This is a genomic window from Rhodoferax sp. LB1P47 (assembly GCF_056521445.1).
Window position 1 is genome coordinate 456,477 of record NZ_JBWMAU010000001.1, and the last position, 114,218, is coordinate 570,694.

108 protein-coding genes, 1 pseudogene and 1 riboswitch (2 of these 110 cut by a window edge) are annotated in these 114,218 nt (G+C 63.3%); of the genes and pseudogenes, 70 read left to right on the top strand and 39 right to left on the bottom strand.

What is annotated here, in order from left to right; genetic code table 11:
• The 8 genes and pseudogenes from gspN to AC0969_RS02205 all read left to right on the top strand — a co-directional run.
• On the top strand, positions 1-439 hold the 3' portion of the coding sequence (gene gspN, locus AC0969_RS02170; protein ID WP_479622481.1) for a type II secretion system protein N. It extends 353 nt beyond the left edge of the window; the window shows 439 of its 792 coding nt (coding positions 354-792); its start codon lies off the left edge, out of view; it ends in the stop codon at positions 437-439.
• Positions 440-443: 4 nt separating this feature from the next.
• A pseudogene (gspD, locus tag AC0969_RS02175) lies at positions 444-2,621 on the top strand (type II secretion system secretin GspD); the annotation flags it as partial.
• Positions 2,622-2,637: 16 nt separating this feature from the next.
• Entirely contained in the window at positions 2,638-4,026 is a 1,389-nt protein-coding gene (gene gspE, locus AC0969_RS02180) for a type II secretion system ATPase GspE (RefSeq protein WP_479622482.1), read from the top strand.
• 450 nt (positions 4,027-4,476) lie between these two features.
• Positions 4,477-4,758, top strand: a complete 282-nt coding sequence (locus AC0969_RS02185; protein ID WP_479622483.1) for a type II toxin-antitoxin system Phd/YefM family antitoxin — start codon at positions 4,477-4,479, stop codon at positions 4,756-4,758.
• Entirely contained in the window at positions 4,755-5,087 is a 333-nt protein-coding gene (locus AC0969_RS02190) for a type II toxin-antitoxin system RelE/ParE family toxin (RefSeq protein ID WP_479622484.1), read from the top strand. Before AC0969_RS02185 ends, AC0969_RS02190 begins: the two co-directional genes overlap by 4 nt.
• Positions 5,088-5,092: 5 nt before the next feature.
• A complete protein-coding gene (gene gspF / locus AC0969_RS02195; protein WP_479622485.1) occupies positions 5,093-6,319 on the top strand; it encodes a type II secretion system inner membrane protein GspF in 1,227 nt (408 codons plus the stop codon).
• 168 nt (positions 6,320-6,487) lie between these two features.
• A complete protein-coding gene (locus tag AC0969_RS02200; protein ID WP_479622486.1) occupies positions 6,488-7,387 on the top strand; it encodes a 5'-nucleotidase in 900 nt (299 codons plus the stop codon).
• A gap of 6 nt (positions 7,388-7,393) precedes the next feature.
• A complete protein-coding gene (locus AC0969_RS02205; RefSeq protein WP_479622487.1) occupies positions 7,394-9,157 on the top strand; it encodes an ABC transporter ATP-binding protein/permease in 1,764 nt (587 codons plus the stop codon).
• Positions 9,158-9,190: 33 nt separating this feature from the next.
• Here AC0969_RS02205 and AC0969_RS02210 read toward each other — a convergent pair whose 3' ends face one another.
• The 3 genes from AC0969_RS02210 to AC0969_RS02220 all read right to left on the bottom strand — a co-directional run bounded on the left by AC0969_RS02210 (position 9,191) and on the right by AC0969_RS02220 (position 12,768).
• Positions 9,191-9,901: a hypothetical protein gene (locus AC0969_RS02210; protein ID WP_479622488.1), complete on the bottom strand. Its 711-nt coding sequence runs from the start codon at positions 9,899-9,901 to the stop codon at positions 9,191-9,193.
• Between the two features lie 120 nt (positions 9,902-10,021).
• Positions 10,022-10,495, bottom strand: coding sequence for a cyanophycin metabolism-associated DUF1854 family protein (locus AC0969_RS02215; RefSeq protein WP_479622824.1), 474 nt, complete (start codon positions 10,493-10,495; stop codon positions 10,022-10,024).
• 2 nt (positions 10,496-10,497) lie between these two features.
• Positions 10,498-12,768, bottom strand: a complete 2,271-nt coding sequence (locus AC0969_RS02220; protein WP_479622489.1) for a cyanophycin metabolism-associated ABC transporter — start codon at positions 12,766-12,768, stop codon at positions 10,498-10,500.
• Between the two features lie 152 nt (positions 12,769-12,920).
• Between AC0969_RS02220 and AC0969_RS02225 the strand changes: the two genes are divergently transcribed.
• The 7 genes from AC0969_RS02225 (at position 12,921) to AC0969_RS02255 (ending at position 21,281) form a co-directional block, all read left to right on the top strand.
• Positions 12,921-15,167: a cyanophycin synthetase gene (locus AC0969_RS02225; RefSeq protein WP_479622490.1), complete on the top strand. Its 2,247-nt coding sequence runs from the start codon at positions 12,921-12,923 to the stop codon at positions 15,165-15,167.
• Positions 15,167-17,734, top strand: a complete 2,568-nt coding sequence (cphA, locus tag AC0969_RS02230) for a cyanophycin synthetase (RefSeq protein WP_479622491.1) — start codon at positions 15,167-15,169, stop codon at positions 17,732-17,734. The genes AC0969_RS02225 and cphA overlap by 1 nt, the downstream gene beginning before the upstream one ends.
• A gap of 227 nt (positions 17,735-17,961) precedes the next feature.
• Positions 17,962-18,780 carry an outer envelope protein gene (locus AC0969_RS02235; RefSeq protein WP_479622492.1) on the top strand — a complete coding sequence of 273 codons (819 nt, stop codon included), beginning with the start codon at positions 17,962-17,964 and terminating at the stop codon, positions 18,778-18,780.
• A gap of 125 nt (positions 18,781-18,905) precedes the next feature.
• Positions 18,906-19,625, top strand: coding sequence for a septum site-determining protein MinC (minC, locus tag AC0969_RS02240; RefSeq protein WP_479622493.1), 720 nt, complete (start codon positions 18,906-18,908; stop codon positions 19,623-19,625).
• A 92-nt stretch (positions 19,626-19,717) separates the two neighbouring features.
• Positions 19,718-20,533, top strand: coding sequence for a septum site-determining protein MinD (gene minD, locus AC0969_RS02245; RefSeq protein ID WP_479622494.1), 816 nt, complete (start codon positions 19,718-19,720; stop codon positions 20,531-20,533).
• 3 nt (positions 20,534-20,536) lie between these two features.
• A complete protein-coding gene (minE, locus tag AC0969_RS02250) occupies positions 20,537-20,800 on the top strand; it encodes a cell division topological specificity factor MinE (RefSeq protein WP_479622495.1) in 264 nt (87 codons plus the stop codon).
• Between the two features lie 13 nt (positions 20,801-20,813).
• Positions 20,814-21,281, top strand: a complete 468-nt coding sequence (locus AC0969_RS02255; protein WP_479622496.1) for a CreA family protein — start codon at positions 20,814-20,816, stop codon at positions 21,279-21,281.
• A 1-nt stretch (position 21,282) separates the two neighbouring features.
• Here AC0969_RS02255 and AC0969_RS02260 read toward each other — a convergent pair whose 3' ends face one another.
• Positions 21,283-21,927, bottom strand: a complete 645-nt coding sequence (locus AC0969_RS02260) for a DUF2076 family protein (protein ID WP_479622497.1) — start codon at positions 21,925-21,927, stop codon at positions 21,283-21,285.
• 395 nt (positions 21,928-22,322) lie between these two features.
• On the opposite strand from AC0969_RS02260, the gene cobG reads away from it, so the two are divergent.
• From cobG to cobJ, 4 genes are read left to right on the top strand one after another with little or no spacing between them, the layout of a single operon-like run.
• The gene (cobG, locus tag AC0969_RS02265; protein WP_479622498.1) at positions 22,323-23,498 is read left to right on the top strand and encodes a precorrin-3B synthase; all 1,176 of its coding nucleotides are present in this window, start codon (positions 22,323-22,325) and stop codon (positions 23,496-23,498) included.
• Positions 23,482-24,114, top strand: coding sequence for a precorrin-8X methylmutase (locus AC0969_RS02270; protein ID WP_479622499.1), 633 nt, complete (start codon positions 23,482-23,484; stop codon positions 24,112-24,114). The genes cobG and AC0969_RS02270 overlap by 17 nt, the downstream gene beginning before the upstream one ends.
• The gene (locus AC0969_RS02275) at positions 24,114-24,845 is read left to right on the top strand and encodes a precorrin-2 C(20)-methyltransferase (RefSeq protein WP_479622500.1); all 732 of its coding nucleotides are present in this window, start codon (positions 24,114-24,116) and stop codon (positions 24,843-24,845) included. The genes AC0969_RS02270 and AC0969_RS02275 overlap by 1 nt, the downstream gene beginning before the upstream one ends.
• Positions 24,842-25,579 carry a precorrin-3B C(17)-methyltransferase gene (gene cobJ, locus AC0969_RS02280; RefSeq protein ID WP_479622501.1) on the top strand — a complete coding sequence of 246 codons (738 nt, stop codon included), beginning with the start codon at positions 24,842-24,844 and terminating at the stop codon, positions 25,577-25,579. Before AC0969_RS02275 ends, cobJ begins: the two co-directional genes overlap by 4 nt.
• A gap of 5 nt (positions 25,580-25,584) precedes the next feature.
• Here cobJ and AC0969_RS02285 read toward each other — a convergent pair whose 3' ends face one another.
• On the bottom strand, positions 25,585-26,346 hold the full coding sequence (locus AC0969_RS02285; RefSeq protein ID WP_479622502.1) for a cobalt-precorrin-6A reductase: 762 nt from the start codon (positions 26,344-26,346) through the stop codon (positions 25,585-25,587).
• Between AC0969_RS02285 and cbiE the strand changes: the two genes are divergently transcribed.
• Both cbiE and AC0969_RS02295 read left to right on the top strand, forming a co-directional pair.
• Positions 26,321-27,502, top strand: a complete 1,182-nt coding sequence (cbiE, locus tag AC0969_RS02290; protein ID WP_479622503.1) for a precorrin-6y C5,15-methyltransferase (decarboxylating) subunit CbiE — start codon at positions 26,321-26,323, stop codon at positions 27,500-27,502. The two genes, AC0969_RS02285 and cbiE, sit on opposite strands and share 26 nt — an antisense overlap.
• Before the next feature lie 35 nt (positions 27,503-27,537).
• Complete coding sequence (locus tag AC0969_RS02295; RefSeq protein WP_479622504.1) at positions 27,538-27,981, top strand: cobalamin biosynthesis protein; 444 nt, start codon at positions 27,538-27,540, stop codon at positions 27,979-27,981.
• 293 nt (positions 27,982-28,274) lie between these two features.
• Here the strand turns inward: AC0969_RS02295 and AC0969_RS02300 are convergent, their stop codons facing one another.
• The 11 genes from AC0969_RS02300 to AC0969_RS02350 are packed head-to-tail and all read right to left on the bottom strand — an operon-like array spanning position 28,275 to position 36,250.
• Positions 28,275-28,547, bottom strand: coding sequence for an ASCH domain-containing protein (locus AC0969_RS02300; protein WP_479622505.1), 273 nt, complete (start codon positions 28,545-28,547; stop codon positions 28,275-28,277).
• Positions 28,544-29,083, bottom strand: a complete 540-nt coding sequence (locus AC0969_RS02305) for a phage virion morphogenesis protein (protein WP_479622506.1) — start codon at positions 29,081-29,083, stop codon at positions 28,544-28,546. Before AC0969_RS02305 ends, AC0969_RS02300 begins: the two co-directional genes overlap by 4 nt.
• Before the next feature lie 40 nt (positions 29,084-29,123).
• Complete coding sequence (locus tag AC0969_RS02310; protein WP_479622507.1) at positions 29,124-29,468, bottom strand: hypothetical protein; 345 nt, start codon at positions 29,466-29,468, stop codon at positions 29,124-29,126.
• On the bottom strand, positions 29,465-31,015 hold the full coding sequence (locus AC0969_RS02315) for a phage head morphogenesis protein (RefSeq protein ID WP_479622508.1): 1,551 nt from the start codon (positions 31,013-31,015) through the stop codon (positions 29,465-29,467). Before AC0969_RS02315 ends, AC0969_RS02310 begins: the two co-directional genes overlap by 4 nt.
• Positions 31,012-32,430 carry a DUF935 domain-containing protein gene (locus tag AC0969_RS02320; RefSeq protein WP_479622509.1) on the bottom strand — a complete coding sequence of 473 codons (1,419 nt, stop codon included), beginning with the start codon at positions 32,428-32,430 and terminating at the stop codon, positions 31,012-31,014. The genes AC0969_RS02315 and AC0969_RS02320 overlap by 4 nt, the downstream gene beginning before the upstream one ends.
• A 14-nt stretch (positions 32,431-32,444) precedes the next feature.
• Entirely contained in the window at positions 32,445-33,860 is a 1,416-nt protein-coding gene (locus tag AC0969_RS02325; protein ID WP_479622510.1) for a phage terminase large subunit family protein, read from the bottom strand.
• Positions 33,857-34,402, bottom strand: coding sequence for a phage protein Gp27 family protein (locus AC0969_RS02330; protein ID WP_479622511.1), 546 nt, complete (start codon positions 34,400-34,402; stop codon positions 33,857-33,859). The genes AC0969_RS02325 and AC0969_RS02330 overlap by 4 nt, the downstream gene beginning before the upstream one ends.
• 3 nt (positions 34,403-34,405) lie before the next feature.
• On the bottom strand, positions 34,406-34,714 hold the full coding sequence (locus tag AC0969_RS02335; protein ID WP_479622512.1) for a VpaChn25_0724 family phage protein: 309 nt from the start codon (positions 34,712-34,714) through the stop codon (positions 34,406-34,408).
• A gap of 26 nt (positions 34,715-34,740) precedes the next feature.
• Positions 34,741-35,073: a hypothetical protein gene (locus AC0969_RS02340; protein WP_479622513.1), complete on the bottom strand. Its 333-nt coding sequence runs from the start codon at positions 35,071-35,073 to the stop codon at positions 34,741-34,743.
• Positions 35,070-35,738: a PspA/IM30 family protein gene (locus AC0969_RS02345; protein ID WP_479622514.1), complete on the bottom strand. Its 669-nt coding sequence runs from the start codon at positions 35,736-35,738 to the stop codon at positions 35,070-35,072. The genes AC0969_RS02340 and AC0969_RS02345 overlap by 4 nt, the downstream gene beginning before the upstream one ends.
• Positions 35,738-36,250, bottom strand: coding sequence for a lysozyme (locus AC0969_RS02350; protein ID WP_479622515.1), 513 nt, complete (start codon positions 36,248-36,250; stop codon positions 35,738-35,740). The genes AC0969_RS02345 and AC0969_RS02350 overlap by 1 nt, the downstream gene beginning before the upstream one ends.
• 135 nt (positions 36,251-36,385) lie before the next feature.
• Here AC0969_RS02350 and AC0969_RS02355 point away from each other — a divergent pair, with 135 nt between their 5' ends.
• The 3 genes from AC0969_RS02355 to AC0969_RS02365 all read left to right on the top strand — a co-directional run bounded on the left by AC0969_RS02355 (position 36,386) and on the right by AC0969_RS02365 (position 37,922).
• A complete protein-coding gene (locus tag AC0969_RS02355) occupies positions 36,386-36,694 on the top strand; it encodes a Gp49 family protein (protein WP_479622516.1) in 309 nt (102 codons plus the stop codon).
• Between the two features lies 1 nt (position 36,695).
• The gene (locus AC0969_RS02360) at positions 36,696-37,601 is read left to right on the top strand and encodes a recombination-associated protein RdgC (protein ID WP_479622517.1); all 906 of its coding nucleotides are present in this window, start codon (positions 36,696-36,698) and stop codon (positions 37,599-37,601) included.
• A 75-nt stretch (positions 37,602-37,676) separates the two neighbouring features.
• Positions 37,677-37,922 carry a hypothetical protein gene (locus AC0969_RS02365; RefSeq protein ID WP_479622518.1) on the top strand — a complete coding sequence of 82 codons (246 nt, stop codon included), beginning with the start codon at positions 37,677-37,679 and terminating at the stop codon, positions 37,920-37,922.
• 277 nt (positions 37,923-38,199) lie between these two features.
• On the opposite strand, the gene AC0969_RS02370 is transcribed toward AC0969_RS02365, so the two are convergent.
• The 3 genes from AC0969_RS02370 to AC0969_RS02380 form a co-directional block, all read right to left on the bottom strand.
• Entirely contained in the window at positions 38,200-38,487 is a 288-nt protein-coding gene (locus AC0969_RS02370) for a hypothetical protein (RefSeq protein ID WP_479622519.1), read from the bottom strand.
• Positions 38,488-38,555: 68 nt separating this feature from the next.
• The gene (locus AC0969_RS02375) at positions 38,556-38,807 is read right to left on the bottom strand and encodes a hypothetical protein (protein WP_479622520.1); all 252 of its coding nucleotides are present in this window, start codon (positions 38,805-38,807) and stop codon (positions 38,556-38,558) included.
• Between the two features lie 43 nt (positions 38,808-38,850).
• Positions 38,851-39,285: a helix-turn-helix domain-containing protein gene (locus AC0969_RS02380; RefSeq protein ID WP_479622521.1), complete on the bottom strand. Its 435-nt coding sequence runs from the start codon at positions 39,283-39,285 to the stop codon at positions 38,851-38,853.
• Positions 39,286-39,377: 92 nt separating this feature from the next.
• Here AC0969_RS02380 and AC0969_RS02385 point away from each other — a divergent pair, with 92 nt between their 5' ends.
• The 3 genes from AC0969_RS02385 to AC0969_RS02395 are packed head-to-tail and all read left to right on the top strand — an operon-like array spanning position 39,378 to position 40,354.
• Positions 39,378-39,572: a DNA-binding protein gene (locus AC0969_RS02385; RefSeq protein ID WP_479622522.1), complete on the top strand. Its 195-nt coding sequence runs from the start codon at positions 39,378-39,380 to the stop codon at positions 39,570-39,572.
• A gap of 8 nt (positions 39,573-39,580) precedes the next feature.
• The gene (locus AC0969_RS02390; protein WP_479622523.1) at positions 39,581-39,814 is read left to right on the top strand and encodes a hypothetical protein; all 234 of its coding nucleotides are present in this window, start codon (positions 39,581-39,583) and stop codon (positions 39,812-39,814) included.
• A 15-nt stretch (positions 39,815-39,829) separates the two neighbouring features.
• Entirely contained in the window at positions 39,830-40,354 is a 525-nt protein-coding gene (locus AC0969_RS02395; protein ID WP_479622524.1) for a Rha family transcriptional regulator, read from the top strand.
• Positions 40,355-40,474: 120 nt separating this feature from the next.
• Here the strand turns inward: AC0969_RS02395 and AC0969_RS02400 are convergent, their stop codons facing one another.
• Positions 40,475-40,765, bottom strand: a complete 291-nt coding sequence (locus AC0969_RS02400) for a hypothetical protein (protein ID WP_479622525.1) — start codon at positions 40,763-40,765, stop codon at positions 40,475-40,477.
• Between the two features lie 111 nt (positions 40,766-40,876).
• Here AC0969_RS02400 and AC0969_RS02405 point away from each other — a divergent pair, with 111 nt between their 5' ends.
• The 26 genes from AC0969_RS02405 (at position 40,877) to AC0969_RS02530 (ending at position 55,068) form a co-directional block, all read left to right on the top strand.
• Positions 40,877-41,365, top strand: a complete 489-nt coding sequence (locus AC0969_RS02405; RefSeq protein WP_479622526.1) for a hypothetical protein — start codon at positions 40,877-40,879, stop codon at positions 41,363-41,365.
• On the top strand, positions 41,362-41,547 hold the full coding sequence (locus AC0969_RS02410) for a hypothetical protein (protein WP_479622527.1): 186 nt from the start codon (positions 41,362-41,364) through the stop codon (positions 41,545-41,547). Before AC0969_RS02405 ends, AC0969_RS02410 begins: the two co-directional genes overlap by 4 nt.
• Positions 41,547-41,861, top strand: coding sequence for a transcriptional regulator (locus tag AC0969_RS02415; RefSeq protein ID WP_479622528.1), 315 nt, complete (start codon positions 41,547-41,549; stop codon positions 41,859-41,861). The genes AC0969_RS02410 and AC0969_RS02415 overlap by 1 nt, the downstream gene beginning before the upstream one ends.
• A gap of 30 nt (positions 41,862-41,891) precedes the next feature.
• On the top strand, positions 41,892-42,791 hold the full coding sequence (locus tag AC0969_RS02420) for a hypothetical protein (RefSeq protein ID WP_479622529.1): 900 nt from the start codon (positions 41,892-41,894) through the stop codon (positions 42,789-42,791).
• 45 nt (positions 42,792-42,836) lie between these two features.
• The gene (locus tag AC0969_RS02425; protein WP_479622530.1) at positions 42,837-44,612 is read left to right on the top strand and encodes an integrase; all 1,776 of its coding nucleotides are present in this window, start codon (positions 42,837-42,839) and stop codon (positions 44,610-44,612) included.
• A 1-nt stretch (position 44,613) separates the two neighbouring features.
• Complete coding sequence (locus AC0969_RS02430; protein WP_479622531.1) at positions 44,614-45,849, top strand: AAA family ATPase; 1,236 nt, start codon at positions 44,614-44,616, stop codon at positions 45,847-45,849.
• A gap of 3 nt (positions 45,850-45,852) precedes the next feature.
• On the top strand, positions 45,853-45,999 hold the full coding sequence (locus AC0969_RS02435) for a hypothetical protein (RefSeq protein ID WP_479622532.1): 147 nt from the start codon (positions 45,853-45,855) through the stop codon (positions 45,997-45,999).
• Between the two features lie 88 nt (positions 46,000-46,087).
• Positions 46,088-46,624, top strand: coding sequence for a hypothetical protein (locus tag AC0969_RS02440; RefSeq protein WP_479622533.1), 537 nt, complete (start codon positions 46,088-46,090; stop codon positions 46,622-46,624).
• Between the two features lie 8 nt (positions 46,625-46,632).
• Positions 46,633-46,869 carry a hypothetical protein gene (locus AC0969_RS02445; protein WP_479622534.1) on the top strand — a complete coding sequence of 79 codons (237 nt, stop codon included), beginning with the start codon at positions 46,633-46,635 and terminating at the stop codon, positions 46,867-46,869.
• Complete coding sequence (locus tag AC0969_RS02450; RefSeq protein WP_479622535.1) at positions 46,866-47,123, top strand: hypothetical protein; 258 nt, start codon at positions 46,866-46,868, stop codon at positions 47,121-47,123. Before AC0969_RS02445 ends, AC0969_RS02450 begins: the two co-directional genes overlap by 4 nt.
• 24 nt (positions 47,124-47,147) lie before the next feature.
• A complete protein-coding gene (locus AC0969_RS02455) occupies positions 47,148-47,675 on the top strand; it encodes a host-nuclease inhibitor Gam family protein (RefSeq protein ID WP_479622536.1) in 528 nt (175 codons plus the stop codon).
• Entirely contained in the window at positions 47,672-47,923 is a 252-nt protein-coding gene (locus tag AC0969_RS02460; protein ID WP_479622537.1) for a hypothetical protein, read from the top strand. Before AC0969_RS02455 ends, AC0969_RS02460 begins: the two co-directional genes overlap by 4 nt.
• A complete protein-coding gene (locus AC0969_RS02465; protein WP_479622538.1) occupies positions 47,920-48,090 on the top strand; it encodes a hypothetical protein in 171 nt (56 codons plus the stop codon). Before AC0969_RS02460 ends, AC0969_RS02465 begins: the two co-directional genes overlap by 4 nt.
• Before the next feature lie 8 nt (positions 48,091-48,098).
• Positions 48,099-48,260: a hypothetical protein gene (locus AC0969_RS02470; protein ID WP_479622539.1), complete on the top strand. Its 162-nt coding sequence runs from the start codon at positions 48,099-48,101 to the stop codon at positions 48,258-48,260.
• Between the two features lie 5 nt (positions 48,261-48,265).
• Positions 48,266-48,757, top strand: coding sequence for a phage protein GemA/Gp16 family protein (locus tag AC0969_RS02475; RefSeq protein WP_479622540.1), 492 nt, complete (start codon positions 48,266-48,268; stop codon positions 48,755-48,757).
• Complete coding sequence (locus AC0969_RS02480) at positions 48,754-49,164, top strand: Mor transcription activator family protein (RefSeq protein ID WP_479622541.1); 411 nt, start codon at positions 48,754-48,756, stop codon at positions 49,162-49,164. The genes AC0969_RS02475 and AC0969_RS02480 overlap by 4 nt, the downstream gene beginning before the upstream one ends.
• A gap of 268 nt (positions 49,165-49,432) precedes the next feature.
• Positions 49,433-50,605, top strand: coding sequence for a peptidase (locus AC0969_RS02485; RefSeq protein WP_479622542.1), 1,173 nt, complete (start codon positions 49,433-49,435; stop codon positions 50,603-50,605).
• Positions 50,606-50,653: 48 nt separating this feature from the next.
• Positions 50,654-51,028 carry a DUF2190 family protein gene (locus AC0969_RS02490; protein WP_479622543.1) on the top strand — a complete coding sequence of 125 codons (375 nt, stop codon included), beginning with the start codon at positions 50,654-50,656 and terminating at the stop codon, positions 51,026-51,028.
• Positions 51,029-51,084: 56 nt separating this feature from the next.
• Positions 51,085-52,035 carry a phage capsid protein gene (locus AC0969_RS02495; protein ID WP_479622544.1) on the top strand — a complete coding sequence of 317 codons (951 nt, stop codon included), beginning with the start codon at positions 51,085-51,087 and terminating at the stop codon, positions 52,033-52,035.
• 10 nt (positions 52,036-52,045) lie between these two features.
• A complete protein-coding gene (locus AC0969_RS02500) occupies positions 52,046-52,219 on the top strand; it encodes a hypothetical protein (protein ID WP_479622545.1) in 174 nt (57 codons plus the stop codon).
• Positions 52,220-52,253: 34 nt separating this feature from the next.
• The gene (locus AC0969_RS02505; RefSeq protein WP_479622546.1) at positions 52,254-52,679 is read left to right on the top strand and encodes a gp436 family protein; all 426 of its coding nucleotides are present in this window, start codon (positions 52,254-52,256) and stop codon (positions 52,677-52,679) included.
• Positions 52,680-52,681: 2 nt separating this feature from the next.
• Positions 52,682-53,104: a phage tail terminator protein gene (locus AC0969_RS02510; protein ID WP_479622547.1), complete on the top strand. Its 423-nt coding sequence runs from the start codon at positions 52,682-52,684 to the stop codon at positions 53,102-53,104.
• 1 nt (position 53,105) lies between these two features.
• Positions 53,106-53,312 carry a hypothetical protein gene (locus tag AC0969_RS02515; protein ID WP_479622548.1) on the top strand — a complete coding sequence of 69 codons (207 nt, stop codon included), beginning with the start codon at positions 53,106-53,108 and terminating at the stop codon, positions 53,310-53,312.
• Between the two features lie 7 nt (positions 53,313-53,319).
• On the top strand, positions 53,320-54,285 hold the full coding sequence (locus AC0969_RS02520) for a phage tail tube protein (protein WP_479622549.1): 966 nt from the start codon (positions 53,320-53,322) through the stop codon (positions 54,283-54,285).
• Between the two features lie 73 nt (positions 54,286-54,358).
• Entirely contained in the window at positions 54,359-54,694 is a 336-nt protein-coding gene (locus AC0969_RS02525; RefSeq protein ID WP_479622550.1) for a hypothetical protein, read from the top strand.
• 74 nt (positions 54,695-54,768) lie between these two features.
• Positions 54,769-55,068, top strand: coding sequence for a DUF1799 domain-containing protein (locus tag AC0969_RS02530; RefSeq protein ID WP_479622551.1), 300 nt, complete (start codon positions 54,769-54,771; stop codon positions 55,066-55,068).
• A gap of 3 nt (positions 55,069-55,071) precedes the next feature.
• Here the strand turns inward: AC0969_RS02530 and AC0969_RS02535 are convergent, their stop codons facing one another.
• The gene (locus AC0969_RS02535; protein ID WP_479622552.1) at positions 55,072-55,218 is read right to left on the bottom strand and encodes a hypothetical protein; all 147 of its coding nucleotides are present in this window, start codon (positions 55,216-55,218) and stop codon (positions 55,072-55,074) included.
• Positions 55,219-55,237: 19 nt separating this feature from the next.
• Here AC0969_RS02535 and AC0969_RS02540 point away from each other — a divergent pair, with 19 nt between their 5' ends.
• The 11 genes from AC0969_RS02540 to AC0969_RS02590 all read left to right on the top strand — a co-directional run bounded on the left by AC0969_RS02540 (position 55,238) and on the right by AC0969_RS02590 (position 70,557).
• Positions 55,238-61,180 carry a tape measure protein gene (locus tag AC0969_RS02540; protein WP_479622553.1) on the top strand — a complete coding sequence of 1,981 codons (5,943 nt, stop codon included), beginning with the start codon at positions 55,238-55,240 and terminating at the stop codon, positions 61,178-61,180.
• Positions 61,177-62,061 carry a hypothetical protein gene (locus AC0969_RS02545; protein WP_479622554.1) on the top strand — a complete coding sequence of 295 codons (885 nt, stop codon included), beginning with the start codon at positions 61,177-61,179 and terminating at the stop codon, positions 62,059-62,061. Before AC0969_RS02540 ends, AC0969_RS02545 begins: the two co-directional genes overlap by 4 nt.
• On the top strand, positions 62,062-63,363 hold the full coding sequence (locus AC0969_RS02550; protein ID WP_479622555.1) for a hypothetical protein: 1,302 nt from the start codon (positions 62,062-62,064) through the stop codon (positions 63,361-63,363). It abuts the gene before it with no gap.
• A 152-nt stretch (positions 63,364-63,515) separates the two neighbouring features.
• A complete protein-coding gene (locus tag AC0969_RS02555; RefSeq protein ID WP_479622556.1) occupies positions 63,516-63,755 on the top strand; it encodes a hypothetical protein in 240 nt (79 codons plus the stop codon).
• Positions 63,752-64,246, top strand: a complete 495-nt coding sequence (locus AC0969_RS02560; RefSeq protein ID WP_479622557.1) for a DUF7338 family protein — start codon at positions 63,752-63,754, stop codon at positions 64,244-64,246. Before AC0969_RS02555 ends, AC0969_RS02560 begins: the two co-directional genes overlap by 4 nt.
• 181 nt (positions 64,247-64,427) lie before the next feature.
• Positions 64,428-65,225 (top strand): precorrin-4 C(11)-methyltransferase, encoded by a 798-nt coding sequence (cobM, locus tag AC0969_RS02565; protein ID WP_479622558.1) that lies wholly within the window; start codon positions 64,428-64,430, stop codon positions 65,223-65,225.
• The gene (gene cobF / locus AC0969_RS02570; RefSeq protein ID WP_479622559.1) at positions 65,222-65,974 is read left to right on the top strand and encodes a precorrin-6A synthase (deacetylating); all 753 of its coding nucleotides are present in this window, start codon (positions 65,222-65,224) and stop codon (positions 65,972-65,974) included. The genes cobM and cobF overlap by 4 nt, the downstream gene beginning before the upstream one ends.
• A 237-nt stretch (positions 65,975-66,211) precedes the next feature.
• The gene (locus tag AC0969_RS02575) at positions 66,212-67,177 is read left to right on the top strand and encodes a serine/threonine protein kinase (RefSeq protein WP_479622560.1); all 966 of its coding nucleotides are present in this window, start codon (positions 66,212-66,214) and stop codon (positions 67,175-67,177) included.
• A gap of 13 nt (positions 67,178-67,190) precedes the next feature.
• Complete coding sequence (locus AC0969_RS02580) at positions 67,191-68,339, top strand: hypothetical protein (RefSeq protein ID WP_479622561.1); 1,149 nt, start codon at positions 67,191-67,193, stop codon at positions 68,337-68,339.
• A 1,188-nt stretch (positions 68,340-69,527) separates the two neighbouring features.
• Positions 69,528-70,166 (top strand): transcriptional regulator, encoded by a 639-nt coding sequence (locus tag AC0969_RS02585; RefSeq protein ID WP_479622562.1) that lies wholly within the window; start codon positions 69,528-69,530, stop codon positions 70,164-70,166.
• Positions 70,150-70,557 (top strand): hypothetical protein, encoded by a 408-nt coding sequence (locus AC0969_RS02590; RefSeq protein WP_479622563.1) that lies wholly within the window; start codon positions 70,150-70,152, stop codon positions 70,555-70,557. The genes AC0969_RS02585 and AC0969_RS02590 overlap by 17 nt, the downstream gene beginning before the upstream one ends.
• An 18-nt stretch (positions 70,558-70,575) precedes the next feature.
• Here AC0969_RS02590 and AC0969_RS02595 read toward each other — a convergent pair whose 3' ends face one another.
• From AC0969_RS02595 to glmS, 13 genes are all read right to left on the bottom strand, one after another.
• The gene (locus AC0969_RS02595) at positions 70,576-70,740 is read right to left on the bottom strand and encodes a hypothetical protein (RefSeq protein ID WP_479622564.1); all 165 of its coding nucleotides are present in this window, start codon (positions 70,738-70,740) and stop codon (positions 70,576-70,578) included.
• 122 nt (positions 70,741-70,862) lie between these two features.
• Positions 70,863-71,687, bottom strand: coding sequence for a CbtA family protein (locus tag AC0969_RS02600; RefSeq protein ID WP_479622565.1), 825 nt, complete (start codon positions 71,685-71,687; stop codon positions 70,863-70,865).
• Positions 71,688-71,853: 166 nt separating this feature from the next.
• On the bottom strand, positions 71,854-72,039 hold the full coding sequence (locus tag AC0969_RS02605; RefSeq protein WP_479591342.1) for a CbtB domain-containing protein: 186 nt from the start codon (positions 72,037-72,039) through the stop codon (positions 71,854-71,856).
• A gap of 71 nt (positions 72,040-72,110) precedes the next feature.
• Complete coding sequence (locus AC0969_RS02610; protein WP_479622566.1) at positions 72,111-72,506, bottom strand: DUF1636 family protein; 396 nt, start codon at positions 72,504-72,506, stop codon at positions 72,111-72,113.
• Positions 72,507-72,678: 172 nt separating this feature from the next.
• Complete coding sequence (locus tag AC0969_RS02615) at positions 72,679-73,296, bottom strand: vWA domain-containing protein (RefSeq protein WP_479622567.1); 618 nt, start codon at positions 73,294-73,296, stop codon at positions 72,679-72,681.
• Positions 73,297-73,355: 59 nt separating this feature from the next.
• Entirely contained in the window at positions 73,356-74,381 is a 1,026-nt protein-coding gene (locus AC0969_RS02620) for a magnesium chelatase ATPase subunit I (RefSeq protein ID WP_479622568.1), read from the bottom strand.
• A 97-nt stretch (positions 74,382-74,478) separates the two neighbouring features.
• Positions 74,479-78,324, bottom strand: a complete 3,846-nt coding sequence (gene cobN / locus AC0969_RS02625; RefSeq protein ID WP_479622569.1) for a cobaltochelatase subunit CobN — start codon at positions 78,322-78,324, stop codon at positions 74,479-74,481.
• A 165-nt stretch (positions 78,325-78,489) separates the two neighbouring features.
• Entirely contained in the window at positions 78,490-79,536 is a 1,047-nt protein-coding gene (gene cobW, locus AC0969_RS02630) for a cobalamin biosynthesis protein CobW (RefSeq protein WP_479622570.1), read from the bottom strand.
• A gap of 10 nt (positions 79,537-79,546) precedes the next feature.
• Positions 79,547-80,116, bottom strand: coding sequence for a cob(I)yrinic acid a,c-diamide adenosyltransferase (gene cobO / locus AC0969_RS02635; RefSeq protein ID WP_479622571.1), 570 nt, complete (start codon positions 80,114-80,116; stop codon positions 79,547-79,549).
• 18 nt (positions 80,117-80,134) lie between these two features.
• Positions 80,135-81,424: a cobyrinate a,c-diamide synthase gene (locus AC0969_RS02640; RefSeq protein ID WP_479622572.1), complete on the bottom strand. Its 1,290-nt coding sequence runs from the start codon at positions 81,422-81,424 to the stop codon at positions 80,135-80,137.
• Between the two features lie 299 nt (positions 81,425-81,723).
• Positions 81,724-81,961: riboswitch (cobalamin riboswitch) on the bottom strand.
• A 119-nt stretch (positions 81,962-82,080) separates the two neighbouring features.
• Positions 82,081-83,757, bottom strand: a complete 1,677-nt coding sequence (locus tag AC0969_RS02645; RefSeq protein WP_479622573.1) for a ShlB/FhaC/HecB family hemolysin secretion/activation protein — start codon at positions 83,755-83,757, stop codon at positions 82,081-82,083.
• Positions 83,757-102,044 carry a leukotoxin LktA family filamentous adhesin gene (locus AC0969_RS02650; protein ID WP_479622574.1) on the bottom strand — a complete coding sequence of 6,096 codons (18,288 nt, stop codon included), beginning with the start codon at positions 102,042-102,044 and terminating at the stop codon, positions 83,757-83,759. Before AC0969_RS02650 ends, AC0969_RS02645 begins: the two co-directional genes overlap by 1 nt.
• A gap of 571 nt (positions 102,045-102,615) precedes the next feature.
• Positions 102,616-104,496, bottom strand: a complete 1,881-nt coding sequence (gene glmS / locus AC0969_RS02655) for a glutamine--fructose-6-phosphate transaminase (isomerizing) (RefSeq protein WP_479622575.1) — start codon at positions 104,494-104,496, stop codon at positions 102,616-102,618.
• Positions 104,497-104,631: 135 nt separating this feature from the next.
• Here glmS and AC0969_RS02660 point away from each other — a divergent pair, with 135 nt between their 5' ends.
• The 6 genes from AC0969_RS02660 to rpoH all read left to right on the top strand — a co-directional run bounded on the left by AC0969_RS02660 (position 104,632) and on the right by rpoH (position 110,550).
• A complete protein-coding gene (locus AC0969_RS02660) occupies positions 104,632-105,120 on the top strand; it encodes an Lrp/AsnC family transcriptional regulator (protein ID WP_479622576.1) in 489 nt (162 codons plus the stop codon).
• Between the two features lie 61 nt (positions 105,121-105,181).
• On the top strand, positions 105,182-105,409 hold the full coding sequence (locus AC0969_RS02665) for a hypothetical protein (protein ID WP_479622577.1): 228 nt from the start codon (positions 105,182-105,184) through the stop codon (positions 105,407-105,409).
• Between the two features lie 229 nt (positions 105,410-105,638).
• The gene (locus tag AC0969_RS02670; RefSeq protein ID WP_479622578.1) at positions 105,639-107,132 is read left to right on the top strand and encodes an FAD-linked oxidase C-terminal domain-containing protein; all 1,494 of its coding nucleotides are present in this window, start codon (positions 105,639-105,641) and stop codon (positions 107,130-107,132) included.
• Positions 107,132-108,211 (top strand): glycolate oxidase subunit GlcE, encoded by a 1,080-nt coding sequence (gene glcE, locus AC0969_RS02675; protein WP_479622579.1) that lies wholly within the window; start codon positions 107,132-107,134, stop codon positions 108,209-108,211. Before AC0969_RS02670 ends, glcE begins: the two co-directional genes overlap by 1 nt.
• A gap of 2 nt (positions 108,212-108,213) precedes the next feature.
• Positions 108,214-109,446, top strand: coding sequence for a glycolate oxidase subunit GlcF (gene glcF, locus AC0969_RS02680; protein ID WP_479622580.1), 1,233 nt, complete (start codon positions 108,214-108,216; stop codon positions 109,444-109,446).
• A gap of 162 nt (positions 109,447-109,608) precedes the next feature.
• Positions 109,609-110,550: an RNA polymerase sigma factor RpoH gene (gene rpoH / locus AC0969_RS02685; RefSeq protein ID WP_479622581.1), complete on the top strand. Its 942-nt coding sequence runs from the start codon at positions 109,609-109,611 to the stop codon at positions 110,548-110,550.
• A gap of 45 nt (positions 110,551-110,595) precedes the next feature.
• Here rpoH and AC0969_RS02690 read toward each other — a convergent pair whose 3' ends face one another.
• The 5 genes in view from AC0969_RS02690 to AC0969_RS02710 are tightly spaced (at most 2 nt apart) and all read right to left on the bottom strand, a layout consistent with a single transcriptional unit that may run on beyond the window.
• Entirely contained in the window at positions 110,596-111,207 is a 612-nt protein-coding gene (locus AC0969_RS02690) for an SCO family protein (RefSeq protein ID WP_479622582.1), read from the bottom strand.
• A gap of 2 nt (positions 111,208-111,209) precedes the next feature.
• On the bottom strand, positions 111,210-112,121 hold the full coding sequence (cyoE, locus tag AC0969_RS02695) for a heme o synthase (protein ID WP_479622583.1): 912 nt from the start codon (positions 112,119-112,121) through the stop codon (positions 111,210-111,212).
• Positions 112,118-113,221, bottom strand: a complete 1,104-nt coding sequence (locus AC0969_RS02700; RefSeq protein ID WP_479622584.1) for a COX15/CtaA family protein — start codon at positions 113,219-113,221, stop codon at positions 112,118-112,120. Before AC0969_RS02700 ends, cyoE begins: the two co-directional genes overlap by 4 nt.
• Positions 113,222-113,947, bottom strand: a complete 726-nt coding sequence (locus tag AC0969_RS02705; protein ID WP_479622585.1) for a hypothetical protein — start codon at positions 113,945-113,947, stop codon at positions 113,222-113,224. It abuts the gene before it with no gap.
• On the bottom strand, positions 113,889-114,218 hold the 3' portion of the coding sequence (locus AC0969_RS02710) for an SURF1 family protein (protein ID WP_479622586.1). Its footprint extends 402 nt past the window's final position; only the last 330 of its 732 coding nucleotides appear in the window; its start codon lies beyond the right edge, outside the window — the gene reads right to left on this strand; its stop codon occupies positions 113,889-113,891. The genes AC0969_RS02705 and AC0969_RS02710 overlap by 59 nt, the downstream gene beginning before the upstream one ends.

Below are 114,218 nucleotides of genomic sequence, written 5' to 3' on the forward strand. Positions count from 1 at the left end.
TGGCCAGCTGGCATTGACCGACAGCCAGTCGCACTGGCCCGCGCCCCTGCTGGCCGGGCTGGGCGCGCCCTGGAACACGCTGCAACCCGAGGGCACGCTGGCGCTGGCCACCCAAGGCCTGGTGCTGGACTGGAACGCGGGCCGCCTGCTGCTGGCCGGGCAGGCACGGCTGGAGGCCATCGACATGGCTTCGCGCCTGTCTACCCTGAAACCGATGGGCAGCTACCGGCTGACGCTGACCGGCGGCAGCCCCACCACGCTGCAACTCGACACCCTGGGCGGGGCCCTGCAACTGACCGGCAGCGGCCAGTGGGTGGGCGCACGGCTGCGCTTTGAAGGCACGGCCACCGCCGCCCCCGACCGGGTGGATGCCTTGTCGAATCTTCTCAATATCATCGGGCGGCGCACTGGTGCGCGCGCCACCATCAAAGTAGGTTGATTCCATGTCCATGCACGCCCCTTCCCGCATTCCATTTGCTATCACATCCATAGCACTATGCGCACTATGTACCTGCGCTGGAGCCCTATTTTCTTTAAATGCACAGGCGCAGACCGTACCCCCGAAGCGCGGTGAGCCGGTGACGCTGAACTTTGCCAACGCCGAGATCGAGTCCGTGGCCCGCACGATGGCGGTGATCACCGGGCGCAACGTGGTGGTGGACCCGCGCGTGAAGGGCGTGATGACGCTGAGCACCGAGAACCCAGTGCCCCCGGCGGTGGCCTACAGCCAGTTTTTGTCGGCCCTGCGCTTGCAGGGCTTTGCGGTGGTGGAGTCCGGCGGGCTGGACAAGGTGGTGCCCGAGGCCGATGCCAAGCTGCAACCCGGCCCGGTGGCTATCAGTGCAGGCAATGGCGAAGGCAATGCGGCAACAGGTAGCCAGATCACCACGCAAATCTTCAAGCTGAACTTTGAAAACGCCGCCAACCTGGTGCCGGTGCTGCGCCCGCTGATCAGCCCCAACAACACCATCAACCTGAACCCCGGCAACAACTCGCTGGTGATTACCGACTACGCCGACAACCTGCGCCGCATTGGCCGCATCATCGCGGCGATGGATGTGTCCAACGCCACCGAGGTGGAGATCATCCCGCTGAAATACGCCATCGCCAGCGACCTGGTGCCGCTGCTGGCCAAGCTGATCGAGTCCGGCAGCAGCACGGGCGCGGCCCCCGCCGCCGGGCAGACCGACAGCAGCTTCAAAACCACCCTGCTGGCCGAACCGCGCAGCAACGCCGTCATCCTGCGCGCCGCCAACCCGGCCCGGGTGGCGCTGGTCAAGTCGCTGGTCCGCAAGCTCGACCAGCCCACGCTGAGCGGTAGCAACGGCGACGCGGGCAACATCTACGTGGTGTACCTGAAGAACGCCGATGCCACCAAGCTGGCCACCACCCTGCGTGCCGCCATGAGCGGCGAGAGCAAAAGTAGCGCAGGCAGCACGGGCAGCTCCGGCAGCAACACGGGCAGCAGCCTGAGCCCCACCAGCACCAGCAGCACCTCGTCCAGCACCTCCAGCGCCAACACCGGCGCTTTGAGCGGCACCACCAGCAACCAGCCGTCCACCGGCGGACAGATCCAGGCCGACCCGAGCACCAATTCGCTGATCATCACCGCGCCCGAGCCGCAGTACCGCCAGCTGCGCGCCGTCATCGACAAGCTCGATGGCCGCCGCGCCCAGGTGCTGGTGGAGAGCCTGATCGTCGAGGTGAGCAGCAACAAGGCAGCCGAGTTCGGCATCCAGTGGCAGGGCGTGCTGGGCAATGTGGGCCTGGGCACCAACTTTGGTGCCGGTGCCAGCAACCTGGCCCAGCTGGCCACCGCCATTGCCACCGGCAGCACCAGCACTACGCTGGCGAATGGCCTGAACCTGGGCGTGGCCAGCAAGGTCGGCGGCACCTATGTGCTGGGCGCACTGGCCCGGCTGATGGACACCACTGGCACCGGCAATGTGCTGTCCACCCCGAATCTGCTGACGCTGGACAACGAAGAGGCCAAGATCGTCATCGGCCAAAACGTGCCCTTCGTCACCGGTACCTACACCACCAACAGCAGCACCGGCACCTCCAACCCGTTCCAGACCGTAGAGCGCAAAGACGTGGGCCTCACCTTGCGGGTGCGCCCGCAGATCAATGAGAACGGCACGGTGAAGATGGCCATCTACCAGGAGGTGTCCAACGTGGACGCGTCCACCAAGAGCAACACCAACGGCCCCACCACCAACAAACGCTCCATCGAATCCAACGTGCTGGTAGACGACGGCTCCATCGTGGTGCTGGGCGGCCTGCTGCAAGACGAATACGCGGGCAGTGCCGAAAAAGTACCCGGCCTGGGCGATGTGCCGTTCTTGGGCAACTTCTTCAAAAGCGAAAGCCGCAGCCGCAACAAAACCAACCTGATGGTGTTCTTGCGCCCCATCGTCGTGCGCGACACCCACACCAGCGACGCGCTGGCCCTGGACCGCTACGACCTGATGCGCGTGCAGCAGCAAGGTGTGCAGCCTAGCCAGCACCCGCTGCTGTCGGCCGTGCCCAGCTCCAACGCCCTGCCCGAGCTGGCCACCAGCAGCAACACGGTGGTGGTGCCCAAGCCGCTGGCCATTCCTGCGATGGCAACCCCTGCCCCTTGACCCGCTAGACGCCATGCGCCACCCCCTGCCCTACGCCTTCGCCCGCACCCAGCAACTGCTGCTGGAAGACGACCAAGGCGCGTTCACCCTGTGGCTGCACCCGGCCAGCCCACCGTCTGCGTTGAGCGAGGTGATGCGCAAATACCCGGTGCAGCACATTGAAACCCTCAGCCCCGAGGCCCTGGCCCAGCGCATCAGCGCCGCCTACGCGCAGGGCGAATCCAGCGCGGCATCGGTGGTTAGCGAAGTAGAGAGCGATGCCGACCTGAGCCGCATGATGCAAGAGCTGCCTGCGGTGGAAGACTTGCTGGAAATGAGCGACGACGCACCCATCATCCGCATGCTCAACGCCCTGCTGACCCAGGCCGCCCGCGACGGCGCCAGCGACATCCACATCGAACCGTATGAGCGCCACTCCAGCGTGCGTTTCCGCGTCGATGGCACGCTGCGCGAAGTGGTGCAGCCGAACCGGGCCCTGCACGCCGCGCTGATCTCGCGCCTGAAGATCATGGCCGACCTGGACATTTCGGAAAAACGCCTGCCGCAAGATGGCCGTATCAGCCTGCGCATCGGCACTCGCGCCGTGGATGTGCGCGTCAGCACCCTGCCCAGCGCCCATGGCGAACGCGCCGTGCTGCGCCTGCTGGACAAAAGCGGCTCCAAGCTGACGCTGGAAGCCGTGGGCATGCAGGGCGCGGTGCTGGAGCAGCTGCAAAACCTCATCGGCCAGCCGCACGGCATCATTTTGGTGACCGGCCCCACGGGATCGGGCAAAACCACCACCCTGTACGCCGCCCTGAGCCGCCTGGATGCCAGCACCAGCAACATCATGACGGTGGAAGACCCGATCGAATACGAGCTGCCCGGTGTCGGCCAGACCCAAGTCAACGCCAAGATCGACCTGACCTTCGCCAAGGCCCTGCGCGCCATCCTGCGGCAAGACCCGGACGTAATCATGATCGGCGAAATCCGCGACTTCGAGACGGCGCAAATCGCCATCCAGGCATCCCTGACAGGCCACCTGGTGCTGGCCACCCTGCACACCAACGATGCCGCCAGCGCGGTGAACCGCCTGATCGACATGGGCGTGGAGCCGTTTTTGCTTAGCTCCACCCTGCTCGGCGTGCTGGCCCAGCGGCTGGTGCGCAAGCTGTGTCCGGTCTGCCAGGGTGCCAACTGCCCGGCCTGCAACCAGACCGGCTACCAGGGCCGCACCGGCATCTTCGAACTGCTGGTCACCAACGACGCCATCCAGGCGCAAATCCACAACCGCGCCAGCGAGGCCGACATCCGCACCGCCGCCCGTGGCGCAGGCATGCAACTGATGCGCGAAGACGGCGAACGGCTGGTGCAGGCAGGGATTACCTCGCGTGAAGAGTTGCTGCGGGTGACGCGGGACTGATGTGGCTGGTCATCTGAAAAATGGACTTTCACATGGCCTCTTTGCTTGCCTGACCGCCTTTATCTTGCTTGGGAACACAGCGAACAATGCCCGCGCAGCCGATGCGGAAGAATCATTACTGCGCCACTGTGCAAAGCTTGCAGGAGACAAAAAGGGCAATGGGAGAACTATCGCCAAGCACAATGCTTCTTTCACGCTTTAGTCCTGAATGACGAAAACGAGTGGAACCTATTCTTTCAATCAGATTGCGAGGCAGATGAGGCCCGTCTCCGTGCGGATTACCTCTCCAATATGCCGCCATGATCGCGGTTATTGCAACCAGATCAGCAGCAGCTCGGGTTACGTCTTCAGCCCTGCCCGTCACATCGAAATAGCGGCACTTCGGAAGACTGTCGTTGCAAAGTAGTTATTGCACATGATGCAGTATCAAATAAAGACTATATTCAGCCCATGCTTACCGCCTCCCACATCAAACCCATCAGCTACCTCAAAGCCAACGCCGCGCAGGTACTGCGTGAACTGGCAGAGCAACGCGAACCTATGGTGATTACCCAAAACGGCGAAGCCACTGCCGTGCTGCAAGACATCGCCAGCTACGAGCAGGATCAGCAAACCCTGGCTTTGCTAAAGATTCTGGCCCTGGGCAACCAGCAAATTGCGCAGGGCCGTACCGTGTCTGCGACCCAGGCCGTGGGTGATATCCGTCGCCGTCTGCAGTCCGAGGCTCCATGACGCAAAGTTATCGGGTCGAATTGACCGAAGACGCACAGACGGATTTGAATGCATTGATCAGCTACGTAGAACAGTACGACGCGCCCCTTAAAGCCTTGCAGCTTCTAGACCACATAGAAAGCACCCTTGCATCGTTGCAAGTTTTTCCTGAACGTGGCGCGCTTACCAAAGAGCTTCTGGCGCTAGGCAACCGCGAATACCGCGAAACCTATTTCAAACCCTACCGCATCATCTACAAAGTGCTGGCCACCAAGGTCTATGTTTACGTGATCGCCGACGGTCGGCGCGACCTGCGCAGCCTGCTGGCTCGGCGCATTCTGCAAGGCTAATTCCCATGCCCGCCTATTCCTTTGAAGCACTAGACCCCCAAGGCCAGACCCGCAAGGGCGTGATGGAGGCCGACACGGCCAAGGCCGCGCGCGGCCTGCTGCGTGCGCAAGCCCTGGTGCCCCTGGCGGTGGAGCCGGTGAATGCCAGCGCTGCATCCGGCGGCAAGGGCCTGCGCACCAATCTATTTGAAGGCCGCGTCTTCAATTCCACCGGGTTGGCCATTTGGACGCGCCAAGTCGCCGGGCTGGTGTCGTCAGGCCTGCCCCTGGAGCGGGCACTCACCGCGCTGACCGACGAAGCCGAAGATGAGCGCCAGCGCAACCTGCTGGCCGCACTGCGCGCCGAGGTGAATGCGGGCGCCAGCTTTGCCAAGGCCCTGGGCCAGCACCCGCGCGAGTTCTCCAGCATTTATGTGGCTGTGATCGGTGCGGGCGAGCAAAGCGGCAGCCTGGGCCTGGTGCTGGAGCGTCTGGCCGACGACCTAGAAGAACGCCAGGCGCTGCAATCCAAGCTGATCGGCGCGGCGCTCTACCCGGCCATCGTCACGCTGGTGGCAATTGCCATCGTGCTGTTTCTGGTGGGCTATGTGGTGCCGCAGGTGGCGAATGTGTTTGCTGGCAGCAAACGGGCGCTGCCCTTCCTCACAGTGGCCATGCTGGCCCTCAGCGACGTGGTGCGCAACTATGGCTGGGCACTGCTGATTGCTATTATTGTGATAGCTATAGGCGCACGTACTGCTTACGCTAACGCCCTATTTCGCAAAAAAATTGATGCCGCCTTCCTGAAGCTGCCGCTGCTCGGCCCGCTGGCCCGGGGCTACAACGCGGCGCGCTTTGCCGGCACGCTGGCAATGCTGGCCTCGGCGGGCGTGCCCATCTTGAAAGCCTTGCAGGCAGCGGCCGAAACCCTCAACAACACCGCCATGCGCGCCGACGCCCTGGACGCTCTGGTGCTGGTGCGCGAAGGCGCGCCGCTGGCCTCGGCCCTGGCACAGAAAAAGCGCTTCCCCGGCCTGCTGGCCATGTTTGCCCGGCTGGGCGAGCAAACCGGCCAGTTGCCGGTGATGCTGCAACGCGCCGCCGTGCAGCTCAGCACCGAGGTGCAGCGCCGGGCAATGGCCTTGGCGACGATTCTGGAGCCGCTGCTGATCGTGGCGATGGGCCTGGTGGTGATGCTGATCGTGCTGGCGGTTTTGATGCCCATCATCCAGCTCAACCAATTCGCGAAGTGATGAACACCCCCAGGCTTGCCCGTTGCACGTGGCCGCCAACCCCCTTGCAGGAGGCGATGCCAGTGGCCCGGCAAAGCCGGTTCCACGGCATCCACCAAGGGCAGGCTTGCCTTTGGCGTACCTGCGAGGAAAGATAGACATCCGACCAACGCACACCACGAAACCTCCATGCCTACCCTCAACGACCAACTCGTCGTCGCGATTTCATCCCGCGCCCTGTTCAACCTGGAAGAAGAAAACCGCCTCTTCGACGCGGGCGACGACAAGGCCTACATGCAGCTCCAGTTCGACCGGCTGGACCTGCCCGCCCAGCCCGGCGTGGCGTTTTCGCTGGTCAAAAAGCTGCTGGCCTTCAACGATGCCGACACCAAGCGGGTCGAGGTGGTGATTTTGTCGCGCAACGACCCGGTCAGCGGCATGCGCATTTTTCGCTCTAGCAAGGCGGGTGGCCTGCACCTGGAGCGCGGCGTATTCACCCAGGGCCGGGCGCCGTTTGGCTACCTGCGGGCGCTGGGTGCGCACCTGTTTTTATCGGCCAACGAAAAAGATGTGCGCGATGCGCTGGCGCTGGGCTTTCCGGCGGCGCGGGTGCTGACCGAATCCACCCAGGCCGGGCACAACCACCCGCTGGAAGTGCGCATTGCCTTTGACGGCGACGCAGTGCTGTTCAGCGACGAGGCCGAGCGCGTCTACCAGGCCCAGGGTCTGCCCGCGTTCCAGCAGCACGAGATCGACAAAGCCGCCGTGCCCCTGCCCGACGGCCCGTTCAAACCCCTGCTGATCGCGCTGCACCGCCTGCAGCAGGCCGGTACGCCGCAGATGCGCATCCGCACCGCCCTGGTCACCGCCCGCAGCGCCCCGGCGCACGAGCGCGCCATCCTGACGCTGATGAACTGGAACATCGCGGTGGACGAAGCCATGTTCCTCGGCGGCCTGCCCAAGGGCGAGTTTCTGCGCGAATTCGAGCCCGACTTCTTCTTCGACGACCAAACCGGCCACGTCAACTCCGCCGCCCGCCACGTGCCTGCCGGGCATGTGAGCAGCGGCGTCTCGAATCCAGCGGAATAAACCCCCATGCGTTTTGCCAATTTGAAAACCCAGACCGCCCAGGTCTGGAAGCTGTCGATCCCCTACTTCCAGTCCGAAGAAAAGTGGAAGGCCCGCGCCCTGCTGGCCTCCATCGTGGCGCTGAACCTGCTGGGCGTGTACCTGCTGGTGCTGCTAAACCAGTGGAACCAGGTGTTTTACGACGCGCTGCAAAACAAAGATGCGGCGGTGTTCTGGCAGCAACTGGGCCGCTTCACCTACATCGCCTTCGCGCTCATCATCCTGGCCGTCTACAAGTTTTACCTGACCCAGCTGCTGGAAATGCGCTGGCGCGCCTGGATGACCACGCACACCTTGGCGCGCTGGCTGTCGAACCAGGCGTTCTACAAAATGGAGCTGGCCCGCTTCGCCAAAAGTAACCCCGATGCAGGCCCCGACAACCCCGACCAGCGCATCCAGGAAGACCTGAACCAATTCACCAGCCTGACCATCGGTCTGAGCATGGGCGTGCTCAACGCGGTGGTCACCCTGGTCAGTTTTGTGGGCATTTTGTGGAACCTGTCGGGCGACTTCTCGTTCCACCTGGGCGGCAGCGACTACTTTGTGCCCGGCTTCATGGTCTGGATGGCCCTGCTCTACTGCCTGGCGGGTAGCGTCATCACCTTCTACATCGGTCGCCCGCAGATCAAACTGAACTTTCAGCAGCAGCGCGTCGAGGCCGACTTTCGCCACCACATGGTGCGGGTGCGGGAATACAGCGAATCCATCGCCCTGGACCACGGCGAGCCGGTGGAACGCGCCCACTTGGGACAACGCTTCAGCGCGGTGCTGGCCAACTACCTGCTGCTGTTAAAGGCCCAGAAGCGGCTGATCTGGTTCAACAGCTTCTTCGGCCAGGCGGCAGTGGTGTTTCCGTTCATTGTGGCCGCGCCGCGCTTTTTCAGCGGAGCCATCCAGCTCGGCACGCTGATCCAGATATCGTCGGCTTTTGGCCGGGTGCAAGACGCACTGAGCTGGTTTGTCGACAACTACAGCAGCCTGGCCACCTGGCGCGCTACCACCGACCGGCTGACCTCGTTTGAAGCACAAATAGTGGCTCTTGCGCATATGGAATATGCACAAGCAGCTACAAATATGGAAGCACCCGATACCCTGAAAACCCACGACCTGACCCTGCGTCTGCCCGACGGCAGCGTGCTGCTGGACGCGGTCAATCTACAGGCCCGCCCCGGCGACCACATTCTGCTCAGCGGCCCCTCGGGCAGTGGCAAATCCACGCTGTTCCGGGCATTTGCCGGGATCTGGCCGTTCAGCAGCGGCCAGATCACGCTGCCAGCGGACGCGATGTTCATCCCCCAGCGCCCCTACTTCCCCGACGGCAGCCTGCGCAGCGCCCTGGCCTACCCCAGCGCCGCCGGTGGCTACCCCGACACGGCATTGCGCCAAGCCCTCACCGACGCACTGCTGCCCCACCTGGCCGACCAGCTCGACCTGGAGGCTGCCTGGGGCCAGAAGCTGTCGGGCGGCGAACAGCAGCGGCTGGCCATTGCCCGCGTACTGCTGAAAAAACCGCGCTGGATTTTTGCCGATGAAGCCACCAGCGCGCTGGATGCAGCGGCCGAAAATTTAATATACAAAAGGCTTCTAGCGCAGGTGGAATCAGCACAAGGTGCTATTATTTCAATAGCACATCGCCCGGGTGTAGCGGCTTTCCATTCCCAGCGCTGGACGCTGGAGCCGCAGCCTGAGGGGGCCGTGGCGCGCTTTCAGATTACGCAAACCGCCCTATAAAAAAAAGCCGCTCTGGGAGCGGCTTTTTTTGGGTTAGACCCCGGTAGTTTTCTTCAAGGCAGACGGATCATCGTAGGTCAAAGGTCCCTCGGGCAGCTTGTCGGGGTTGAGGGTTTGGTTGGCCACCTGCGTCACGTCGATCGCCTGACCACCAGCCCGCCACAGCGACTGCAAAAAGTCGAGCAGCTTCTTAGATATCGGGGCGGGCGGCGGCTCTTCCAGCTTCTTTTCAGCGGCTTTGGGGGCCGTGGTCCAGTCTTTGGCCGGATTGTCCTCGGTAGCCAGCGGCTGGTTCGGCCCGGGTTCCTTGCCTGCGGCCAGCAGCTTGGCAGTGGTGGCCGCCGTCTCGGGCGAGGCATTTTGCAGCCCGTTATCAGATTCGGTACTGGCTTCAGAGGTTTTGGCCGTGGCGGTAACCGCCGTGGCATTGATTTTTTCCACACCGCCCACCGCCTGCTGCGCCTCGGCCGCTTCGCCCTTAGGCACTACGCGCACTGCCGCACGGGCCTGGGCAGCGGCTTCCAGCGCCACGATGTCTTCGCGGGTGGTAGAAATATCCAGCTTCACCGACGGCGTGGGCTGGGTGGGCGTTCTGACCGCCTCGACCTTGGCGGTTTCCTGCTGGATCGCCACCGTCACCGGCTTGTTGCCCGGACCTGCGGCCACCGCTGACTCCGTGCCAGCACGCGTGCCAGCCGCAGCGGGCGGCCAGTTCACGGTACGTTCAACGGGAGGAATTTGCATGGTGTTTACCTGGTAGGTCGATCTGGGAATACTTTTTTAGATCTCGTACTTTGGTTAACGGCAGAAATGCAGGGTTATTTAGGCTCATTTCTCAAATAATTTGTAACAGTTGGCGTGGGCCTAAAGAAAGCGCTCCAAGAGCTTGCGCGATCCTCTGTCCAGCGCGGCTATGTCGCGCACGCTGAACTGCACGCCCACGCCTGCTGCAATCAGCAAGCCGCTGCGGCCCAGGCGGCGAATGTCTTCTTCGGTTTTGAGCACAAAGTCGGTGTCGCCCCGGTCGGTTTCCACTGTCCATATGCTGGGCGTAGAAAAAGTGGACACGGCCTTCACGCGCAGGATCTCGGGCACAAATTCGCGGGCGGCCAGCTCCTCCAGCAGCAGGGCTTGCACGGCGGGCGGCATGGCGCTGAGGCTGTCAATCCAGACCAGTTCATGGCCCTCGGTGCCAACCAGGGACACGCCCTCGTCGGGTGCGGCAATCGGGAATGCGCGCACCGGCACTACGCCCTCATGGCGCTCGCCGGTCGTAAAAACCAGCACCAAGCGGCCAAACGCGTCGCGCTCCAACCGGAAATCAGGGGTGTTATTCATCATCATTGGCCTGCTGGGTGGGCGGAATGCTCAGTAGGGCGCGACAGGCTTAAACCCTCGTCTTCGCTCTCGGTGCGGCGCAGCTGGGCTTGGTAGAGCCGCCAGTACGCGCCCTCGCGGGCCATCAGTTCTTCGTGCGGGCCCACTTCGACCACGCGGCCCCGGTCCATCACCACCAGACGGTCGGCCTTGCGCAACGTAGACAGGCGGTGGGCGATGGCGATGGTGGTACGGCCTTGCACCAGGTTGTCCAGCGCCTTCTGGATTTCGTTTTCGGTCTCGGTGTCCACCGACGACGTGGCTTCGTCCAGAATCAAAATGCGCGGGTCGATCAACAGGGCGCGGGCGATGGAGATGCGTTGGCGTTCGCCACCCGACAGGCCCTGGCCGCGCTCGCCCACCAGCGAGTCGTAGCCTTGCGGCAGGCGCAGGATGAATTCGTGCGCATGGGCGGCCCGGGCAGCGGCGACGATTTCGCGGCGCGTTGCGTCAGGCTTGCCGTAGGCGATGTTCTCGGCAATGGTGCCAAAGAAAAGAAACGGCTCTTGCAGCACCAGGCCAATGTTGCGCCGGTAGTCGGCTACGGCGTAGCGGCGGATATCGGTGCCGTCCACCTGGATGGAGCCGTCGGTCACATCGTAAAACCGACAAATCAGGTTCACCAGCGTGCTCTTGCCCGAGCCGCTGTGGCCCACCAAGCCGATCATTTCACCAGGGCGAATCACCAGGTCCAGCTCGCGGATCACGGCGCGGTTACCGTAGCGAAAACCGATGCGCTTCATCTCGATCTGGCCGCGCATCCCACGCTCCACCTTGCTCACCGGCACGGGCTGCGCAGGTTCAGGCACGTTGGACACGTGGTCCAGGATGTCAAAAATCCGCTTCGCCCCAGCGGCGGCCTTTTGCGTCACCGAGACGATGCGGCTCATCGAGTCCAGCCGGGTGTAGAAGCGCCCGATGTAGGCCAAAAACGCGATCAACACGCCCACGGTGATCTGGCCCTTGCTGACCTGCCAGATACCAAACGCCCACACCACCAGCAGGCCGATGTCGGTCAGCAGCGAGACGGTGGGGGTAAACAGGCTCCAGGTTTTATTGAGCCGGTCGTTGACCATCAGATTGGCCTGGTTGGCGGCATGGAAGCGGCCCGCCTCGCGCTGCTCTTGGGCAAAGGCCTTGACCACGCGGATGCCGGGGATGGTGTCGGCCAGCACGTTGGTGACCTCGCCCCAGACGCGGTCGATCTTCTCGAAACCGGTGCGCAGACGGTCGCGCACGGCGTGGATCATCCAGGCAATGAAGGGCAGCGGCAGCAGGGTCACCAGCGCCAGCCAGGGGTTGATGGAGAACAAAATGGCCGAGGTCATCACCAGCATCAGCACGTCGGTGGCGAAGTCCAGCGCATGCAGCGACAAAAACACCGAGATGCGGTCGGTCTCGGAGCCAATACGGGCGATCAAATCGCCGGTGCGCTTGGCGCCAAAGTAGTCCAGCGACAGGCCCAGCAGGTGCTCAAACGCGGTGGTGCGCAGGTCGGCGGCAATCCGCTCGGACACCAGCGCCAGCAGCCAGGTACGCACCCAGCCCAGGCTCCAGGCCAGCAGCGCCGAGCCCAGCAGCCCGGCCAGCAGCCACTTGACCTGCGCAATATCGATCTGTTGGCCGCTCTGGAACGGGATCAGCACCTCGTCCATGAGCGGAATCGTCAAATAGGGCGGCACCAGCGTGGCAGCGGTGGAGGCCAGCATCAGCAGAAAACCGGTGAGCAACTGGCCCTGGTAGGGCTTGGCAAAGCGCCACAGCCGCAGCAGCACCCAGGTGCTGGGCACGGTGTTGAGCTCGCGGGTACACACGGCGCATTCATCGCTGTCGGGCGGCAACGGGGCAAAGCAGGTGGGGCACTGGCCGGGCTCGTCCAGGCTGGCATCCACGGGATGCAGGCGCTGGTCGAACAGTTTGACCAACTTGAGCGCCTGTGCGTCAGCCGCCAGGGTGTAGCGCCAGCGGGCCAGCCGGGTCTGGGCGTTGTGCAGCTCCAGCGTGCCGACACCGGCGTGGTCGAAGTGGCGCAGCACCAGATCGGGCGTGAGCGGCCAGGCTTGCCACACACCGTTCTGCTGGCTCAGCAGGCGTTGGTTGGTCAGGGCCAGCAGGCCGGGGGCAAAGCGCAGTTGGGCATCCAGGTCAACGGGCAGGTTGACTAGGACGTTCTCGTGGGCAAGGAGCTGCGATGGCAAGCCACCGGAAGATTCGACGGAATGAGGATGTTGCATGGTGTAGACCCCCACGATCTCTGGCCAAAGTGCCTACCCTCGCGGGGAACGCAGATTCTCGCCGATGCCGCTTTGTTTTCTAATTACCATATGCACCTGCGCACATTAGCCACCTGTAGCCGGGCCGCCCGGACATTAACTACCCCCAAAAGATGAGCCCCAAGGACGATATCCAACTTCTGCGCATCAACTACTTGCGTGGCCCCAACATCTGGACCTACCGTCCGGCCCTCGAAGTCTGGCTCGACCTGGGGGAGCTGGAAGACTACCCCTCCAACCTGCTGCCCGGCTTTACCGACCGCCTAGTGGCCATGCTGCCCGCGCTGGAAGAGCACCACTGCGGTGTTGGCGAGCGCGGCGGCTTTTTGCAGCGGCTGGTGGAAGGCACCTGGGCCGGCCATGTGCTGGAGCATGCCGTCATCGAGTTGCTGAACCTGGCGGGCATGCCCACCGGCTTTGGCCAAACCCGCAGCACCTCACAGCGCGGCGTGTACCGCATGGTGTTTAGGGCCCGCGACGAACAAGTGGCCCGCACCGCACTGGCCCAGGGCCACCGGCTGCTGATGGCCGCCATCAACGACCAGCCGTTTGACGTGGCCGCCGCCGTAGCCGCCGTGCGCACCGAGGTGGACGACTGCTACCTCGGCCCCAGCACCGCCTGCATCGTGGGCGCCGCCACCGACCGGGGCATTCCGCACATCCGCCTAAACGACGGCAACCTGGTGCAACTGGGCCACGGTGCCCGCCAGCGCCGCATCTGGACGGCCGAAACCGAATTCACCAGCGCCATTGCCGAGGGCATTGCCCATGACAAAGACCTGACCAAAACCCTGCTGCAAAGCTGCGGCGTGCCCGTGCCCGAAGGCGTGGTGGTCGACAGCCCGCAAGCCGCCTGGGAGGCCGCACAAGACGTGGGCCTGCCGGTGGTGGTCAAGCCGTCCGATGGCAACCATGGCCGGGGCGTGGCCCTAGACCTGAGCAACCAGGCCGACATCGAAGCCGCCTACCTGGTGGCCGAGCAGCATGGCAGCGAAGTGCTGGTGGAGCGCTTTGTGCGCGGCAACGAGCACCGCCTGCTGGTGGTGGGGGGCCGCGTGGTCGCCGCCGCCCGGGGTTCGGTAGCCTGGGTCACCGGCAACGGCCAGTCCACCGTAGCCGAACTGGTGGATGCACACATCAACACCGACCCGCGCCGTGGCACCCACGAAGACGCGCCGCTGGGCCTGATCGACACGTATAAAGACGAAGCCGTGCTGCTGGATTTGCAACGCCAGGGCCTTACGCCTGACGCAGTGCCCGCCGCAGGCAAACAGGTGCTGATCCAACGCAACGGCAACGTCGCCATCGACTGCACCGACCTGGTCCACCCCGAGGTGGACCATATCGTGTCGCTGGCGGCGCGCATCGTCGGGCTGGACATTGCCGGGGTAGACGTGGTCTGCGAAGACATCTCCAAACCATTGGCAGCCCAGGGCGGCGCGATTGTCGAAGTCAACGCGGGCCCCGGCCTGCTGATGCACCTGAAACCCGCCGAGGGTTCGCCCCGCCCGGTGGGCCGCGCCATCGTGGACCACCTGTTTTCCGAAAATGAGACCGGCCGCATCCCCATCGTGGGTGTGGCCGGCACGCAGGGCACACACACCATCGCCCGGCTGGTGGCCTGGCTGCTGCACCTGAGCGGCAAGCGCGTCGGCCTGGCCTGCCGCGATGGCCTGTTTCTGGACACCCGGCACATCGAAACCAAGGACTGCGCCCACTGGGAACCCGCCCACCGCCTGCTGATCAACCGCTCGATGGAAGCCGCAGTGATCGAAAACGGAGCCGCCAGCATCCTGCGCGACGGCCTGGCCTACGACCGCTGCACCGTCGGCATCGTCACCGACCTGGGTGGTTCCGAGGCCCTGGCCGAATTCGATATCACCGAAACCGACCAACTGGTGAAAGTGCTGCGCACCCAGGTGGACGTAGTCCTGGCCGAAGGCGTGGCGGTGCTGAACGCCGTGGATGAGCGAGTGGCCGCTATGGCCGAGCTCTGCGACGGCTCCGCCATTTTGTATGGAATTGACCCGCTGCTGGCCGCCACCATTGCACACCGTGCTTTAGGCGGCAGAGCAGTCGTGATCCACAAGGGCCACATCATGCTGGCCACCGGCAGCGCCGAAGTGCCGCTGGTGAACCTGGAACGCCTGACCGCCCACTGGACCACTCCGGCGCAGTTGGAGCCCATCCTGGCCTCGATTGCCGCCGCCTGGGCGATGGATATTTCGCCCGATTTGATCGTGGCCGGACTCAAGACCTTCGAGCTGGACCTGCCCGCCGTCCGCCCGATGCCCGCCGTACGCGCCACCCTGCCCCCAGCCGCCCCCCGTACCGAACAAGAAGATAGAAAGACAGACTAATGGAAGTCTCACGCATCCGGGCCCTGCGCGGCCCCAATCTCTGGAGCCGCCACACCGCCGTAGAAGCCGTGGTGGCCTGCGCGGAATCCGAGCGCGCCATTGCCCAGCTCCCCGGTTTTGAGACCGCCGTGCGGGCGCTGTTCCCGGCCATCGGGCCGCTGCGCGCCAGCCACGAACATAGCTCGGTGTCGCTGGCCCATGTGCTGGAAGCCGCCACGCTGGCGCTACAAGCCCAGGCAGGTTGCCCGGTGACCTTCAGCCGCACCTCGGCCACCGAGCAAACCGGTATCTACCAGGTGGTGGTGGAGTACAGCGAAGAAGCCGTAGGCCGCCAGGCGCTGGAGCTGGCCCAGACCTTGATACAGGCCGCGCTGGACCACACCGCGTTCGACAAAGATGCCGCTATCCATCAGCTGCGCGAAACCGACGAAGACGAGCGCATGGGCCCCAGCACCGGGGCGATTGTGGATGCCGCCGTGGCCCGGGGCATCCCCTTCCGCCGCCTGACCAAGGGCAGCATGGTGCAGTTTGGCTGGGGCTCGCGCCAGCGCCGCATCCAGGCGGCAGAGTTCGACCTGACCAGCGCCGTGTCCGAGGCCATAGCCCAGGACAAAGACCTGACCAAAAAACTGCTGCACGCCGCCGGTGTGCCCGTGCCGCTGGGCCGCCCGGTGGAAACCCGCGACGAAGCCTGGCAAGTGGCCCTGGAAATCGGCCTGCCCGTGGTAGTGAAACCGCAAGACGGCAACCAGGGCAAGGGCGTGACGGTCAACATCGTGGACCGCGCCCACCTAGACATCGCCTTCGCGGCAGCCGCCGAAATCGGCGAAGTGATGGTCGAAAAATTCTTGCCTGGCAGCGACTTCCGGCTGCTGGTGGTGGGCAACAAGCTGGTGGCTGCCGCCCGCCGCGACCCACCCCAGGTGCTGGGTGACGGCATCCACACCGTGCGCGAGCTGGTGGACATCGTCAATTCCGACCCCAAACGCGGCGAAGGCCATGCCACCTCGCTGACCAAGATCCGCTTTGACGACATCGCCATTGCCCGGCTGGCGCTGCAAGACCTGGCCCCCGAATCCGTGCCCGCCATTGGCCGCCGCGTGATTCTGCGCAACAACGCCAACCTGAGCACCGGCGGCACCGCCACCGACGTGACCGACGACGTGCACCCCGCCGTCGCCGCCCAGGCGGTGGCCGCTGCGCAGATGATCGGCCTACACATCTGCGGTGTAGACGTGGTCTGCGAAAGCATGCTCAAGCCGTTGGAAGACCAGCACGGCGGCATCGTGGAAGTGAACGCCGCACCCGGCCTGCGCATGCACATCTCGCCCTCGTTCGGCAAGGGCCGTAATGTGGGCGAAGCCATGATCGGCAACCTGTACGCGGCGGGCGACGATGGCCGCATCCCGGTGGTGGCCATCACCGGTACCAATGGCAAAACCACCACCGCCCGCCTGATCGCTCACTTGTTCACCAGCAGCGGCCTGCGCGTAGGCATGACCAACACCGACGGCGTGTACGTGGATGGCCGCCAGATCGACAGCGGCGATTGCAGCGGCCCCAAAAGCGCCCGCAATGTGCTGATGCACCCCGACGTAGATGCGGCCGTGTTTGAAACCGCTCGCGGCGGCATGCTGCGCGAAGGCCTGGGCTTTGACCGCTGCCAAGTGGCTGTGGTCACCAACATCGGCGCAGGCGACCACCTGGGCCTGAACTACATCACCACGGTGGAAGACCTGGCCGTGCTCAAGCGGGTCATCGTGCAAAACGTGCAGGCCACCGGCTACGCGGTGCTGAATGCGGCCGACCCCATCGTCGCCGCAATGGCCTCGGCCTGCCCGGGCAACGTCATCTACTTCACCGCCGACCGCCACCACCCGGTGATGGCCACCCACCGCGCCCAGGGGCGGCGCACGGTGTATGTGGATGGCGACCACATCGTGGCCGCCGTGGGTTCGTGGCGCGAGCAGATCGCCCTGCGCGATGTGCCACTCACGCGTGCGGGCACCATCGCCTTCCAGGTAGACAACGCGATGGCCGCCGTGGCCGCCGCCTGGGGCGTGGGCATGAACTGGGACACTATCCGCCGGGGTCTATCCAGCTTCTCGAACGATGCCGACAACGCACCCGGCCGCTTCAATGTAATGGACTACAAGGGCGCTACGGTGATTGCCGACTACGGCCACAACCCGGATGCCATGCGCGCCCTGGTGTCCGCCGTGGAAGCCATGCCTGCCAAGCGTCGCTCGGTGGTCATTAGCGGCGCGGGCGACCGGCGCGACGAAGACATCCGGGAGCAAACCGTCATCCTGGGTGCTGCGTTTGACGACGTCATCCTGTTTGAAGATGCCTGCCAGCGCGGCCGCGCCGACGGCGAAGTGCTCAAACTGCTGCGCGAAGGCCTGGCCAACGCCCAGCGCACCCGCCAAGTGGATGAGATCTACGGCGAGTTCATCGCCATCGACCACGCCCTGGCGCGGCTGCAGCCCGGCGATTTATGCCTGATTCTGGTGGACCAGGTAGAAGAAGCCCTGGCCCACCTGGCACAACGGGTGGCTGCGGCTTAAAACCAGCGGTTTATGCTGCACTGCAACAGGGCAGGATGGTGGAAGCCATCCTGCCCTGTTGCCTTGGGATGGTGCATTCCGGCCCAGTTACAAGGTTTCCAGGCGGCTGGCGCATATACAGTCTGCGCAGACAGCTATTATTTTTGAAATATATGTAAGTAATTGTTGGCATGGTGTTTGCACTGTGGAAGTGGGCATTCAGTTCACTTAACCACCAGGGATACACAATGAAAACCACACGCACAGGCACGCTTCTTTTGGCCGCCGCAGCGGCTTTGACCACCGGCACACTGGCGCAGGCGGCAGACTGGAGCGACACCTCCATCGGCTACCGCTACGGCACCAGCTTTCGCGAGCCGTTCAACAGCAAAGACCTGTCCAAAAACATCGTCAACATCACCCATGTCAGTGGCTATAAATACGGCACCAACTTCCTGAACCTGGACCTGTTGCAGTCAGACGCAGACGACAGCAGTGCCCAGGAAGCCTATCTGGTCTACCGCCACACGCTGGACCTGGGCAAGGTCAGCGGCAAAAGCTTCGCCATGGGTCCGGTGCGCGGCCTGGGCCTGACCGCCGGGTTTGACTGGAACACCAAGAACGATACGGGCTACGCCTCTAAAAAGCGCATGTTGGTGGTCGGCCCCACGGTGATGGTGGACGTGCCCGGCTTCTTGAACGTCAGCCTGCTGCTGCTCAAAGAAAGCAATATGCCCAAGTCCATCACCAGCCGCTACAGCTACAAGACCCACCCCATGCTGAATCTGGCTTGGGGTGTGCCGATCAGTGACACAGGACTATCGTTCGAGGGCTACATGAACTACATCGCATCCAAGGGGAACAATGAATTCGGCGGCCCCACCTCGCCCGAAACCAATTTCGATGGCACGGTTTTCTACGACCTGAGCCCCGCTTTGGGTGCCAGCCCCAAAACCCTGCGCGTCGGCGTGGGCTACCAGTACTGGCGCAACAAGTTTGGCAACCCCGGCGCCATCGCCGGCACAACGGCCCAAACCCCGATGGTCCGCGCCGATTACCATTTCTAGCGCAAAAGTCGCCATGCCGGACAACCCACCGGCATGGCCGGCAACAGCCCCTCTCCGGAGCTCAGGCCGGGTGCAAAGGCAGCGGTAAAATCGCGCCTTTGCCGCCCTCCAGCCCCCCTCCATCCATGCCGTCTGTAACCGCCGGGCCTGCCCGGGCCTGCTTTGAACTGAAAAGTGCCACGCTGCCCCTGATTGCGGTGGTGCTGAAAACCGCCGACTTGGCCGCACTGGCACAAGAGATGGAAATCCGCTTTGGTGACACTCCCGACTTTTTTGACCAGGACCCAGTGGTCATCAACTTGGCGCTGATCGCCGACACCACCGACCCCATCGACTTCAAGCAGCTGGCCATCTTGCTGCACAGCTACCGCATGCAACCGATTGCCGTACACGGCGGCAACGCAGCGCAACGGCAATCGGCTTTGAAGGTCGGGCTGGTGGATGTGCCCGACATCACCAACGCCGCCCCCTTGCCCCCAGCCGCACCGTCGCCCGAACCCGCCGTGGTCGTGCCCACAGGTGCACTGGTCATCGACAAGCCCTTGCGCTCAGGCCAGCAGGTCTACGCCCGGGGCACCGACCTGGTGGTGCTGGCGATGGTCAGTAACGGTGCCGAAGTGCTGGCCGATGGCAGTATCCACGTCTACGCCCCACTGCGCGGCCGCGCCATTGCCGGTGCCAAGGGCAATACCGAAGCCCGCATTTTCAGCACCTGCCTGGAGGCCGAGCTGGTGTCCATCGCCGGGATTTACCGCACCTCTGAAATCCCCCTGCCCGCCGAAGTGCAGGGCAAAGCCGCCCAGGTACGCCTCATCAGCGACAAACTGGTGATGGAAGCCCTGTAATGGCCACCAAACGCAAACACAACCCGGTGCGGCGGCCGCCGTCGACACCAGCCCCTTTATCCAAACCCAGAACCCAGAAAGACCCGCAACCCATGACCAAGATCATCGTGGTGACATCCGGCAAAGGTGGCGTTGGCAAAACCACCACCAGCGCCAGCTTTGCCTCCGGCCTCGCGCTGCGCGGCCATAAAACCGCCGTCATCGACTTCGACGTCGGCCTGCGCAACCTGGACCTGATCATGGGCTGCGAGCGCCGCGTGGTGTACGACCTGATCAATGTGATCCACAACGAGGCCAACCTGAACCAGGCCCTCATCAAAGACAAGCAGTGCGACAACCTGTTCGTGCTGGCCGCCTCGCAAACCCGCGACAAAGATGCGCTGACGCAAGACGGCGTGGAACGTGTGCTGAAAGACCTGGGCGACATGGGCTTTGAGTACATCGTCTGCGACTCGCCAGCGGGCATCGAAACCGGCGCGCTGATGGCCATGCACTTTGCCGACGAAGCCCTGGTGGTGACCAACCCCGAAGTCTCTTCGGTGCGCGACTCGGACCGCATCCTGGGCATGCTGGGCTCCAAAACCAAGCGCGCCATCGAAGGCAAAGAGCCCATCAAAGAGCACCTGGTCATCACCCGCTACAACCCGGTGCGGGTGGAAGACGGCCACATGCTGTCGCTGGAAGACATCCAGGACATCTTGCGCATCCCGCTGATGGGTGTGATCCCCGAGTCGGAAACGGTGCTGCAAGCCTCCAACCAGGGTCTGCCCGCCATCCATCTGGCTGAGACCGATGTGTCCGAAGCGTATAAGGATGTGGTCGCGCGGTTTTTGGGCGAAGACAAGCCCATGCGTTTTGTCGAAGCCGTGAAACCCGGATTTTTCAAGCGCCTTTTCGGGGGGAAATAAGCCATGTCTTTACTGTCTTTCCTGCTCGGGGAAAAGAAAAAAACCGCCTCGGTGGCCAAAGAGCGGCTGCAAATCATCCTGGCGCACGAGCGCAGTGGCCGGGGCGCCAGCCGCCCAGACTACCTGCCCGCGCTACAGCGCGAACTGCTGGCGGTGATCTCCAAATACGTGTCGATCAATGCCGAAGACATCAAGGTCCACCTGGAGCGCCAGGACAACCTGGAAGTGCTCGAAGTCAAAATTGAACTCCCTGAAATACTGCGGTAACCGGAGCACTGCCATGAAGTTGTGGACCCTGAGTTTGGCGCTTGGCGCCGCCTGCGTCGCGGCCCAGGCCGAGCAAATCGGCGCGGTGGATACGGCTTTTCAGTGGCTCGGGCCCGACCACAAGATCGTGGTGGAAGCCTATGACGACCCCCAAGTGCAGGGCATTACCTGCTTTGTGTCACGCGCCAAAACCGGCGGGCTCAAGGGCGCTTTTGGTCTGGCCGAGGACAAGGCCGAGGCCTCCATTGCCTGCCGCCAAGTAGGGCCCATCAGCTTCACCAAACCGCTGCCACAAAGCGACGAGGTGTTCAGCGAGCGCCTGTCCATCCTGTTCAAAAAGCTGCGCATCGTGCGCATGGTGGACAAAAAGCGCAATGCCTTGGTCTACCTGACCTACTCCGACAAGCTGATCGACGGCTCGCCGCAAAACGCCGTCACCGCCGTGGCGGTAGACCGCGCGACTGTTATCCCTCTCAAGTAGTTCAGGCCCAGTCGCTGGAGCCGTCGCCACCGGCATCCAGCCCGTCGTCGTTGCCAAACACGTCGGTAGAGGCATCCGCGATGGATTGCGCTGCCTCGGGTGTCGCCGCCGTGGGCTCGCTCAGGCCAAACGCCGAAGCCGGAGATGCCGTCGCTGCTGCCGCACTCGCCGCGCCACTGCTGGCGTGGTTACCCATCAAACTGCCAATACCCTGGAACAAAAACGCCCCTGCCGCCACGCCCGCAGCGGTGGTCGCCATACTGGTTAAAAAGCTGGGGGCCTGGAAGCGCGAGGGTGCGGCGGCGGCAACAGGAGCCACCTGCGGATAGCCCGGAGCCGCAGCGAAGGCAGCTGCCGGAGCCACCGGAGCCCGACCCCAGCTATTCACATCCAAAAAGTTAGCGGCAGCCGGTTCGGCGGGTTTGGCCTGCTGCAACGCGGTTTGCAGGCTGGCGATCTGGGCCTGGGCGGTTTGCAAGGCGTTGTCTTGCAGCAGGCAGCGCTGCACCAGCAGATACGTTGCGTCGGGCTGGCGGGCCACGGCCTCGGTGATCAGCGCAAGGGCTTCACCGTCCTTCACGGCAGCCCGCGCCTGGCCGAGTTGCTGCAAAAAGGTGCTCAGTTGGTCGCGCTCTTGGGTGTTCATGGAAACCTTATCGGTGTTGATCAATGCATATTAGATACCGCCCAAACCCCAAAAACTCAATGCCACCACCGGCGTACGGTAGTGAAGTGGTGGTAAAGATCGGTGGAGCCAGCCGCACAATAGCTATATTTTTAATAGCTACTAGTGCAGGTAGCATTTGCATTAGAGCCCTATTTTTCATAAATTTCCGATCCCCACCCGCAGTACGCGGTAGGGAGCGCTGGCCAATGCCCACCACGGCTTGGCAGCCAAGACCGGCAGCCTGGCACTAATGCGATACTTGAAGGCTTGCTAAATGGAGGGGTTTGCCCCATCCACCCGCCAACACACACTTGGCGTTTGCGCCGTCGGGCGCGACATCTGCCCCACCACCACCCAGAAACCAGCCGCCCCGGATGCGAACCACCCTAGTCACGCCCCCTCTAGCCACAGCGCCGCACGTCAAAGGCTGGTGTCCGGGTGCCCTGCGCCCGATGCTGTCAGGCGACGGCCTGGTGGTGCGGGTGCGGCCGCTGGGCGGACGGCTCAGCGCGACCCAGGCCGCCGGTATCGCCACGCTGGCCCACCAGCACGGCAACGGCATGCTGGACCTGACCCGCCGCGCCAACCTGCAACTGCGCGGTGTTGCCCCAGAGGCCCATGCCGCCTTGCTGCACGGCCTGCACGCCCTCGGCCTGCTGGACAGCAGCGCCGAGTCTGAGGCCCGGCGCAACATCCTCGTCAGCCCCTTCTGGCAACCGGATGACGGCACGCAACGCATCGCCACCGCCCTGGCCGAGGCCCTGGCAGCAAAGGATGCCCCCGCCCTGCCCGGCAAGTTCGGCTTTGCGCTGGACTGCGGCGCACAGGCCGTGCTGCGGGCCAGCTCGGCGGATATCCGCATCGAACGCAGCCCCAGCGGCTACCTGGTGTACGCCGATGGCTATGCCACGGGGGCCTGCGCCAACGCCGATGAAGTGGTGCCTGCCGCGATGGCGCTGGCGCATTGGTTTTTAGCGCAGGGTGGCAAGCGGATGGCCGCGCTGGCCCCGCAGCATGCGCTGCCGGAGCGCTTTCAGAGCACCTCCCATTTTTCACCTTCCGCCCCCCAACCCCAGCCAGGTTTGACCGCCCTAGGCTGGCTGGTGGGCGCGGAATTTGGCCAGTTACCAGCCGAAACGCTGGCCGCCCTGTCCACACTCGGCGCACTGCGCATGACACCCTGGCAGATGCTGCTAGTTGTTGGCTTGCAGCACGCCCCCGCCATCCCCGGCCTGGTCACCCAAGCCCATGACGCCCGCCTGCGTGTGGTCGCCTGCACCGGCGCACCCGGCTGCCTGCAAGCCGCCGCAGCCACCCGCCCGCTGGCCCGCGCGCTGGCCCCCTCCGTCCCGGCCGGTCAGCTGCTGCATGTCTCTGGCTGCAGCAAGGGCTGCGCCCACCCCCGCGCCGCCCTGACGCTGGTAGCCACGCCTGCGGGCTTCAACCTGATCCGCCACGGCACAGCAGCATCTGCCCCAGATCTGCTGGCCCTGGCCCCTGAAACGATTGCTTCCTTTTTGTTCCCGCCGCTCGATGCTCCACGTATTTGAAACCGATGGCACTGCCATCTACCGCCAGTCCTTCGCCATCATCCGGGCAGAGGCCGACTTGGCCCGCTTCAACCCCATTGAAGAGCTGGCCGTGGTCCGCATGGTCCACGCCACCGGCATGGTCGGACTGGAAGCCCATGTACGGTTTTCCGAAGGCATGGCCGAAGCCACGCGCACCGCTCTGGAGGCCGGCGCCCCCATCCTGTGCGACGTGCGCATGGTCAGCGAAGGCATTACCCGCAGCCGCCTGCCCGCCGACAACCAGGTCATCTGCACGCTAAACGACCCCGCAGTACGCGAACTGGCCCAGGCCATGGGCACCACCCGCAGTGCCGCCGCGCTGGAGCTGTGGCGGCCCCATCTGGCAGGCGCGGTAGTCGCCATTGGCAATGCACCCACCGCGCTGTTCCACCTGCTGAACATGCTGCAAGACCCCACCTGCCCACGCCCTGCCGCCATCATCGGCTGCCCGGTGGGCTTTGTCGGCGCAGCCGAATCCAAGGCCGCGCTGATGGCCGCGCCGCCCGTGCCGTCCATGGTGGTGCAAGGCCGACTCGGTGGCAGCGCCATCACCGTCGCCGCCGTCAATGCGCTGGCCTGCCGGAGGGAGATCTGATGGGTCGCATCCTCTGCGCGGGCTTAGGCCCTGGCGACCCGGACCTGATGAGCGTGCGCTCCGACCGCGCCATCCGTGCCGCCCGCCATGTGGCCTATTTCCGCAAAAAAGGCCGCCCCGGCCAGGCCCGGCGCATCGTGGACGGCATGCTGGCCCCCGGCGTGGTCGAGTACGCGATGGAATACCCGGTGACCACCGAGTTGCCGTTCGACAGCCCGGAGTACATCGCCTGCCTGGCCGCGTTTTACGACGACTGGACCATTCGCCTGGCTAATCTGGCGCAGACCGAGGATGTGCTGGTGCTGTGCGAAGGCGACCCGTTCTTTTACGGGTCGTTCATGCACCTCTACACCCGCTTGCAGGGCCGCGCCACGGTGGAAGTGATCCCCGGCATTCCCGGCATGGTGGGCTGCTGGTCGGCCACCGGCACACCCATCACCTGGGGCGACGATGTGCTGGTAGTGCTGATGGGCACGCTGCCCGAGGCCGAGCTGCTGCGCCACATGCAATCGGCCGATGCCTTGGTGATCATGAAAACCGGCCGCAACCTGCCCCGCGTGCGCAGCGCGCTGGCCGCCGCCGGACGGCTGGACCAGGCCTGGCTGGTGGAGCGCGGCACCATGCCGGGCGAGCGCGTCGTGCCGCTATCCGAAGTGGATGGCAGCGACTGCCCCTACTTCGCCATCGTGCTGGTACACGGCCACGGCCGCCGCCCCGAGGTGCTGGAATGAGCAGCGGCTGGTTGTGCATCGCGGGCCTGGGCCCCGGCGACCCCACCCTGGTCACGCCCGAGGTCACGCAGACATTGGCGGACGCCACCGACATCGTGGGCTATATCCCCTACGTCGCCCGCATCGCCCCCCGCCCCGGCCTCACCCTGCATGCGTCGGACAACCGGGTAGAAATGGACCGCGCCCGAGCCGCCCTGGCGATGGCCGCTGCGGGCCGCCGCGTGGTGGTCGTATCGTCCGGCGACCCTGGGGTGTTTGCCATGGCCTCCGCCGTATTCGAGGCGCTGGAAGACCAGCCCGCGTGGCAGACGCTAGATATCCGTGTGCTGCCCGGCATCACCGCCATGCTGGCGGCGGCAGCCAAAGCCGGTGCGCCGCTGGGCCACGACTTCTGCGCCATCAACCTCAGCGACAACCTCAAGCCCGCCGCGCTGATCGAAGCCCGCGTGCGCGCCGCTGCCGGGGCCGACTTTGCGATGGCCTTCTACAACCCCCGCTCCGCCAGCCGCCCGCACACCTTTGGCCGCGTGCTGGAGATACTGATGGATACCTGCGGGCCAGACCGGATCATCACCTTTGCCCGCGCCGTGAGCACGCCGGAAGAAAAGCTGCTGACCGTCACCCTGCTGGATGCCACGCCCGAGATGGCCGACATGCGCACCGTGGTCATCGTGGGCAACAGTGCCACCCGCCGTGTAGGCCGCTTCGTCTACACCCCACGTGCAGCGCTATGAATTTTCTAGCTACTACCGCAGAGCAGACGGCGGCAAACCTCATTTACGCTGTGAACCACAGTGCGTTCTGGAATAAAGGGTCGGTCGATCAGGATGACCGGCAAACCCCGCTCCCGCGCCACCGTCAGCTTGGCCTGCGCGCCCGCACCGCCGGAGTTTTTGGACACCACATGGCTGATGCCGTGCGCTTGCAGCAGGGCGCGGTCGCCCTCCAAAGTGAAGGGCCCCCGGCTCAACACCACCTGGCCGCGCTCAGTGGGCAAGTCCAGCACCGGGTCCACCAAGCGCAGCAAATACCAATGCTGTGTGCACGCCAAAAACGGTGCCAGGTGCTGGCGGCCAATGGCCAAAAACACGCGGGCGGGCTCGGTGGGCAAGGCTTGCACTGCCGCAGTGATATCTGGCACGTGCTGCCACACATCGCCGCTTTGGGCCTGCCACGCGGGCCGCTCCAGCGCCAGCAGGGGCACGCCCGCCGCCGCACAGGCCAACACAGCGTTACGGCTCATCTGCGCGGCAAAGGGATGGGTGGCATCCACCACCTGGGTGATGCGCTCGGCCTGCAAAAAGGCCTGCAAACCCGCCACCCCGCCAAAGCCCCCCACGCGGGTGGGCAGCGGCTGGGCGATGGGCGAATCGGTGCGGCCTGCGTAAGAAAACAGGCCGTCCACACCTGCCTGCGCCAAGGCTTGGGCCAAGCGGCTGGCCTCGGTGGTGCCGCCCAACACAAGAATGCGCGGAATGGCTGAACCCTGGCTGTCAATCATAGGTATCGGAGAAGATGGTCTGCATGGCCTGGGCGATGGTAGCCGCTCGGCCCTGGCCCAGGCGCAGCACGTCTTTGGCGGCGCGCGGCACCTGGCGCTGGCCGGTGTGGGCAGCCGTGGCCTGGAATGGCCACTGCCCTTTGATATTGCCCCGGTGCTGGCCCTGCGCGGCCAGCCGGTGGCGGTGCTGGCCTCGGGCGATCCGTTCTGGTTTGGCGCGGGTGGCAGCTTGGCGGCACACCTGCAGCCTGGCGAGTGGCAGGCGTTCCCCGCACCTTCTACCTTCTCGCTGGCCGCATCCCGCTTGGCATGGCGCTTAGAAAATGTGCTCTGCTTCGGCCTGCACGCCGCGCCCTTTGCCCGCACCCGCTCTGCCTTGCACAACGGCGCGCAACTGCTGTGCCTGCTGCGCGATGGCCCGGCGGTGCACGACTTTGCGCAGTGGCTGACCCAGCAAGGCTTTGGCAAGTCCAACCTGTGGGTGCTGGAAGCCCTGGGCGGCCCGCGCGAACGCATTCGCCAGAGCTTGGCCAGCATGCTGGACTTTGCGGACATCCCAAGCCCGGTAGCGGTAGCCGTCCAAGTCATTGGCCTCTTGGGTTTGCCGCACACCCCCGGCCTGCCAGACGGCGGCTTTGCCCACGACGGCCAAATCACCAAGTCGCCTATCCGCGCCCTCACCCTCAGCGCACTGGCACCCCGCCCCGGCGAACACCTGTGGGACCTGGGCGCAGGCTCGGGCTCGGTGTCGGTGGAGTGGTGTCTGGCAGGCGGCACGTCCAGCACGGTAGAGCAGCACGCCGAGCGCGTGGTGAACATCCGCGCCAACGCCGCATCCTTCGGCATCGACCACCGCCTGCACGTGCACTTTGGCGCGACACAAGACCTGCTGGCTGGCCTGCCCACGCCCCAAGCCATCTTCATCGGCGGCGGTTTTGACGCGGCCTTGTTCGGCAGCTTGCAGTCCGTAGCGCCCACAGGCTGCCGTTTGGTGGTGAATGCCGTAACGCTGGAAACCGAATCCGCCCTGCTGCAACTGCACGCCGAACACGGCGGCGAATTGCTGCGCATTGAGCTGGCGCAGGCCACCCCCCTGGGCCGCATGCGTGGCTGGCAGCCTAGCCGCCCGGTGGTGCAGTGGAGCGTGGTGTTATGAGCGTGGCGGGCTTGGGGTTTAGGGCGCAGTGCAGCGTGGCATCGTTACGTGCTGCATTGGATGCCGCATTGCAAGCCCCCACCCCAACCCTCCCCCAGCGGGGGAGGGAGCAAGACCTGAACCCCGCATTCCCCCCTCCCCCTCCGGGGGAGGGCTGGGGTGGGGGCCGGCAGCCAACAACCACGTGCACCCCCACCCGCCTCACCGCCCTGGCCACCGCCGCCGACAAAGCCCACCACCCCGCCCTGCTGCAACTCGCCGCCGAACTGCGACTGCCCATCATCCCCATCCCCCTGCCGCAGCTAGCAGCCCAAGCCGCCACGCCCAGCGCCCATGTGCCCGCCCGCTACGGCGCGCACAGCGTGGCCGAAGCCGCCGCGCTGGCAGCGGCGGGCCCGTTCGCCACGCTGGTATCACGCCGCTGCGCCAGCCCCGACGGCATGGCTACTGCAGCCATAAGCAACTCCGCTAAACCGTGATGGAATTCCAAGTTATCAAGGCCGCCCCCTCTCCCCCAAGGGGGCGAGGGGGCAATACGGGTGCAAACATCCTGTCTTACTCCCTCTCCCGCACGCGGGAGAGGGCTGGGGTGAGGGTCGCATTGCTTCCACGGTTGAGGGGGAGTGAGATAAACCTAGAGGGCTGGGCGCGATAAACCGGGATTTACTGGCAACTGACCGGGACAAAGTGGGACAGAGTTTAAAACTTTGTTTCGTGTGGAGAAAATTGGGCGGGCGGGGAAAATTTTGGGTCACTGGTACAAAATCGCCGCTCAATTCACTCGGATTGCGAACACCTCGACCAGCTCACTGCCAAAGTGGGGATGCTGAATGGTCTGCGTTTCCAAACCGCGCCATGGTCTGGAAATCGTTCGGGTAACGTCACCGCGTTTCGGATAGCCTTTTTTGATTTCAATGCGATCAAAGGTCTGTCCAACCAGCCGCTTTGACCAGAACGCCGTGCACAGCCGGAACTCATGCAGCTTGGAGCCGGTCGCAATCTGGTCAAAGTACTCGGCTTTGAGATTCAGATGCAGTGTTTTCATTGAAAACCGTCCATCAGGTAGTCATTGATCGCCTGAAGCACCAAAATTTGCTCTTCTCGATAAAGTGAGCCATCTGGGCGCACTGGAAGGAACGGACGGGCGTGAATGGTGACTTTGAGGCCTCGACCTGCTTTGCCGCCGAATTGGTGGATTGCCGCATACGGCATGTTGGCGGTCACCGTCAGGCCGGTGGCCGATGCACTGGGCACGATCTGGCGGCGCAGGTCGCCGGTGTCGATCAGGGGCTTCTTATTAGCCAGGGCGCGGTGGCCTTTGGCATTCAGCGCACCATCCTTGCGCACATTGCTTTTAGATCCTGCCAGGCGCGCACTCAGCAGGCCCAAGGTCACGTCGCTGTTGTCCTTCCACCGCACACCGTCCGGCCTGCTGCTGGTGTCAAACCGGTGCTTGGTGCGCTCCACGATGCTCTCGGCCAGCGTTTGCAACACCGGCTGCATGTTGTTGACGCGCTGGGCCAGGGCTTTGAGGGCGGTTTGCGCGCCATCGTCTTTTACAGTGACGGTGAATGAAGTCATGGTGGTTTTTGCAGACTGAATCTAGCCGCCCCGCGCCGGGTCAGTAAAGCAGCAGGTCGCGCCCAACGAAAAACACGCCATTCGCATCGGTATAGCTAACTTCTGGCGTGTCATCGTCTGGCAATTTGGGATAGAACCCGGCCAGGTCGGGCGGCAGCTTGTGCTCGTAGCCCACGATGGCCGCCATATCGGTGTTGTTTTTCAGAGGGGTTGCAGAAAACGTCCAGCCCCATGGGGCTGGATGAGCGCATGTGGACACCCCCGCTGCAATGCGCTGAATCAGCTCTGCGCCTGGGCCAGAAACTTCCCCGGTTTCTTTGTCCCAGTCAAAGACCAACGCATCTCCGCGAAGGTCATAGGGCTGAAGTTCGTAATGCTTTTTCATGGCTTCCACCATCTTAGCAAACCCACCACAAAATCGAACATCTCCCGATCCGTCACATACACACCCGAAAAATTGCTGGCGGTTCTGCCATCTGCCAGCGAAAGACCCAAAATGTCTTCAAAAGCCATCGTCATCACTTCCAACGCAGGCTGGCTGGGCACATGGGCATACTCTTTGCCCTGATAGGGATGACGGTAGCCATCTTTGCGGGCCAACTCCGTTGCGGCATAGCCGTCTACCGGCAATAGATCCCGCAGCCGCTCCAGCGCATCACCATCGGTTCGCCTGCGGTGCAGGTCTTGGAACATCCGATCCAGTTCGGGCATAGCCGCTTGCAGGCGATGCGCATACTCATGTACCGCGTTGCCAATACTGCCGTCTCTAACCTCAATCCATCCAGTGCCTGCGGTGGCATTCATGCGCTCCTTAAAGCCGGGCAGTTTGGCCACGGGCAAATCCACCAGGGTGGAATAGTGGTAGCCACGTGTACCCGCCGCAGACCGCGCGTACAGCGGCCCCATCGCATCGGCCTTTTGCGTCCAGCTATTGGGGTAGCGCTGCGAAGCCTCGTGTACCAATTTGGCACCCTTGCCTACAGAGTCCACTTGGCATGCACCATTGACCCCCACCTCCTTTTGCAATAACTGCAACAAGGCAGCATGGCAATCTATCGCCCCTTGGTGGGTTGCACCTGAAGGCAACCCCTCTGTAATAGCCCGCCCGGCCTGGATGAAGTCATCCAAGGACTTGGGCGCTGTGCCAAACACCTGCTCCGCATCGTTGGTCAACGCCTTGGCCAGCGCACCGGGCAGCTTGCTGGCCTTGGCGGCCACCATGTCGCGCATTTCGTCTGCCAGGCTGGCACCAGGTGTGTAGCCCCAGCCTTTGCCAATGCCCACCTGCTCCCCGGTTTGCGGGTCAATCACATCCCAACCCTTGGGCGGCTCGCCCAGCCCGGCGCGGGCACTGGCTTCGCCCTCTTTGCGGGTCACCGACGTGATGCGGCATTGGCAAAAATAGCCGCATGGCGCGTAATGCGACTGCCAAAACGGGTGGCTGGCCAGCAACGTCAATCCGTGCCAGGCTAAATGCTGGGGGCGTGGATTCAACACGCCGTCGCTGTGGATGTAGCGCCAATACGGGTGCAGCTTCAGTACCTCGGGGTCTGACATCTGCACATGCCGCCCGGCTGCGTAGCTGACGGACATGTTGGTTTGGTAAATCACCCGTGTGCGCCAGGCCACGCCCTCTTTACTGTCCTCACCCGTCCAACCAGTCCAGCCGTGCTTGGCCACAATGGCTTTGAAGTCCTTTTGAAACGCCCGCAAACCCTGCCCATCGCTGGCGCGGTCAATGATCGACTGGTGTAGGTCCGCCAACAGATCCGCCTTGGCAGCACCGGCCACCACAAAGGCCCGGTCGTGGGCTCGGCCTTGAATATCGTCCCAGTGATCCGTGGGCACGCGCAGTTTTTGGCGCAAAAAGTCGATCTGCGCCTGAAACGGCGTGCCAAAGCCCACCTCACCCGCCACCAATGCCCCGCTCATACGCGGGCGCTGTCCATGCCTTTGAGCTCGGCCAGCGCCACAGCCGCCGCCATCAGCTTCACCAGCTTGTCAGAATCCAAGTCGCCATAGGCCTCCAGCATGTCTTGCTGCAACTGCGGCAGGCTGGTGCTGCTGTCCACCATTTTTTGCACCTGGTCGATGATGTCGCCCCAGGCAGACAGGCCGTGCTGGATCAGCATCCCTGATTCCGCTTGCATCGGGTCGATGGGCTTGGTTGCACCCTCAGCAAAGGCCACGGCGGTTGCTGGTGCCGCTACATCCGGCTGCAAATCCCCCTCCTGGTAGCCATAGGCACGCTGCCAATAGGCATTGGTGAAGCGCGCCCCCGCCTTGTAGTTACTTTGGTCCCGCGCCGCTTGCAGCACGTCTTGCTCTTCTTGGTCCCAAAGGCTCCACACGGGGGCCTCGGCCCCGTTGAAGTTCAGCGCGCACACCCAGCCAATCAGTTGGTTCATGGCGGCGGCCACAATGGCGGCATCGCCATCGCGCAGGTCTTTGGTTACCTCCAGCCCGGCCCCGGCGCTGGCCTTGTTGGCGCTGGCCTCGGTGGTTTGGTTCTGGCCCAGCAGCGCAATCGCAATCTCGCCACGGCAATGCAGCACCATGCGCTCGTACAGATCGGCACTGGCCGACTTGCCCGCCACCTCCACCGGTTCAATGCTGCCATCGTCTGGAATCACCGCCACACCGTTTTGGATCAGTGCATCTAGGCTGTCCAGCAGCGTGGCCCGTTCTTCCGCCGTGGCACTGCGGGGCAGCTTGCCCATCATGAAGGCACTGCCAAACTTCTCGGCAAACGCCAGCCAGAACTTCATGCCGCCTTTTTTGAACACCAGCGGCCAAAAGCACATGCTCATGTCGGCAAACCCATAGGGGTTTTGGTACGTGGCATCCTGCCGGGGCAATAGAAACTTGTACTCGGGCAGCAGTTCACCTTGCGTAGCGTTCTGGCGCGTCTTGAAGCGCAGGTTGGCATCCGTGTCAAAGCAAAACCACTCGGGCGGCTTGGCCTGCAAATCTGTAGGCATCCACAGGCCGCCCACCTTGGCCCAGCCCACCTCCATCGGTTGGTAGCCGTACAGCGTGGCATCCAGCATCTGGGCCATGATGCGTTCCAGGTCCAGGCCGTCCAGCATGCCTTGCACTGCTTTGGCCGTGCGGCTGGCGGCGCGGCCCCTGTCCAGGCCCCACTCCAGCGCCTTCACCGCGCTCTTGCGGCGGCGGATGCAGCCGCCCACCAGAGCGTCGGTGCGCATGTCGCGGTACACAGAGATATCCCGGCCCTGGGCTTTCAGCACCGTGTCGGGGTTGGGCAGTTGCAGGCCCAGCGCTGAAAAGTCCAGGCTGCGGGCGCGGGTGGCCAGTTGGTCGGTCAGGGGGGAAAGGTTTGCCATAAATTCACAAGGCCTCAATAGCCGTTCAGGTTGATTCCGCCAATGCTGTGCGCGGGGCGGATGGGGCGAGACGTGGCAAACACCGGGCCGCTGGGCGCAGATGCTGCGTGCTTGGCCAGCGCCAGCGCCCAAAACCGATCCGCATGGCCTGCGCTGTCCGCCTCGGCGACAAAGCGAATGTTCCCGGCGGCCGTGGTGGTCTTTTGCACCTTACGCAGGTCGGCTCGGATCGTCGGATCGTCTGGGATGCGTACCTTGCGGTCTTCCATCGCGCCTTTGAGGGGATAGGCCAGCGCCTCCTTCACCTGCCCGGTGAAATTGACCCCCTCCACACGGGACTCGCCAAACTTGTCCTGGGCATCATCCACCCAGCCAATGCCCAGGCCCGTGGAGTCGATGCAAATGCGGTCGCAAATCGCAAACCATGGATACAGAATCTTCTCCTGGTCGCTCTTACGCATCTTCTCCATAGTCTCGACATGCCGGGTGTAGAGCACATCACCCAGCTGCTCTACCACCCACAGCACCGTCAAATCCTTCTTGCGGCCAATGTCCACGCCGCAGAACAAGCGACCCTGGAAAGGCCCCTCCAGGCCGCGCTGCCACAGCGTGCCCCCGGAATACTCGCACGCGGTAATCAGCTCGTACTCCAGAAACTTGGAATCGTCGTCTGATGGCAGGCACTGGTACTCCTGGTCAAACGACTCCGCGTCCGCAGCACCCGCTTTGACGAAGTCGAAATAAGCCGCCTCATCCATATCCTGCTGCTCGGCATCGGCTGGCAGGGCCTGCTGTAGCTTGTGCAAAAAGCCCTGGTCCAACGCGTCTTGCAGGGTGACCCGGTGCAAGCTGATCTTCTTGGGGTTACCCCCGTGCCGCACCTCGCGCACCAGGTTGTTGAAAAAACTGTTAGAACCCCGGTGCGTGGAAATGATCTCCATACTCCCGCCCCAGGTGATGCCGGGGTAGGCAATCGCCCACATCTTGCGTTGCTCACGGTGCAGAGCAAACTCATCCAGCACCCGTGAACCCCGCTTGCCGGCCTGCGCATCGGGGTTGCTGCTCATACTGTGAATGCGCCGCCCGCTGGCAAACTGCAGCACATAGGCGCTGTGCTTCTTCTCGGCATCCAGCACCACCTCGCCCAAGTCCTTCGCGGCCAAACCCATGATGCCCGCCCACAGCTTGCAGTCCTCAATAAACAAGCGCGCCTGAATATCGTCCCGGCTACTCACCCACTCGTCAAAGCGGGCCCCCTGTGCAGCGGCACGCTCGTCCGTGCCATAGGCCGTAGACCAGCTAATGCCCACCTGGCGCGACTTCTCCATCAGCTTGATGCGTGAATCATCCTGAATCCACTTGGACTGGAACGGCAGAAAAACCGCGTCGCGGTCTTTCGGAATGCACTTGGCGCGGCCTTTGAGCGTCATGTAATCCCCAGTGCTTCACGGATCGCCGCCTTGGTCTCCGCCGTCACACCGGCCTTGGTTGGCATAGCCTCCAACTTGACCCGCTGCTCCTCCAGCACCAGCTTGCGCTCCGCCTCCCGCACCTCGCGCATCTTCAGCTCGATGTCGATATTGCCCCGCTTGGCCCCGCTCAAATCCTTCAGCGCCCGCGCCATCACGCGCACCTCCTCGGGTGACTTGATCTCTTCGGACTCGGTCATATCCTCCAGCGTGCGGTGGGCCACCGCCTCCAGCATCTGCGGCAACAGCCGGGCCACATCCCCATCGGGCTCCGCGCCAAACTGCTCCACCCACACACGGGCCACGCCTTGCGCCTTGGCGTACTGTCGCATGCTCTCCCGTTCCGACTTCACAAACCGGCCCACGGCAGAGCGCGACACATCAGCCCCTAGGGCTTCCAGCGCCACCAGAATTTCGTCGATAGTGCGGCCCTTGCGGATCAGCAGGCCCACCTGGGCCACGATGGCCTCATCCAGCACCGCCACCGTAGATTTGCGGCCCATTGCCTATGCCCCCCGCCGTGCGGCAGGCCGCTTCACACCCGGCACCGTGCTGCGCCCGCGTGCCACATCCTCGCCCTGTGCCACCAGCGTCGCAATCTGCACCCCGGCCACATCCTCCACCGCCAGCAGCCCTTGCTCTTGCAACCAGGCCAAATCAGTGCGGATGCGGTCGCCAGACACCATGTGCCCCAGCCGCTCCACCATCGAATGCAGGCTATGTTCATTGGCCGTGTAGCCCGCGCTCTCCAGCAGCACGCGCAAAACCACAGCACGCCGGTCCTCACTCAGGTGGGCAGAAAAATCAGTGGCCATAAAACCCTCGCATCAAAAAAATCACGTCACTTCTTCATCAGAAAATCTTCAACCCGCATTTGGCTGGCGCGAATAGGCACCAGCTCCCGCTGCAATGCCGCGCCAAACGCCTCAAACTCGCGCTGGTATTCATCCCGCCGCACATACGTACGCGGCAGCTCCGACTGCAATCGCAGCAGCTCACGTTCCAGCTCGCGGGTCAGCTCCTGGTCTTTGGCAATCAACAGGTTCAAAGTGGAAAACCGCGTGTCCAGTGACTTCTCGTACTGGCCCACAATCACCTTCACCAGCGCCCAAAACGCTCCCAACATGGCAAACAAAATGAACAGCAGGTTCGGCAAATTCAGCTCAATCGTCATGGGTGCGGCCCGGTAGTCACAAAGTCAATCAACTGCTGGTACCGCAACCGGTCCAGCGCACAGCTCTTGGCATTCATGGCCTGGTTGGCCCAGGCTGCGGCCAGGTCGATGCCGGAATCAGCAGCACAGGCTGGCTCGGCGGTGTCAGCAGCTCCGCAGGCACCTGCGGGCATGTCTGTGGCGGCAAGGGCGCTGTTCCACATCCACACAGCGCCCAGGCTGAGGCCCACAGCAGGGCCAGAAGCAGCACCCACCTCCGCGCCCGGCCCATGCCCTGCATCCAGCCCCGCAGGCGGCGGTGTGCCCACTCCAGCCCGATAAACAGTGGCTGCGGTGGTAGCGCCAGTACCAGGTACAGCGCCACCCCCGTTGCTGCTGCCACGAAAGACCACCAAAGGCCCACGCGCACGAAGTTCATTGAATTTGCCCTCCAGAGTTTCAAAATTGGTTTGCAGCGCACGCTGCTCCGTGATGGCTTGGCTGGCGGCAAGCTGCCCGCGCCGCACCTCGGCCTCATAGGCGGCATGCGCCTGGCGCTCCACTAGCGCCTGTTTGGCTAGCCAAGCGTTATTGCGGTCGCGGTCGCCTGCCAGATAGCCCGTGCCCCCCATCACCAGCACAAGCACCGGGGCTACCAGCCACGACCAAGGGAATGGCACGGGCATCACAGCACCCCCCCTTCAGCACCACCCAAACACTGCTTACGCAGCCGCAAGCGCCGCTGCCACAGCCCGGCACAGGTCTTGTTGCCAGGGGCAGAGCAATCCGTGTCGCCCGCCTTGCGCCACATCAAAATCGCCTCGCACGCCCCGGCGTAGTCGCCATGGTTCAGCCGCTGGGTGATGGTGCTGCCACAGAACGCCGTGGGGCCAATGTTGTAGGCCAGGTTCACATAGGCATCAAACTCGTACTGGTACAGCGGCACCTGCACGCAGCGCTTCAATGCGCCCTCAAAGCTCTGCACATCGCGCAGCTTGCGTTGCAGGGCGGGCACGGGCGTGGTGGTGTCGCCCATGTGGACCCCGCCCGTGGTGCCAAAGCCGATAGTCGGCACCGCAGTGCCCAGCACAGGGTCAGGGTAAGCCTTGGCGCTGTAGCCCTCGTCTACGGCAATGCCCACCAGCCCAGCGGCCGACAAGACTAGCGCGGTAATCCAAGTGCGGTTGTTATCGGCCATCTGGTGGGGATTCGGTGGTGTTCATGCCCCGAACTTTGCCGCGCGCGCGCAAGGCGAAACAGTAAAAGACTTGATTTGTTGCGGCAGGCGTGCGGCCCGAAGCTAGGGGCTTCTGAACACCTCAACAGGTAACCCATGGACTCCATCGAAACAGCCATCCAAGCCCAGGGCCTCACCAAAGGCCCCCGCATCACGCCACAAGACATTGAGAACACCATCCAGGCAGAGGCGTACCACGTATTCCCCGGCACCACCCTCACCGTGTGCTGCCTCACCCTGGTAAACGGCTTCAATGTCGTGGGCGAAAGCGCCTGCGCTAGCCCCGAGAACTTCGACACCGCAATGGGCCAGCGTATTGCCCGCGACAACGCCAAGCAGAAGATATGGGCGTTGGACGGCTACGCCCTGCGCAATGTGCTGGCAGGCCAGCGCAAGGCCGACTGACATGTTCAAAAACCTGCTGATCTACCGCATCGCCCCCACCTGGTCGGCCAACCTGGCACACATCGAAGCCGCCCTGGGCGCAGACCGCTTCACCGAATGCGGCCCCAGCCAGGAGCTCGCCGTGGGCTGGACCGAACCGCGCAACATTCCCCACGGCCCGCTGCTGGAGTCCGTGGGCGGCCAGCTCGTGCTCAAGCTCATGTTCGAGAGCAAGGCCGTACCCAGCGCGGTGATCCAGCGCAAGGTACAAGAGCGCCTGGTAGAAATTGAAACCAGCACAGGCCGCAAGCCCGGCAAAAAGGAGCGCAAGGAACTCAGCGAAGACGCAAAGCTGGCCCTGCTGCCCATGGCCTTCACCAAGCGCGGCGCAGTGCTGGTGTGGATCGACCCCATCGCCCACACCTTGGTGGTGGATGCCAGCAACCAGGCCCGCGCCGACCAGGTGGTAACCGCGCTGGTCAAAGCCATCGACGGCTTTGCCGTGCTGCAAATCAACACCAGCCTGTCGCCCAGTACCGCCATGGCCGCCTGGCTCACCAGCCAGGAGCCGCCCGCAGGCTTCAGCGTAGACCGCGAGTGCGAGCTCAAAGCCGCCGACGAATCCAAATCCGTCGTACGGTATGGCCGCCACGCGCTGGACATTGACGAAGTCCGCCAGCACATCGCCACCGGCAAGCTCCCCACCAAGCTAGCGCTCACCTGGCAGGGCCGCGTGTCCTTCGTGCTCACCGAACAGCTACAGCTCAAAAAGCTCGCCTTCCTGGATGGCGTGTTTGAAACCACCTCGCAGGAAAAGGAGGATGGCTTTGATGCCGATGCAGCCATTGCCACCGGCGAGCTGCGCCAGTTGATCCCCGAGTTGCTGCTGGCCCTGGGCGGCGAGATGGCGGTGGGCACTGCGCCGTAGCAGCTCAAGAGTTTTCCCCGCCACGGCAAGGGTCAATCGCAGCTAGCCACTGCACCACTCTCACAAAAGGACTTTATGAAAGTTTTCCGCCTCTCCCTAATTGCCCTCGTGCACGCCACCATCGCGTCTATTGCGGACGTACTGCGCAGTGTGCGCGCCTGGGTTGTGGATGTCGTCGCCCCGGTTCTGGCAGTCACCAAACCGGAACACCTGCCCAGCCCGATGGTGCCGCTTGTCCAGGCACGTGCGTATGTGATGCGCCAGGCCAAGCGTGAACGGCCCACCGTCACGCCCCGCTGGCGAATGTGCCCGTCTGCTTGAGCTGGGCCGGTAAGTAAAAAAGCCACTGCGCTGGTTCAGCGCAGTGGCATCCAATTTGCAACTACGAGACGGCAAACATGCTTCCTACATTACAAACCGCCCACACACGCGCATTCAGTGTCGCAGCAAGCTGCCCGGTTCAGACCCTGCGCCCCCTGGGCGCGCTGGTGCATTCTTTGGCGGCAACGTTAACACCATGGCCCATTGCAGAAAAAGCATTGTGGCAATTTTGTGATGCACCTCCCCCATAGAGAGGCTCGCATCCAGACGTAAAAAATCAGCCTTGAGGAGGCCGCACATTCAGCGGCACAGCACATGCTTCTTCCAACATCCCCAGCATTTCTGCAATACCAGCGCTCGCTTGCGAGCCGTCAACTTGTGCTTGGTTGGGTGCGCCAATGCGCAGCCAGCATTGGCGGAACGCGGCTGCAAAAGCCGCAGGCTGCGGGTGTGACTGCACCAAGGCGAGTACCGCGCACAGCAGCACCGAGCCCTGCGCAGCTTGGTATTCGACTTCGCCGCCTAGCCCGGCAACGGCCCCGGCCAGCGTCTTGAGTTCGCTCATCAGTAAATCCCTTCCTGGTTAAATCTTCATACGAAATTCAGAGTGAAAGCGGTAGTCCCGCTTAGTCTTCAATCCAGCGGCGCAGATGGAATGGGACGGTCAGCCAGCCGCCCTGCATCAAACTCCACGCGCATCACCGTCTCAAAAATCAAGTGCAAGCTGGGGTCGCTCAAGCCGCGTAGCAGCAGCGTGCCTACGGCGGCAATCCACGGTGCGGGCAAGTTAAAAGCGTGTTGCCGTTCAAAGTCCGCAATGATCTCTTGCGCCCGTTCGTGGCGCTCTATGCCTTCGGCCGTGGTCAGTTGGCTGCTGGTGGTCATCTGTCGCTTCCTTCCTAGTTAAAAACTGGTGTCGTTGGCGGGCTTACGCACGCCGGGCCTTGTGTTGCGCTGCCATAGAAGCCGTGCCTTCAATGATCTTTTTGCCCGCCTCGTCCGTGGCTTCGTAGTTGGCCAGTAGGGCCTTCTGGCGGGGCGTGAGCGACTTGGTGGCGGGCGACGGGGCCTTGCTGGGCAGCAGGCGATCCATCGCGGCCTGGGGTGTCTGAAGCACCAGTGGCGGCGAATCTGAGTTGCGCAGCTTCTGACTGGCTGTGCCTACCTGCGACGGCATTCCCGTGAGGATGTAGAGAACGTCTACACCGATGGCCGCCAGTGCAGACAGTTGCACGGCTGTGGGCGAAGAAGCTCCTTTCTCCCAGTCGATAAGAGTTCTTTTTTTCGTACCAGCAGCCTCCGCAAAGGCGGGCTGGGTGAGCGCCAATCGCTCCCGCTCTTCACGGATTCGAATATTTATCATGCAAATATTTGCACCTTGTCTTGAATGGTGCAAATATTTGCACTATGATTCAACCATCACAACGTAATTCAACCAACAAAGCCAATTACACCATGACCCCTCTCCAGACACGCGACCAAGTGCGCAGCCAGTTCCTGCGCACGGGCACATCTATTGCCAGCTGGACCCGTCAACACCAAGTCAGCTACTCACTGACGTGCCAGGTGTTGAACGGAACCAAGAAGGGCCTGCGCGGCCAGGCCCACCGGATTGCCGTACTGCTGGGGATAAAGGACGGCATCGTATGAATGCGCCCATGACTGCCAGTGAGCGTGCTGCGCTTGCGTTCTTGGTAGCCCAGCACCCACGGCCCTTTCAGCAAGTACAGCTTTTATATGGACTGCCCAGCGTTGGCCTGAACACCAGCCAAGCATTGGAAGGCGTGCTGTTGTTGACCTGCCGCCGCTTGGTTCGCATCCGCCGGGGCTATCTCTACCTGACCCGCCACGCCCTCGCACCGATGGCTGACCTTTTTATCCAAACCACCTAAAACCTGGAGACCACCATGCATACCGACTTGTTTCCCGAGACTCTTGTCGTGTCCGTAGTTGACGGCAAGCCCATGACCAATTCCATACTGGTCGCCCAGCACTTTGGCAAGCGCCACGACACCGTTTTGCGATCCATCAAAACACTAATCAATCGAACCCAAAGTCCCGAACGACTCCGCAACCTTGCGGTGTCCTCATACCTCAATCAGCAAGGAAAGCGCCAGCCGATGTACCTGCTGACCGCCAAAGGATTCCAGTTCGTCGTCTCTGGCTTCATCGGCGCAGAGGCCGACGAATGGAAGTGGCAATTCTTGGATGCCTTCGAGGCCATGGAGCACCAGCTCCACGCCACCACCGCCCGCTACGCCGCCGCCCTGGATGCGCTCGACCCCGACCTGCGCCCCACCGTGGAAGGGACCGAGCAAGGCCACAGCCGCAGCGCCATTGGCGAAGCACTGGGCAAGAGCTGCGGCGCGGTGACCTACCGCCGGGGCAAAGCCCGCCGCCTGGGGCTGCTGGCAAAGAAGGGTGCGCAATGAGCACGCCCCGCGACCCCCACGGCTTCAACCCTGCCGCACCCTTGATCGGGCGTGACTTCGATGCGCTCTTGCTGGCCGCCAGCACCCGCAAAAACGGCAAGGTGGTACTGCCCACGGCCATCAGTCCTGCCCAAACGGAGTTGCGGCCAGCTGCGCCATCTTTTGGCGATGCACCGATTCTTGGTGCTTCGTACGTACACCATCCAGCGCCTGCGCCAGCTCATGCAGCGTTTTGCGTGCGCTGCACTGGGTGTGGTTGCTGGGTTCCGGTGCCACAGCCTCTCGCCAGTCCCGACTAAGGCTAAGGCCGTCCATGTTGGTTTCCCGCTCCATCGTCCATGCCAGCACCAGCACCGCCCGTGCCAAGCCTTCTATGCGGCCCTCTAACTCGTCAAAGTGCTTGTCATCCATGTGTTCACCTGTTTCAAAAGTTGTGATGCCCCAACTGTGCCGCCTGCTGCCCAGCGCGACCAGATGCACAAATGGCATTTGTTTGGAAGCCCGTTTTGCCGGGGGCCAGCCATGATTCCAAGCCGCCGTGCGTTTTGGAAACGCTACCAGCCCGCCACCCTGCGCGATGCCCTCAAGGGCTGCAAAGACTTCGCACATGAGCGCCACAACCTGAGCGTGGAGCGCATTGCCGAGCGCATGGCGCTGGAAGACCACTGGGCTTTGTACAAATGGATCGGCAATGGCCGCATGCCCCTGGTGTGCGTGCCCGCCTTTGAAAACGCCTGTGGCATCTACCTGGCTACCCGCTGGCAAGCCGCCAGCGCGGGCAAGTTGCTGGTGGACATGCCCAAGGGCAAGACCGCCAGCCCGGCAGACATGGTGCAGCTCAACAGCGACTTTGCCGCCGCCCTGCAACTGCTGACCAACTTCTATGCCCATCCCGGCCAGGCCGACACCGCCCAGACGTTGGCCGCACTCACCACCCACCTGCAACAGGTGGCCTACCACCACGCAAATGTTTCCGCCCACGCCAACCCTGAACTGGACTTTTCCGCATGAACACCCAAGACCTCCGCTACGCCCTGGCGAAGCAAGTGCCCGCCATGGAGCGCGGCTTCACCATCTCCACCATCTACGGCGACATTGCTATTGAATCCGGCCCTATGGCAACGCGCATTGCTTCGGCGGTGCAGGTGGCCCTGGAGTCCGAAGCCTGCTACCAGGCGAAGGCGGCGCAGTAATGGGCCCCGCTATCCCCTACAGCCTGCCCAAGCCGGTGCAAAAGACCTGCGACCTGTTCCGCCTGCTGGCTGGGCACGAGCTGCTGGGCTTGGCCCCGGCAGAAATCGCCAAAGGCCTGGACGTGCCCCCGCCGTGGGTCAGCGTCAACCTGCCCGCACTGTCCGCCACCGGCTTTGTAGAGCGGGTGGACGGCACCAACCGCTGGCGGCTGGGTGTGCAGTTTGTGCGCATCGCAGTCACCGTATCCACCAACCTGAATGCGGCCAAGCGGCAACTGGATGAAATCTCCAGCCGCTACGCCGTGCCTTTGTAACCCCTTCTCTTTGCAACCACCAGGAAACCTATGTCCCGCCCATTGACCCCCGCAACCGTCAGCAAAGCCATCCCCATGAACGAAGCCGTAGTGCAAGAAGAAGTGAACGCAGCCAACCAACTGGCAGCCATCACCCGCGACACCGAGGCCAATGTGGTGGCCCTGGCCCAGCAACTGGGCTATGACGGGGCCTTGTCGGTTGGCGCGCTGGAGGACGGTATCCGCTTCTATCAGCAGCGCACGGCAGAGGCCTGCCTGGAGCTGGGAAAGCGGCTGGTGCTGTTGAAAGAAGCCAGCCTGCATGGCGAGTTCACGCCACGCCTGGAGCTGCTGGGCATTGAGTACCAGACGGCCAAGAAATTTATGGCCGCATCCCTGAAGTTTTCAAAAGGTTCGACGTCTACCCTTTTGAAGGTAGCCAACAGCCAGAGCAAGTTGCTGGAGCTGCTGGTGCTGGACGACACCGAGATGGCTGAACTGGCCGATGGCGGCACGGTGCGCGGCATGGTTGCAGACGACATCGCCAACATGGGCGTTCGTGAGCTGCGCACCAAACTGGCCGAGGCCCGCGCCGAAAAAGTGGCCGACGACAAGCTCATGGCCGACAAAAACGCCAAGATCGACAAGCTCAGCCGCCGCATCCAAAAGACCACGCCCGATGACGTGCTGACCGAGCTGCACAAGGAAACGACGGCCTTCATGGGCGATGCCAAGGGCTGCATCCGGGGCCAGATGCGCAAGGCGTTTACCGCACTGTGGGCGCACCACGAGGCCCATGAGGGAAGCGGCGACAGCCAAATATTTATGGCGGGGCTGGTGGGCCAGTTGCAGGCCGAGATCATGGCCTTGCGCGAGTCCTATGACCTCCCCGACGTGTCCGCAGCAGCCGATCAAGAGCTGGCCGCAGAAATGGCCGAGTGGGACAAGTAAGCCGCCCGCCCCGCACACCCGCCAGCCCACCCAACCGCTCTGCGCATGTCCCTCAGCCCCGTAGCCATTACCCGCCTGGTGCAGGTAGCCGTTGCCGCCGCAGCCGCGCCCAGCGGCGGCAAGCAGGCCATCTACGGCGCGGCGTGCGCGGCGCTGTGTATCAGCCCCGCCACGCTGCACCGCCATCTGAAGAAAGTAACCGTGAAACCCGAACGCAAACAACGCAGCGATGCCGGCGATGTGAGCCTGACCCGCGAGGAAGCCATCGCCATCAGCGCCGCCCTGATGGTCAGCCATCGCAAAACCGGCAAGCGCCTCATGTCCATTGGCCAGGCCGTGGACGTGATGCGCGCCAACGGCGAGGTGCGTGCAGAGCGCATCGACCCCGCCACGGGTGAGGTAACCCCTCTGTCCGATTCGGCCATTGCCCGCGCCCTGCGCGGCTACGGCCTGCACCCCGACCAACTCAACCAACCCGCCCCGGCCATGGAACTTAAAAGCCTGCACCCCAACCACGTCTGGCAGATCGACGCATCCATGTGCGTCCTGTACTACCTGAACGCCCGCAATGAGAAGGAAAGCGGTTTGCAGGTGATGGACCGCGCCAAGTTCTACAAGAACAAGCCCGCCAACCTCAAGCGCATTGAGGCAGACCGCGTGTGGTCCTATGAGGTCACCGACCACAACAGCGGTGCCATCTTTGTCAACTACGTGCTGGGTGCCGAGAGCGGCACCAACCTGGCCGAAAGCTTCATTGCCGCCATCCAGAAGCGCGATGGTGGCCCCCAGAGCGACCCATTCCACGGCGTGCCCTTCATCCTGATGATGGACATGGGCAGCGCCAACACCAGCGGCTTGTTTGCCAACCTGGCGCGCCGCCTGCAAGTCAAGCTGATAGCCCACGCCCCTGGCAATGCCCGCGCCACCGGCCAGGTAGAAAATGCCCGTAACCTGATTGAGCGCAGCTTTGAAGCGGGCCTGCGCCTGCGCCCGGTACGCGACCTGGCCGAGCTGAACGCCCAGGCCCAGCGCTGGGCCTGCTGGTTCAACGGCAACAAGGTACACAGCCGCCACGGCAAAACCCGGTTTGACCAGTGGCTGACCATCAGCCAGGAACAGTTGCGCATTGCCCCGCCCGCAGAGCTGTGCTTCGAGCTGCTGACCCACACGCCGGAAACCCGCAAGGTCAGCGACTTTTTGACCATCTCGTTCAAAGGCCGCGAGTTTGACGTGCGCACCGTGCCCAACGTGATGGTGGGCGAAAAGCTGCACATCACCCACAACCCCTACGTGCTGGATGCCGCCCTGGTGGTAGACACCGACACCAGTGGCATGGAGCTGCTGCACAGCGTGCCCCTGGTGCAGCGCGACGACGCGGGTTTCAGCGAAGCCGCCAACGTGATCGGCGAAGACTACGCCCGCCACGCCGACACCCGCGCCGACACCAACCGCAAGGAAGTGGACCGCTTTGCCTATGACGCAGCCACCCAAGAAGAAGCGGATGCCAAGCGCCGCGCCAATGCCACGCCGTTCGGTGGCCGTATCGACCCGTTCAAGGTAATTGAACAGGCTCCCGAGCGCGCCTTCATGCCCCGCCGTGGCACCGAGCTGGTAACCAGCATCAAGACAGCCACCGCACCGGCCCGCGTACTCAGCGGCTTTGAAGCTGCCGCCGAGCTAGTGCGCATGGGTGTGGAAATGACCCGAGAGCGCAATCTGCAAATTGCCAACTGGTATCCCGATGGTGTGCCCGAAGACGCGCTGGATGCCCTGCAAGCCCGCCTGGAGAACCGCCCCGGCCTGCGTGCTGTAGGTGGCTGATATGCAAGCTTTGCTGAACACCCTGCGCCTGACGCAAGCTGACCTGAGCCGGGCCACCGGCATGGGCCGCAGCACCACCAGCCGCCTGGTAGCGCATGGCAACTGGCCTGCCCGCAGCGCGGGCCTGGGCAAGCGTGCCGACGATGTACGCGCCCGTGTGCTGGCCTGGCTGGCCGCGCAGGGCGCGACCCCTGAACAACTGGACTCAGTGCCTGCGCTGGCTACCCAGCCCGTGCCCGCACTGCCCCAAAACGAGTTGACCCCGGCAAGTTCGTACCTTGCCGAGGCCGTCCCCGAAGAAGCTGAAAACGTAACCCCAACCACTCCAGAGGAAATCATGCTACTCCAAAACGCCACCCTGACCCCCGAGGCCCGCGCCCACTTCAATTTGCCCCGCAATCCGTTTGTGGACGACGTGCAGAGCTGCGACGACGTGTACCAAACCCCCAGCGTGCGCTACGTGCGCGCCGCATTGTTTGATACCGCCAAAAACCACGGCTTTATCGCGGTGGTGGGCGAGTCCGGCGCGGGCAAGTCCACCCTGGCCGAAGACCTGGAGGAGCGCATCAAATCCGACAAGAGCGGCGTGCTGGTGATCCGCCCCTACGTGCTGGCCATGGAGAGCAACGACCAAAAAGGCAAAACCCTCAAGAGCAGCCACATTGCCGAGGCCATCGCCTTCGCGCTGGACCCAGCCTTGAAGTGCAAGAGCAGCCCGCAGGCCCGCTTCCAGCAGGTGCACGACCTGCTCAAGGCCAGCCGCCGCGCAGGCCGTCGCCATCTGATCCTGGTGGAAGAGGCCCACTGCATGCCCACCGCAACGCTCAAGCACCTCAAACGCTTTTTGGAACTCAAAGACGGCATGCAGCGCCTGGTGGGCGTGGCTCTGATCGCCCAGCCGGAGCTACGTGAACGCCTGGGCAGCCAAAACGCCGAGGTCCGCGAAGTCATGCAACGTTGTGAGGTTGTGGAGCTGCAACCGCTGGATGGCGAACTGGAGGGCTACCTGGCCCACAAGTTTGCCCGCTCCGGCCTCAAGCTTGCCGATGTGTTTGCCCCTAGCGCCATCGACGCTATCCGCGCCCGGCTGGTGCACACGCCACGTGGTGGCAAGCCCAGCGATGCGCGTAGCGAGTGCTTCCCCCTGGTGGTCAACAACCTGGTGTGCCGCGCGATGAACGCCGCCGCCCGCGCAGGCTGGCCGCAGGTGGATGCCCAAGTGATTGCGGGCTGCTGAACCATGCGCCGCTACCTGATCACCATCGTGATGCCCGACGGCTCACGCGGCCAGTGCAAAGGCATTTTTGCCAATGACTGGGCCGCCATTAATGCGATGCAAACCGCCTTTTTTGATGCCCGCAGCATTACCCCCCGCAGGTTGCCATGAAACCCCTGCTGACCCACATCGCGCTATGGCTGGCCTGCGCCGCCATGGCTATTGCCCTGGCCGCCTTGGCCGCCCTGGAATCCAACGTATGACCGCCCTGCACAACCCCACCACTTTCACGGCCAGCGTGCCCGTGCTGCGCGCCTACGCCCCCTTGGCTGCGCACGCGCCGCTGTACAGCCGCATCCTGGCCTTCCTGGCAGAGTGGTCTGCCCCCGCCAGCTTTGCCACCCTGACCGATTTATTTGCCGAGCAAGTGGGCGGCTTCACGCCTAGCAAGAACCTGCGCAACCGCATGGAATACCTTGTGCAAACCGGGCTGGTAGATGCCAGCGGTGCGCTAGCCCAGCGCCGCTACAGCCGCAGCAGCCTGCCCGTGCCCAACGTGCACATGGCCCCCGCAAAGCCGCCGCGCCCGTGCTTTGTGAACCCCAGTGCAGACCTGCCCGGCGCAGGCCGCCCCAAGGGCCGCGCTGTGCCCGTGGTGGCCGCCCGCCACCCCCAAGCCGTGCTGCCCCGCCAGCACAACGTGATGCACGGCCTGTACGTGCCGCCACCCAGCCATGTGCTGCGCCCCGGTGCATTGGACTTTGCCCACATGCCCAGCCGGGGCGTGAGCTGCTAATGGCCACCGTGGAACCCACAGGCCCAGGCATCACCCGCGCCACCAGTGATGTGCGGCTATGCGGCGCAGTACGCAAGATGGGCAGCGCGCAGACCCTCATTGCGCTGGCAGCTATCAAAGATGCAGCAAAAGGCGGCTTGCTGGAGCGCGACATGCCCAAGCTCAAAGAGGCTTATGAAAAGCGCAAGCAGCACCTGCGCAGCATTGCACCCAACACACAAACCACTACCGAAGGAACCCCGTGAATACCGCACCCCACAACACCCAGCCCACGCCGCTGCAACAAGAAGCCGCAGAGTCCGACCGCGTAACCGCCGTGCTGCTGGACACCGTCGCCGCCGAGCCCCATGCCCGCGTCATCACAGCCATGGCCACCGCCCTGGGCGTACTGGGTGAGGCCTATCCATGCTGCCGCGCCAGCATGGGCCAGGTGCTCATGCAGTTGGGCCTGCACATGCAGACCGCACCCGATACCGGCAATGGCCACCACGTTCACTAAACCCACCACTATCAAGGAATCACCATGGCCACCAAGCCCAAAAAACTCAAGGCACCCGCCCAAACCTACGTCTGCCAGACGCTGGACGACACCCAGACCTGCATCAAGTCCATCGGCGACATGCAGCGCGAACACATGCGCATTACCGCTGACCTGAACGATGCCATTGGCAACCTCACCCAGGCCGTGGCAGGCGACCTGCAAACTCTGGTCGAAGGCATCCAGCTGCGACAGGCAGGCGTGCAGACCTGGTGCGAAGCCAACCGCGAGAAGTTGTGCGGCAAGGGCAAGACGGCCAACCTGGTCACCGGCGAGGTGACCTGGCGCAACCGCCCGCCCAGCGTCACTGTCAAGGGCGAAGAGGCTGTGATTGCCTACCTCAAACTGGCGGGCCTGACTGCATTCATCCGCTCCAAAGAATCGGTGAACAAAGAAGCCATGCTGAACGAGAAAGACAAGGCCAAGGGCATTCCCGGCATCACCCTTGTGTCGGAGCTGGAGGATTTCAGCATCACGCCGTTTGAGATTGAAACCGCTGTGGAGGCTGTATGAGCAGCTACCAGGTTGCGGCCATTGCCGCGAATGTGGTCATTGCCGCGAATGTGGCCAAGAAAAACCAGGGCTACATCGCAGCCAACACGCGCCAGTCGTGCAGCAACTGCCAGCATGGACAGGAAAGGCGCGAGGAACGCATGCCCCCTTATGACACCGCCAGCTGGCAGTGCAATTTCGGCGGATTTCGCACCACGGCCAAAGCTGTTTGCGACAAGTACGCAGCCAATAAAGGATCAGCAGCATGAAGAGCTTTGAACAACTGGGCCGCACGGCCCATGCAGCATGGGCGCGCAGCAAGCAGGCCCCAGCCCACGCCAGCTGCACCACATGGGAGCAACTGCACCCTAATGTGCAGCAGTGCTGGATCGCCATCGCCATGGCCGTTGCCGCTGACATAGCCACCGTACTCTGAGAGCAGTTATGAAAAAACCAACTGAAAACCAAATCTATGAAGTGCTGAAACAGAGCGCGGACCTCATCGAGGAAGGACGCTCAAAATTTCCCGGCATGTCTTATGAAGATGGCGTGGAAGCGGCCATCCGTTGGGTGCAGGGAGATGGTCCGAACCCGATGGAGGACTGAGCACCATGCCCGCCACCGCGCACAGCTCGAAAAAAGGCCCGGCCACCCGCAACAACGACCTGGCCGCCATCCATATCGCCACCAAGGCCCTGAATCTGACCACCGAGGACGCGCAGGCATTGAAGCTGCACGTCACCGGCAAGGCCAGTGCCAAGGATATGACCGTGCCCCAACGCCGCCAGTTGCTGGCTCACCTGAGCGGCCTGCAAGCGCAAGCAGCAGGCAAGCCCAAGGCTGCGTACACCGGCCCGCGCCGGGCGGTGGCGCACTCTGCCAGCGATGCGGGCGATGCACGCTGGGGCAAGGCCCGTGCGCTGTGGGCGTTGCTGGCCAAAGCGGGCGTGGTGCGGGTGGATACCGATGCGGCCCTGACCGCCTACGTAAAGCGCCAGACCAAGGTAGAGGCCTGGCGCTTCCTCAACGGCTACCAGATCAACACCGTGATCGAAAGCCTCAAGACCTGGTGTACCAGGTCGAACGTGGAGTTTGACAAATGAAGCCCATCAGCCACAAAGACCTGGCACCCCTGGAGGTGCTGTTTGACGCCACCTACCCGCCCACGCTGCGCGACCTGGCTACGTCGCTGTTCATGCAGTTGCTGGAGACGTTTGCCGCGCTGGCCCCAGACCCACTGCGCGGTGCGGCGCTAGCGCGGCTGGCGCTGGAGCAGGCAGACCGCATCTCTATCGACCACGGCGGCTGCAACCTCTACATCCCCATGGCCACGTCGTTTAAATTGACCCCGCGCAACATCAAAATGTGCCAAGAATTCCGGGGCGACTACAAGGCACTGGCGCGCAAGTACAAAATGTCTGAGCAACAAGTGCGCAACATTGTGGATAGCTGGCAGCGTGACCAGTTCTTGAAGCGCCAAGGCCGTTTGCCTGGGCTGGACGACACATAGGCCCGCCAACCGTTTAAAACGCCCTGCAAGCGTAAAACGGCACACACCGCCCCCAAGGCCTGCGCTAAAGTTTTGGGGAGCCAGGGAACACGGCCAAGGCCCTTGCCTCCATTCCTGGCGCAACCTTGCAAACCCACCGCGCATCCAGCCCACCAACCGGGCACCCCAGCCCCCCCAGCCTGCCCCAGCCCTCCCACGCGCGAGGGCAGTGCAAAACACTAAACCATTTGATTTAGCCGCAACACCCCATGCCGCCGACAGTAGCGGCATGCACCAAGCAAACCCACCCCATTCCGCCGCAAATGCCGCAGCAGCACCTGCGCTGCTGCACATCTTCAAGCCCGGCACCTGGACCACCATGGCCGGTGAACGCATCGAGTTCAGCGCCGCCGACCTGGCCGCCAGTGCCGCTGCGTTTGACCCCGCCGTGGCAAAAGCGCCCATCGTGATCGGCCACCCCGCCACCGACGACCCGGCCCAAGGCTGGGCGGGCGGCTTGGTGGCCAATGCACGCGGCTTGTTTGCCAAGCCCGACCAGGTAGACCCCGCCTTTGCCGAAGAAGTGCGCGCCGGGCGCTGGGGCACGGTGAGCGCCAAGTTCTACCGCCCCACCGACCCGAGCAACCCCAGGCCCGGTATTTGGTACTTGCGCCACATCGGCTTTTTGGGCGCGGCTGCGCCCGGTGTGAAGGGGCTGGATGCCCCCGCCTTTGCCGATGCCACTGCCGATGCTGACGAATGCGTGTGCTTTACCGAGGGCGTGCCGTTTGCTGATTGGTCCGATACAGACAACGCCAGCCTGTGGCGCGGCCTGCGCGATTGGTTCATTGGCAAGTTCGGCCAGGCCGAGGCCGATGTGGCTCTGCCGGGCTACCAGGTCAAGAACCTGGAGCAAGCCGCCACCACCGCCCTGGCAACCACCAACAGCCTTGAAACCACTGCCGCAGCGGCCCCCGCCATTGCGTTTTCCGCCCCATTGACCACTACCCCGGAGCCCACCACTGTGACCCCTGAACAAAAAGCCGCCATTGAGGCAGAAAACGCCACCCTGCGCGCCGCCCTTGCCACCGTGCAAGCCACCCAGACGCATGCCGCCAACGTTGCGTTTTGCGAGGGCGTGGCCGGTATTCGCCCGGCGTGGATGGCTACCACGGTAGCCGCCCTGGACCACTTTGCCGCCCAGCCCACCGCCGTGGAGTTTGGCGAGGGTGAGGCCCGTGCGCCACTGCTGGACGCATTCAAAACCATGCTGCTGGCCCTGCCGCCTGCGGTGGAGTTTGGCGAGGTGGCTACGGCTGCGCGGGCGGCTGCGGGCAGTGTGGACCTGAACGACGGCGAGGCGATTGCCACGGCAGCTACCAAGTACCAGGCCGAGGCTGAACGCAGCGGCCAAAGCATGCCCTACGCCCACGCCGTGGCGCAGGTGGCACGGCAACGTTAACCGCTCGCGCTAACGCGCTGGTGCATTTTTTACCCAACCGGAGTTTTTATGAGCAACCCTCTTTTATTCAAGGGCTTCAAGGCGGGCGCGGCAATTACGCCGTTTCGCATTGTCAAATTTTCTGCTGCTGACACGGTGGTAATGACCGCTGCAAGCACCGATGCCATGGTGGGCGTGTGCGGTGACGTAGGCCCGGCAACCGGCGAAAACTGCGACGTTTTATTGCAGGGCATTGCCTGGGTACAAGCCGGTGCCGTGGTGGCGCTGGGTGACCCGGTGACTAGCGATGCAACGGGCCGGGCCATCACGTCGGCACCTGCTGCGGGCACGAATGGCCGCTTGATTGGCTTGGCGTTGGATGCGGCTGTAGCTGCAAACGATGTGATCCGCGTGCTGCTGGAACCAGGCGTGATGCAGGGCTAAAGCTCCGCTGCAATTTGCGCTTTCCGCTGGATTTTTAACTTTTCTGGAACAACCTTATGAGTACCACCGCCTTTCCCATCAACCCCGAGTTGACCGCAGTAGCCATTGGCTACCAAAACCGCGACATCGACCTGATTGCCGATACGGTGCTGCCACGCATCATCACAGCCAAGAAGTTCAAGTACACCAAATACACCGCTGCCGATGGCTACACCGTGCCAAACACCCGCGTGGGCCGCAAGAGCGAACCCACCATGGTGGACTTTGGCGGCACGGAGGTGCCCGATGAATGCGCCGATTGGGGCCTGGATGACCTGCTGCCCAATGACGAAGTGGAATCCTGGGCGGCTATGTCCAAGCCCTCCACCGCAATCAGTCCCGAGGCCAAGAGCACCACGCTGCTGACGGGCCTGGTGCTGCTGGACCGCGAAATCCGCGTGGCCAACACGGTGTTTGCAGCGGGCACTTACCCCGGCGCAAACCAGGCCACGCTGAGTGGCACCAGCCAGTGGAGCGACTTTGCTAACAGCAACCCGCTCGATGCGCTGCTGGCGGCGCTGGATATCCCGCTGTTCCGGCCAAACAAAGTGGTGCTGGGCCAGGCAGGCTGGACCAAGATGCGCCAGCACCCCCGCCTGATCCAGGCGGCCAATGCCAGTGCGCAGACCGGCGGTGCCATTACCCGCCAGCAGCTTGCGGACTTGCTGGAGGTAAAGGAGGTGGTGGTGGGATCGGGTTTTGTGAATACCGCACGCCGGGGCCAGGCGGCCACATTTGCACGCGTGTGGGGCAAGCACTGCGCACTGGTGTATGTGGGTGCCGACCTGGCAGATGCGGGCCAGCCGTGTTTTGGCTTTACCGCCCAGTTTGGCACCCGCATCGCAGGCAGCATTCCCGAGCCTAAATTTGGTTTGCGCGGTGGACAACGCATCCGCGCTGGCGAGTCGGTGAAAGAGGTGATCTCTGCCAACGATGCCGGTTACTTCTTCCAAAACATCGTGGCTTAAAGGAGAAATCATGGCTAAAACAACGACTACCAACGCAGCAGAAACCAAGCAAGTGACTGCGAATGTGCCCGTGCTGTACGACGGCACACCCGTGGCGGTGAATGAGACTTTTGCGGTGCGCACTGCCGACCTGGCGCAACTGTTGGAAGTGGGCGCGGTGTCTTTGAATACCGACCCGGCCTAAAGCGCAGCGGGCATAAACCTGAGAGCCAATCACCATGACCTACGCCACCCAAGCCGACCTGGTAGACCGCTTTGGCACACAAGAGCTGGCGCAGCGCACCAACCGTGTGGATGGCCAGACCATCGACACGGTGGTGCTGGGCCGGGCACTGGTGGATGCGGATGCCGAGATTGACGGCTACCTGGCCACCCGCTACACGCTGCCACTGAGCAGCACCCCCGTGGTGCTGGTGCGGCTGGCGTGTGACCTGGCGCGCTACCGGCTGTATGACGACGGTGTGCCTGCCACGGTGCGCCAGCGCTACGAGGACGCTGTGGCCATGCTCAAACGCATAGCCCATGGCGACGCGCAACTGGTGGGCATCACGCCGCCCGCGCCCGCCACGGGTGGCGGTGGCAATGCAGTGGCGGTGCGTACGTCTAGCCGTGTGTTTGGTACGGACCAGCTGGCGGGCTACTGAGCATGGACTTGGCACCGGTGATTGCGCGCCTCAAAACCCAGCTCACGGCCCTGCGGTCAGTGGGTGGGGTGGCGGATCTGGATGCCGCCATTGACGGTGTGGTGGCAACACCCGCTGCGTTTGTGCAGCCGCTGGCTGAGAACGCAGAAGACATGGGGGTGCTGGGTGGCACGTACCAGCGGGTGGTGCAGGCGTTTGGTGTGGTGCAGTGCATTACCAACCGCCGCGATGCCACGGGCGCGGCGGCGGTGGCCGATTTGCATGCCTACCGGATGGCCCTGCGTGCCGCCCTGGTGGGCTGGGTGCCGGATAGCCAAACCGGCGAGGCGGTGGTGTTTACCGGCGGGCGCTTGCTGAAGATGGATGGCGATGGCCGCCTGTGGTGGGTGGACGAATTCCAACTGGTTACTTATTACTGGAGCTGATATGGCAAAGAAGAATTTAGATGGCGCGGTGGCTGATGTAGCCACCGTGGCCGAGGTGGGGGCCGTGCCTGAGCGCACCCCTGAGAACCACCTGGTGCCGGGCGGTGGTCGCTACCGCTGGGACGCGGAGCTGACCGATTGGGTGGACCTGGATGCGCCTGCTGTGGATGCATCGACCGTCGCCACTGTTGAAACCCCTTTGGAGTGATTGAAACATGCCACGTTTAATTAAAAAGACGGTTGTGCTGGCCAAGATTGAAACCACCAGCGGCACCGATGCGGTGCCCACCGGTGCGGCCAACGCCATCCAGGTGATGGACCTGAGCATTACCCCGCTGGACATCAAGACGGCAGATATGTCGGTGGTGACCCCGTGGTTTGGCGGTAGCCAACAACTGGTGACCACGGCCAGCGTGAAGTGCAGCTTTAGCGTGATGCTGGCCGGCGCGGGCCTGGCGGCAACGGCCCCGGCCTGGGGTGCGCTGATGGTGGGCTGTGCGCATGCCGAAACCACAGGCCTGGCCACACCGAACCGCGTGGAGTACTTGCCCGCCACCGACCTGCTGAAAACGCTGTCGATCTACTGGTATGACGATGGCCTGTTGCACAAGCTGCTGGGAGCCAGTGGCACGGTCAAACTATCCGCCAAGTCGGGCGAAGCACCCAAGCTGACGTTTGACTTTGTGGGCCTGGATGCGGGCGTGAGCGCTATTGCCAATGCCACGGCAGTGTTGACGGGCTGGAAGACCCCGCCCACGGTGACCAAAGCGAACGTGACCGACATCAATATTGGCTGCACTTACGCGGCGGGCGCGTTGGCGGGCGGCACCTCCTACAACAGTACCGGTTTGACGCTGGACTGGGGCAACGCGGTGAACTTTGTGCCCATGCTGACCAATGAGCAAGTGGTGCTGACCGACCGCGACGTGAAGGGCAGCATGAGCCTAGACCTGACCGCAGCCCAAGAAGTGGCCATGTACGCATCGGTGAAGGCCAACACCACACAGGGCATTGGCTTTGTGATTGGCAACACCAGCGGCAACAAGATCATGTTGCACGCGCCTTCTGCGCAGTTGCTGAACCCCAAGAAAGAAGAAATCAGCGGTATGCGGTTGATCGGCTTTGACCTGCACCTGAACCCGGTCAACGGCAACGACGAAATCCGCATCATCAGCCTGTAACCCTCTGCTGTTTTAACCCCCAAGGCTTGCGCAGTGCGCAAGCCCATTACCCCCCATTTATAGAGAAACCCCCATGTACACGCTTGCTATTGAAGATGTTGTGACAGTCCCCGTGAAGTTCACCCTGAAAGACAAGGGCGTGAACAAGTTGTTTGGCGTAACACTGGAATGCAAGCGCCTGAGCCAAGACGAAATCAGCGACAAGCTGGCTGAAAAGGAAAGCAAGGTGAAAGATTTTGTGGCCGAGGTGGTGACTGGCTGGAGCGGCCAGCGCCTGGTACTGGACGAAGCGGGCCAGCCTGCCGACTACAGCCCCGAAGCACTGGGGGTGATGCTGAACGCTGCGGGTGTGGCGATGTCGTGCTTCAACGCGTACCTCAAGGAATGCGGCGCTAAAGAAAAAAACTAGCGCAGGTAGCACGCGTCTGGGCCAAGGGGCTGCTGGATGCAGCACCCGGCCAAGCGGAGGCAGAGGATGCCGAGATGGCCGAGGTGCTGGCAGCGATGGGCCTGGTGCAAGTTGCAGACGATGCCCCGGTCCCGGTGCTGGACGTGTGCTACCTGTGGCCCTGCAACGTGCCCGTGTGGCGGCTGTGGCAGCGGGTGCAAACGCAGTGGCGTGTGGGGATGGCGGGCCGCACCGGGCTGGACTATGTGGCGGTGCTGGCTTTTATGCGCGAGGTGCTAGGCATGGGCCGCACGGCGCGGGCCGAATCGCTGCTGGCGCTGCAAGCGATGGAGTTTGCTGCGCTGGAGGTATGGGCAGAAATGCGCGAGGGCTGAGGGCTAGCCAAACAGCTTGCCAAACAACACGGCCAGGCCCAGCAGTGCCAAGCGCGACATGCCAGCGCGGCGTGCGGCCTGGCCCCAGAAGTGCCACAGCAGATAGCCGAAGCCCGCAAAGGTGAGGTAAGCGCAGAGGTCTAAAAACATACATAAAGGTTAGCACACCGTGGGTAATTCAGCTGGAAATGTGGTTGCGGTCAAGCTGGCGATTGAGGGGGCACAGGCTGCATCGACTGAGTTGCAACAGGTGGCCGGGCGGCTGGACACGATTGGCGATGCGGGCAAGGCATCGGCTGGCGGTGCGGATATGCTGTCTGCGGCTTTGGGGCGTGTGGGGCACTACGGGCTGGCGGGCGGGGCGCTGTATGGCATCGCCACTACGGTTTTGACGGTGAGCCAGGCGCTGTTTGAAGCCAGTGCCAACGCGCAACGTCTGGCCACCCAGTTGGACTTTGCCACGCGTGGCAATGGTGCGCAGGAAATGGCGTTTGTGACCGAGGTGGCCCGCAAGCTTGGGCTGGAGCTGAACAGCACGGCCAAGGCCTACGCCGGGTTTGCGTCGGCAGCACGGGGCACCGCCTTGGAGGGCAAAGGGGCGCGGGTGGTGTTTGAGGCGATAGCCCAGGCCAGCGCTGTGATGGGCTTGAGAACGGATGAGACCACCGGCGCGCTGCTGGCCATCCAGCAAATGATGAGCAAAGGCGTGGTGAGCGCCGAAGAATTCAGAGGCCAACTGGGCGAACGCATGTCGATTGCGCTGCAGGCCGGGGCCAATGCGCTGGGTGTGACCACCGCCGAATTTAGCAAGCTGATGGAGACGGGGCAGATCGTTGCAGCCGACTTCCTGCCCAAGTTTGCCGTGGCCATCAAAGAGATGCTGGGCGACAGCGTAGAGAGCGCGGCCAACCGGCTGGATGCTTCCACCGCCCGCATGGGCAGCGCCTGGGAAAAGCTCAAGCGCACGGTGGGTGACTCTGGTGTGTCGCAGGCGCTGGCAAACGAGGCCACGGCCTTGGGTAGTTTCATGGACTCGGTGTCGGATGCCATGGGCCGTGCCAAACAGAGCGGGGCTGGGCTGGCTGGTGAGCTGGCGGTAGGGCTGGGCCAGGTGCTGGTGCACACGACATTCGACACACTGTCAGCCTCGGGCAACCTGTTGAACGGCACCATCAATGCACTGACGGGCAACGTGCTGGGGCTTAAAACCAATTTGAACCTGCTGCCGGTGGCCTTGCAGTCGAACGCTGGACAGGCCGCTACGCTATCGGCGCGTCTGGCGGCTGCCGATGCAGATTTGATGCAGCTACAGCGCCGCTTGGCGCTGGTGCCAGACAACATCTACCTCAAAAGCGAAACGCACCAGGCGTATTTGCTGTACGAGCAACTGCGGGCGGCCAAGCAAGCGCAAGACGCGCTGGCCGGGCCAGGTAATGCCGGGCGTGGCAGTGTGAACCCGCAAACGACCGAGCAGGCTGCTGCGGCGCAAAAGAAGCTGGCCGATGCGATGGAGACCTACGCGACCAAGACCCAAAAAGCCGATAAGGCGGTGGCCGATTTGCGCACGACACACGGCGCGCTGTTTACCGCAGACATGGAGAAGCGCGTGCGCGAGCAGCTCAACCCGCCCAAGGCGGCTGGTGCAAAGGGTGAAAACGATGCTGCAAAGATGGCCCTGGCCCAGCAAACCAGCTATTACGAGCAGTACCAAACCCTGGTTACCAGCGCAGAAAAACGGGCGCAAGACGCAGTAACCGCCCAGCACACCGCAGGGCTGGTGAATGATGCCGATTACTTCGCCCAAAAGCGCGACCTGGCGCAAAACGCCAACATCGACATGCAGGCCCTGACCGAGCTGGAGCGGGAGGCGGTGCAGCGCTCTGGCCTGGCACAAACCGCCAAGGCGGCGGGCATTGCCAAGTACAACGGCGAGCTGACCAAGCTGCGGGAAGAAGAGCAGTCTATTAACGACCGCTTCAACAACGAAATGCTGGTGGCCACGGCCAAACAGACCAACGCCGCCACCGATACCAACTTCGCCGCCGCAGAATCCCTCTATGCCCTGGCAGCAGCCGGGCAAGACAAAGTAAACGCCCAGCTGCTGGAGAACGAAGCGATCGGCCTCACCGTCCAACAGCTAGACACACTGGAGCAAGCCCGCGCCAAAGAGGCCGCCGCCGCGCTGTTCCAAAAAGCCCTGTGGCTGGAAAACACCGTGGGCCTCACAGCAGAAGCCGAATCGGCCCGCCAAGCCGCCCAAACCATTCTGGACCTTGCGGCCGCTAAGTCCGTAGGGGCTAAGAAAAAAGTGATTTCAGAGGCAGGAAACGAGCAGTCCAAGCGCCTGGACGTGGCCCAGGATGTAGGCGGTCTACCCGACTTCACTAAACAAGAAGATCCGTTCAAGGACTTTGGCAGCACGTTGCGCGCCACCTTCGACTCCGCAGGCACGGGCTTGCAAAAAATGACCGATGCCATGTCCGCCCTGGCAACCACCAGCCGCGACTACGGCAAAGAGATGGAGGTCATTACCGCCCTGCGCGCCACCAAAGACCCCCAGAATATCGCCAAGGCGCTCAAAAACGAAGAAGCGCTGGCAAAGAAGACCGCCCAAGCCCAATTAATCGGCATAGCCGATTTAGCCGGTGCCACCAAAGGCTTTTTCGATGAAAAAACGGCTGCTTACAAAGTGCTGGACGGTGTGGAAAAGGCCGCCCACCTGGTGCAAATGGCCCAAATGGCCGAAAAGCTTTACACCAGCCTGTTTGTGACCACCAGCACCGTAGCTGCAACGGTAGCTGGCGACAGTATCACTGCCGCCAGCGCGGTAGCAGGCGCGGCGGTTGAAGTCCCCGCCAAGATGGCAATTGCCGCAGCCAATAGCGTGGCAGCAGTAGCCAACCAGGGCAACGGAGATCCGTACTCTGCGTTTGTCCGCATCGCCGCAATGGCCGCCATCATGGCCGGGCTGGGGCTGGCCGTGGGCGGCGGTGGGGGTGGCAAAACCACGGTGACATCGGATGCGTTTGCCGCTCAAAAAGCGAACACCGGCACCGGCACCGTGCTGGGCGACTCCAAAGCGCAAAGCGAAAGCATCAAAAACAGCCTGGACGCGATGGAGAAGATGGCCAAGCCCACGCTGCTGTTCACCAGCGAGATGGTCCGGCTGCTGCGCAGCATCAACACCAGCCTGTCGGGTGCTACCAGCTCGCTGCTGTCCACGGGCTTTGATGCCAGTGGCTCCACCTTCCAAGGGGTGAACACCTCCAGCAAGAAGCTGGGCGGGTTGTTGGGTTCCAGCTCCAGCAGCACCAGCGTTTCCGACACCGGGCTGAGCTTTGGCACGCAGACTATTGCGCAGGCGGCGGCGGGCGTGGCGTTGCAGAAATACCAGGTGATCCGAACCGACTCCAGCAAAAAGGGTTTTTTAGGCTTTGGCGGCGGTAGCAGCACCAGCTACGACACCCAGATGAGCAATGTGGATGCCGCAGTGAGCGCCGCCATGACGGAGGCGGTGCAGAACATGAACCAGCTCACCAGCGCAGCAGCCGCGCAGTTGGGTATCTCGCAAGCCCAGGTTGATGCCCTGCAAAACCTGGACACCGGGCTGGGCAAAATCAGCCTGAAGGACAAAACCGGCGCAGAAATCCAAGAAATCTTGAGCGCCGTATTCAGCAAAATGGGTGACACGATGGCCGCCACGCTGGCCCCCGGCATCAAAGACATGCAGCAGGTAGGCGAGGGCTATTTGGAAACCCTGGTGCGGGTGGCCAATGGCCTGTCTATCAGCAACGTGTGGATGAAGCGCCTGGGCTTGGGCTTGTACGCCGTGTCGGTGGACGGGGCCAAAGCGGCCAACGGCCTGGCGCTGGCATTTGGCGGCGTTGACAAGCTGGCCGAGGCCAGTCAGGCCTACTTTGAGTCGTACTACACCGATGCAGAGCGCGCAGCGCAAAGCCAAAAGGACATGGCCGCTGCGTTGGCCAGCGTGGGCCTGGCCATGCCCCAAACCAAACTGCAACTGCGCGCATTGGCCTCCACGCTGGACTTGAATACAGCCGCCGGGCAAGCCGCCTACGCCATGCTGCTATCGCTGGCTCCAGAATTCAGCGATACGGCGGATGCCCTGCAAAGCTTGGCGGCAGACGCGGCGGATGCCCTGCTGAAGGCTTTTACCGGGCACGGCAAGCTGCTGCCCGCCCTGGATGCGGCCAGCTTGCGTATGGATGCGCTGGCCATCAGTGCCACCGCTAGCGGTGCGGCGGCGGGCTACATCAGCCGCCAGTTTTTGGATGCCACCAGCGGGCTGCTGGGTTTTGGAACCACGTTGCGGGGCGTGGACGGGGGCATGACGGCCAGCCAGCAATCTGCGGCGCTGCTGACGGGCCAGATAGTGGCCCTTGAGAACCAGGCTGATGCGGCCCGCATTGATTTTGTCGGCCTGGGCAAAGCCCTGGCCAGCGTCAACACCGAAACCTTTGTGGCCACCCTGGCGCAGGTGTTCGAGAATTTGGCCGACCGCATCTCTGGCGTTCTGGGCAATATCGAGACGGAGCGTGTCGCGTTGCGCGATGCGGCTTTGCAAATCATCAACCCTACGGTGATGAGCAAAGCGCAGATTGAGCGTGGCATTGCGGACACCCAAGGCAAGTCGCTGCCGAGTAACGCATTACTGGTGCAGGCAGCGGCAGACCTGGCGCGGGCGGACGCTGCTGTCACCAGTGCCCAAGCCACGGTAGGCCGGGCGCTGGGCGTGAAGAGCCAGGCAGAGCAGTTGGTCACCACTGCGCAGGCGTACCAAACCAGCATCCGGGCGACAGAGGCTGCGCAAGAGGCCGCTGTGCCCAAGACCTGGCAAGCGGGCAAGAGCGACAACGCCGCATGGGAGCAAGTTTTGGCCACGGCCAATGCCTCCCACAAGGCGCGATTCGGTATCGACATGAACCGCTCGTGGGATGCAGATGCAGATGCCCAGCGGGCATACGCAGGTTTGGTTGACCAGTACAAAGCAGCCATCAAAACCCTGTATGCCCCCGATATTGCCAACGCCGAGCGCTGGGTCAGCGGCGCTGCCTCGGAGATGCAGGCGGCCAGTGCATCGCTTGCCGTCGCCCAGTCTGCCGTAGCCGTTGCTACGGCCCAGCAAGCCACCGCTGCCGCCAACGCACGGGCGCAGCAACTGGCCTATGCCAGTGCGCTGCAAGACTTCACCATCGACGCGGGCAACTCCGTCGCCAAGCTGGGCAAGTTGCGCGAAGAGACGGTGAAATACTACGAGGCGCAAAAGGCGTTGGCGGGCCTGATGGCCACCAGCGCGGCCGCCTTGCGCAGCACCGTCAGCGCCCAGCTAGCAAGCCAGTTCACGCCAGAGCAGCAGCTCGCCGACCTGCAAGACAAGTACAGCACGGCCTACGCAATGGCACTGAGCACCGATGGCGAGACGCTGGCGGGCTATGGCGACAAGCTGAATGGCCTGCTCAATCCCCTGCTGGACAAGGCCCGCGAGGTACTAGACGACGGCGCTTACAACGCTTTTGCCGCCACCATGCTGGCCCGTGCCGACACTATCGCGGGCCGCTTGGAGGCATTGACCCCTACCGACTACGCGGCAGACAGCCTGGCCATGCTGGGCACGATCGACGCGACGCTGGCCGCGCTGGATGCCTCTAGTCGGTCGGCAGAAAAGATCATCAGCGACGCGGTCAACGCGGGTAGTGACAAAACGGCGGGCGGTTTGCGCGCCGTGATTGCGGCCATCACCGGGCAGACCATTCCCGCATTTGCCAGCGGCGGCACGTACATGGGCGGCTTGGCCCTGGTGGGCGAACAAGGCCCCGAGCTGATCAACTTCAACGGCCCTGGCCACGTCTACACCGCTGGGCAAACCGCTAGCATGTTTGGCGGTGGGGGTAGTAGCAACGGTGGTGGCAACACCGCCCGGCTAGAAGCCTTGGTAGCGCAGCAAAACCAGCAGCTGGAGGACATGCGTGCCGAGCTGCGCGCCATCGCCACCAGCAACGCCAAGATGTCGCAGCTCGCAGAAAAGGCTGACGGTGACGGTGTGCTGGTGCGCACCGATTCCGACTCTCCTTTGAAGACGGTGGCCGCATGAAGGTAGTCAAGCCCGTAGCCCTGACCAGCACAACGCTCATCAGCAGCACCGTCGCAGAGACGGAATACGCCGCCTATGCCGCCGTCACCAACTACGCCGTGGGTACGCGCACCATCTACCTCAGTGCCGTGTACGAGAGCGTGCAAACCCCCAATACGGGCCACGCACCCGACGTGTCGCCGCTGTACTGGGCCAAAGTAGGCCCCAGCAACCGCTGGGCCATGTTCGACTCCGAGGTCAATACCCAGACCGTGGCAACCACCTCCATGACCGTGGTGCTCAAGCCCGGCCTGTGCAATAGCCTAGCCCTGTTCAACCTGGTCGGCGCAGCGCTGACCATCACGGTTCGCGACGGGCTGACAGGCCCGATGCTGTACACCAAGACGGTCAATCTAGATGGCTCTGTCGTCGTTGATTGGTATCAATACTTTTTTGAACCGATTGCGCAGCTCACGTCCGTTGTGCTGACCGATCTGCCCGCCTACGGCAATGCCCACATCACCATCACCATCACGGGCAGCACCGTCATGTGCGGCCATGTGGCGCTGGGCACGGTGTACGGGCTGGGGGACACGCAGTACGGGGTCAACTTTGGCATCACCGACTACAGCCGCAAAGAGACCAACGCTACAGGCACGACCACCCTGGTCAAGCGCAAATTTGCCAGAAAGCTCAGTGCCAGCCTGATGGTGAAAAAGGGCGACATCACCAAAGTCAACCAGGTGCTGGAGACCCTGCGGGCCACGCCCTGCGCCTGGATCACCACCGATGCGCCGGGCTACGAGCCGCTGACCATCTTTGGTTTTTACAGCAACTTCTCCATCACCGTGCAGTACGCCACCCGTTCCCTTTGCAACCTAGAAATACAAGGACTCGTTTAAATGCCCATCACCGCCTTGCCCGTCGCGCCCAGCCGCGCCGATCCCGCCAACTTCCCCACCCGGGCGGATGCCCTTTTAGGGCAACTACCGACGTTTGTGGACGAAGCCAACGCACTTGCCTTTGATGTGAACGCCAAGCAGGCGCTGGCCACGGCTGCTGCGGCCGCTGCCCAAACAGCCAACGTGGCCGCCCAGGCAGCGGCGAACTACAAAGGCCTGTGGGCCGGGCTGACGGGTGCTCTCAACATCCCCGCCGCTGTGTTCCACGCTAATAATTTCTGGGTGCTGACCGCATCCCTGGCGAATGTGACCACGGCTACACCGGGTGTCAGCAGCGTATGGCAGATGATGAACGGCACGATGGTGTCGCCCGCGATGGCCCCTGTAGTAGGGGCTGCTAACGTAGATGCGGCGCAAGCTCTGCTACTGAATGGGCAGGCGTGGGCCGGTTTTCGCAACGTGCTTATCAACGGTGGGTTCGACGTGCTACAGATTGGCAACAGCGGATCTCTTGGCGGGTATACCGCTGACCAATGGGTGGCCAGTTGGGCGGGGGCAACGGGCAATTGGAATGTGGCGCTGGAAACCATTAACTTGGCCGGTGGTAATACCCCCTATTTCCAGCTAACCGGCGTTGCAGGGGTGACGGATGCCAATGTGTCGCAGCGCATTGAGGCTGTGAACTCGCGGCATTTGGCGGGTAAAACAGTGACTGTCTCGTATTGGATGTACCACACGAAGGCTGCGGCCCAAGTGTTTAGCACTGTGTTGTCATACCCCCCCGCGTTTGAAAATTTTTCTTCAGTGACTGCCATCGGAGCTGTAGCGACCCCCAGCATTGCGCCAGCCACTTGGACCTACGTTACGGCTACTTTTTCCGTGCCTTTAGCTGCCGTAACGGGCCTCAACCTCACCTGCCTTGGTGGACTTGGCAGCCTTGTCGCTGGACAGTCGGCTGTAATTAAAAACGTACAACTAGAGTTGGGCTCAGTCGCTACCCCATTTGAGCGGCGCAGTTATGGCGTGGAGCTGGCAATGTGCCAGCGGTATTTTGAGCGAGTTGGTTACATGCGCTGGGACTTGTACGCGAACGCCGCCGGAAGCGACATGTTCCTGGCCGTAGGCCTCAAAGTGCCTAAAAGAGCTGCCCCGACGATCACCCCAAATGGTGTCACCACCTCATTCACCGGTGTTGGCTACGGGACTTCCAATGCTGATTTTGTGCTGGTCAACGCGACTGGGGCGCTCGCGGGGGATAACAACTACGCCTGGAATTTTTGCGACGTGTCAGCGAGACTTTAATTATGTACAAACTTACGAAAACCACCGCTATTGTGCGGATCGCAGATGGTGCAAGCATCCCTGCTGATCCGAAAAATTCGGATTACGCGGCATATTTAAAGTGGGTATCCGAGGGGAATGCCGCCGCGCCTGCGGATGTCGTTGTGCCCGCTGTGCCGACTATCGTAGAGATGGCCCAGGCACGCTTGGCCCTGCTGCATGCTGGCTACTTGGCCACCGTTAACACGGCCATCGCAGCTATGCCAGGCGCAGCGGGTGATGCTGCTCGCATTGAATGGGAGTTTAGGGCCACGGTCGAGCGTAGTTCGGCGCTGGTGGCGGCTATGGGCGCGGTGTTGCAGTTGGGTGCGGCGCAGCTGGATGCCCTGTTTATGGATGCGGCTACCCGATGAAGTACCTAAAACCCATCCTCGCCGCGCTACTGATCCAAATTGTTGCGCTGTTCGCACCCCTATTCGTGCTGCTTGCGCTGCCATTTATCCGGTGGGACTCCAGCCAGAGCCTGGACCCCAGCGGTAATTTCTCGGCCGTGCGTGGCCATATGCCTGGATGGCTGTCTTGGCTTGAAACCCCCGACGAACGGCTACCTGGTGGGCTGTACGAGCCTGCCGTGCTGGCCATCTATGAGAAATATGGGGCCTGGGTCTGCGCCTGGTACTGGCTGGGAGTGCGGAATCGCGTCCAAGGCTTTGCCGCTGCGTTCGGTGTACCCGCAACCGAGGGGTGGACTGGTCGCTATGGCAGACAGGATCAAGGGGCGCTGTGGTGGGTGCGCTGGCCGCTGTTGAATAGAAAGCTGTCGTTCAAAGCCGGTTACAGGATTTATCTACTTCTTGATGGGTCTTATCTAGCCGTCCCCGTCTTCACGATCACCAAGGCATAGCGACCTCGTCACGAGGCCCCGATCGTTATAAGCTTGGGGTTTCCCACTGCTTAATTCTCTTACGTGACACGAAACAAAGCACCTCAAGCGTTTATCGCGCTTCGGGGTGCTCATTTATCGCGGCGCGCTTCACACGGTGTTCGCAGTGCATAACTTATCTGTCTTTGAAAATACCAAATTTATGACCGTTCACTTCATCGGCGCAGGCCCCGGCGCTCCAGACCTACTCACCCTGCGTGGCCGCGACTACATTGCTGCCAGCCCGGTATGCCTGTACGCAGGCTCCCTGGTGCCCGAAGGCGTGCTGGCCCATTGCCCGCCCGGCGCGCACATCGTCAACACGGCATCCCTGTCGCTAGAGCAAATCTTGAATGAGATCAGCACCGCGCACGCTAGCGGGCACGACGTGGCCCGCCTGCATTCGGGCGACTTGTCGGTGTGGTCAGCAATGGGCGAGCAACTGCGCGGCCTGCGCGCGCTGGGCATTCCGTACACCGTCACGCCCGGCGTGCCCGCGTTTGCGGCAGCGGCGGCCACGCTGGAGGCCGAACTGACGCTGCCGGGCCTGAGCCAGTCGGTGGTGCTCACCCGCACATCCGGCCGCGCATCGGCCATGCCCAGCACCGAATCGCTGGCGAACTTTGCCGCCACCCAGGCCGTGCTGGCCATCCACCTGTCCATCCACGTGCTGCCGCGTGTGGTGGCCGAGCTGAGCCCCCACTACGGCGCAGACTGCCCCGTGGCCGTAGTCTGGCGTGCCAGTTGGCCGGACGAACGCGTAGTGCGCGCCACGCTGTCCACCATCGAAGCAGCCGTGGGCGAAGGCATGGAGCGCACGGCATTGATCTTGGTCGGCCATACCCTAGGCGAAAACTTGGGCGCAGAAGACTTTGCCCACAGCCGCCTCTACGCAGGCGACTACGACCGCCGCTACCGCCCGCTGGGCACCGCACCCCGCTTTCCGGCAGGTACAGAATGATCGACCTCTGCCTGGTCGGCATAGGCACCGGCAACCCCGACCACGTGACCCGCCAGGGCGTAAAAGCGCTGAATGCGGCGGATCTGATTCTGGTGCCGCGCAAAGGCGCAGGCAAAGCCGACCTGGCCGAGCTGCGCCTGCAACTCTGCAAGGAACTGGTCACCAACCCCGCCACCCAGGTCGTCGGCTTCGACATGCCGGTGCGCGATGCCGACGATCCCGACTACCCCGCCGCCGTGCACCGCTGGCACGACGCGATTGCCGAGGTTTGGCTGGCCACCATCCGAACCCATTTACCCGCCGGTGGCCGCGTGGCCCTGCTGGTGTGGGGCGACCCCTCGCTGTACGACAGCACCCTGCGCATCGCCGAGCGTCTGGCGGTGCAGCTACCGGTGAAAGTATCTGTCGTCCCCGGCATCACCGCCTTGCAAGCCCTGACCGCCGCGCACGCCATCGCGCTGAACGAGATCAACGCCCCCGTCACCATCACCACCGGCCGCCAACTGCGCGACCACGGCTGGCCGCAGAGCGCCGACACCGTGGCGGTGATGCTGGACGGGCAATGCGCGTTTCAGCACCTGGCACCGGAGGGTGTCACGATTTGGTGGGGGGCCTACTTGGGGATGCCACAACAGCTTTTGGTGAGCGGACCGCTGGTGGAAGTGGGTGCACGGATTCTGCTGGAACGGCAGGCTGCGCGGGCGGCGCATGGGTGGGTGATGGATACGTATTTGATGCGGCGGGAGTAGCAGGCGATCTATTAGTTGTGTTAAGTCGGCTGCTAGGCATACCAATGCAGGCACAGTTTCTTCTCGATAAGTGCATTCATGAGGGCAACCCTATGCCAGCCTGAAATAAACCAGTTGCAGCTACACCTACTAGTCGCGGGCAACACGTCTCTGGTATCTTCGGTTACATAACTGTCACTGCCAGCTCCCTCAGCCTTGCGAGGAAGTAGAAGGCCACAAGAACTCCGAGGGATTACCTTGCCAAACGATTCGCTGCAACTTCGCGAAGATCTGCTCGCTTGCCTACCTAGTCTCGAGATAGACCGACTGCTCGCCGAATCTGGTCAGCGTGTGGTCTACCTCGCACATTTTGAGGATGCAAAGATTCCATCAGATGTATTGCAACCGACCGGCGACAACCCGGACGAGAAGCCGTTCCTTTACGGCTGGGAAGGCTGGGGGGGAATCGTCGTAAAAGTAGTTTCAGGAGCCGATCCGCAAACGCTCGCTCGACTTCAAGCGGAAACTGCAATCCTCGAAGAAGTTCGCCCGTCCAACTTCCCCAAGCTTTTGTACAGTAACTTGTTCACCGAGAATCCGGTGAGCGAAGAGCGCTTGCCTGAGCGCCTTTACGTGACGGTCGAGGAATTCGTTGACTCTACGCCGCTTAATGAACTGTTTGCGCAGTGTGCTGGGAATGAAATGCGCGTAGTCGAGTTGGCTCTCGGCATCGCAAACGCGCTGCTGCCGCTGTGGCAACACCCCAAACGATTCGTGCATCGTGATATCAAACCGGCGAATGTCCTTATCCGTCGTAGCGGCGAGGTTGTCGTCATTGACTTGGGAATTGCGCGTGAGAGCGGAACCGAAGGTTTGACCGAAAACGGATGGGGTCGGGCACCGTTCACTGCCGGTTACGCCGCGCCTGAGCAAATTGCCAACGACAAAGTTTCGGTTAGCTTCAAAAGCGATTTTTTCTCCATCGGAGTTCTGATGTATCGGCTTCTATCCGGCAAGGAGCCTTTCCAACCACGGCCGGGCATGGGGATTCATGAAATTATGATGGCCGCTCAGAGCCACCATCCAACCACGCTGAATCTGGCTGCGAACTCGTCGCAAGCACTCTCAGACTTTGTCACGAAAGCGCTCGAAAAGGAGCCGTTTAAAAGGCATCGAACGCCCGCACTATTCATTCAAGAGCTGCAGACTCTGCAAACTAGTTAAGGGGAAGAAACTCATGTCACTCGGATTGCTCCACCAGGTAGGACACAACAACAACTGGAATGTCGAATCATTTGAAAAGGACAGGTGTGGAGACGGCCTCATCCTCAGCCCGCTACATCAGGCGATAACGACTGTCGAGAAACTGAGCGCGGGAACCCGGGCCGCGTCAATCTTCGATCCTCAGTTCTACTTGCCTAACTCGAGGAAACCAAAGCTCCAGACTTATCCATTCTTCCCAGAACAGGTTGACGGTGGCTTTCAGACATCAACCTTCGCACCACACGCTGCGACAGTAGCAAAAGATTGCATCGATTTCCAAGTCGCGCAAGGCTTCCGGAAAGTTGTAGTTCCGACACGTTTCATAAGCCACCCATTTCCCGATTACTTCGACCAGCACAACGCATTCACAGTCGATGCCTTCATGGAACATGCAGGTAACAGGTCCCTCTGTCTGTCCCTGGCTATTACGGCACCGATGATCCAGCATCCGGCCTGGCGGCAGAGCCTGCTTAACTGGATCACTTCGTTCCCTGCTGTGGATGAGGTATATCTCATGTATGAACATGTGCGGGACTACAAGCAAGTTCAAGATGGTGAGTTCCTACGAGATTGCTTGAGATTTTTCTCCGACGTGTTGAGCACTGGCCTAGCACTAACCGTGGGCTACACCAATACGGAGGGACTCCTGTTCGCGGCAGCCGGGGACCTCAACATCACCATGGGCTCCTTCGAGAACACGCGTATTTTTTCGGTTGACAAGTTCATCGAATCAGAAGGCGAGCGACGTGGTCCGAAAGCGCGCATATATCTGGCGGGCCTTTTGAACTGGGTTCAGTTTGAAGATGCCAAGCAAATACGCCAGCGTGCGCCTCGCGTATGGAATCACGTCTACAAGCCGACCCAATGGGCGGAAGATGCTCTAGCTCAGTCTGTCGAACCAACCTTTAACCAAGCCCCCCTGTATAAGCATTATTTCCTGAACATGAAGGACCAAATCAATGACTTGCGTCAGATTTCTACCCCTGATCGGCGAAGCTATCTGATTGGAAAGGTAGAGGAGGCCATAGACGCTTATAACAATCTTCCTTCTGGTCTTCTGCTGGAAAAGCATGGGCGCGCAACACACCTTCAGGGTTGGCGGACGGCGCTACAGAATTTTTGAAAAGCCCAACGCGAAATAGCCTTGTTAAGCTTCGCGCTTATACAAAGCTGGTTGATCTATAGGGTGTCCAACGTGCTGCGCCTGTGCAGAATGCGTGAAGCTAGTACCGCTTGGGCCTGCCACCGTTTCCCCTGACTCACAGGCCCCTGGGGTATTGCAGCATGATGAATAAATAAACCTCGTCCACAATCCATCGATGCCAAGCCTACACCGGCAACTTTGAATCGCTCTAACTGCGCCATTGCAGGTCGAATGAACGTGTGGTCAAGCACGACCCAAGACTCATCCGCGAACTGTAGATTTCGGTAGGCCTGTATGAGCACCCGCTGCCAGTCACTGAGCTTCGCCTCGACAGCGATCAGACGCTCGAAAGGTGGGGTTTTGACCGTAAAAAGGGCTAGCGAGTCTTGAGATTGTTTTGCCAGGCCCGCAATACATAGCTGTGTGATAACGCGCTGAGTGCCCGCATCCGAGGTACCCAGACTGGCCGCCAGCTCTTGCCTGTTCTTTATCGAGTCACCAACCTCTCGACTCAGAAGAACCGCTAGGCGGGGCGAAACTCTGCCAAGAGCTCGTAAGCCCTCAGTGCTGCGCGCCGCTCGCTTGGTGAGGACCATGTCTGCAACTCCTACCCCTGCATCCACCTCCAGCTCAACCCGATATTCACGGCGGCGTGCGCGTTTAGTACAGGCCAATATAGCCCGCACCATCTGTTCTTCTGAGTCAAAACCCCGGGTTTTCAAAATTTCAACTCGCTACTTACTCTCCAGTCAGTCACTTACGGCTCCCTCGCTACTACTTGCTTTTTCTAATGGAGCGCAACTATAACCACGTCATAGTGCTCCCCTGGGATCTGAAGGCATTTCTCCGGGTACTCGGCATCACTGACGCTACTCCACACTTTCTGGCCAGTTCCAGCACCGAGTGGTTGTGCGGCACCTTCCTCAACCCCCATTTCCGTTACTAATCTGTATTACGTTTTTTCAATCCTTGTCTTTATTTGCACCATATTTTTTTGAGAAATGAATGCAACAGCTATCTAGGCATGGAGGAAACATTGCAAAAGCAAGTGAGCCAATTACCAATCAGCCTTGTGAATTGCTGCATTTTTTATAGCTACTTACTCACGTAGTAAAAGCGCTCGAGCTCAATTTCATCCAAATTTATCTATAAATACCCAATTTGGGTATGATCAAACCCAATATGGGTATTTCAACCACTCCAACCGCATCCTCTCCCCTCGCTGACGCCCTCTTCCCCAAGGTGCGCCAGCAGGTGCTGGCCGTGCTGTTTGGCACGCCAGACCGCAGCTTCTACGCCAATGAGGTGATTGCGCTGGCCCAGTCGGGCACCGGTGCGGTGCAGCGCGAGCTGGCGGGTTTGTCGGAGGCGGGTTTGCTCACGGTGCGCAAGCAAGGCAACCAGAAGCACTACCAGGCCAATGCCGATGCGCCGGTGTTTGCCGAGCTGCGCGGGCTGGTGCTCAAGACCATGGGGCTGGCGGACGTGCTGCGCTCGGCGCTTGCGCCGCTGGCTGGGCAGGTGGATGCGGCATTTATCTACGGCTCCATCGCGCGGCAGCAAGACACGGCGCACAGCGATGTGGATGTGCTGATCGTCAGCGCCAGCTTGGGCTATGGCGAGGTGTTTGGTGCGTTGGAAGTTGCCAGCACATCATTGGGCCGCACGGTCAACCCCACGCTGTACACGCCTGCGGACTGGGCCCAGCGCATGGAAGCCGACAATGCCTTCGTCACCCGCGTGTGGCAACAGCCCAAGATTTGGCTCATAGGCAGCGAGGAGCAACTTCATGCACCCAGCACTTGAAAACCTGTGCGGTCCCGGCAAACCGCTTAAAGCCGAGGCAACCGACGACAAAGAGATTGCAGGCCTGCTGCGCACCGGGATTGCGCGGCTACACGACGCGCACAACGCCGCGCTGGCGCTGGAGAGCAGGTTCGATTTGGCCTACAACGCGGCGCACGCCCTGTGCTTGGCGGCGTTGCGGCGCATGGGCTACCGGGCCAGCAACCGCTATATCGTTTTCCAGGTATTGCCCCATACCTTGGGGCTGGGCCCGGAGGTGTGGCGCGTGCTGGACAAGTGCCACAACACGCGCAACCTGGGCGAGTACGAAGGCATGCTGGATGTGGACGAGCGCTTGGTGAAAGACTTGGTGGCAGCGACTGCCGCCGTTTCACGCGCCATCCAGGGCTGACCACATCGAACTACGCGGCTACAAAGTGGAATGCCCGTCTGCAAATGAACCCACGGCGGCATGCACCGCATTCCAATCCAAGGCCGCCGCATCCGCCTGTTGCTGGCGCGCAAGGGAAGCGGGCTGCTCGGCCACGCAGGCCACCCGCAGTTCTTCCTGGGTAGCGGTAGGTGCTGATGGCATGGTGAATTTGCTATTTTTTATATAGCTACTTGCGCAGGTTCTACCTGCGCAAGAGGCCGATTTGGCTTAAAAACCCAATTTAGGTACGTTCAACCCCAAATTGGGTATGACCAACACCCCGCCTACCGGGCTGCGCCTACCGCCCCCGCATCGGCCTCACCCGCACCTTTCAACACCGCCACCAAGCCGGGACGCACCCAGCGCTGGAACGCCAGGCCGCCCACGATGCCCATGCTCGCCCAGAACGACAGCGAGATCCAGGTGGTGGCCCAGATGAACTGGGTGCCTAGTTGGCGCAAGGCGGTTTGGGCCTCGGGGCCGAAGCCTGCCAGGGGGTCGGCGCTGATGTGCGGCGCGCCCACCACGTAGGGCAAGGCCAGCCAGGCCGCAGCGGCCACCCAGCGCAGCTGGCTGCGCAAACCGGCGATCGACGCACAAGCTAGCGCAGCGCTGGCGGCGGCCAGCAGCCACCAGCCCTGGCGCGAACCCAGGCGGGCGGCGTCCATGCCCGGAATCTCGGCATGCAGGCCCAGCGACGGCCAGAAGTGGAACACCAGCCAACCGGCAGCCGCCGTCCACAGGGCCAGCGGCAGCGAACGCAAGGCCGCGCCGCGCCACAGGCAAACGCCCATCACCGCAAACACCAGCAGCGCCATGCTGAAGGCGTGGAGGATGTTGGCCACCCAGGTCCAGCCGATGCGCTCGAAGCCGTTTTCGGGCTCCCATGCGCTGGCAGCGCCGTGGTCATGGTCGTGCGCCGGGGCTGCTGCTTCGGCATGCACATGGGCGGCAGGAGCTACCGGTTCAGGGACTTCGGCTTTTTGCGACTCGTACACCTCGGCGGTCAGAATCAGCGGGGCGGCTTGCCAGCGCTGCACGCCGGTTTGCACACTGCCCACCACCAAGGCGGAGGCCAGCGCCGCCCAAATCAAGCGTTGAAAAATCATAGGTTCTCCAGAGGTTTTTTACCCGTTTTGCAAGCCCCCCATCGACCAGCCAGAACGCACGCCGCCCAGAGACACCGCAGAACTGGCTCCGCCAGGCTGCTGGTGTTGCCCCCTGCAAGGGGGTTGGCGGAAACGCGAAGCGTGTAGCCTGGGGGTGAGCCAAAGCCTAGTGACACGGTTTTACCGTGATGTGGCGCACGTCGTGCGCGGCGTTGTGGGCTAGCGGGCTTTCGGCAAAAGCCACGCCGTACAGCACGACCATGCCGAGGGCGGCACCGGCGGCGAGCTGCAACAAGAGGCTGCGTACCGCGCTGGAGGTGCGGGGCAGTTCGGTGGTGGTGGATGGATGCATGAGGAACTCCTTTTAAAAAAACAGAATAGATGCAGCCGTGGGACTACGGATGCAGGGTGAAAAAACAGGACTTACGCAAGGCCCAGCGGCGGCAGGCGGGCCAGGATGCCGCTGCGCAGGCGTTCGGGCCGCTCCTTGCGCAGCAGATTACCGTCCGCACTGTACGCGTGCAGCTGCGCGCAGGCCAGTACCTCGGCGGCGGTGGTGTCATCGGCGACCAGATCGCCGAAGTAATAGGTGTATTTGCCCGGTGCTTGTAGGGCTATGGTGCAGGCCCGGGCGCAGCCGCTCATGCAGGCCATGCCGCGCACGCGGATGCGGGCTTGCTGGGTATCGTCCAGGTCCCAGGTGGCGACTTGCACGGCTTCTAGCAGCGCCTCGCCCGCAGCGGGCAGATCGCGCGATGCACCCGGGGGGCGGCAGGTGGTGCAGATGATGAGTTCGGTTATGGGGGTGGCGTTGGTCATGGCTGAAACACCCCCACACAGGCCCTGTATTTCTCCCGCGCGGCGGGAGAGGGGGTAAGGCAGGAGGTCCGGCCCCCACCCCGGCCCTCCCCCGGCGGGGGAGGGAGTAATGCGGGGATCAGTCGTGTATTTGAGGTTTGCATAGCTTGAATGTGTAGATGATGATGAACGGTCATTCCGCTAAACGGTACTCCGCACCCCAGCGGGCGGCCCAGGCGGCGCAACGGCCTTGGGCACGGGATGCGGGCGAGCGGGTGTCGAAATCCATCACCACCGCGTGCTCCGCGCCCTGGGGTGCGGCGGGCTGCTCCAGCGTGCGGCCATCGGTGAGCAGCCACAGCCAGGCGGGGCCACTGCTACCGCGCCTGCGGGCCTGGGCCAGCAAGGTATTTGCCACGGCCAAGGCCTGCCGCAGGGGTGTTCCGCCACCGCCGCCGCATTGGCGTACCCGCGCCACCCCGGCGGCGCGGGCCGGGCCGGGGGGCAGCACCAGTTCGACACCGCTGCCGCCAAAACACAGCAGGCCCACGTGGTCGCCAGCGCGGGCGGCCAGTTCGACCAGACGGGCTGCATGGCCTTTGGCCAGTGCCAAACGGCCACCCTGGCGCATGGAGCCCGAGGTGTCCAGCACGATCAGGTGCAGGCGCGGTATAGCCGCTGCACGGGGTTGGAAGCGCAGGTGGTCGCGCTGCAAGCTGCGCGGGCCTTTGGCCAGCAGGGTGCGCAGCCAGGCAATCGCGGGGCTGTCGCCTTGCGTTTTGACGGCGGGTCGAAGGGGGGGTGTCTGCATGGTGGGGTTGCGCCACCGCACACTGCCAGCCGATGGGGGCGGCTGGCGGATGCGGTGGCTCAGGCTTTTTTTGCGGGCCAGGCTCCAGGGGATAGCACCCGGGTGGTGGGTGTGGGGGTGGGCGGCAATGCGCCCCAATCGCCTGCATCGCCCTGTGGGGTGGCGTTGGATGGTGGCTTCGTTTCGGCCTGTGGGCCCGTGCTGTCGTTCGCCGATGGCTCCACCGTGCGGCGGTGCGCCAGTGCCAGTTCGGCCACGGCATCCACGTCTTGCGGGGTGACTGCCGTGCGGCCCTCCAGGGCGGCCAGGGCGCGGGCGGCGCGCAGCATCACCAGGTCGGCACGCATGCCATCGACACCTGCGGCCAGGGCGAGTGCGGCGGCGTGTTGCAGCACGGCATCTGGCCATGCCAATTTAGGCAACGCAGCCTGTGCGGCGGCGATGGTGGCCGCCAACTTTTCCAACTGCGCAGCGTGCGCTGCTACCAGCGCCTGCGGGTCTTCATCGAAGGCCAGGCGGGTGCGCAAAATATCCAGCCGCTGCTGCGGGTCCAGCGGGTTGCCCAGCAGCACCGACAGGCCAAAGCGGTCCACCAGTTGGGCCCGCAGTTCGCCTTCTTCGGGGTTCATCGTGCCCACCAGCGCGAAACGCGCGGCGTGCTGCTGCGAGATGCCGTCGCGCTCTACCGTATTGACCCCGCTGGCGGCGACATCCAGCAGCGCGTCTACCAATGCATCGGGTAGCAGGTTGACCTCGTCCACGTACAACACGCCGTGGTGGGCGCGCGCCACCAGACCCGGGGCCAGGCGCAGCTGGCCCTCACGCAGCACGGCCTCCACATTCAACGTGCCCACCAGTTGCTCCAGGCTGGCCGCCAGCGGCAGGGTCACAAATGGCGCATCCGGCAGCAGTGCCGCCAATGCCCGGGCTGCCGTGGATTTGGCCGTGCCGCGCGGGCCGCTGACCAGCACGCCGCCGATGCGCGGGTCGATGGCGACCAGCAGCAAGGCACGCTGTAACAGCGGCTGGCCGACCAGGGCGGTGAAGGGGAATGCCACGCGGGTGGCGGTGTGCACAGGGGTCATGGTTGGGTTCTATTTTTTGGAAGATGTGTGAGGCAGGACTTCCGGCCCCCTCCCCGGCCCTCCCCCGGCGGGGGAGGGAGACGTGCGGGGAAAGCCGTCATTGCTCAAGGGTTTGCTCCAAGGCCAGCAGGTGGTCTGTTATGCGTTCTCGCTGGTCGCCCGGCTCGGCCCACAGGCCGCGATCCATCGCTTCCAGCAGCCGCTCGCCGATGCTGCGCAGGGCCCCAGGGTTGTGTTGCTGCAAAAAGTCGCGGGTGGCAGCGTCGTGCACATAGGCATCGGCCACCAGCGCGTACTGGTGGTCACCCACCACGCCGGTGGTGGCATCAAAGGCGAACAGAAAATCGACGGTAGCGGCGATCTCGAACGCGCCCTTGTAGCCGTGGCGTTTGATGCCGTCCAGCCACTTGGGATTGACGGCGCGGGAGCGCACCACGCGGGCCACCTCCTCGCCCAGCGTGCGGATGCGCGGCGCACCGGGCACGCTGAAGTCGCCGTGGTACAGCGCGGCGGGCGTGCCGCTCAGGTGCTCTACCGCTGCGGCCATGCCGCCCATGAACTGGTAGTAATCGCCGGAATCGAGGATGTCGTGCTCGCGGTTGTCCTGGTTGTGCAGCACTGCGTCCAGCCCGGCGATACGCTGGGCGAACGCCTCGGGCGCGGCCGTGCCGTGGGCATCCTGGCCGTAGGCGAAGGCCCCGGCGCGCAAATAGGACTCGGCCAGCTCGGAGCGCTCGGTCCACTGGCCGCTGGCAATGTTGGCCTGCAAGCCCGCACCGTAGCCTCCGGGCCGGGGGCCGAACACGCGCCAGGTGGCGGTGCGTTCATCCGTTTGGGCGGCCATCTCGGCCTGCACCCTTGCGCGGATGGGGTTGACATCGTCCGGCTCGTCCTCAAACGAGATAGCGGCCACGGCGCGCACGGCGGTGTCGAACAGGTCGATCACATTGGGGAATGCATCGCGGAAGAAGCCAGACACACGCAACGTCACGTCCACGCGCGGGCGGCCTAGCACGGTCATGGGCATGACTTCGATGTCCACCACGCGGTTGCTACCCGCAGCCCACTTGGGCCGCACGCCCAGCAGCGAGAAGGCCTGGGCCACATCTTCGCCACCCGTGCGCATGGTGCTGGTGCCCCAGACCGACAAGCCCATCGCTACGGGGTATGCGCCGTGGTCTTGCAAGTGCCGCTCCACCACGCGGTCTGCGCCCTTGGCGCCCATCGCGTAGGCGGTTTGGGTGGGGATGGCGCGCGTGTCCACCGAATAGAAATTGCGCCCGGTGGGCAGCACATCGGGCCTGCCGCGTGAGGGTGCGCCGCTGGGGCCGGGGGGGATAAAGCGCCCATCCAAGCCGCGCAGAAGCTGGCCGATTTCATTCGGGCCACAGGCATCCAGACGCGGGGCTAGTGTGGTGCGCAGGCGCTCCAGCACCTGGGCGGTGTGGGGCCAGTTAAGCATTGCTAATGGCTGCCCGCCCCCACCCCAGCCCTCCCCCGTGGGGGGCGGGAGCAATGCGGGGTCGGGTATTTCTCCCTTCTCTTCCGGGGGAGGGTTGGGGTGGGGGCTGGAAGTTGCCTCCTGCACCAGTTGCACCGCCAGTAGTTCCAGCCGCTCACGGGTATGGCCCGCATGCCGCCAGGGGTCGGTGCTCAAGGCTTGTAGAACCTGCGGGCGCTCGCCGGTCCACGGGGCGGCCCAGTCGGGGCTGAGGGCATCGAAATCTTGCAGGCCCAAATCGTGCGCCAAGGCGACCGTCAGACTGCCTTGCGCCGCACCCGCGCCGCCGGGGTAGCGGGCCAGGGCGACCAGGGTGTCCACCCGCTGGCGGCCGGTGGGGGACTGGCCAAAGATGTGCAGGCCGTCGCGGATTTGCGATTCTTTGATTTCGCACAGGTAGGCATCCAGGCGCTGCAACAAGGCTTCGCGCTGCGCGTCGTCGGTGGGTTTAGTGAAGCCGAGTTCTGCGTGCAAGCCGTCTGCCAGCACCTGCTCCAGAATGCTGGCGCGCAGCAGTTTGGCGCGGCGCGGGTCGAGCGACAACGCCTCGTAATACTCGTCCATGCGGCCTTCAAGTTGCTGCAAGGGGCCATAGGTTTCGGCCCGGGTCATGGCGGGCATCAGGTGGTCGATGATGACGGCCTGGGTGCGGCGCTTGGCCTGCGCGCCCTCACCGGGGTTGTTGACGATAAAGGGGTACAGGTGCGGCAGCGGGCCCAGAATGGCATCGGGCCAGCAGGCGGCACCCAGCGCCACGCTTTTGCCGGGCAGCCATTCCAGGTTGCCATGTGTGCCCACATGCACCACCGCATCCACCGCGTAGGCGCGGCGCAGCCAAAAGTAAAACGCCAGGTAGTTGTGGGTGGGCACCAGGTCGGCATCGTGGTAGGTGGCGACCAGGTCCAGGTCGCGCCCGCGTGCGGGCTGGTTACCCACAAACACATTGCCGTAGCGCTGGCCCGACACCATGAAGCGGCCTGCGCGCACCAGCGGGTCTTGCGCTGGCAGGCTCCACAGGGTGTTGATGGCGGCTTGGTTTTCGGGCGGTAAGGCCGAGAAATCTTGCAGGTAATCTGCCATCGACAGGCTTTGGCCTGCGGGGCGGTCGTCGTTGGCATCCAGCTTGTTGGTGATGCCGCGCACCAGGTCGGCCATCAGCGCATCGCCATGCTCTGGCACATCGCCGGTGGCATAGCCTGCGGCTTGCAAGGCTTGCAGGATGACCACCGTGGACGCGGGGGTGTCCAAGCCCACGCCGTTGGCGAGGCGGGAGTCGTCGTTGGGGTAATTGGCCAGCACCAGGGCTACGCGCTTATCGCTATTATTTTTATAGCGCAATGCGCACCATTTACGTGCACTAGCGGCCACAAAGGCTATACGTTCCAGTTCAGGCTGGTAGCGCACCACGTCGATCTCGGCGCGCTCGCAGCGCCAGGCCAGGCCCTTGAAGCTGATGGGCCGGGTGCCAATGCGGCCGTCCACCTCGGGCAGCACGATTTGCATGGCCAGGTCGCGCGGGGTGAGGCCGTGGGGGTCGGCCTGCCACTGCTCTTGCGAGCAACCGGCGGTGATGAGCTGTAACACCGGCGCGTCGCCTGCCAACAGCACAGGTTGGGTAGCGTCGTCGTTGCCATCCATCGCGCCCACGGCAAAGCTGGTGGCGTTGAGCACCACGTCCACCTTGTGTTCTTGGGCCAACGATTGCAGCAGCGCCATGCTGCCGGGGTTCTTGAGCGAGTCCAGCGCCACGGCCAGGGTGTTGAGGCCCTCGTCGGCCAGCGCGGCCAGCATGGCATCAAACGCCGCCGTGTTGCCCGACTGCAAATGCGCTTTGTAAAACACCAGCAGGGCCACAGGTGCGCCAACGCGCCACGGGGCCAAGGGCACGGCGGGGGCGTAGGGCATGGCGGCGGGCAGCACCGCAGCAGGCAAGGGGCGCTCGCCCTGGCCGAAAGCAGCGTGGGCAATCAGCTGAAAAAAGTTCTGGGCGTTGTCGCGCCCGCCTTCGCGCAGGCAGCGCCACAGGTGGGTGCAGTCGTCTTTGGTGGCGGTGCTGCGCAGCAGGAGCTGCGCGTCTTCCACACATTCGCCCGACACCATCACCAGCCACTGGCCACGCACTTGGGCAGACTCGCAGACCTGGTCCACGATGTAGGCCCAATCGCTGGGGCTGCCCAGGTGCTCGATGACGATGGCCTTGGCGTGGCGCAGCACATCAATCATGTACATGTCGATCGACGCAGGCTGGCGCAGCCACATCAGGTTAGCCAGGCGCACGCGGGGGAAGTCATCCGGCAGGCCGCTGGCCACTTCGGCCAACAAAGACAGCGTGGTGTCCGCCACGGTAAGCACCACAATGTCGCCCGGCGTTTGCTCCACGCGCACCACCCCCAGGCCATCGTCTTCAACATGGCCGCCAGGTCGGGTAGAGAGCAAATGCATGGGTTTTTAGTTCGCTAGTAAATCAAGCCCAGCCGCCACCAGGCGCTGGTCGATGGGGTGCTCTGCGCAGCGACATCAAGGAGGAGCCCGCAGGGCGGAGGACAGTCGCGGAGCAGAGTACCCCGTCGGCCAGCGACCACCACGGACAGTCAAGGCCAGCGTGCATCAGCCCAAAGCCGCCTGCAACTCCGCCTGCAACACACCCGCATCCAGGTGGTCGCCAATCAGCACCAGCCGCGTCACGCGGGCCTCATTGGCACGCCAAGCACGGTCGAAATAACTGTCAAACCGCTGCCCCACGCCCTGCACCACCAGGCGCATGGCAGCCCCCGGCACGGCCACAAAGCCTTTGACGCGGTAGATCTCGTGGCGCTGCACCAGGGCGGCCAGCGCAGCCAGCAGCTTGGCGCGGTCGGTCACCATCAGCGCGATCGACACCGAGTCGAAGGCATCGTGGTCGTGGTCTTCTTCCGCGTCGTGGTGGGTTTTGCGGGTGTCGATCACGTCCTCTACCGCACGCTCCAGGCCCAGAAGCACATGCATCGGCACATTGCCGTGCGATGCGCGCACCAGCTTCACACCAGCAGGCGCTTCGGCGCGGATGGCGGCTTCTACGGCTTCCAGCGCGGCGGCATCCATGCCATCGACCTTGTGCACGATCACCAAATCGGCGGTGGCCAGCTGGTCTTCAAACAGTTCGTGCAGGGGGGAATCGTGGTCCAGGTTGTCGTCGGCGCGGCGCTGGGCGTCCACGGCCACCGGGTCATCGGCAAAGTCGCCAGCCGCCACGGCGGGCGCGTCTACCACGGTGATCACCGCGTCCACGGTAAAGGCGTTGCGCAGCGCGGGCCACTGGAAGGCCTGCACCAGCGGCTTGGGCAGGGCCAGACCGGAGGTCTCGATCACCAGATAGTCGATCTGGTCGCGGCGGGCGGCCAGTAGCTCCATCACCGGGGCAAATTCTTCCTGCACGGTGCAGCACAGGCAGCCGTTGGCCAGCTCGAACAGTTGGCCGTTTTCGACACCATTCTCATCACAGCCGATGCCGCAGCCGCGCAGCAGTTCGCCGTCAATGCCCAGCTCGCCAAACTCGTTGACGATGACGGCGATGCGGCGGCCTTGGGCGTTGGTCAGCAGGTTGCGCAAGAGCGTGGTTTTGCCGCTGCCGAGGAAGCCGGTGACGATGGTGGCGGGGATTTTTCTGGTTTGCATTTTGTGGTCCTTAGTCTTCGATGCCGCGTTGGGCGGGGACACCGGCTTTGAAGTGGTGTTTGATCAATGTCATCTCGGTCACGGTGTCGGCCAGCTCGACCATTTCGGCGGGTGCGCCACGGCCTGTCAGCACCACGTGCACATGCGATGGGCGTTCGCGCAGGCAGGCCAGCACGGGCTCCAGCGCAATCCAGCCGTAGCGCAGCGGGTACATGATTTCGTCCAGCACCACCATGAAATGTTCGCCTGCCCGCACGGTGGCCTCGGCCTGGGCCCAGCCGGCCTGGGCCAGCTCGGCGGAATGGTCGAGGTCGCGGCTTTTCCAGCTAAAGCCGTCGCCCAGCCCGACGATGGGGATGCCCAGTTGCTCGAACAAACGGTGCTCGCCAAAGCGCGCGGTGGGTACTTTCATGAACTGGTAGACCTTGACCGCCTTGCCCCGGCCGTGGGCACGCAGGGCCAAACCGAAGGCCGCTGTACTTTTGCCCTTGCCGGTGCCGGTGTGGACGATGACCAGACCGCGCCGTTCGCCCTGGGGCTTGGGGGTGTCGCGCAAGAGCGGTGGGGATTCGATTTCCATGGGGAATGTCTTTGTGAATCAGCCCGGCGCAAACAGCTTGGCCACGGCATGGGGGTTGGACGGAAAGTACATATGCATGAAGGATGCGTGCAGCCGCCCGCTGCGGAACACCGGCTCGGGGTGGCTGCGCTCGCGCTGCGGTTCGGTGAAGGCGGTGGCGGGCAACGCAGTGTCCATGCGCGCATGGTGGAAGCTGTGGCCGCACAGCCGCCCCTCGGGCAAATCTACGGCGTGCATGCCCAGGTTGACGAAGCGTTTTTGCAGCGCCGCTGTGCCGGGCAACAGGCCCCACATGGGGACGGGGATGCCGTTGTGGCCTGCCAGACTGTCCAGCAGCGCCAACATGCCGCCACACTCGGCCACGATGGGTTTGGCCGCCGCGTGGTGGGCATGGATGGCGGCGCGCATGGGCTGGTTGGCGTGCAGGGTTTCCAAATGCAGCTCGGGGTAACCGCCGGGCAGGTACAGGCTGTGCGCATCGGGCAAGACTGCATCGGCCAGGGGCGAGAAGAACACCAGCTCGGCCCCCAGCGCGCGCAGGGTATCCAGGTTGGCGGCGTACAAAAATGAAAAGGCGGCATCCCGCGCCACGGCGATGCGCACACCGGCCAACAGGGGCGGCATGGGTTGCGCCGGGCTGGGTTCAAACTGCACCGGGCTGGCCATGCCCTCCACCGATGGGCCGATGGCAAGGGCCGCCAGGGCGATGCGCTCGTCCAGTTGCGCCACTTCGGCAGCCTGCACCAGGCCCAAGTGCCGCTCGGGCAGCGCGAATTCGGCCGAGCGCGGCATGGCGCCAAACCAGCGCAGACTGGCGGGCAAGCTGTCTTTGAGCATCTGCGCATGGCTGGCGCTACCCACACGGTTGGCCAGCACCCCGGCGAACGTCAAGCCGGGGCGGAAGGTGGACAGGCCGTGCGCCACCGCACCAAAGGTTTGCGCCATGGCCGAACCGTCGATCACCGCCAACACCGGCAGGCCCAAAGCGTAGGCCAGGTCGGCGCTGCTGGGCGTGCCGTCAAACAAGCCCATCACGCCTTCGACCAGGATCACATCGGCGTGCTGTGCCGCCGCATGCAACAGCGCCCGGCAATGCGCCTCGCCGCCCATCCACAGGTCGAGCTGGTACACGGGGTGGCCGCTGGCGCGCTCCAGAATCATGGGGTCCAGAAAGTCGGGGCCGGTTTTGAACACGCGCACCCGGCGGCCCTGGCTGACGTGCCAGGCGGCCAGGGCGGCAGTCACCGTGGTTTTGCCCTGGCCAGACGCAGGCGCAGACACCAGCAGCGCGTCGCAAGTTTTAGGCATCAAATAGCCCTCCAGCGCATATTTAATATGCGCGAGTAGCTATAAATTTGATAGTAAATGGTAGACCCCTACACGCCCGCCGCGTGGCAGTTGGAACGGTGTGACTAAGGGGGATAGGAATCAGAAGGCGGGACGCATTGCAGGCGCAGAGGGCTGAAATGCGAAACAACCTGCTGGTCTCTGCCCACCGCAAAGTCACGCTTGTTTCCGTTCCCCATTCAACCCGATATATCGTTGCTTCGCCTTGCCGTACTAAAGCACTGTCAGCGGCTTCGCGCCTAATCTAGGATTGAATGGAAAACGGAAAGTGTTGTCAGGCCGGTCTTCGGGCTCACGGGTGAAAAGCAGAGGCTTTTCTGCGAGGCGGCCTTCCCATGCAATCGCTTGCACAGTGGCATATGTGGCCTCGCTTTGACCCGTTTACCGTTGCGGGGGCAGCGTGGGGATGGGAGTGTGTTGCAAGCAACGGCTCCGTACCGACTTCCCGTTTAATCCCCAACCCAAGGGCTAAAGGACACCTGATAACGTGCTTTAAGTGTAGCAGCTAGGGGTAGAGACCCGGCCGGCTTTACACTATGCTTTCCATAGCTACCCACGCACTATCCATATGCGCCAGCAGCATTTTTGGCATCTTTTTTAAAAAGGTTAACCCTGTTTTAGAACAGACTGGACACCAATTGCACCGTGACCTCGAAGTTGCGATTGGCCGCCAACGGCACCTTGTCCAGGCCGTGGCTGAAGGTGATTCGCAAGTTGGTGGCTTTGGCGATATTGGCATTCATACCCCAGCCGATGCCGCGCAGGTGTTCATGGGCCGGTAGCAAGGAGTTAGGGGGGCGAAAGGGATCGGTGTGGCCATAGTCAAAAAACACAAAGCCGCTGGTCACCACTTCGCGTGATGCCAGGTTGGCCGTGCCGACGGGGTGGTGCAGCTCCAGATTGAGCGCATACCCCTGGTCACCGCTGTAGCTGCCCGCCGCGTAGCCGCGCACACTGCCTTCGCCGCCCAGAAAGAACTGCTCGCTGGACACCAGGTTTTTATTCCCGGTAAATTGCCAGGACAGGTTGCTGCGCAGTGACAGTTTGTTGTCAAAGTCGTAGCTATAACGGGCGGAACCCCGGTCGATATCAAAGCGGGTGCCCTCCTCCAGCACGGTCGCCTTGCCTTGCGAATAGGTGTAGCTGGCGCCCCACTGGGCTTTGTCGTCGGCCACGTCGATGTCCAGGCCCACGCTGCCGTCTTTGGTGTCGGTGCGCACCAGGAACACATCGTCTAAGTAGTTGCTGCTGTTGCGTTTTTTGGCCCCGGCGGTCAGGTCTAGCCGCAAGGTGTTGTCCACATACACCGGTTGGCGCAGCGTGGCGACATGGGCAGACGAGCGCCCAGTGATGTGCAGGCTGGACAGCGGGCCGTACTTGATGGAAGTGCCGTCGTTGTAATAGGCCAGGTTCAAGCGTCCGCCCCAGCGGTTAAAGGGAAAGCCGTAGCTGGTGGCCCAACTATTTTGGCCGCCCGCCCCGGTGTACGACACCGACAGGTCATCGCGAAAACCGAACAGGCTGCGGTTGCGGTACGAGCCACCCGCACGCCATTGGCCGGTGACCTCGCTGCCGAGGTTGTCCAGGGTCAGCTGCATCTGGTGCAATGGTGGCTCAATCGCAGTGACCAGCATGTCGGTGGTGCCAAACTGGCTGCCTGGCTTGAGTTCGGCCTCTAGCCGCAGGTCGTTGGTGCGATTGAACCAGACCAGCGCGCGCTCCTGCCGGTCCAGATCGACCAGTGCACCGGGTACGAGTCCGATGCGGCGGGCGATGAAGCCCTCGCGGGTGGTGTCGTTACCGGTAATACCAATTTTCCCGACATGGCCCTCGACCAAGCGAACCTGCACCACACCGCCCGAGATGTCCTGCGGTGGAATGGAGGCCAGCGCCGTGACCACCCCTTTGGCCTTGTACAGCGCATTGACCTGGCCCGCCAGCGCTTGCAGCGCACTGAGCGTGACGCGCTGGCCACGGTACTGCACCGCAATTGCCTCCAACTCGGCTGGGCTGAGAATTTCAGAGGGCGAAAACTGGATCTCGCGCACCTCGAAACTAATCCCCCCCGGGATGCTGGGTGCAGGTGCCGCCGGAGCCACGGGCCGTTGCAGGGCTGGGGCCGTCTCGGCGGGCACACGTTCCTGTTCGCGGCGGCGGCGCTCTTCGTCCATCTGCCTCTGCTGCAAAGCGCCCGCATCCACGGAGGGCGGCACCACGACGGACTGCGCGGCGGCGGGCAGAGCGGCCAGCCCGACCAGCACGCACAAACTTAGATGCACAACTTGTTTAGCCATTATTTTTGTTCCAGCGAAACCGGGAATCCGGAAAATTGAACCCGCGCCACCCGCCGGGCCTTGGCTTCGGCTTTCCGGGTTTCCGGGTCTTGGGTGTCATCTTGCACGGCATCTTTGGACGTACGGCCCAGCGACAAAGCCATCTCGCTGGCCTCGAGCATGCTGCGGTTCTGGCCCGTAGACGACAAGGTGTCGTGCATTGCATCGCGGTAAATCACAAACGCATCGGTGAGGATGTGGTTATCAAACAAGGTAAAAGCAAACGGTGCACCCGCTGAGTACAGCTGCACCGAGGCATCCCGATGGATGCTGCGGTCATGCTGGTCCACCACTACCCGGCTCAATGGATTACGGACCACCAGACTGTCCAGGATGAGTGCATAGGTCACGCTTAAAGATCCCAAGGGCACATTCAGCGTGCCGGTGCGGGTTTTCAGTGCATCCAGCACAAAGCCCCCGGCCCCCGAGAGCGTGAGGTCCACATGGTTGGCCACACCGTTGTTAAAACCGGTCACAGTGCCGGTCACCGGGAACATCGTTTGCGCACTGGCCCGAAGCTGGTTAGCAGCTGCCAACGACTTCGCCAACCCTGTGCCGCTTTGCACATGCACCTGGATGTTGTTACCCGCCAGCAGAAAGCGGGTGTCCACCGTCAGCGAATCCACCGTGATGTTCTGCGGCGCGGTAATCACCGCCGAGGTCGCAGTGAGGCTGCCACCGCTGACGCTGCCTGCGGTTGACCCCAACGTCAACACGCCCTGCACCGTGGCGTTGGCTAGCTGCAAGTCGTTCTGGCCCGTCAGGCTGAAGTCCGAGCCCACCACCGCCGTACCCACCTGCACCACGCCCAACGGCGCGCTGAGTGTGGCGCTGCCTTGTGCCTGCAAGGTATCCACCACCACATTACCATCGGCTGCCGAGGCAGTCACGCTGCCGCCGCTCTGTAGGGTGGTCGCCGTCAGGCCGGTGCCTGCGTCCAACACCACATCGCCCGCCGCCGTGGCACTGCCCAAGGTGGAACCGAGGACCGACGTGGTGTGGATTGCACCTGCCGCGCTCACCAAGGTGGTGGCATCCAGCGTGTTACCTGCCAGCGTGATGCCCCCCTGCGCTTGCGCAGAGTCGATACGGGTGGCCCCCACGGATTGGGTGGCAATGCCGCCCGCCGTACTCACCAAGGTGGTAGCCGTCAGCTCTGCGCCCGATTGCAGGCCGATGCGGCCCGCCGCCGTGGCGTTTCCGACCACCATCGCCTGGGCGGAACTGGCGTTGAACGTGCCACCCACCACTGCGGTCAAAGCGGTGAGCTTGCCCAGTACGGCCTGCAAATCAATATTGCCCGCCGCCGTGGCACGGGTCACCTGCACATCGCCGCTGGTCGCCGTGGCCGTCACGCTGCCTGCGCTTTGAACCAATCCCAGCACCACCCCGGTAGCCCCCGTCACAGCGACATCGCCCTGCCCGCTGACACTGGCGAGTTGCACCAGGCCGGTGGTCGAGGTCAAGGCCACGCGGTGGCCCGCTCCGGTGCCCGTCACGCTGTTGCCCGTGATGGCACCGCTGGCGGTGATGGCAATGTGTTCACCCGCCTGCACACTGTCGATCACCACCGGGCCACGGATGGCCAGGTCCATACTTTGACCCGCCGTGGCATTGAGCTGGGGCACTTGCAGCTCCAGCGGGTTATCCAAGCCGATGCTGCCGCCTGCGGTGAGGCTGGCCTTGGCACCCAAACCGCCGTCCGCCAACACATCAAGGTGGGTATCGCCACCATCCAGCACGTTGCCGCCACTGGTGATGCGGATCGCATTCGCCGTGGTGTTGCCGCTGGAGATGCCGGTGATGGTGGCATCGCCCGTGGTGGCCACGGTAACCGTGCCGATGTCGGCCCGCAGCGTGGCACCGTCGGCCATCAGCAGCATAGTGGCATCCACCGACACCGCCTGGGCCGTGGCGGTAACAGAACCACCACTGCCAAACGCCAGCTGGTTGCCTGCAGACAGCGCCACCTCCGTGCCCTGCACCGCGCCGTCCAGCTGCATGTCCACCACGGAAGACAGACGCACTACATCGCCCGCCGTGACGGCTCCAAGATTGAAGCTGTGGCCGATCGGGCCGTTCAGGCCAATACCCTGCCCGGCCTGCGCCGTGATCGCGCCATCCAGGCCCACGCCCACATCCAGCGCATTGCTGGCGCTGCCAATGCTATTGCCCGCCACCAGGTCAACCGAAGTGCCCAGCACGTTGATGTCCGCATCGTTATTGGCATCGATGATGCTGCCGCTGGCGGTCAGCTGGATGGTGTTGCGCGAATACACGCTGTCCACCAGCAGGTCGCCCGTAGCACTGATCTCGATACTCTGGGTGGCACGGGCCACCAGGGTGGCACCGGCGACCAGATCCAGGCGCAGTGGCTGGGCTACGCTGCCGATGCCACCATCGGCCGCTTCCAGTACCAGGTTGCCCGTATGCACGGCCGGGGCAGCGCTGACGTTGGAAATGGAGCCACGCACCTTGATACGGGCCTGGCCCGCTGCATCTATGGTGCCCAGCAGGCCATCGCCCAACGAGGCCAGGAACATATTGCCCTGGTCGGTGCCTGCCACGGGAGCTGCAGCCACGCTGGCGTTCAGGCTTTCGGTGACGGCAAAGTTCACCGGCTTGCGCGGCAACACGGTGATGCTGCCATTGGTGAAGACCACGTCGGAGCGCTCGGCCGACGCCAGGGCGACCTTCATGGCATCGGTCAGGCAGACCGTGCCCGCCGCACAGCTAGGGTCGGCATTGGTGGGAATCACAATGGCCGTCTGGGTTTCACCAATCGACTTGCCTGCCTGGATCGTCACGTTGCGGCCCTGCACATTGGCGGCTTTAACGACCGGGTTGGTGTTGGTCAGCTCTTTGAGCAGGCCCGCCGAAACAGAGATACCCAGCTCGCGCTCGGTCCACGACGACTTGCCCAGCAGGCCGCTCACGCCATCCGCGCCGTGCTTGTCCAGCGCGGTGGCGGTATAGGCGTAGCTGCTGGCATAGGCCGTGGTGAGTCCGCCCACGCTGGCGTTCAGTGCGTGGTACTGCGCGGTGCGGTCGGCTTCAAAGGCCGTGATGCGGGCGGCATCCCAACCGCCCTCGACCAGGGCCGCACGTTCGTTGCCCGTCACCGTGTACTGGAAGGCGGCGTTATAGCTTGCTCCACCGTCGGCCTGGCGGCCACGCGCATTCCAGTAGCTGCGGTAGTCCTGGGTTTTGGCCTGCTCGAAAGCGTGCACGGTGTTGGCCTGGTTTTGCAGGTTTTCTGCCGTACCGGCGCGCAACCCCATCGAGTCCCAGTAGTTCACCAGTTCGGTCCAGGTGCGGCTGTCCACCTGCTCGGTGGCGTTGTTGTCGATCACGCTGCCAGGGGCTTTGACCAGCACGTCACCACCCGTGGACACCACGGTGTTCAGCAGCAGGTTGCCAGCACTGTTACCGCTCCAGTCGGTGGTGGCCTCCAGCCCGATATCGCCCGTAGCAGCAGCCGTCAAGCCGTAAAAGCCGCGCTGGGCCAGGTTGTCGGTGTAGCCCACATTGATCTTCAACGGCGATGCAATCGTGCCGATGCCGCCGTTGCGCGAGGTCAGGTCGATCATGTTGCCCTGGATGCGCGAGGCCGCCGTGGCCGCCAAGATGCTGCCGTCGGCGGTCAGCGCCACATGGCCCAGTTGGTTCAATGCATCGCCTGCGGCTTGTACCCGTCCGATCTTCAGGTCGCCAATGGTCTGCGCCACCCGTACGTTGCCGTTTTTGGCCTCGGCATTCAAGACCCCCCCTTTGACGGCCAGCGCAATCGCCTTGTCCGTACCCACGCTGCCAGAGGCCGTGAGCGTGATGTTTTTGCCCGAGGTCAGTGCCGTGTCGTTCAACTGCACGATGGACTGGTTGGCCACCACGGTATTGCCCGCCGTGTCCACCCCGGCGTTGATGCTGGTGTTGCCGGTGTTGTTGCGGATAGCGCCCTTGAGCAGCACGCTGCTATTGGAGTTGATCGCCACCGTGCCGGTGTCGTAGCCGCTGAACTCGATCTTGATGGCGTTATCGGCATCGATGGACTTGCGGTCCACGGTCTTGCTGACAATCACTTCGGTAAAGGTGGTGTGGTGCTTGCTGGCGATGCACAGCGTCCACCAATTGCAGTTGGACCATTCGCGGGTTTTGTTCCAGATGGAGTTGCCGACCTGGAATGTGGTGACCGTCTCCTGGAAACCGCTTTGGCTGTCCTTGGTCAGATACGTGCCGTCGCTGATGCGGTAGGCACTCTTGGTGAAGATGGCCGATTCACTCTCTACATTGCCCGTGGGGGTGCTGGCCAAATCCGAGGAATTGAACCACTGGGTGTTGTTGAACTGCCAGTAACGCTCCTGCGAGTTGTCGGTGCCAGTGGCCCAGTTGTAGCGCAGGCCGTTTTGTGGCGCATAGGTGGTGCTGCGGCAGGTGGGGTCGGTGGCCGTATTGCAGCTCACCTCCACATCGTTCTTGGTGACTTTGCCGTTCAAGCGTTGGTACACCGTGTGGTTGCTCACCACCTCGGTGCCGTTGATGCTCTGGATGTCGGTGATATCGATCACCCCGGCAATGCCGCGCCCGGTACCCGTGGGGTCAGATCCAGTGTCCAGGGTGTTGATAACCACCGCCCGCCCGGTGGGATTGGTGACCGTGATTTTTCCGTAGCCGTCCAGCGCACGCAAGATGCCGCTGCCGGTGGTGGAGGTGTTCAAAATCTGCCCGTAGATCTGGATGTGGCCGCCGCGCACTTGGGTTCCATCCAGCTCAAAGCGGTCCAGGGTCGGGTCGTAGTTGGCGCCAATGTTGCCGTAGTCAGGTACCAGCTGGTACAGGCCACTGCTGACGGCGGTGCGGGTGCTCCAGTCGCTGCTGTTCTTATCCGCCTGGGCCCAGGCCGTACCCATTTCGATACGCTTGGTCCGCGCGTTGTAGGTGACATTGCCAGCGCTACTGCTGCTGGCCAGTGAAAACAGGTAGGCCCCGCCCGTGTTGTTGTTGTACGTGTTCTGGGCGTTTTCCAGGGCACTGGCCAGGACCCCAAACAAGGCCGCCGACCCCGTCAAAATGGGCGATGCCGGCAGGGTGATATTCCAGTCGGCAATGCCGCTTTGCACCAGACTGTTGATATTCAGGTAGCGCGCACTCAACACCACGCTGCCGTTGGCCACAATGCCGCCGCCAACCGCTGTGCCGCTGTCGTGTATCGCGCCCGGATCACCGCCGACGTTGAAAAACCCATCCACATAGCTCTGCACGAAGTCGCCGTTATCGGCCATGATGTCCACCGTATTGGCGTTCACATTGCCCGATGAATACACGCTGCCCGACTTGCTGTGCACCGAGACCGAACCACGCATATTGGTGATGTCGCCCTCCATCTGGATGTCGGGCGATGGGGCCAGCACGGCCACCCCTGCCGCCAGCGGGTTGTAGTTGCTGGCCACCGTAATGCTGGGTGCGGTTGCGCCCTGGGTATCGCGGGTCAATACGGTCAGTCCCTCAGCCCCCGTGTGCAATTTGTTGATGCGGTTGATGTCCGCCGCCGAGTTGACCATCACGCCATTGAAGCGCACCAGCCCACCGTCGTCGCTGTCCACCGTGAGTTTGTTCAGCACCAGAAAATCGGGCGTGTTGTTGGTCACGGTGATGCTGGCATCGCCCGGGGCCAGCAGCTTGCCGTGGCCACTAAGCTCATCACCCTTGACGCGGATATTGCCCAGCTTGACGGTGATGTCGTTCACATGCACAAAGTCAGCCACCGGTCCGTTTTCTGCCACGGCAGACTGGGTATTCAGGTTGCTGGTCAAACTATCCACCAGCCCCAGCGCGCTGCTGCGGCTATCCAGCGCCCCTTGCAACGTGGTGTTGCTGGCCGTGGCGGTGGTGATGCTGGTCGCCGCCGTACCCAACGCCGTGCGGGCCGTGTTGCCACTGTTCAGGCTAGTCGTAATGCTGGTCACCGTAGCGCTATCGGTGCTGCCACCGTCACTAAAGGTGCTGGCCAGGCCGCTTTGCAGGGTCTTGATGCTGGCCGCGTTGCTGTTGTAGCTGTCGGCACTGGCCTTGATCTCGGCATTGCGCGTGGCGATCGCCTGCACCAAGGTGTCCACCGTCGCGCTTTGTGTGGCCACACTACTCTGGCGGCTCTGGATCTGTGCCTGTAGTGCCGCAGTTTGCGCGGCATCCGTCACATTTTGGCTCTGGAGGGTCAGCTGGGTAATTTCACCCAGCAAGGTGTTGATGCTGGTTTTGGTGCTGAAAATGGTCTGCTGGGCCGATAGGTTCAGAGCCTGGTCGGTGTTGATGGTGTTGAGTAAGCCCGCATTGGTTGCCACCAATCCGTTGCTGCCGTATACCGCCTGGTAGTTGGCGTTGGCGGTGTCCTTGTGGGCCAGCGCCAGCAGATTGGTCTGCACACTGTTGTTCACCCCCACCAGCGTGTTGGCACTGCTGCCTATGTTGCCGGTGGCGCTGCCGACTGTGGCCGTGGTGCTTTGCTCGGTGCTGCTGATGGTGCTAAAGGCGCTCGTGGCGTTGGCCACGTTGAGCAAAATACTTTGCTTGGCCGCCTGTAACGGGCTGGGGTTGTTCCACTGCCCGGCGTTGTAGCTGGTAGGGTTACCGTTGGCATCAAAAGTGCCAGCGGCCAGGCCCATCTCGACCAGTTTGAACAGCAAGAAGTTCACCTCGGCCTTGTAAGCACCCACCGCCACCGTGTCGCCCGCATACTGGACCATCAGGTCGTTTAGCTTGTCGATGCGGGCCTGGATGCCCGATCCAATGCTCTGCGCCGAGTTCACCGTGTAGGACACGTTGTCCGACTTGTCCACCGCCAACCGCCACAAGACGACAGAGCTCTCTACCACCCGGTTTGCAGCCGTCACCACATTGCCATCTTCGTCCACATACTGGCCGCTGGCATTGGTCAGGTAGGTGGTGACCGTCACCGGCGTGGTCGACTTATTGCCGTTTGCGTCTACAAACTCAATCCCTAGCGTCAGGTGCGCGCTGCGGTTGATGCCGGTCAGCACCGTGCCGTCCACATGGACGCGGGCCGTGCCCACCACGCTGGTGCTGCCGCCGGTTACGTCAAACGACACGTCGCCACCGCCAAACAAGTTACTGATGCCGCTGGCCGCTGCCGCCAGGGCCTCGCGGTACAGGTCTTTGCCGATGCCTTTGGCGTAGGCTGAGACCGTGCCTTTTTCGGCATACAAGGCAATGTCGCTGGCGGCCGATACGGTGCTGGCCGCCGTGACCGTACCGTCTGCGGCTACGTCTGCGGCGATCTCCACCGTCGCGTTGTTGGTGATGTTGGCCTGCGCATCGGGGGTGATGGTGATCGGGATGGCCGTCTTGTTCCACAGATTGACGGTGGCCCGTGCGTCAATGGCATTCACCGCGCCATCGGTGGTTTGCCCGGCCGCCAGCAGCACCGTGCCATCGCTGGCTTCCAGCGTTGCGTTTCTGCCAACAATGGCGGTGTTTTGCCCGTGGTACTCCACCAGCGCCGTACCCGACGGAGCGCCCGCCAGGCCGTAGACATTGGCATTGGCCCGTGCGTCCATGCGGACATCGGAGCGCGCCCCGGCGTTGATGGCCCCGGTGTCGCTCACCACCTTGGAGCCATCGCCAAAGGCCACCGTGGCGTTCGACTGGCTGACGACGAGCTTGGACACCGCACGCGCCACCGCAATCAAGCCGCCGGAGTCCAGCTTGGCCTTGTCGTGCAGCACGATGGTGTTGAGCGCGTCCATATTGAAGCTGCCGTCGCTGCTGCCACTGAGCACATGCACATCGGCGTTGCTGCCAACGCTGGCCGTGGTGTCGTGGCGGACGGTGGTTTCGCTGCTACCTGCGGGCAGGTCAATCACCCCGCCAGAGCCGGAGTTGATGTTCCAGTCGGCCGCGTCCCCCGTGCTGGCATTCAGCCAGTCTTTGCGGCTGGTGTTGGCCGCGTCGATGTCCACAAACCGGGCCCGCACCACGCCGTTGGCCCCAATGCCTGCGTTCACCGTGCTGTTGACCGTGTTGTGGGCGCTGGCACCACTGGCACCGACGATGGAGGCGTTGATGCTGTCCACACTGGCGTTGAATTGCGTCGTATGCCGGGCCGCAATGGTCAAGGTGGTGGCAGCAATGCCGTGCGTGGCATCACCGCTGCCGGTGCTGGCCTGGGTGTTGCTGGTGCTGCGGGTAGTGGCCGATGCCGCCGCGCCAGAAACAATGCCGCCGCTACCCGAGGTGGCGTTGGCGATCGTGCTGTCGCTGCCCGTGGCGCTGACGGTAAGCGCCGTACTCAAGGCAGTAGGCGAGGCATGCACGGTGACGTCATCGCCCAGGGTTGCCGTGGTAACACTGTTGGTGGTGGCCACGGCCTGGTTGAACCCCGCCGCCACGATGCCCACCGCGATGCCCGAGGCATCGGCCTGCTGCGACGTGGTGTTGTTGGCATCTACCAGCACCGTACCGCTTGCCACCAACGTGCTGTCGTCGCCCACCGTGGCATTCACCTGCGCATCGTGGCTGGCTTTGGCATCGGTGGCATTGATACCCGCAAACAAGGCCCCGGAGGCGCCCTTGGCGTTGGCGGAAATATTGGCCCCGCTGCCCGCCAGCAGCTGGCTTGCCTGCACGGTAAGGTTGCGCCCCTTCAGCGTGGTGCTGTTGCCCAGCGTGGCACTCACCTTGGAAGTCGCCTCGGCCACGGCCTTGGACAGCCCGGCTGCGAGATTGCCGCTGAGGTTCAGGCCCCGCGATGCGGCATGGGCTTGGGTTTGGCCCGTGGCGATCACGCGGGCATCTTCGGTCAGGGTGATGTTGCCGCCGCCCACCGTGGCATGCACTGTCGGTGAGGCTTTGGCGGTCGCCACTGCGCCGCTGGCCGCTGCACTCAGCCCCCCAGCCAAGGCCGTACTGTCGCTGCTGGCGTTGACATTGGCATCCGCCAACACGCTCAGTGCGCGCACCCTGTCGCCACTACCTGAGCCGATGGCCGCACCACTGCCAATAGAGGCCGTGGTCGCACCCGTGGCTTCGGTATAGGCCACCGACGCACCGGCGGCCAGCGCACCCAGGCTGGCACTGCCCGTGGTGCTCTGTAGCGTGCGCTGGTCGGCTGCCTGCACCCGCACTTCGTCGGCCCGGTGCACTTGCACGTTATTGCCTATTGCTGCCGTGGTGTTGCTGTGGTCGATCAGGCTGGCGTAGGCGGCGTTCAGCGCCACCCCTGCCAAGGCCCCGGCATAGCCCTTGGCACTGGCGTTCTCGGTGGTGGCGGCATGCAGCTGCACATCGCCCCCCACCGTGAGCTGGGTCGCGTCTCCGATACGCGCCTGGTTATTCAGCTGGATATCGGCCAGTGCCACCCCCGCGCCCAGGCCTACGCCACCGCCTGCCAGTGCCCCCCCAAGGGCGGCATATTGCAACGAACCACGGGCGTTTACGCCCACATTACCCCCGGTCGTTACCACCGCATTGCTGCCGATGCTGGCCGAGTTGCCTGCAGTGCCCGCCGCTGTGAAGGCGCTGCTGGTCTTGACTGCCGTGCGCTTGGCTTGCGCCTTGGCAGACACGTCGCGGGTATGGGCGTTGTCCGAACTGGCCAGCATATTGCCGACCGTGCCGTCCGAAGACTGGCTGTCGGCCTGGCCGCCGATTGAGCCATTGCTGGTCAACTGGCTTTGAGATTCGCTACCCAGGCTGTCGCCCACGGAATACACCGAGATACCGCCCGCCACGCCGACGATGCCGCCCGCCGCACTCACCACCGTGCTGGTGATGGTCTCCGTGCCTAAGGCATTCACCAGTACATCGCGCTGGGCGGCCACATGGGCTCCGTTGCCGATGGAGGCGCGGGTGTTGTTCTTGACCACACCCACATCCACGCCGCCCGCCACCGCCCCCGCGCCGCCCGCCAGCGAACCGGCTACCACCTGCGAGGTAAATACATTGCGGGCGCTGACATTCACGTCCTGCGCCGCGTTGGCTCCGGCATTGCTACTGTTGATACGCGCGTTGTCGCCAATCGAGGCGGCGGTGTCGGACTTGACCACCTCCACCGCCACCGCACCCGAAACGCCCGCATACAGTCCGCCCGCCGCACTGGCGGCAAGGCTGAACAGGTCTTCGCTGGACGTGGCCTGCACCTGCACACCCGTGCCGCTGCCAGTGGCCGTCTCGCTAGTCCCCGTATAGGCCGCCATCGCATCGCTGTGGCCCAGAGCATTCACGGTGACCGCGTTGCCCACGATGGCTTGGGTATCTTTGGTGATGGTGGTCACGCCCACCGCCACGCCCACACCCGCCGCGCCCAGCCCGGCTGCCGCTGCACCGGCCACCATGTCGCTGCGGGTGTCGTCGCTGGCATGGATGCGGACATTGCCGCCTGCGCTCACCAGCGTGGTGGCCGCCGTGCCACCTTCGATCAGCGCCTGGGTGGTGTTATTGATGCTGACCACCGACACCGATCCGGCAATCGCCACCGTGCCTGCCACCGCCATGCCCACGCCCACATCCAGCACTTCTTCCCGCCCAACGGCCAGCACTTCCACATCGCGGGCCGCTTGTAGCTGGGCATTGAGCCCCACCGAGGCCACGGTGGTGTTCTGGGCGATGAACACATCGGCCCCAGCCCCCGCACCAAATGCGCCACCGCCTGCCGCCGCCCCGGCCAGGCCGAGGTGGAACTGCTCGTTCCCCGCCGCCACCCGCACCGACTGTGCAGCGTTGGCCGCACCGAATGCCGTATTGCGGTTGATCTGCGCCGTGCTGCCAATGCGGGCCTGGGTGTCGGTAACTACCGTCAACACATTCGCCCCCAGCATGACGGCAGCCGCACCGGCTGCACCGCCGGTGATGGCAAAAGATTTCACACTGTCGCTATTGGTCGCAGTCACCGCCAGACCCTTGACGGTACTGGTGTTGCGCGTGGCCGTGCGCTGCTGCGTCAGTGCCTGGAAGGCCGAACGGCTGAGGCTATGGCCTTCGGCATCCTTGGGGGCAAAGCCCGCATTGGTCACCCGCCCGGCCCCGGTAATGCCGCTGCCGTAGCTAACGGTGTACGTGCCGTCGGCGGCGACTACGCCGTCACCCCGGCCCAGCGCGGTGACCGATGCGCCGTCGCCAATCTGGCTGTACGTGGTTTTGTCCAACAGCAATACACCCACGGCCGCGCCGATCGCCGCCGAGCCGCCGCCTGCTGCGCTGCCGCTGATGAAGTCCACGGTGGTGCGCCCATCCGCCGCCACCAGGGCACTGCCCAAGGTGTTGAGCGTGCTGTTTGCGCCCACCAGCGCCTGGGTGTCGGTGGTCAGTGCATACACCCCCACCGAACCCGCCAGCCCGGCCGAGCCGCCCACGCCAAAGCCAATGGCCGTGACCCGCAGGTCTTCGGTGGACGTAGCCTGTACTGCTATCGTTTTCGCAGCTGCTACCGCAGTACCTTCGCCCACTGTGGCATTGATTGTCTTATTTATTACACCTACATCACCCACGGCCCCACCGCCCACGCTGCCGCCAGCGCCCGCACCCGCAGCCATGTCAAACAGCGTGGTGCTATCGGTCGCCGCCAGGGTCAGGCTTTGGTCGGCCAGAGTTTGGCCTTGGTTAAACCGCACGTTCTGGCCGATGCTGGCTTCGGTCGTTGTGGTGAGTACATTCACCAGCGCCGCACCGCCCACGGCCACCGATCCGCCACCGGCTGCACCAATGGCAAAGGTGGTCAAGTCTTCAGACGCAGTGGCCGTGATGCGGGCAGCCAGCGCGGCATTCACCGCCACACCATCGCCCAGCGTGGCCGAGGTCTGGTTCTCTACCGTGTTGACCGCACCGGCCACGCCCACGCCCACCGAGCCGCCCACCGCCACGCCGCTGGCAACGTTCAGGCTCGTCAAGGTGTTCGATGCTGCCAGGGTGAAATTGCCCGCGCTGCTGAGATTGGTGCTGGTCGATGCTGCCACGCTGGCCCGGGCCTGGTTCTGTGCGATCAGCACGTTGGCCACGCCGCTGACCCCCACCGAGCCGCCCACACCGCCGCTAAACCCCAGGAGCTGCACGTCTTGAGAATTGCTGGCCGTGATGGCCATGCTGCCCGCCGTGGCCTGTGTATCTGCGTCGATATGGCTGCGGGTGTCGTTACTGCTGCGCACTACTGCACTGGACACGCCCACGCCCACCTTGCCGCCCACTGACACCCCCGCCGCCAGACTGGTGGCCGTGGTGTCATTGTTGGCCGCCAAGGCCAAGGCCCCGGTGGTATGGATGCGGGAGCCGCTGCCGATAGCCGCCTCGGTACTGTCCTGGAACACGCTGACGGCAAACGCACCCGCCACCGCTGCTGTGTCGCCCGCAGCGCCCGACAGGGCTTCGGCGTAGTAATTGGCCCCGCCTAGCAGCGAGCCGTGGGTGAGCTGCGCAGGGATGCCAGACACATCGTCCACGTTGTCGATGTGCAGCGAGAACCCGCCCGGCAGCACCTTGTAATTCTCTGCATCCAAGCTAAGGCTGGCGGCGCTGATGTCGCTGCCACTACCCACCAGAGCCTGGTAGGTGTTGTTGGAGACGATGGTGGCCACCGCCGCGCCCACCCCCACCTTGCCACCCACCGCACCGGCCCAGGCTTTGGCCCCGAGCATGCTGGTGTTGAAAGCGTTGATCTGCATCGCACCGGCCTGCGCTACGCTGCTGTTGGATCCCAGCGAGGCCAGGGTTTGCGCGTTGGACACCACCACCGCAAAAGCCCCGGCCACGCCCACCTTGTTGCCCCCCGCCCCGGCGATGCCTTCGGCGGCCAGCTTGTTGGCAAAAGCCGCATCGCGGTTCTGGCTGGATGTCGCCTGCACGGTGATGTCACCCGCCTGCGTGATGTGGGTGCTGTCGCCCAACGCCGCCTGGGTGCGGTTGTTGGTGATGGCAATGCCCACGCCCACCGCCACGCCGACCTTGGTGTTCGGGTCTACCGCATCGCCTGCGCCCCGGGCGCTGAAGTTGCTGTCGCTGCTGGCCGTGACCTGCATGGCACCGCCGGATGACAGCGTGCGCCCGCCGGTCACCGTGGCCTCCACCGCATCGTCCAGCACCACCACGCCCACGGCGGCGGCCACATTCACCTTGCCGCCGCCGCTGCTGCCTTGGCTGGTCTGGCTGTTTTGGTTGTCCTTCAGCGCTTTGCTGCTGGCCGCGCTGTCCGACTGGGTTTTGTTTTGGTTGTAGCTGTCTTCAGACTGCGAGCCACCGGCGCTGGCGCTGGCATCGGCCGTGTTGGCGCGGGTGGCACTGGCCGTAATGTCCAGCGTGCCGACCGCCGCCAGGTCGCGGTCCAGCGTGGCGCGGGTCGTGCTGTGGCTGCTGATGCTGCCCGCCGATGCACCCACCGCCACCGAGCCCGATTTCGCCACGCCCTTGGCCGTAGCGGTATGCGTGCCGCTGCTGCTGGCAGCCAAATCGACATTGCGGCTGGCCGCGATGGCAGTTCCAGCGGCAATCGACGCGTTGGTAGTTTGGTTCAGGGTGGCCACCGCCACTGCGGCATCAAAAGCCAGCTTGCCGCCAGCCGCACCCGCTGTGGCCTCGGTCTGGCTGTCCACACTGGAATGGGCCGATACGTCGATATCCCGCGCCTGGGTCAGCGTTGTGTTGGTGCCGATGCTGGCGCTGGACGTGGCGTCGACCAGATTCAACGCAACCGACACTCCCACCCCCACCTTGCCACCCGTAGCACCGCCGCTGGTGGTGGGCGTGGCTTTGGCGCTATAGCTGGCGCTGTCATCGGAAGCCAATTGCACGTCGCCACCCAAGGCATTCACGGCCACACTGCTACCCACTTGCGCTTGGCTGCTGGTGCTGCCGATGTTCAGCGCCAGCGAGGCGGCAATGCCGACCTTGCTACCGCCCGCACCGGATTCGGCCGTGGCGGCCAGCGTATGGGTGGTGTCCCCAGTGCGGTCTTCCATGCCCGCCTGTAGCGTGACACCTTGGGCCGTAATGCGAGCGCTGTCGCCGATGCGGGCCAGAGTTTGCGTGGTGACCTTATTCACCGCCACGGCAGCGCCTATGCCCACCTTGGCACTTTTGCCCACGGCATCGGCGTCGGCAGCGGCGCTGCCATCGGTGTTGCCGCTAGCGCTGAGACTCAAAGCCCCGCTGGTACGGATGGTGCGACCCGCCCCCACGCTGGCAGTGGCCTGCACGTCGATGATGTTCACGGCGGCCGCTGCCGCTACCGACACCTTACCTTCGCTGGACGAGGCCGAGGGTTTGCCGCTGGCCGCGCCGCTGGTGGCAGACTGCTGGCCGCTGTCGCCCACCGTGTTCTTACTCTGTTGCTGCTGGCCAAAGCCGACCTGGTTGCCGACCTTGTCGTCCACGCTAGCGTCTTCCTCTTTCTTGCCATTGGCATCGGTCGCGCCCGCCTCGTCATCGCTCTTGCCGCCGGTCGCGCTGGCGCTGGCCGTGCTGGTGTGGCTGGACGCGGCATGCACGGTAAAGCGGACATCGCCCGTGGCATCCAGAATGTCGCGGTCGGTCGTGGCCGTGACCACATCGTTCACCAGGGCAATCGCCACGGCTGCGCCAAAGGCCGCCTTCTCGCCCTGGCTGCTGCCCTTGGCGCTGGTGGTGGTGGTGCTGAACTGGGTGGCCGTCACCGACACGCTGCCCGCGTTCTGCAAGGCGCTGCCGCTGCCTAAGCGTGCCGTAGTGCGGTTGTTCACCATCGCCAGGGCCACCACCGGGGTGATGGACACGCCGCCCTCGGACCCCGCTTCGGCCTGGGTGGTCACGCTGTGGTCTGCCGTGGCCTGCACCGCCACGTTGCCTGGAGCGGTCAGCACCGCACCATCTTGCACTTCAGCCACCACCCGGTGGCCCACCACGTTGATGGCCACCGATGCGCCGATGCCCACCTTGTCGCCGCTGGCCGTTGCGTCATCCGCCGGAATAGCGATGGCCGTGCTGCTGGTGTTGCCCTGTGCCTCCAGGCGGGTGCCTGCGCCCCCGGCATCGACATTGGCCCCGGACCCGATTTGCGCCTGGCTGGAGCTATCGACCAAATTCAAAGCCAGCGACCCGGCCAAGCCCACCGCCGTGCCGCCCGCGCCTGATGCGGCTTGCGCAGAAAAACTGTGCACCAGGTCTGAACCATCACCCTGCACGTCGGTCATGGTGGCTTGCAGCAGCAGGCCGTGGGCGTGGACCACGGCGTTTTGGCCGATGCTGGCCTCGGTGGCCGAGTGCACCAGGTTGATGGCCGCCGCCGCACCGATGCCGACTTTGCTGCCACCACCCGCGTTGCCGTTGGCGCTAATGTCTGCATCGGTGTTATTGCTGGCCGACAGCGTGAACAGGCCCGCCGCCGTGATGCTGCCGCTGGCGGGCACAGTGGCCCGCACGCTAGATTTCTGGATATTGATACCCACGGCAGCCGCCACCGAGAGCTTGCCCTCGCTGGTGCTGGCCGAGCCCTTGCCAGCCTTCTGATCGGCCACGGCGCTGGAGGAGGAATCCTTTTGCGTGGCATCGCCCACGTCGTTGTTCGCCTGGGTTTGCTTGCCGAAGTCGAGCTGCTTGCCGACCTTGTCGTCCACGCTGCCGTCTTCCTTGGCGCTGCCCGCATCCGCGTCGCTGCTGCCACCGCTGGCACTGGCTGTGGCGCTTACCGTGCTAGCCGAAGCCCCCGAAGCTTTGAAGGCCACCGCCCCGCCACCGTTCACAGCGCGGGCCGTGGTGGACTCCACACTGTCGTCGATCAAAGCCACGCCCACGGCAGCACCAATGGCCGCCTTGCCGCCCACCGCGCTACCGGTGGCCGTGGTGGTGTTGACGGAAACTTGCTCGGCCTGCACCAGCAGGTCACCGCTCAAGGCCAGCGTGCCGCCCGTACCCAAACGCGCCGTGGTGCGGTTGTTGATGAGCGCTACCGCCACCGACGGGGTGATCGCCACGCCGCCTTCGGAACCCGCTTCGGCCTCGGTGCTGCTGGTGTGCGTGCCCTGGGCCAGCAGCGTCACATCGCCCGCCCCCAGCAGGCCAGCGCCGTCGGCCAGTTCGGCCAAGGTGCGCGTGCCCACCACGTTGACCGCCACCGATGCACCGATGCCCACTTTGTCGCCCGTAGCCGGGCCACCAGGCAGCGCCTGCACGCTGGATGCGGTGTTGTGTGTAGCGTGGAACGCCACCGCGCCACCCGCCAGCGCGACCCGTGCATTGGCCTGCACCACTGCCGCTGTTGCACCGTCGATCGCCGCCATCGCCAGCGACCCGGCAAGCCCCACATTGCTGGCCCCTGCGCCCGATACCGCGCTGGTGCTGAAGGTGTTGGTAGATGCCGTCGGGGCCATGCCCGCCGTCACCCCCAGGCTACCCGCAGACAAAGTTTGGGCTACCGTTGCCGTGTTGCTGAATTTGGCGAGATTGATCGCCACTGCCACGGCTACACCCGTAGCACTGGCCACCGTGCTGGCATCGGCGCTGATGCTCGCGCTGTTATTCGACAGGCTGCTGACCACCACCGCGCCGCCCACCGTAGCCGCCTGCGACGAGGCCAGGCTGGCCGAGGTACTGCTTTGCAAATCACTCACCACCACTGCGCCCGCCACCTTGATACCGCCGCCGCTGGAGCCGCTGTCGCTGGTTTGGGTGTTGTCTTTGTAGGTGGTTAGCACCTGGCTGCTTTCGCTGTTGCCGCTGCTGTCTTCGGTGGCTCCCTGAGCAGCAGCCTTGGCGCTGACCAGCACCGTGTTGGCCGACGTAGCAGCCAGCGTCAACGCACCGGCCTGCACCACCGCCGCGCCGTCGATCGCCACGCTGGTGGTGGTGCGCAGCTTGCTCACCGCAACCGAGGCACCGCCCCCGCTGCTGCCGCTGGACGTGGCATCGGCTACCGAAGTGCTGGTCACCGTGTTGCTGGCCTGCACATCCAAGAGCCCACCCACCGTCAACGCTGCGGTGTCGGTGACATGCACGGTAGCCGTACTGCGCACATCGGACACCGCCACCGCCGCATCCGCCGCCTGGCCGGACAAGGCCGTGCTGGGCCGGGCATCGGTAGTGACGGTAGACGTTGCCGCCAACGCCGCAGCGCCACCCACCTGCAATACCGTGCTACCGCCCACCTCCACGCTAGCCGCAGACACCACGCGCTGCACCGACAAAGGCACGGGCGACACGGTGTTGGTGGAGGTATGCACCTCGGCATTCGCCGTGACCGACAGATTCCCCGATGCCGTGATCTGGCTGGACTGGATGCTGACGCTGGCCGTGGCCTCGGCCGGGTTAATGCCGTTGGACACCAGCAGCGATGCATCAGTCAACACCGAACTGGCGGCGATGGTGACATGGTGGCCCGTGATAGCCACGTGGTCTAACTCAATCTGCGCCGGGCCATCTGTGTGGGTTGCGGTCAACGTGACATCGTTGTCCGCCACGATTACGATATTGCCGCCCCTTAGCACCACCTTGGAGCCCGTATTCAGGCCGTTGGCATTCACCACATCACTGAAATCTGGCGCTGTGCCCACAAAGCTCGCACCGCTGTAAATCGAGCCGCCGACATGCACCGCCCCCGCGCTCAGGGTCACACCATTCAAGGTGTTGATGCGCCCCAGGATAGTTACCGTGCCATTCGCATTGCGCGGCGCAGTGCCGCCCAGCAACTGGTTGACCGAGCCAGCATCTGGCGTACCCTGCGGGCTGAAAAATCCGTCCACAAATCCGGTGGTCGGGGTGCTCACGTTCAAGCTGCCCATATTCAACACCCCCCCGGCACCCACCACCAAACCATGCGGATTGACAAACCACACGTTGCCGCCGATCTGCCCGTTCTTGATGGCATTTAGCGTGCCGTAGATATCGCTGCGCGCATCACTCACAAGATTAATCAAGTTAGTGCTGCCGCTAGGCACCACCAGATTGGCCGTGTAGCCACTGGCGAGATTGAAGGTGCCAAATGAATTGAAGGCATTACTGCCCGTCACCGTGGTGGTGGTGGTGGTGATGTTGACGGTGTTGCCGCTGGTGGCCAGCGTCGTCACGGTCTTACCCGTGGTGGTGATGCCGTCCGCAGGCCCGGCGGTGGCCGGAGGCCCCAGCACAAAGCCTAGGTTCAGCGCCAGCAGTGCCGACAAGCGCCGCCGCCCCGTGCCCGACTTGCCACGCCCCCGAGACGTCTCGGCCACTGCCACCCATAAACGCAAGGTCTCGCTCCACACAAGACGATAAACACGGTTCATGGAGGAATGGCGATGCATGGGGTTTCTTTCTGGCGAATGCCAGAAAGGCATGCGCTTAATTTGCAATAAACATGAAATATTTCACTATTTTCTCAATAATTTTACATTGCGCAACAATAAATTACATTTTTATTGCATACAAAAAAATTACCAAACCCATTTTGGGAAAAGAAAATATGCGTAATATTTACAAAAAGGACGCTCATAGTCCTATGTGAAGATAGTGAAAATAGTTTGTTTTCACTACATACGAACGTATATCTATCGGATGCATCCCACCGGTATGCAATCAAGTGCCATGCTTGGCGATGGTTCACCCCATGCGTTATCGACGCACTTTGCCTTCTATCCATTCGGTGAATGCAGCTATCACGCCATACAGCAGCGCGCGCCTTAAAGAGCGGCCAGCTGCGACCGGGGGGCATAGTTGCACGAAACTTGGCAGTTAGTTACAGGGCTTGGTCACGCTCCTGTTTACGACTTTAGGAATCTGTAGTTCATATCCAAGGCCCGGCAAACCCGCATGAATGCTGGGGCCCTGTTTACGACTTTAATTGCACGGAATATGAGCGCCCCAAGAGCGTCACAGTTATTCCACCGTCACGCTCTTCGCCAGATTGCGCGGTTTGTCCACATCCGTGCCGCGCGCACAGGCCGTGTGGTACGCCAGCAATTGCAGCGGCACCACGTGCAAGAGCGGCGACAGCGCGCCGTAGTGCTCAGGCATGCGGATCACGTGCAGGCCTTCGCCGCTTTCGATGTGCGAGTCAGCATCGGCCAGCACATACAGCACACCGCCCCGGGCGCGGACTTCTTGCAGATTGCTCTTTAGCTTCTCGATCAGAGTGTCGTTGGGGGCCACGGCCACTACTGGCATCTCGCTGGTCACCAGGGCCAGCGGGCCGTGCTTCAGTTCACCAGCGGCATAGGCTTCGGCGTGGATGTAGGTGATTTCCTTGAGCTTGAGCGCACCTTCCAGGGCGATGGGGTAGTGCAGTCCACGGCCCAGGAACAAGGCGTTTTCTTTCGGCGCAAAGTCTTCGGACCAGGCGATAAGCTGGGGCTCTAGTGCCAGCACGGCTTGCAGGGCGGCGGGCAGGTGGCGCATGGCTTTGAGGTGGCCGGCCTCTTCCTCGGCGCTCAGGCGGCCCTTGGTTTTGGCCAGTGCCAGGGTCAGCAGAAACAGACCCGCCAACTGGGTGGTGAAGGCCTTGGTGGAGGCCACGCCAATCTCGACCCCGGCGCGGGTGATGTAGGCCAACGCGCACTCGCGCACCATGGCCGAGGTGGAGACGTTGCAGACCGTCAGCGTGTGCTGCATGCCCAGGCCTTGGGCGTGGCGCAGGGCGGCCAGGGTGTCGGCGGTTTCGCCGGACTGGGTGATGGTGACCACCAGCGTCTTGGGGTTGGGCACCGAGTCGCGGTAACGGTACTCGCTGGCAATCTCCACCTGGGTGGGTACTTTGGCGATAGATTCCAGCCAGTATTTGGCGGTGCAGCCGCTGTAGTAGCTGGTGCCGCAGGCCAGAATCAGCACCGAGTCGATGTCGGCAAACACCTTGGCGGCGTCGCCCCCATTGGGGCCATCAAACAGGCCGGGCACGATGGCGGTCACGCCTTCCAGCGTGTCGCCGATGGCGCGGGGCTGCTCGAAGATTTCCTTTTGCATGTAGTGGCGGTACGGGCCGAGTTCGGCCGCGCCGCTGTGGGCGTGTACGGTTTTGACGCTGCGGATGACGGGCTTGTGGGCCTTGTCCACGATCCAGTATTTGCCCAGCTGTACATCCACCACGTCGCCCTCTTCCAGGTAGACGATTTGGTCGGTCACACCGGCCAGCGCCATCGCGTCGCTGGCCAGAAAGATCTCGCCCTGGCCCACGCCCAGGATCAAGGGCGAACCGGCGCGGGCACCGATGATGCGGTGCGGCTCGTCTTTGCTGAACACCGCTATCGCATAGCCGCCGCGCAGTTGCAGCACGGTGGCTTTGACCGCTTCAAACAGGTCGCCGTTGTACAGGCTATCGACCAGGTGGGCGATGACTTCGGTGTCGGTCTGGCTGGTGAACACGTAGCCCTTGGCTTGCAGGGCGGCGCGCAGTTCATCGTGGTTTTCAATGATGCCGTTGTGTACCAGGGCGATGCGGCCGGGGCGCTCGGCAGCATCTTTGCCGGGGCCGTGGCTGAAATGGGGGTGGGCGTTGTGTACGGCCGGTGCGCCGTGGGTGGCCCAGCGGGTGTGGGCGATGCCGGTGCCGCCTTCAATGTGGTCCTCGGCCACCTGGGCCATCAGCTCGGCCACGCGCGAGGTGCTGCGGGCACGGCGCAGGGCACCGGTGTTTTGCGTGGTCTGGCCGTTGTCCTGGATGGCCACGCCGCAGGAGTCATAGCCCCGGTACTCCAGCCGTTGCAGGCCCTGGACCAGAATGGGGACGATATTGCGGGTAGAGACTGCGCCGACGATGCCACACATAGAGAACTCCGGGGTTGTTGAATGTGCGGATGTTATGCCTCCCCATCTAAACATTGGTTTCAATATTTAACAATATTTGAAATATTATTTCTCAAATATAAACACGAGAAATTAAATTGCAAATACACTTAATTAATGGAACAAATAGACCTAGACAACACCGACCTGCGCCTACTGCACCAGTTGCAAATAGACGCATCGCTGAGCAACCTGGCGCTGGCCGAGCGGGTCCACGTGTCTGCACCTACCTCCCTGCGGCGAGTCAAGCGGCTGGTGGAGGCGGGGTTGATCGAGCGGCAGGTGGCAATTTTGAGCGCCGACAAGCTGGCGGTGCAGCAGGGCCACGGCCTCACCGCCATCGTGGAGATCACGCTGGACCGGCAGGACGAGGAGCGCCTGGCCGCGTTTGAGCTTCGGGTGGCGGCAGATGACGCCGTGCAGCAGTGCTACCGCGTGTCGCCTGGGCCTGATTTCTGCTTGGTGGTGTTTGCCCACGACATGCCGGGCTACTTGGCGCTGGCGCAGCGGCTTTTCACAAGCGATGCGAATGTGCGCAACGTGAAGGCGTTTTTCAGCCTGAAACGCAGCAAATTTGCGCCGTTTGTGCCGGTGCTCACCCTATGACTCCAGGCTTTACCGCCTTGGGGCCCAGAGTCAGCTTGTATCCATTTACATTACCCGCACCATGACGCATTACAAAACGATTTACAAATGCAGCCAATGCGGTGCCACCAGCTACCAGCCCGTGATAGGGCGGGATGCCAGCGGCGCACTTATGCCGACCGGCGCATACCGCTGCACCGGCTGCCGGATGACCTTTACCGACCCCAAGGACTGGTGGGGCCACCCCGGGGCCGCCACCGCAGCGCCGGTGCAGGCCGACCCGCATGCAGGCACTTCGCAGGGCAGCTGATTGCTATACTTTTAAACCAATATTTCAGATATAAAAATAGCTGCTAGCGCATATTTAATATGCGCTAGCAGCTATTTTTTTAGGAGTAAATATTCAGATCGTGCGGCGGCGTATCACCCGCTACAAAACTACCGCACACATACATTTCTGCAACCTCCCCCACCAGAAATTTCAGCGCCATCGCGCGCCCGGGCTGCTTATAGTCATTGACTTGCTGCACCTACCCACGATGAAAACTGCCCCCCCCGAAGACCGCACCCCATTGCTAGCCCGCCGCGCCCAGGTGGCCGCCGCCCTGGCCGCCGCCCTGCCCCGCCACGCCATCCTGTCGCGCACCGAAGACACGACGCCCTACGAATGCGACGGCCTGACCGCCTACCGCGCCCAGCCGCTGGTGGTGGTGCTGCCCGAAACCGAGGCCCAGGTGGCGGCGGTGCTGCAAATTTGCCACCAATTGGGCGTACCCGTGGTGGCCCGGGGCGCAGGCACGGGTTTGTCCGGCGGGGCCATGCCGCACACCTTGGGCGTGACGCTGTCGCTGGCCAAGTTCAATCGCATCCTGCACATCGACCCGCTGGCCTGCACCGCCACCGTGCAGTGCGGCGTGCGCAACCTGGCCATCAGCGAAGCCGCTGCGCCCCACGGCCTGTACTACGCCCCCGACCCCAGCAGCCAAATCGCCTGCACCATAGGCGGCAACGTGGCCGAGAACTCCGGCGGCGTGCACTGCCTGAAGTACGGCCTGACCCTGCACAACGTGTTGCGGGTGCGCGGCTTTACGGTGGAGGGCGAGGCGGTGGAATTCGGCTCGGAAGCGCTGGACGTGCCCGGCCTGGACCTGCTGCCGCTCATCATCGGCAGCGAGGGCATGCTGGCCGTGACCACCGAGGTGACCGTCAAGCTCATCCCCAAGCCGCAGCTCGCCCGCTGCATCATGGCCAGCTTTGACACGGTAGAGGCCGCAGGCAACGCCGTGGCCAGCGTCATCGCCGCCGGCATCATCCCCGCCGGGCTGGAACTGATGGACAAGCGCATGACGGCGGCAGTAGAGGACTTTGTGCACGCTGGATACGACCTAAATGCTGCTGCCATCCTGCTGTGCGAAAGCGATGGCACCCTGGAAGAGGTGGAAGAAGAAATTGCCCACATGCGCAGCGTGCTGGAGGCCAATGGTGCCTCCGGCATCGCCATCAGCCGCGACGAGGCCCAGCGCCTGCAATTCTGGAGCGGCCGCAAAAACGCTTTTCCGGCATCCGGCCGCATCAGCCCCGACTACATGTGCATGGACTCCACCATTCCGCGTAAAAAGCTGGCCGAAATTCTGCGCGCCATCGAAGCCATGGAGCAGCAGTACGGCCTGGCCTGCGCCAATGTGTTCCACGCAGGCGACGGCAACCTGCACCCGCTGATCCTGTTCGATGCCAACGACCCCGACCAGCTGCACCGCTGCGAGTTGTTTGGCGCCGACATTCTGGAAACCAGCGTGCGCCTGGGCGGCACCGTCACGGGCGAGCACGGCGTGGGTGTGGAAAAGCTCAACTCCATGTGCGTGCAGTTCAGCGCGCCCGAGCGGGAGCAGATGTTTGCCGTCAAACGCGCCTTCGATCCCGTGGAGTTACTCAACCCCGGCAAAGTCATCCCCAGCCTGCAACGCTGCGCCGAATACGGCAAGCTCACCGTGCTGCGCGGCATGCTGCCCTTCCCCCATTTGCCCAGATTCTGATGCACCATCCCGCACTCCAACGCCTGATCGACCAGGTCCGCAGCACCCACAAACCACTCCATATCCGGGGCGGCAACACCAAGCATTTCTACGGCGAAACGCCCCACGGCGAGGCGCTGGATGTGCGCCCCCTGAACGGCATCAGCAGTTACGAGCCGAGCGAGCTGGTGGTCACCGTGCGGGCAGGCACGCGCCTGGCCGAGCTGGAAGCCACGCTGGCCGAGAAAGGCCAGTGCCTGCCCTTTGAGCCGCCGCGTTTTGCAGAAGGTAGCACGGTGGGTGGCATGGTGGCCGCAGGGCTGTCCGGCCCGTCGCGCGCCAGCGTCGGCTGCGTGCGCGACTACGTGTTGGGCACCACGCTGCTGAACGGCCAGGGCGAGGTGCTGACCTTTGGCGGCCAGGTCATCAAGAACGTGGCCGGGTACGACGTGTCGCGGGTGATGGCCGGGTCGCTGGGCGTGCTGGGCGTGATTTGCGAGGTGTCGCTCAAGGTATTGCCCATCGCCACGGCCACCGCCACGCGGGTGTTTGGCATGGACGAGGCCGCTGCACTCACACAACTCAACGCCTGGGCAAGTCAACCACTGCCCATCAACGCCAGCGCCTGGCACCATGGCCAGTTGCACCTGCGGCTGACGGGTGCACAAGCGGCCGTGAACGCGGCCTGCGCCAGAATAGGCGGCACGGCCGTCGAACCAGAGATTGCCGCCAGTTGGTGGGACAGCGTACGCGACCACCAGCAGGCCTTCTTCCACCTCGACAACCTCCATCTGGCCAAGGGCGAGCACCTGTGGCGCATTTCGGTGCCCGCCACCACGGCCCCGCTGGCCCTGCCGGGTGTGCAGTTCATCGAATGGGGCGGAGCCCAGCGCTGGCTGCGCGGCATCGCCACGGCCAAGCAGGTGCGTGCTGCGGCGGCCCAGGCAGGCGGCCACGCCACGCTGTTCCACGCCGCCACGCCGCGTGCGCAGATTTTTACGCCACTGTCCGCCCCGCTGCAGCGCATCCACCAAGGTCTGAAAACCGCCTTCGACCCCAAGGGGATATTCAACCCCGGTCGCCTGTACCCCGGGCTTTAAAAATGCAAACCAACCTGTCACCCGAATTCAAAGACACCGCCGACGGCCAAGCCGCCGAGGCGATTCTGCGTAAATGCGTGCACTGCGGCTTCTGCACCGCCACCTGCCCTACCTACCAGCTGCTGGGCGACGAGCTGGACGGCCCGCGCGGCCGCATTTATTTAATGAAGCAGGTGCTGGAAGGCGCGGAAGTGACCCGCAGCACCCAGCAGCACCTGGACCGCTGCCTGACCTGCCGCAACTGCGAATCCACCTGCCCCAGCGGCGTGGAATACGGAGCACTGGTAGACATCGGGCGGCGCATCGTCGATGCCAAGGTGGAGCGCCCCGCCATCGAAAAAGCCGCCCGCTGGGTGCTCAAGGAAGGCCTGACCTCGCCGCTGTTCGCCCCGGCCATGCAGGTGGGCCAGGCCCTGCGCCCGCTGCTGCCCAAAGTACTGAAGAACAAAGTGCCCGCAGCCACCCCCGCCAAGCCCTGGCCCACCCGCACCCACGCACGCAAGGTGCTGCTACTGACCGGCTGCGTGCAACCGGCCATGATGCCCAACATCAACAGCGCCACCGCCCGCGTGCTGGACGCGGCAGGCATACAGACCCTGGTGGCAGACAAGGCCGGTTGCTGCGGTGCGCTGCGCAGCCACCTAGGCGACCACACCGGTGGCCTGGACGACATGCGCCGCAACATCGATGCCTGGTGGCCGCTGCTGCAAGCCCACCAACCCGAGGCGATTGTGATGAACGCCAGCGGCTGTGGCGTGATGGTCAAAGACTACGGCCACGCCCTGGCTGCCGACCCGGCCTACGCCCATAAAGCCACGCTGATCAGCGAACTGACCCGCGACCTGAGCGAGCTGCTCCCCGGTCTGGTGGAGGCCTTGCGCGACAAGGTGCAGCCCGAAGCCGTCACCCAACTGGCCTTCCACCCGCCCTGCACGCTGCAACACGGCCAAAAGCTGCGTGGCGGGGTGGAGGCACATTTGGGCGCACTGGGCTTTACCGTGCAGATAGCGGGGTCGGAAAGCCATTTGTGCTGCGGCTCGGCGGGCACGTACTCGGTGCTGCAACCCACGCTCGCGACCCAGCTGCGCGACCGCAAGCTACACCACCTGGAGCCGCTGGGCGCACAGGTGATCGTGTCGGCCAATATCGGCTGCATCCAGCACCTGCAAAGCGGCACGGCCACCCCGGTGCGCCACTGGGTGGAGGTGCTGGACGAGGCCATTTTTAAGCATTAAATCAGCCTCTAGCGCTTATTTAATATGCGCTAGTAGCTATTTAATTTATAGCAATAATCCATCATCCTACGGGAATATCCTCTATTACAAGTGCAATGAAGCGCGCTTAGCACTCGCGACTATAGAGTGCTAGTATTGCCGCTTAGAGAAAAGGAATCTGGTATGAACCTTCAAACTGGAACGATGTCCTCCGCGCTGGCCGCCCCCAATCCCTGGGCGATGGTGCCGCCGCTAGGCAACCTCGATGCTTATATTTCGGCCGTTAACCGCATGCCCATGCTCACGCTAGAGCAAGAGCAGCAGTTTGCCCGCCAGCTCAAAAACGACAACGATGTAGATGCCGCCGGGAAACTGGTGATGTCGCACCTGCGCCTCGTCGTGTCTGTGGCCCGCCAGTACCTGGGCTACGGCCTGCCCCACGGCGACCTGATCCAGGAAGGCAACGTCGGCCTGATGAAGGCCGTCAAGCGCTTCGACCCCGACCAGGGCGTGCGTCTGGTGAGCTACGCGCTGCACTGGATCAAGGCCGAGATGCACGAGTACATCCTGAAGAACTGCCGCATGGTCAAGGTGGCCACCACCAAGGCGCAGCGCAAGCTGTTCTTTAACCTGCGGTCGATGAAGCAGGGTTTCAAGTCCGAATCTGCCGCAGCCAATGCCGGTACGCACCGCGAAACACTGAGCGAGTCGGAAATCGAGTCCATGGCCACCCTGCTCAAGGTGAAGCGGGAAGACGTGATCGAGATGGAAACCCGTTTGTCAGGCGGCGACGTGATGCTGGACCCGGGCCCGGGCGATGACGGCGAAGACAGCTTCGGCCCCATCGCCTACCTGGCCGACACCCACCAGGAGCCCACCGCCCTGCTGGAAGCTCGCGACCGCGACTACTTGGCCAGCGACGGCATCCAAAGCGCCCTGGACGGCCTGGACGAGCGCAGCCGCCGGATTGTGGAAGAGCGCTGGTTGAAGGTGGCCGACGACGGCTCGGGCGGCATGACGCTGCACGACCTGGCAGCGGTCTACGGTGTCAGCGCCGAGCGGATTCGCCAGATCGAAACGGCGGCCATGAAGAAGATGAAAAAGTCGCTGGCTGAATACGCCTGACCATTAGATCGGCAGCATGAAAAAAGGGACCTCGCGGTCCCTTTTTTACGTCTTCTGTTTCAGCAAAAGCTTCAAATCCCCGGTCAGCGCCACCGCGCCGCCACCGTAGCGGGCGTACAGGCGCAACCGGCCCTGCGTGTCATAGACGTAGCTGCCCGCCGAATGGTCCATCGTGTAGCTGGTGGGCGTGGAGCCCGGCACTTGCTTGTAATAGGCCTTGTAGTCTTTGGCCACTTTGGCCAATTGTTCGGGCGTGGGGATCAGCGCCAGGAAGCTCGGGTCGAAGTTGGCCATGTAGGCCTTCAGCACCTCGGGCGTATCGCGGGCCGGGTCTACCGTGACGAAGATGGCTTGCAGCTTGTCGCCATCCGCACCCAGCGATTTTTTGACCTCGGCCAGCTCGGCCATGGTGGTGGGACACACGTCCGGGCACTGGGTGTAGCCAAAAAACAGCACCACCAGCTTGCCCGCAAAGTCCTGGATGCTGCGCGGCTGGCCGTTGTGGTCGGTGAGCTGGAAGTCTTTGGCGTAGTCGGCCCCGGTCAAGTCAATGGCGGCAAACTTGGCCGCAGGCTCAGAACAAGCAACAAATAGGCCGCTAGCGCATATAGCAACTGCGCTAGTAGCTATTAATTTAAGAGCATTTCGTTTCAACATGGTCACAGCAGATAGTGGTCTACCAGCAGCGCGGCAAATAGCACGCTGAGGTGGATGAGTGAAAAACGGAAGGTTTTGCGCGCCAGCGCATCCGAGTAATTGCGCCACAGCGCAAAGCCATAACCGCAAAAGCCCAGGCTCAGCACCACCGCCACGGCCAGGTACAGCCAGGAACTCATGCCGTAGATAAAGGGCATCAGGCAGCCCGCGAACAGCACCAGGGTGTACAGAAACACCTGCAAGCGGGTGAACTCGTTGCCATGCGTCACCGGCAGCATGGGCAGGCCGGATTTGCGGTAGTCCTCCACACGGTACAGGGCCAGCGCCCAAAAGTGCGGCGGGGTCCACAGGAAGATGATCAAAAACAGAATCAGCGCCTCGGGGCCGACGTTGTCGGTCATGGCGGCCCAGCCCAGCACTGGCGGCATGGCCCCCGAGGCCCCGCCGATGACGATGTTTTGCGGGGTCAGCGGCTTCAAGATCATGGTGTAGACCACGGCGTAGCCCACAAAGGTGGCAAAGGTCAGCCACATGGTCAGCGGGTTGACCCACACGTACAGCAGCACCGAACCGGCCAGACATAGCAGGGCCGAGAACAGCAGGGTTTGCCAGTCTTGCAGCTCATTGCGGGCGGTGGGCCGCCAGGCGGTGCGCTTCATGCGGGAGTCGATGCCTTTTTCCACCAAACAATTGAACGCGGCGGCGGCCCCGGCCACCAGCCAGATGCCAAAGCAGGCGATCAGGCCGCGCCGCACTTCATCCCAGGTGGGCACGCCGGGCACGGCCAGCACCATGCCGATCAAGGCACAAAACACGATGAGCTGGATCACGCGCGGCTTGGTCAGCGCGTTGAACTGGCGCAGCCGCGACGGCAGGCTGGTGGGGTTGGGTGCGGTGGCTTGGGCAGAACTCATACGGACAATCTCGAAGGTAGAACGGAAGCAGTGCGCTGGACGCAAGCGGCCCAGGTCAGCACCACCACCAGGGCGGCGGCACCGCCGGTATGGGCCACGGCGGCCAGCAACGGCCAGCCCAGCACCACATTGCTGAGGCCGGTGGCGAACTGTAGGAGCGTCAGCCCCGCCAACCAGCGCGCCTGCCGCCGGGTCACCGGGCTACGGTGCAAGCGCCAGGCCGCCCAGGCCAGCACGGCCAGTACCGCATAGGCCATCAGCCGGTGCGCGTAATGGATGGCGGTAAGCCCGGCAAAGCTGAGGTAGCTGCCGTCTTGCAGTTGCCCCAAAGGCCGCCAGATCTGGAAACCCTGGCGGAAATCCATCACCGGCCACCAACTACCGTGGCACAGCGGAAAGGTGTCGCAGGCCAGCACCGCGTAATTGGTACTGACCCAGCCGCCCAGCACGATCTGCACGGCCAGCAGCACACAAGCCAGCCCGACGGCAGCCGACATCCGGCTGCGCCGCGTGCCCCCGACGGCCTGCGCACACAGCAAGGCCAGCAGCACCAGCCCGCCCACCAAATGCAGGTTGACGATGGCCGGAAACAACTTCATGGTGACAGTGAGCGCGCCAAACGCGCCCTGCACGCAGACCCACACCAGGGTGAAGGTGGGCCACCAGGGGTTGATGGCGGCATCTTGTCGGCGGGCCCACCAGCTGGCGATGGCCAGCGTCAAAATCAACACGCCGACCGAGGTGGCCAGATAGCGGTGGACCATCTCCACCCAGGCCTTGCCGTGGGTGACCGGGCCGGTGGGCATGGCGGTTTGCGCCTGGGTGATCTCGGCCACCGCGCCCAACGGGCTGGCGTTACCGTAGCAGCCGGGCCAGTCGGGGCAGCCCAGGCCGGAATCGGTCAGGCGGGTGAAGGCCCCGAACAGCACCAAGTCGAAGGTCAAAAACAGCGTCAACACCGTCAGTGCCTGCAAGCGGCGGGCGGGTGCGGCATTTTTATTGCGCAGCCAGACCCAGGCTAGCGGGCCGAGGGCGATTACCACGCCCATCAGCATCAGGCGCAGGGCGGGAGACAGGTCGTACAGGGCTTGGGATTCCATTCAGCGGCCTGCATCGTCCCAGGAGTTGGAGCCGCGCAGTAGACGGTCCAGATCGCGCTTGGCTTTGGAGGCCCCTTCGATGTCCAGCCCGGCGGGGAAGCGCATCATCCAGTTGCCCATCGGGTCCACCACGTACAGGTGGTCTGACAACAGCTGGCCCACGGCGGGGGATAGCCATTGGGAGAGTTGCAGTTCACCGACGCGCAGTACGGTCGCCCCTTTGAGGGCGGGGCGCAGGGCATCGGGAATGGGCGCATCGTCGGTGACCAGCCAGATCCAATCGACGCGGTCTTTTTCCTTGCCCAGGGTTTCACGCAGTTGGCGCTGCAAATACAGGTGCTTTTGGCAGGCAGCGTCGCAGGCCCCGCCCGCCACGCTGACCAGCAACCACTGGCCTTTGAGGCTGCGCAGGTTGCCGGCTTGGCCGTCCAGGCCCCTCACCACTTGGTCGGGCAGCGGGCGTTGCGGGGCTATCAGCTCGCCCAGGTTGGCACGGCCTTGGGGGCGCACCACGTAGTAAGTGAAGTACGAGGCAATCACCGGCGCGGCACAGGTCAGCAGCACGCCGAGCATCTTCCAGCGGCCCATGACCGTGCGGCGGCGCGCGCCGTCCAGCGCCTGCTCTGGCGTGGGCAGGGAATGCACGGTGAGCCCCAGCGGGTGGTCTTCAGGTGGACCGTTTTTGGAGCGGAAAGAAGAAGCGTCGGACAATTTGGAACCAGACATAAAGAATTGCGATCAGGGCGCAGAGCCCAAACCATTGGAATGCGTAGCCATAGTGTTTTTCAACCCCCAGGTTGGCGAGCGGCCAGTCGCGCAGCAACGGCCCCTCGGCAGGGCCGGTTTGCCGCACCGACAAAGGCAGCAATGCCAGCCCGGTCTCGGCACTGAAAGCCACCAAGTCGAGATTTTGCCGGATGGCTCCCACGTCTGCGCCTTTAAAGGCGTATAGCGCAGACGGTGGCGGGGCCATCTGGCCCACAATCTCCAGCTCGCC

Coding starts and splice junctions, on each gene's coding strand:
- gspE (WP_479622482.1), top strand. CDS start 2,638: ATGCGCCACCCCCTGCCCTACGCCTTCGCCCGCACCCAGCAACTGCTG.
- AC0969_RS02185 (WP_479622483.1), top strand. CDS start 4,477: ATGCTTACCGCCTCCCACATCAAACCCATCAGCTACCTCAAAGCCAAC.
- AC0969_RS02190 (WP_479622484.1), top strand. CDS start 4,755: ATGACGCAAAGTTATCGGGTCGAATTGACCGAAGACGCACAGACGGAT.
- gspF (WP_479622485.1), top strand. CDS start 5,093: ATGCCCGCCTATTCCTTTGAAGCACTAGACCCCCAAGGCCAGACCCGC.
- AC0969_RS02200 (WP_479622486.1), top strand. CDS start 6,488: ATGCCTACCCTCAACGACCAACTCGTCGTCGCGATTTCATCCCGCGCC.
- AC0969_RS02205 (WP_479622487.1), top strand. CDS start 7,394: ATGCGTTTTGCCAATTTGAAAACCCAGACCGCCCAGGTCTGGAAGCTG.
- AC0969_RS02210 (WP_479622488.1), bottom strand. CDS start 9,901: ATGCAAATTCCTCCCGTTGAACGTACCGTGAACTGGCCGCCCGCTGCG.
- AC0969_RS02215 (WP_479622824.1), bottom strand. CDS start 10,495: ATGAATAACACCCCTGATTTCCGGTTGGAGCGCGACGCGTTTGGCCGC.
- AC0969_RS02220 (WP_479622489.1), bottom strand. CDS start 12,768: ATGCAACATCCTCATTCCGTCGAATCTTCCGGTGGCTTGCCATCGCAG.
- AC0969_RS02225 (WP_479622490.1), top strand. CDS start 12,921: ATGAGCCCCAAGGACGATATCCAACTTCTGCGCATCAACTACTTGCGT.
- cphA (WP_479622491.1), top strand. CDS start 15,167: ATGGAAGTCTCACGCATCCGGGCCCTGCGCGGCCCCAATCTCTGGAGC.
- AC0969_RS02235 (WP_479622492.1), top strand. CDS start 17,962: ATGAAAACCACACGCACAGGCACGCTTCTTTTGGCCGCCGCAGCGGCT.
- minC (WP_479622493.1), top strand. CDS start 18,906: ATGCCGTCTGTAACCGCCGGGCCTGCCCGGGCCTGCTTTGAACTGAAA.
- minD (WP_479622494.1), top strand. CDS start 19,718: ATGACCAAGATCATCGTGGTGACATCCGGCAAAGGTGGCGTTGGCAAA.
- minE (WP_479622495.1), top strand. CDS start 20,537: ATGTCTTTACTGTCTTTCCTGCTCGGGGAAAAGAAAAAAACCGCCTCG.
- AC0969_RS02255 (WP_479622496.1), top strand. CDS start 20,814: ATGAAGTTGTGGACCCTGAGTTTGGCGCTTGGCGCCGCCTGCGTCGCG.
- AC0969_RS02260 (WP_479622497.1), bottom strand. CDS start 21,927: ATGAACACCCAAGAGCGCGACCAACTGAGCACCTTTTTGCAGCAACTC.
- cobG (WP_479622498.1), top strand. CDS start 22,323: ATGCGAACCACCCTAGTCACGCCCCCTCTAGCCACAGCGCCGCACGTC.
- AC0969_RS02270 (WP_479622499.1), top strand. CDS start 23,482: ATGCTCCACGTATTTGAAACCGATGGCACTGCCATCTACCGCCAGTCC.
- AC0969_RS02275 (WP_479622500.1), top strand. CDS start 24,114: ATGGGTCGCATCCTCTGCGCGGGCTTAGGCCCTGGCGACCCGGACCTG.
- cobJ (WP_479622501.1), top strand. CDS start 24,842: ATGAGCAGCGGCTGGTTGTGCATCGCGGGCCTGGGCCCCGGCGACCCC.
- cbiE (WP_479622503.1), top strand. CDS start 26,321: ATGGCTGAACCCTGGCTGTCAATCATAGGTATCGGAGAAGATGGTCTG.
- AC0969_RS02285 (WP_479622502.1), bottom strand. CDS start 26,346: ATGATTGACAGCCAGGGTTCAGCCATTCCGCGCATTCTTGTGTTGGGC.
- AC0969_RS02300 (WP_479622505.1), bottom strand. CDS start 28,547: ATGAAAACACTGCATCTGAATCTCAAAGCCGAGTACTTTGACCAGATT.
- AC0969_RS02305 (WP_479622506.1), bottom strand. CDS start 29,083: ATGACTTCATTCACCGTCACTGTAAAAGACGATGGCGCGCAAACCGCC.
- AC0969_RS02310 (WP_479622507.1), bottom strand. CDS start 29,468: ATGAAAAAGCATTACGAACTTCAGCCCTATGACCTTCGCGGAGATGCG.
- AC0969_RS02315 (WP_479622508.1), bottom strand. CDS start 31,015: ATGAGCGGGGCATTGGTGGCGGGTGAGGTGGGCTTTGGCACGCCGTTT.
- AC0969_RS02320 (WP_479622509.1), bottom strand. CDS start 32,430: ATGGCAAACCTTTCCCCCCTGACCGACCAACTGGCCACCCGCGCCCGC.
- AC0969_RS02325 (WP_479622510.1), bottom strand. CDS start 33,860: ATGACGCTCAAAGGCCGCGCCAAGTGCATTCCGAAAGACCGCGACGCG.
- AC0969_RS02330 (WP_479622511.1), bottom strand. CDS start 34,402: ATGGGCCGCAAATCTACGGTGGCGGTGCTGGATGAGGCCATCGTGGCC.
- AC0969_RS02335 (WP_479622512.1), bottom strand. CDS start 34,714: ATGGCCACTGATTTTTCTGCCCACCTGAGTGAGGACCGGCGTGCTGTG.
- AC0969_RS02340 (WP_479622513.1), bottom strand. CDS start 35,073: ATGACGATTGAGCTGAATTTGCCGAACCTGCTGTTCATTTTGTTTGCC.
- AC0969_RS02345 (WP_479622514.1), bottom strand. CDS start 35,738: ATGCCCGTGCCATTCCCTTGGTCGTGGCTGGTAGCCCCGGTGCTTGTG.
- AC0969_RS02350 (WP_479622515.1), bottom strand. CDS start 36,250: ATGGCCGATAACAACCGCACTTGGATTACCGCGCTAGTCTTGTCGGCC.
- AC0969_RS02355 (WP_479622516.1), top strand. CDS start 36,386: ATGGACTCCATCGAAACAGCCATCCAAGCCCAGGGCCTCACCAAAGGC.
- AC0969_RS02360 (WP_479622517.1), top strand. CDS start 36,696: ATGTTCAAAAACCTGCTGATCTACCGCATCGCCCCCACCTGGTCGGCC.
- AC0969_RS02365 (WP_479622518.1), top strand. CDS start 37,677: ATGAAAGTTTTCCGCCTCTCCCTAATTGCCCTCGTGCACGCCACCATC.
- AC0969_RS02370 (WP_479622519.1), bottom strand. CDS start 38,487: ATGAGCGAACTCAAGACGCTGGCCGGGGCCGTTGCCGGGCTAGGCGGC.
- AC0969_RS02375 (WP_479622520.1), bottom strand. CDS start 38,807: ATGACCACCAGCAGCCAACTGACCACGGCCGAAGGCATAGAGCGCCAC.
- AC0969_RS02380 (WP_479622521.1), bottom strand. CDS start 39,285: ATGATAAATATTCGAATCCGTGAAGAGCGGGAGCGATTGGCGCTCACC.
- AC0969_RS02385 (WP_479622522.1), top strand. CDS start 39,378: ATGACCCCTCTCCAGACACGCGACCAAGTGCGCAGCCAGTTCCTGCGC.
- AC0969_RS02390 (WP_479622523.1), top strand. CDS start 39,581: ATGACTGCCAGTGAGCGTGCTGCGCTTGCGTTCTTGGTAGCCCAGCAC.
- AC0969_RS02395 (WP_479622524.1), top strand. CDS start 39,830: ATGCATACCGACTTGTTTCCCGAGACTCTTGTCGTGTCCGTAGTTGAC.
- AC0969_RS02400 (WP_479622525.1), bottom strand. CDS start 40,765: ATGGATGACAAGCACTTTGACGAGTTAGAGGGCCGCATAGAAGGCTTG.
- AC0969_RS02405 (WP_479622526.1), top strand. CDS start 40,877: ATGATTCCAAGCCGCCGTGCGTTTTGGAAACGCTACCAGCCCGCCACC.
- AC0969_RS02410 (WP_479622527.1), top strand. CDS start 41,362: ATGAACACCCAAGACCTCCGCTACGCCCTGGCGAAGCAAGTGCCCGCC.
- AC0969_RS02415 (WP_479622528.1), top strand. CDS start 41,547: ATGGGCCCCGCTATCCCCTACAGCCTGCCCAAGCCGGTGCAAAAGACC.
- AC0969_RS02420 (WP_479622529.1), top strand. CDS start 41,892: ATGTCCCGCCCATTGACCCCCGCAACCGTCAGCAAAGCCATCCCCATG.
- AC0969_RS02425 (WP_479622530.1), top strand. CDS start 42,837: ATGTCCCTCAGCCCCGTAGCCATTACCCGCCTGGTGCAGGTAGCCGTT.
- AC0969_RS02430 (WP_479622531.1), top strand. CDS start 44,614: ATGCAAGCTTTGCTGAACACCCTGCGCCTGACGCAAGCTGACCTGAGC.
- AC0969_RS02435 (WP_479622532.1), top strand. CDS start 45,853: ATGCGCCGCTACCTGATCACCATCGTGATGCCCGACGGCTCACGCGGC.
- AC0969_RS02440 (WP_479622533.1), top strand. CDS start 46,088: ATGACCGCCCTGCACAACCCCACCACTTTCACGGCCAGCGTGCCCGTG.
- AC0969_RS02455 (WP_479622536.1), top strand. CDS start 47,148: ATGGCCACCAAGCCCAAAAAACTCAAGGCACCCGCCCAAACCTACGTC.
- AC0969_RS02460 (WP_479622537.1), top strand. CDS start 47,672: ATGAGCAGCTACCAGGTTGCGGCCATTGCCGCGAATGTGGTCATTGCC.
- AC0969_RS02465 (WP_479622538.1), top strand. CDS start 47,920: ATGAAGAGCTTTGAACAACTGGGCCGCACGGCCCATGCAGCATGGGCG.
- AC0969_RS02470 (WP_479622539.1), top strand. CDS start 48,099: ATGAAAAAACCAACTGAAAACCAAATCTATGAAGTGCTGAAACAGAGC.
- AC0969_RS02475 (WP_479622540.1), top strand. CDS start 48,266: ATGCCCGCCACCGCGCACAGCTCGAAAAAAGGCCCGGCCACCCGCAAC.
- AC0969_RS02480 (WP_479622541.1), top strand. CDS start 48,754: ATGAAGCCCATCAGCCACAAAGACCTGGCACCCCTGGAGGTGCTGTTT.
- AC0969_RS02485 (WP_479622542.1), top strand. CDS start 49,433: ATGCACCAAGCAAACCCACCCCATTCCGCCGCAAATGCCGCAGCAGCA.
- AC0969_RS02490 (WP_479622543.1), top strand. CDS start 50,654: ATGAGCAACCCTCTTTTATTCAAGGGCTTCAAGGCGGGCGCGGCAATT.
- AC0969_RS02495 (WP_479622544.1), top strand. CDS start 51,085: ATGAGTACCACCGCCTTTCCCATCAACCCCGAGTTGACCGCAGTAGCC.
- AC0969_RS02500 (WP_479622545.1), top strand. CDS start 52,046: ATGGCTAAAACAACGACTACCAACGCAGCAGAAACCAAGCAAGTGACT.
- AC0969_RS02505 (WP_479622546.1), top strand. CDS start 52,254: ATGACCTACGCCACCCAAGCCGACCTGGTAGACCGCTTTGGCACACAA.
- AC0969_RS02510 (WP_479622547.1), top strand. CDS start 52,682: ATGGACTTGGCACCGGTGATTGCGCGCCTCAAAACCCAGCTCACGGCC.
- AC0969_RS02515 (WP_479622548.1), top strand. CDS start 53,106: ATGGCAAAGAAGAATTTAGATGGCGCGGTGGCTGATGTAGCCACCGTG.
- AC0969_RS02520 (WP_479622549.1), top strand. CDS start 53,320: ATGCCACGTTTAATTAAAAAGACGGTTGTGCTGGCCAAGATTGAAACC.
- AC0969_RS02525 (WP_479622550.1), top strand. CDS start 54,359: ATGTACACGCTTGCTATTGAAGATGTTGTGACAGTCCCCGTGAAGTTC.
- AC0969_RS02530 (WP_479622551.1), top strand. CDS start 54,769: ATGGCCGAGGTGCTGGCAGCGATGGGCCTGGTGCAAGTTGCAGACGAT.
- AC0969_RS02535 (WP_479622552.1), bottom strand. CDS start 55,218: ATGTTTTTAGACCTCTGCGCTTACCTCACCTTTGCGGGCTTCGGCTAT.
- AC0969_RS02545 (WP_479622554.1), top strand. CDS start 61,177: ATGAAGGTAGTCAAGCCCGTAGCCCTGACCAGCACAACGCTCATCAGC.
- AC0969_RS02550 (WP_479622555.1), top strand. CDS start 62,062: ATGCCCATCACCGCCTTGCCCGTCGCGCCCAGCCGCGCCGATCCCGCC.
- AC0969_RS02560 (WP_479622557.1), top strand. CDS start 63,752: ATGAAGTACCTAAAACCCATCCTCGCCGCGCTACTGATCCAAATTGTT.
- cobM (WP_479622558.1), top strand. CDS start 64,428: ATGACCGTTCACTTCATCGGCGCAGGCCCCGGCGCTCCAGACCTACTC.
- cobF (WP_479622559.1), top strand. CDS start 65,222: ATGATCGACCTCTGCCTGGTCGGCATAGGCACCGGCAACCCCGACCAC.
- AC0969_RS02580 (WP_479622561.1), top strand. CDS start 67,191: ATGTCACTCGGATTGCTCCACCAGGTAGGACACAACAACAACTGGAAT.
- AC0969_RS02585 (WP_479622562.1), top strand. CDS start 69,528: ATGATCAAACCCAATATGGGTATTTCAACCACTCCAACCGCATCCTCT.
- AC0969_RS02590 (WP_479622563.1), top strand. CDS start 70,150: ATGCACCCAGCACTTGAAAACCTGTGCGGTCCCGGCAAACCGCTTAAA.
- AC0969_RS02595 (WP_479622564.1), bottom strand. CDS start 70,740: ATGCCATCAGCACCTACCGCTACCCAGGAAGAACTGCGGGTGGCCTGC.
- AC0969_RS02600 (WP_479622565.1), bottom strand. CDS start 71,687: ATGATTTTTCAACGCTTGATTTGGGCGGCGCTGGCCTCCGCCTTGGTG.
- AC0969_RS02605 (WP_479591342.1), bottom strand. CDS start 72,039: ATGCATCCATCCACCACCACCGAACTGCCCCGCACCTCCAGCGCGGTA.
- AC0969_RS02610 (WP_479622566.1), bottom strand. CDS start 72,506: ATGACCAACGCCACCCCCATAACCGAACTCATCATCTGCACCACCTGC.
- AC0969_RS02615 (WP_479622567.1), bottom strand. CDS start 73,296: ATGCAGACACCCCCCCTTCGACCCGCCGTCAAAACGCAAGGCGACAGC.
- AC0969_RS02620 (WP_479622568.1), bottom strand. CDS start 74,381: ATGACCCCTGTGCACACCGCCACCCGCGTGGCATTCCCCTTCACCGCC.
- cobN (WP_479622569.1), bottom strand. CDS start 78,324: ATGCATTTGCTCTCTACCCGACCTGGCGGCCATGTTGAAGACGATGGC.
- cobW (WP_479622570.1), bottom strand. CDS start 79,536: ATGCAAACCAGAAAAATCCCCGCCACCATCGTCACCGGCTTCCTCGGC.
- cobO (WP_479622571.1), bottom strand. CDS start 80,116: ATGGAAATCGAATCCCCACCGCTCTTGCGCGACACCCCCAAGCCCCAG.
- AC0969_RS02640 (WP_479622572.1), bottom strand. CDS start 81,424: ATGCCTAAAACTTGCGACGCGCTGCTGGTGTCTGCGCCTGCGTCTGGC.
- AC0969_RS02645 (WP_479622573.1), bottom strand. CDS start 83,757: ATGGCTAAACAAGTTGTGCATCTAAGTTTGTGCGTGCTGGTCGGGCTG.
- AC0969_RS02650 (WP_479622574.1), bottom strand. CDS start 102,044: ATGCATCGCCATTCCTCCATGAACCGTGTTTATCGTCTTGTGTGGAGC.
- glmS (WP_479622575.1), bottom strand. CDS start 104,496: ATGTGTGGCATCGTCGGCGCAGTCTCTACCCGCAATATCGTCCCCATT.
- AC0969_RS02660 (WP_479622576.1), top strand. CDS start 104,632: ATGGAACAAATAGACCTAGACAACACCGACCTGCGCCTACTGCACCAG.
- AC0969_RS02665 (WP_479622577.1), top strand. CDS start 105,182: ATGACGCATTACAAAACGATTTACAAATGCAGCCAATGCGGTGCCACC.
- AC0969_RS02670 (WP_479622578.1), top strand. CDS start 105,639: ATGAAAACTGCCCCCCCCGAAGACCGCACCCCATTGCTAGCCCGCCGC.
- glcE (WP_479622579.1), top strand. CDS start 107,132: ATGCACCATCCCGCACTCCAACGCCTGATCGACCAGGTCCGCAGCACC.
- glcF (WP_479622580.1), top strand. CDS start 108,214: ATGCAAACCAACCTGTCACCCGAATTCAAAGACACCGCCGACGGCCAA.
- rpoH (WP_479622581.1), top strand. CDS start 109,609: ATGAACCTTCAAACTGGAACGATGTCCTCCGCGCTGGCCGCCCCCAAT.
- AC0969_RS02690 (WP_479622582.1), bottom strand. CDS start 111,207: ATGTTGAAACGAAATGCTCTTAAATTAATAGCTACTAGCGCAGTTGCT.
- cyoE (WP_479622583.1), bottom strand. CDS start 112,121: ATGAGTTCTGCCCAAGCCACCGCACCCAACCCCACCAGCCTGCCGTCG.
- AC0969_RS02700 (WP_479622584.1), bottom strand. CDS start 113,221: ATGGAATCCCAAGCCCTGTACGACCTGTCTCCCGCCCTGCGCCTGATG.
- AC0969_RS02705 (WP_479622585.1), bottom strand. CDS start 113,947: ATGTCTGGTTCCAAATTGTCCGACGCTTCTTCTTTCCGCTCCAAAAAC.